At 69.8% G+C, this 114784-nt stretch carries 97 protein-coding genes, 3 tRNA genes and 4 pseudogenes (2 of these 104 only partly in view); 58 read left to right on the top strand and 46 right to left on the bottom strand.

What is annotated here, in order from left to right:
• The 6 genes from RG19_RS07665 to pilH form a co-directional block, all read left to right on the top strand.
• Positions 1-1870: the 3' portion of a 2-oxoglutarate dehydrogenase E1 component gene (locus RG19_RS07665; protein WP_058834765.1), read on the top strand. 965 nt of this gene lie to the left of the window's left edge; the window shows 1870 of its 2835 coding nt (coding positions 966-2835); the start codon falls outside the window, past its left edge; the stop codon is at positions 1868-1870.
• Between the two features lie 98 nt (positions 1871-1968).
• A complete protein-coding gene (gene sucB, locus RG19_RS07670; protein WP_058834766.1) occupies positions 1969-3213 on the top strand; it encodes a dihydrolipoyllysine-residue succinyltransferase in 1245 nt (414 codons plus the stop codon).
• Positions 3214-3347: 134 nt separating this feature from the next.
• Complete coding sequence (gene lpdA, locus RG19_RS07675; RefSeq protein ID WP_058834767.1) at positions 3348-4784, top strand: dihydrolipoyl dehydrogenase; 1437 nt, start codon at positions 3348-3350, stop codon at positions 4782-4784.
• Between the two features lie 127 nt (positions 4785-4911).
• Positions 4912-5505, top strand: coding sequence for an LOG family protein (locus tag RG19_RS07680; protein WP_058836482.1), 594 nt, complete (start codon positions 4912-4914; stop codon positions 5503-5505).
• A gap of 111 nt (positions 5506-5616) precedes the next feature.
• Entirely contained in the window at positions 5617-6612 is a 996-nt protein-coding gene (locus RG19_RS07685; RefSeq protein WP_058834768.1) for a YhdH/YhfP family quinone oxidoreductase, read from the top strand.
• A 100-nt stretch (positions 6613-6712) separates the two neighbouring features.
• On the top strand, positions 6713-7099 hold the full coding sequence (gene pilH / locus RG19_RS07690) for a twitching motility response regulator PilH (protein ID WP_058834769.1): 387 nt from the start codon (positions 6713-6715) through the stop codon (positions 7097-7099).
• Between the two features lie 162 nt (positions 7100-7261).
• On the opposite strand, the gene RG19_RS07695 is transcribed toward pilH, so the two are convergent.
• Complete coding sequence (locus RG19_RS07695) at positions 7262-8158, bottom strand: DnaJ C-terminal domain-containing protein (RefSeq protein ID WP_058834770.1); 897 nt, start codon at positions 8156-8158, stop codon at positions 7262-7264.
• 288 nt (positions 8159-8446) lie between these two features.
• On the bottom strand, positions 8447-8938 hold the full coding sequence (locus tag RG19_RS07700) for an Hsp20/alpha crystallin family protein (RefSeq protein ID WP_058834771.1): 492 nt from the start codon (positions 8936-8938) through the stop codon (positions 8447-8449).
• A 155-nt stretch (positions 8939-9093) separates the two neighbouring features.
• Here RG19_RS07700 and RG19_RS07705 point away from each other — a divergent pair, with 155 nt between their 5' ends.
• Both RG19_RS07705 and RG19_RS17560 read left to right on the top strand, forming a co-directional pair.
• On the top strand, positions 9094-9573 hold the full coding sequence (locus RG19_RS07705; RefSeq protein WP_058834772.1) for a peroxiredoxin: 480 nt from the start codon (positions 9094-9096) through the stop codon (positions 9571-9573).
• A 154-nt stretch (positions 9574-9727) separates the two neighbouring features.
• The gene (locus tag RG19_RS17560) at positions 9728-9895 is read left to right on the top strand and encodes a hypothetical protein (protein WP_157515199.1); all 168 of its coding nucleotides are present in this window, start codon (positions 9728-9730) and stop codon (positions 9893-9895) included.
• Positions 9896-9989: 94 nt separating this feature from the next.
• On the opposite strand, the gene RG19_RS07710 is transcribed toward RG19_RS17560, so the two are convergent.
• Entirely contained in the window at positions 9990-10796 is an 807-nt protein-coding gene (locus RG19_RS07710) for a spermine/spermidine synthase domain-containing protein (RefSeq protein ID WP_058834773.1), read from the bottom strand.
• A gap of 90 nt (positions 10797-10886) precedes the next feature.
• Here RG19_RS07710 and ubiM point away from each other — a divergent pair, with 90 nt between their 5' ends.
• The 6 genes from ubiM (at position 10887) to RG19_RS07740 (ending at position 16891) form a co-directional block, all read left to right on the top strand.
• Positions 10887-12152 (top strand): 5-demethoxyubiquinol-8 5-hydroxylase UbiM, encoded by a 1266-nt coding sequence (ubiM, locus tag RG19_RS07715; RefSeq protein WP_058834774.1) that lies wholly within the window; start codon positions 10887-10889, stop codon positions 12150-12152.
• An 85-nt stretch (positions 12153-12237) separates the two neighbouring features.
• Positions 12238-13182 (top strand): Lnb N-terminal periplasmic domain-containing protein, encoded by a 945-nt coding sequence (locus RG19_RS07720; protein ID WP_082672807.1) that lies wholly within the window; start codon positions 12238-12240, stop codon positions 13180-13182.
• Between the two features lie 90 nt (positions 13183-13272).
• On the top strand, positions 13273-13494 hold the full coding sequence (locus RG19_RS07725) for an RNA-binding S4 domain-containing protein (RefSeq protein ID WP_058834775.1): 222 nt from the start codon (positions 13273-13275) through the stop codon (positions 13492-13494).
• A gap of 81 nt (positions 13495-13575) precedes the next feature.
• Positions 13576-14460 carry an N-formylglutamate amidohydrolase gene (locus RG19_RS07730; RefSeq protein ID WP_058834776.1) on the top strand — a complete coding sequence of 295 codons (885 nt, stop codon included), beginning with the start codon at positions 13576-13578 and terminating at the stop codon, positions 14458-14460.
• Positions 14457-15644, top strand: coding sequence for a tyrosine/phenylalanine carboxypeptidase domain-containing protein (locus RG19_RS07735; protein WP_058834777.1), 1188 nt, complete (start codon positions 14457-14459; stop codon positions 15642-15644). Before RG19_RS07730 ends, RG19_RS07735 begins: the two co-directional genes overlap by 4 nt.
• Positions 15641-16891: an ATP-grasp domain-containing protein gene (locus RG19_RS07740; RefSeq protein ID WP_202905326.1), complete on the top strand. Its 1251-nt coding sequence runs from the start codon at positions 15641-15643 to the stop codon at positions 16889-16891. The genes RG19_RS07735 and RG19_RS07740 overlap by 4 nt, the downstream gene beginning before the upstream one ends.
• Before the next feature lie 132 nt (positions 16892-17023).
• Here RG19_RS07740 and RG19_RS07745 read toward each other — a convergent pair whose 3' ends face one another.
• The 12 genes from RG19_RS07745 to hisS form a co-directional block, all read right to left on the bottom strand.
• On the bottom strand, positions 17024-17359 hold the full coding sequence (locus RG19_RS07745; RefSeq protein WP_058836485.1) for a zinc ribbon domain-containing protein YjdM: 336 nt from the start codon (positions 17357-17359) through the stop codon (positions 17024-17026).
• A 146-nt stretch (positions 17360-17505) separates the two neighbouring features.
• Positions 17506-18123: a bifunctional phosphoribosyl-AMP cyclohydrolase/phosphoribosyl-ATP diphosphatase HisIE gene (hisIE, locus tag RG19_RS07750; protein WP_058834778.1), complete on the bottom strand. Its 618-nt coding sequence runs from the start codon at positions 18121-18123 to the stop codon at positions 17506-17508.
• Positions 18124-18192: 69 nt separating this feature from the next.
• Positions 18193-18996 (bottom strand): imidazole glycerol phosphate synthase subunit HisF, encoded by an 804-nt coding sequence (hisF, locus tag RG19_RS07755; protein ID WP_058834779.1) that lies wholly within the window; start codon positions 18994-18996, stop codon positions 18193-18195.
• Positions 18996-19757, bottom strand: coding sequence for a 1-(5-phosphoribosyl)-5-[(5-phosphoribosylamino)methylideneamino]imidazole-4-carboxamide isomerase (gene hisA / locus RG19_RS07760; RefSeq protein ID WP_058834780.1), 762 nt, complete (start codon positions 19755-19757; stop codon positions 18996-18998). The genes hisF and hisA overlap by 1 nt, the downstream gene beginning before the upstream one ends.
• A complete protein-coding gene (gene hisH / locus RG19_RS07765) occupies positions 19754-20353 on the bottom strand; it encodes an imidazole glycerol phosphate synthase subunit HisH (RefSeq protein ID WP_058834781.1) in 600 nt (199 codons plus the stop codon). Before hisH ends, hisA begins: the two co-directional genes overlap by 4 nt.
• Positions 20353-21579 carry a bifunctional histidinol-phosphatase/imidazoleglycerol-phosphate dehydratase HisB gene (gene hisB, locus RG19_RS07770; RefSeq protein WP_058834782.1) on the bottom strand — a complete coding sequence of 409 codons (1227 nt, stop codon included), beginning with the start codon at positions 21577-21579 and terminating at the stop codon, positions 20353-20355. The genes hisH and hisB overlap by 1 nt, the downstream gene beginning before the upstream one ends.
• Positions 21580-21581: 2 nt before the next feature.
• Positions 21582-22658, bottom strand: coding sequence for a histidinol-phosphate transaminase (hisC, locus tag RG19_RS18190; protein WP_058834783.1), 1077 nt, complete (start codon positions 22656-22658; stop codon positions 21582-21584).
• On the bottom strand, positions 22655-23977 hold the full coding sequence (gene hisD / locus RG19_RS18195; RefSeq protein ID WP_058834784.1) for a histidinol dehydrogenase: 1323 nt from the start codon (positions 23975-23977) through the stop codon (positions 22655-22657). Before hisD ends, hisC begins: the two co-directional genes overlap by 4 nt.
• Positions 23974-24888 (bottom strand): ATP phosphoribosyltransferase, encoded by a 915-nt coding sequence (gene hisG, locus RG19_RS07785; RefSeq protein ID WP_058834785.1) that lies wholly within the window; start codon positions 24886-24888, stop codon positions 23974-23976. The genes hisD and hisG overlap by 4 nt, the downstream gene beginning before the upstream one ends.
• Before the next feature lie 11 nt (positions 24889-24899).
• Entirely contained in the window at positions 24900-25226 is a 327-nt protein-coding gene (locus tag RG19_RS07790; protein ID WP_058834786.1) for a YerC/YecD family TrpR-related protein, read from the bottom strand.
• A gap of 150 nt (positions 25227-25376) precedes the next feature.
• On the bottom strand, positions 25377-25736 hold the full coding sequence (locus tag RG19_RS07795) for a hypothetical protein (RefSeq protein WP_058834787.1): 360 nt from the start codon (positions 25734-25736) through the stop codon (positions 25377-25379).
• Positions 25737-25747: 11 nt separating this feature from the next.
• Positions 25748-27145 (bottom strand): histidine--tRNA ligase, encoded by a 1398-nt coding sequence (gene hisS / locus RG19_RS07800; protein ID WP_058834788.1) that lies wholly within the window; start codon positions 27143-27145, stop codon positions 25748-25750.
• A 135-nt stretch (positions 27146-27280) separates the two neighbouring features.
• On the opposite strand from hisS, the gene RG19_RS07805 reads away from it, so the two are divergent.
• A tRNA-Pro gene (locus RG19_RS07805) sits at positions 27281-27357 on the top strand.
• A gap of 148 nt (positions 27358-27505) precedes the next feature.
• On the opposite strand, the gene RG19_RS07810 is transcribed toward RG19_RS07805, so the two are convergent.
• On the bottom strand, positions 27506-27730 hold the full coding sequence (locus tag RG19_RS07810; RefSeq protein ID WP_058834789.1) for a hypothetical protein: 225 nt from the start codon (positions 27728-27730) through the stop codon (positions 27506-27508).
• A 95-nt stretch (positions 27731-27825) separates the two neighbouring features.
• On the opposite strand from RG19_RS07810, the gene RG19_RS07815 reads away from it, so the two are divergent.
• The 5 genes and pseudogenes from RG19_RS07815 to pgaD all read left to right on the top strand — a co-directional run bounded on the left by RG19_RS07815 (position 27826) and on the right by pgaD (position 34211).
• Positions 27826-28215 (top strand): surface-adhesin E family protein, encoded by a 390-nt coding sequence (locus RG19_RS07815; RefSeq protein ID WP_058834790.1) that lies wholly within the window; start codon positions 27826-27828, stop codon positions 28213-28215.
• Between the two features lie 391 nt (positions 28216-28606).
• On the top strand, positions 28607-30634 hold the full coding sequence (gene pgaA, locus RG19_RS07820) for a poly-beta-1,6 N-acetyl-D-glucosamine export porin PgaA (RefSeq protein ID WP_162267058.1): 2028 nt from the start codon (positions 28607-28609) through the stop codon (positions 30632-30634).
• A gap of 14 nt (positions 30635-30648) precedes the next feature.
• A pseudogene (gene pgaB / locus RG19_RS07825) lies at positions 30649-32510 on the top strand (poly-beta-1,6-N-acetyl-D-glucosamine N-deacetylase PgaB).
• Positions 32511-32514: 4 nt separating this feature from the next.
• Positions 32515-33771 (top strand): poly-beta-1,6-N-acetyl-D-glucosamine synthase, encoded by a 1257-nt coding sequence (gene pgaC / locus RG19_RS07830; protein WP_058834792.1) that lies wholly within the window; start codon positions 32515-32517, stop codon positions 33769-33771.
• Positions 33768-34211, top strand: a complete 444-nt coding sequence (gene pgaD / locus RG19_RS07835; protein ID WP_238376604.1) for a poly-beta-1,6-N-acetyl-D-glucosamine biosynthesis protein PgaD — start codon at positions 33768-33770, stop codon at positions 34209-34211. Before pgaC ends, pgaD begins: the two co-directional genes overlap by 4 nt.
• A gap of 9 nt (positions 34212-34220) precedes the next feature.
• Here the strand turns inward: pgaD and proB are convergent, their stop codons facing one another.
• The 10 genes and pseudogenes from proB to RG19_RS07885 all read right to left on the bottom strand — a co-directional run bounded on the left by proB (position 34221) and on the right by RG19_RS07885 (position 44113).
• Positions 34221-35384 carry a glutamate 5-kinase gene (gene proB, locus RG19_RS07840; protein WP_058834794.1) on the bottom strand — a complete coding sequence of 388 codons (1164 nt, stop codon included), beginning with the start codon at positions 35382-35384 and terminating at the stop codon, positions 34221-34223.
• 21 nt (positions 35385-35405) lie between these two features.
• Positions 35406-35669 (bottom strand): YciI family protein, encoded by a 264-nt coding sequence (locus tag RG19_RS07845; protein WP_157515201.1) that lies wholly within the window; start codon positions 35667-35669, stop codon positions 35406-35408.
• A gap of 66 nt (positions 35670-35735) precedes the next feature.
• Entirely contained in the window at positions 35736-37031 is a 1296-nt protein-coding gene (gene argH / locus RG19_RS07850; protein ID WP_058834795.1) for an argininosuccinate lyase, read from the bottom strand.
• Between the two features lie 19 nt (positions 37032-37050).
• Positions 37051-38010, bottom strand: coding sequence for an N-acetyl-gamma-glutamyl-phosphate reductase (gene argC / locus RG19_RS07855; protein ID WP_058834796.1), 960 nt, complete (start codon positions 38008-38010; stop codon positions 37051-37053).
• Positions 38007-38159, bottom strand: a pseudogene (locus RG19_RS07860) (GNAT family N-acetyltransferase); the annotation flags it as partial. The pseudogene RG19_RS07860 and the gene argC, both read right to left, overlap by 4 nt.
• A 76-nt stretch (positions 38160-38235) precedes the next feature.
• A complete protein-coding gene (locus RG19_RS07865) occupies positions 38236-39552 on the bottom strand; it encodes an acetylglutamate kinase (RefSeq protein ID WP_058834798.1) in 1317 nt (438 codons plus the stop codon).
• 194 nt (positions 39553-39746) lie between these two features.
• Positions 39747-40874, bottom strand: coding sequence for an acetylornithine deacetylase (locus RG19_RS07870; RefSeq protein WP_058834799.1), 1128 nt, complete (start codon positions 40872-40874; stop codon positions 39747-39749).
• A gap of 3 nt (positions 40875-40877) precedes the next feature.
• Positions 40878-42107, bottom strand: coding sequence for an argininosuccinate synthase (locus RG19_RS07875; protein WP_425599691.1), 1230 nt, complete (start codon positions 42105-42107; stop codon positions 40878-40880).
• Between the two features lie 164 nt (positions 42108-42271).
• Entirely contained in the window at positions 42272-43291 is a 1020-nt protein-coding gene (locus tag RG19_RS07880) for an N-acetylornithine carbamoyltransferase (protein WP_058834801.1), read from the bottom strand.
• A gap of 303 nt (positions 43292-43594) precedes the next feature.
• Positions 43595-44113 carry a hypothetical protein gene (locus tag RG19_RS07885; protein WP_157515202.1) on the bottom strand — a complete coding sequence of 173 codons (519 nt, stop codon included), beginning with the start codon at positions 44111-44113 and terminating at the stop codon, positions 43595-43597.
• Positions 44114-44235: 122 nt separating this feature from the next.
• On the opposite strand from RG19_RS07885, the gene cysS reads away from it, so the two are divergent.
• The 4 genes from cysS (at position 44236) to RG19_RS07905 (ending at position 48610) form a co-directional block, all read left to right on the top strand.
• On the top strand, positions 44236-45651 hold the full coding sequence (gene cysS, locus RG19_RS07890; protein ID WP_058834802.1) for a cysteine--tRNA ligase: 1416 nt from the start codon (positions 44236-44238) through the stop codon (positions 45649-45651).
• 43 nt (positions 45652-45694) lie between these two features.
• Positions 45695-46135 (top strand): SufE family protein, encoded by a 441-nt coding sequence (locus RG19_RS07895; RefSeq protein ID WP_058834803.1) that lies wholly within the window; start codon positions 45695-45697, stop codon positions 46133-46135.
• Positions 46136-46194: 59 nt separating this feature from the next.
• Positions 46195-47427 (top strand): MFS transporter, encoded by a 1233-nt coding sequence (locus tag RG19_RS07900; RefSeq protein ID WP_058836488.1) that lies wholly within the window; start codon positions 46195-46197, stop codon positions 47425-47427.
• Positions 47428-47608: 181 nt separating this feature from the next.
• Complete coding sequence (locus RG19_RS07905) at positions 47609-48610, top strand: glycosyltransferase family 32 protein (protein ID WP_058834804.1); 1002 nt, start codon at positions 47609-47611, stop codon at positions 48608-48610.
• 57 nt (positions 48611-48667) lie between these two features.
• On the opposite strand, the gene dksA is transcribed toward RG19_RS07905, so the two are convergent.
• Positions 48668-49636: an RNA polymerase-binding protein DksA gene (gene dksA / locus RG19_RS07910; protein WP_058834805.1), complete on the bottom strand. Its 969-nt coding sequence runs from the start codon at positions 49634-49636 to the stop codon at positions 48668-48670.
• A 103-nt stretch (positions 49637-49739) separates the two neighbouring features.
• Between dksA and yidD the strand changes: the two genes are divergently transcribed.
• The 4 genes from yidD to RG19_RS07935 all read left to right on the top strand — a co-directional run bounded on the left by yidD (position 49740) and on the right by RG19_RS07935 (position 55959).
• Positions 49740-49976, top strand: a complete 237-nt coding sequence (yidD, locus tag RG19_RS07915) for a membrane protein insertion efficiency factor YidD (protein WP_058834806.1) — start codon at positions 49740-49742, stop codon at positions 49974-49976.
• Positions 49973-51322 carry a dihydroorotase gene (locus tag RG19_RS07920; RefSeq protein WP_058834807.1) on the top strand — a complete coding sequence of 450 codons (1350 nt, stop codon included), beginning with the start codon at positions 49973-49975 and terminating at the stop codon, positions 51320-51322. The genes yidD and RG19_RS07920 overlap by 4 nt, the downstream gene beginning before the upstream one ends.
• 122 nt (positions 51323-51444) lie before the next feature.
• Positions 51445-52236, top strand: coding sequence for a M23 family metallopeptidase (locus RG19_RS07925; protein WP_238376685.1), 792 nt, complete (start codon positions 51445-51447; stop codon positions 52234-52236).
• Between the two features lie 552 nt (positions 52237-52788).
• The gene (locus RG19_RS07935) at positions 52789-55959 is read left to right on the top strand and encodes an autotransporter domain-containing protein (protein ID WP_162267059.1); all 3171 of its coding nucleotides are present in this window, start codon (positions 52789-52791) and stop codon (positions 55957-55959) included.
• 684 nt (positions 55960-56643) lie between these two features.
• Here RG19_RS07935 and folE2 read toward each other — a convergent pair.
• The 7 genes from folE2 to efp form a co-directional block, all read right to left on the bottom strand.
• Complete coding sequence (gene folE2, locus RG19_RS07945; protein ID WP_425599692.1) at positions 56644-57555, bottom strand: GTP cyclohydrolase FolE2; 912 nt, start codon at positions 57553-57555, stop codon at positions 56644-56646.
• Positions 57556-57700: 145 nt separating this feature from the next.
• Complete coding sequence (locus tag RG19_RS07950; RefSeq protein ID WP_058834812.1) at positions 57701-58390, bottom strand: hypothetical protein; 690 nt, start codon at positions 58388-58390, stop codon at positions 57701-57703.
• Positions 58391-58560: 170 nt separating this feature from the next.
• The gene (gene gph / locus RG19_RS07955; RefSeq protein WP_058834813.1) at positions 58561-59244 is read right to left on the bottom strand and encodes a phosphoglycolate phosphatase; all 684 of its coding nucleotides are present in this window, start codon (positions 59242-59244) and stop codon (positions 58561-58563) included.
• Complete coding sequence (gene ubiG, locus RG19_RS07960) at positions 59241-59966, bottom strand: bifunctional 2-polyprenyl-6-hydroxyphenol methylase/3-demethylubiquinol 3-O-methyltransferase UbiG (protein WP_058834814.1); 726 nt, start codon at positions 59964-59966, stop codon at positions 59241-59243. Before ubiG ends, gph begins: the two co-directional genes overlap by 4 nt.
• A 17-nt stretch (positions 59967-59983) precedes the next feature.
• Positions 59984-61318, bottom strand: coding sequence for a TRZ/ATZ family hydrolase (locus RG19_RS07965; RefSeq protein WP_058834815.1), 1335 nt, complete (start codon positions 61316-61318; stop codon positions 59984-59986).
• Positions 61319-61320: 2 nt separating this feature from the next.
• The gene (locus RG19_RS07970) at positions 61321-62145 is read right to left on the bottom strand and encodes a PA3715 family protein (protein WP_058834816.1); all 825 of its coding nucleotides are present in this window, start codon (positions 62143-62145) and stop codon (positions 61321-61323) included.
• 2 nt (positions 62146-62147) lie between these two features.
• Positions 62148-62714, bottom strand: coding sequence for an elongation factor P (gene efp, locus RG19_RS07975; protein WP_058834817.1), 567 nt, complete (start codon positions 62712-62714; stop codon positions 62148-62150).
• An 83-nt stretch (positions 62715-62797) separates the two neighbouring features.
• Between efp and epmB the strand changes: the two genes are divergently transcribed.
• Complete coding sequence (gene epmB / locus RG19_RS07980; protein ID WP_058834818.1) at positions 62798-63808, top strand: EF-P beta-lysylation protein EpmB; 1011 nt, start codon at positions 62798-62800, stop codon at positions 63806-63808.
• 127 nt (positions 63809-63935) lie between these two features.
• Complete coding sequence (locus RG19_RS07985; protein WP_058834819.1) at positions 63936-66011, top strand: EAL domain-containing response regulator; 2076 nt, start codon at positions 63936-63938, stop codon at positions 66009-66011.
• Positions 66012-66202: 191 nt separating this feature from the next.
• On the opposite strand, the gene htpX is transcribed toward RG19_RS07985, so the two are convergent.
• Positions 66203-67105: a protease HtpX gene (gene htpX, locus RG19_RS07990; RefSeq protein ID WP_058834820.1), complete on the bottom strand. Its 903-nt coding sequence runs from the start codon at positions 67103-67105 to the stop codon at positions 66203-66205.
• A 115-nt stretch (positions 67106-67220) separates the two neighbouring features.
• On the opposite strand from htpX, the gene gluQRS reads away from it, so the two are divergent.
• The 5 genes from gluQRS (at position 67221) to RG19_RS17565 (ending at position 70872) form a co-directional block, all read left to right on the top strand.
• Positions 67221-68141, top strand: coding sequence for a tRNA glutamyl-Q(34) synthetase GluQRS (gluQRS, locus tag RG19_RS07995; protein WP_082672552.1), 921 nt, complete (start codon positions 67221-67223; stop codon positions 68139-68141).
• A gap of 47 nt (positions 68142-68188) precedes the next feature.
• Positions 68189-68929 carry a beta-ketoacyl-ACP reductase gene (phbB, locus tag RG19_RS08000; RefSeq protein WP_058834821.1) on the top strand — a complete coding sequence of 247 codons (741 nt, stop codon included), beginning with the start codon at positions 68189-68191 and terminating at the stop codon, positions 68927-68929.
• 84 nt (positions 68930-69013) lie between these two features.
• Positions 69014-69541, top strand: coding sequence for a polyhydroxyalkanoate synthesis repressor PhaR (gene phaR / locus RG19_RS08005; RefSeq protein WP_425599725.1), 528 nt, complete (start codon positions 69014-69016; stop codon positions 69539-69541).
• Positions 69542-69646: 105 nt separating this feature from the next.
• Positions 69647-70390, top strand: a complete 744-nt coding sequence (gene phbB / locus RG19_RS08010) for an acetoacetyl-CoA reductase (RefSeq protein ID WP_058834822.1) — start codon at positions 69647-69649, stop codon at positions 70388-70390.
• A 209-nt stretch (positions 70391-70599) separates the two neighbouring features.
• On the top strand, positions 70600-70872 hold the full coding sequence (locus RG19_RS17565) for a hypothetical protein (RefSeq protein ID WP_157515204.1): 273 nt from the start codon (positions 70600-70602) through the stop codon (positions 70870-70872).
• Positions 70873-71241: 369 nt separating this feature from the next.
• On the opposite strand, the gene RG19_RS08015 is transcribed toward RG19_RS17565, so the two are convergent.
• Together RG19_RS08015 and RG19_RS08020 are read right to left on the bottom strand one after the other, a co-directional pair.
• The gene (locus RG19_RS08015; RefSeq protein ID WP_058834823.1) at positions 71242-72144 is read right to left on the bottom strand and encodes a M48 family metallopeptidase; all 903 of its coding nucleotides are present in this window, start codon (positions 72142-72144) and stop codon (positions 71242-71244) included.
• Positions 72145-72245: 101 nt separating this feature from the next.
• Positions 72246-74060 (bottom strand): SUMF1/EgtB/PvdO family nonheme iron enzyme, encoded by a 1815-nt coding sequence (locus tag RG19_RS08020; RefSeq protein ID WP_157515360.1) that lies wholly within the window; start codon positions 74058-74060, stop codon positions 72246-72248.
• Positions 74061-74256: 196 nt separating this feature from the next.
• On the opposite strand from RG19_RS08020, the gene rnd reads away from it, so the two are divergent.
• Both rnd and RG19_RS08030 read left to right on the top strand, forming a co-directional pair.
• On the top strand, positions 74257-75372 hold the full coding sequence (gene rnd, locus RG19_RS08025; protein WP_058836492.1) for a ribonuclease D: 1116 nt from the start codon (positions 74257-74259) through the stop codon (positions 75370-75372).
• Between the two features lie 22 nt (positions 75373-75394).
• A tRNA-Ala gene (locus tag RG19_RS08030) sits at positions 75395-75470 on the top strand.
• Between the two features lie 184 nt (positions 75471-75654).
• Here the strand turns inward: RG19_RS08030 and RG19_RS08035 are convergent.
• Positions 75655-76698, bottom strand: coding sequence for an AI-2E family transporter (locus RG19_RS08035; RefSeq protein WP_082672553.1), 1044 nt, complete (start codon positions 76696-76698; stop codon positions 75655-75657).
• Positions 76699-76917: 219 nt separating this feature from the next.
• Here RG19_RS08035 and RG19_RS08040 point away from each other — a divergent pair.
• The 7 genes from RG19_RS08040 (at position 76918) to RG19_RS08070 (ending at position 82846) form a co-directional block, all read left to right on the top strand.
• Positions 76918-76994 (top strand) — tRNA-Arg (locus RG19_RS08040).
• Positions 76995-77095: 101 nt separating this feature from the next.
• The gene (amaB, locus tag RG19_RS08045) at positions 77096-78631 is read left to right on the top strand and encodes an L-piperidine-6-carboxylate dehydrogenase (RefSeq protein WP_058834825.1); all 1536 of its coding nucleotides are present in this window, start codon (positions 77096-77098) and stop codon (positions 78629-78631) included.
• 96 nt (positions 78632-78727) lie between these two features.
• The gene (locus RG19_RS08050) at positions 78728-79021 is read left to right on the top strand and encodes a DUF4190 domain-containing protein (protein ID WP_058836494.1); all 294 of its coding nucleotides are present in this window, start codon (positions 78728-78730) and stop codon (positions 79019-79021) included.
• Positions 79018-79797, top strand: coding sequence for a class I SAM-dependent methyltransferase (locus tag RG19_RS08055; protein ID WP_058834826.1), 780 nt, complete (start codon positions 79018-79020; stop codon positions 79795-79797). Before RG19_RS08050 ends, RG19_RS08055 begins: the two co-directional genes overlap by 4 nt.
• Before the next feature lie 5 nt (positions 79798-79802).
• Positions 79803-80861 (top strand): quinone-dependent dihydroorotate dehydrogenase, encoded by a 1059-nt coding sequence (locus RG19_RS08060; protein ID WP_058834827.1) that lies wholly within the window; start codon positions 79803-79805, stop codon positions 80859-80861.
• A 15-nt stretch (positions 80862-80876) separates the two neighbouring features.
• Positions 80877-81923 carry a UDP-N-acetylmuramate dehydrogenase gene (murB, locus tag RG19_RS08065; RefSeq protein WP_058834828.1) on the top strand — a complete coding sequence of 349 codons (1047 nt, stop codon included), beginning with the start codon at positions 80877-80879 and terminating at the stop codon, positions 81921-81923.
• Positions 81924-81970: 47 nt separating this feature from the next.
• Positions 81971-82846, top strand: coding sequence for a DMT family transporter (locus tag RG19_RS08070; protein WP_058836495.1), 876 nt, complete (start codon positions 81971-81973; stop codon positions 82844-82846).
• 510 nt (positions 82847-83356) lie between these two features.
• Here the strand turns inward: RG19_RS08070 and RG19_RS08075 are convergent.
• The 3 genes from RG19_RS08075 to ispG form a co-directional block, all read right to left on the bottom strand.
• Entirely contained in the window at positions 83357-86722 is a 3366-nt protein-coding gene (locus tag RG19_RS08075; RefSeq protein WP_058834829.1) for a S8 family serine peptidase, read from the bottom strand.
• 222 nt (positions 86723-86944) lie between these two features.
• Positions 86945-87643, bottom strand: coding sequence for a phosphatase PAP2 family protein (locus RG19_RS08080; protein ID WP_082672554.1), 699 nt, complete (start codon positions 87641-87643; stop codon positions 86945-86947).
• Complete coding sequence (gene ispG, locus RG19_RS08085; RefSeq protein WP_058834830.1) at positions 87618-88934, bottom strand: flavodoxin-dependent (E)-4-hydroxy-3-methylbut-2-enyl-diphosphate synthase; 1317 nt, start codon at positions 88932-88934, stop codon at positions 87618-87620. The genes RG19_RS08080 and ispG overlap by 26 nt, the downstream gene beginning before the upstream one ends.
• Before the next feature lie 109 nt (positions 88935-89043).
• Here ispG and RG19_RS08090 point away from each other — a divergent pair, with 109 nt between their 5' ends.
• The 3 genes and pseudogenes from RG19_RS08090 to RG19_RS18510 all read left to right on the top strand — a co-directional run.
• Positions 89044-90303, top strand: a complete 1260-nt coding sequence (locus tag RG19_RS08090) for an ATP-binding protein (protein ID WP_058834831.1) — start codon at positions 89044-89046, stop codon at positions 90301-90303.
• A pseudogene (locus RG19_RS18505) lies at positions 90300-90609 on the top strand (response regulator); the annotation flags it as partial. The gene RG19_RS08090 and the pseudogene RG19_RS18505, both read left to right, overlap by 4 nt.
• An 83-nt stretch (positions 90610-90692) precedes the next feature.
• Positions 90693-90851 (top strand): annotated as a pseudogene (locus tag RG19_RS18510) (helix-turn-helix domain-containing protein); the annotation flags it as partial.
• A gap of 117 nt (positions 90852-90968) precedes the next feature.
• On the opposite strand, the gene RG19_RS08100 reads toward RG19_RS18510, so the two are convergent.
• Together RG19_RS08100 and RG19_RS08105 are read right to left on the bottom strand one after the other, a co-directional pair.
• A complete protein-coding gene (locus tag RG19_RS08100) occupies positions 90969-91538 on the bottom strand; it encodes a copper chaperone PCu(A)C (RefSeq protein WP_162267060.1) in 570 nt (189 codons plus the stop codon).
• Between the two features lie 248 nt (positions 91539-91786).
• On the bottom strand, positions 91787-93985 hold the full coding sequence (locus tag RG19_RS08105) for a TonB-dependent receptor (RefSeq protein WP_058834834.1): 2199 nt from the start codon (positions 93983-93985) through the stop codon (positions 91787-91789).
• 155 nt (positions 93986-94140) lie between these two features.
• Between RG19_RS08105 and xseA the strand changes: the two genes are divergently transcribed.
• The 4 genes from xseA (at position 94141) to RG19_RS08125 (ending at position 101031) form a co-directional block, all read left to right on the top strand.
• The gene (gene xseA / locus RG19_RS08110; protein ID WP_058834835.1) at positions 94141-95484 is read left to right on the top strand and encodes an exodeoxyribonuclease VII large subunit; all 1344 of its coding nucleotides are present in this window, start codon (positions 94141-94143) and stop codon (positions 95482-95484) included.
• A 107-nt stretch (positions 95485-95591) separates the two neighbouring features.
• Positions 95592-97238: an acetolactate synthase large subunit gene (locus RG19_RS08115; protein WP_058834836.1), complete on the top strand. Its 1647-nt coding sequence runs from the start codon at positions 95592-95594 to the stop codon at positions 97236-97238.
• 35 nt (positions 97239-97273) lie between these two features.
• The gene (locus RG19_RS08120; protein ID WP_082672556.1) at positions 97274-98782 is read left to right on the top strand and encodes an aldehyde dehydrogenase family protein; all 1509 of its coding nucleotides are present in this window, start codon (positions 97274-97276) and stop codon (positions 98780-98782) included.
• A gap of 755 nt (positions 98783-99537) precedes the next feature.
• Complete coding sequence (locus RG19_RS08125; RefSeq protein ID WP_238376605.1) at positions 99538-101031, top strand: vWA domain-containing protein; 1494 nt, start codon at positions 99538-99540, stop codon at positions 101029-101031.
• On the opposite strand, the gene RG19_RS08130 is transcribed toward RG19_RS08125, so the two are convergent.
• Positions 101004-103982: a bifunctional diguanylate cyclase/phosphodiesterase gene (locus RG19_RS08130; protein WP_082672557.1), complete on the bottom strand. Its 2979-nt coding sequence runs from the start codon at positions 103980-103982 to the stop codon at positions 101004-101006. The genes RG19_RS08125 and RG19_RS08130 overlap by 28 nt on opposite strands.
• Positions 103983-104076: 94 nt before the next feature.
• Between RG19_RS08130 and RG19_RS08135 the strand changes: the two genes are divergently transcribed.
• From RG19_RS08135 to RG19_RS08155, 5 genes are all read left to right on the top strand, one after another.
• Positions 104077-104640, top strand: coding sequence for an RNA polymerase sigma factor (locus RG19_RS08135; protein ID WP_058836499.1), 564 nt, complete (start codon positions 104077-104079; stop codon positions 104638-104640).
• The gene (locus tag RG19_RS08140; protein ID WP_058834838.1) at positions 104637-105731 is read left to right on the top strand and encodes a hypothetical protein; all 1095 of its coding nucleotides are present in this window, start codon (positions 104637-104639) and stop codon (positions 105729-105731) included. The genes RG19_RS08135 and RG19_RS08140 overlap by 4 nt, the downstream gene beginning before the upstream one ends.
• Complete coding sequence (locus RG19_RS08145; protein ID WP_058834839.1) at positions 105728-106315, top strand: IMPACT family protein; 588 nt, start codon at positions 105728-105730, stop codon at positions 106313-106315. The genes RG19_RS08140 and RG19_RS08145 overlap by 4 nt, the downstream gene beginning before the upstream one ends.
• 132 nt (positions 106316-106447) lie before the next feature.
• A complete protein-coding gene (locus RG19_RS08150) occupies positions 106448-108226 on the top strand; it encodes an ABC transporter transmembrane domain-containing protein (RefSeq protein WP_058834840.1) in 1779 nt (592 codons plus the stop codon).
• A gap of 49 nt (positions 108227-108275) precedes the next feature.
• Positions 108276-109235: a hypothetical protein gene (locus RG19_RS08155; RefSeq protein WP_058834841.1), complete on the top strand. Its 960-nt coding sequence runs from the start codon at positions 108276-108278 to the stop codon at positions 109233-109235.
• A 43-nt stretch (positions 109236-109278) separates the two neighbouring features.
• Here the strand turns inward: RG19_RS08155 and RG19_RS08160 are convergent, their stop codons facing one another.
• Both RG19_RS08160 and RG19_RS08165 read right to left on the bottom strand, forming a co-directional pair.
• The gene (locus RG19_RS08160) at positions 109279-110844 is read right to left on the bottom strand and encodes a fumarate hydratase (protein WP_058834842.1); all 1566 of its coding nucleotides are present in this window, start codon (positions 110842-110844) and stop codon (positions 109279-109281) included.
• A gap of 127 nt (positions 110845-110971) precedes the next feature.
• Entirely contained in the window at positions 110972-112054 is a 1083-nt protein-coding gene (locus RG19_RS08165; protein WP_058834843.1) for an ABC transporter ATP-binding protein, read from the bottom strand.
• A gap of 371 nt (positions 112055-112425) precedes the next feature.
• On the opposite strand from RG19_RS08165, the gene zwf reads away from it, so the two are divergent.
• Positions 112426-113850 carry a glucose-6-phosphate dehydrogenase gene (gene zwf, locus RG19_RS08170; RefSeq protein WP_058834844.1) on the top strand — a complete coding sequence of 475 codons (1425 nt, stop codon included), beginning with the start codon at positions 112426-112428 and terminating at the stop codon, positions 113848-113850.
• A protein-coding gene (gene glk / locus RG19_RS08175; protein WP_058834845.1) for a glucokinase crosses the window boundary here: on the top strand, positions 113847-114784 show its 5' portion. It continues 61 nt past the right edge of the window; the window shows 938 of its 999 coding nt (coding positions 1-938); it begins with the start codon at positions 113847-113849; its stop codon lies off the right edge, out of view. The genes zwf and glk overlap by 4 nt, the downstream gene beginning before the upstream one ends.

Below are 114784 nucleotides of genomic sequence, written 5' to 3' on the forward strand. Positions count from 1 at the left end.
GCACCTGGAGATCGTGGATCCGGTGGTGGTCGGCAGCGTGCGCTCGCGCCAGCATCGCCGCGGCGACCGCGAGCGCAAGGTCGTGTTGCCGGTGCTCCTGCACGGCGATGCCGCCTTCGCCGGCCAGGGCGTGGTGATGGAACTGTTGCAGATGTCGCAGGCCCGCGGCTTCGCGGTCGGTGGCACCCTGCACGTGGTCATCAACAACCAGGTCGGTTTCACCACCAGCGACCTCCAGGATGCCCGCTCCACCCTCTACGCCACCGATGTGGCCAAGATGGTCGGTGCGCCGGTGTTGCACGTGAACGGCGACGACCCGGAAGCGGTGGCGTTCTGCATGGAACTGGCCTACGACTTCCGCCAGGCCTTCCACAAGGATGTCGTGATCGACCTGGTGTGCTACCGCCGCCACGGCCACAACGAGGCCGACGAGCCGGCGGCCACCCAGCCGCTGATGTACCAGACCATCCGCAAGCGCAAGACCACCCGCGATCTGTACGCCACGCAGCTGGTCGCCGACGGCGTGCTCGACGACGCTGCGGTCAAGGACATCGTCGACAGCTACCGCAACAAGCTCGACGCCGGTGAAGTCACCATCGACCTCGCCGATGCCGAGCCGGACGATTACGACCTCACCATCGACTGGGGCCCGTACCTGTCCGGCCGCGTGTCCGATCCGGTCGACACGCGCGTCGCGCCCGAGACGCTCGCCGAGCTCGCCGGCAAGATCACCACCCTGCCCGAGTCGCTGGATCTGCATGCGCGCGTGGCCAAGATCTACGACGACCGCCGCAAGATGGCCACCGGCGAACAGCCGGGCGACTGGGGCTTCGCCGAGAATCTCGCCTACGCCACCCTGCTCGCCGAAGGCCACCGCCTGCGCCTGGTCGGCCAGGATTCGGGCCGCGGCACCTTCTTCCACCGTCACGCGGTGCTGCACGACCAGAAGTCCGGCGAGAACTACATCCCGTTGCAGCAGCTGGTGAAGAACCCCGAAGACGCCACCATCATCGACTCGCTGCTCAGCGAGGAAGCGGTGATGGCGTTCGAGTACGGCTACTCCACCTCCGAGCCCGGCACGCTGGGCATCTGGGAAGCGCAGTTCGGCGACTTCGCCAACGGCGCCCAGGTCGTCATCGACCAGTTCCTGTCTTCGGGCGAAGCCAAGTGGCAGCGCCTGTCGGGTCTGGCCCTGTTCCTGCCGCACGGCTACGAAGGCCAGGGGCCCGAGCACAGCTCGGCGCGCCTCGAGCGCTTCCTGCAGTTGTGCGCGCTGGAAAACATGCTGGTCTGCGTGCCGACCACGCCGGCGCAGGCGTTCCACATGATCCGCCGTCAGCTGTGCATGAAGACGCGCAAGCCGCTTGTGGTGATGACGCCGAAATCGCTGTTGCGCCACAAGCTGGCGGTATCCAGCCTGGAAGAGCTTTCCCGTGGCGAGTTCCAGCATCTGATTCCCGACGCCGAGGCCGACGCGAAGACTGTCAAGCGCGTGGTCGCCTGCTCGGGCAAGGTCTACTACGACCTGCTGGAAGAGCAGCGCAAGGAATCGATCGACGACGTCGCGCTGGTCCGGGTGGAGCAGCTGTATCCGTTCCCGCGCGAACTGCTCACCGCCGAACTGGCCCGCTACAAGAAGGCGACCGATCTGGTGTGGTGTCAGGAAGAACCGCAGAACCAGGGCGCCTGGTACCAGATCAAACACCATCTCGACGCCTGCCTGGCCGACGGGCAGAAGCTGCACTACGCCGGCCGCGCACGTTCGCCGAGCCCGGCGGTCGGTCACTTCAACGATCACGTCGAAGAGCAGAAGCAGCTCATCGCCGACGCGCTGGTCAACCCGCTCAAGGGCCAGGTCGTCGTCGAATAACCGCATGAGGACATCCGAGGCCGCTGCCATCGTGTCCCCCCGCCGGCGCCCCGCGCGCCGGCCCTCCCCTCTCCACGCTCAACCGCCAGGAAGCCCGCATGGCCACTGAAATCAAGGTCCCCGTCCTGCCCGAATCCGTCTCCGACGCCACCATCGCGACCTGGCACAAGAAGGCCGGCGACGCGGTCAAGCGCGACGAGAACATCGTCGACCTTGAGACCGACAAGGTCGTGCTGGAGGTACCCTCCACCGTCGACGGCGTGATCAAGGAGATCAAGTTCTCCGAGGGCGATACCGTCACCAGCCAGCAGCTGCTGGCGATCATCGAGGAGGGCGCCACCGCGGAATCCGCGCCTGCCGCCGAGTCCGGAAGCAAGGACAAGGAAGCCCCCGCCGCCGGCGCCGAGGAAGTTCAGCCCAAGAGCGACGCGAAGAAGGCCGACGACAAGGCTCCGGCCTCGACCAAGCCGCAGTCTTCGGGCAACGACAAGACCGGCGACCTGCCGCCCGGCGCGCGTTTCACCGCGCAGAGCCAGGGCATCGATCCGTCGCAGGTCGAAGGCACCGGCCGTCGCGGCGCGGTGACCAAGGAAGACCTGATCAACTACGCGTCGGGCAAGACCGCCGGCGTGTCGGGCGGCGCGCGTCCGGAGGAGCGCGTCCCGATGACCCGCATCCGCAAGACCATCGCCGCGCGCCTGATGCAGTCGAAGGAATCCATCGCCATGCTGACCTCGTTCAACGAGGTCAACCTGGGCAAGGTGATGGCGCTGCGCAAGGAGCTGGGTGAGCAGTTCCAGAAGGACCACGGCATCAAGCTCGGCTTCATGAGCTTCTTCGCCAAGGCCGCCGCCAACGCGCTGGCCAAGTATCCGGTGGTCAATGCCTCGGTCGACAAGGACGACATCATCTATCACGGCTACGCCGACATCTCGGTGGCGATCTCCACCGATCGCGGCCTGGTCACCCCGGTGCTGCGCAACGTCGAGCGCATGGGCTTTGCCGAAGTCGAGCAGGGCATCGCCGATTTCGCCAAGAAGGCGCGCGACGGCAAGCTCGGCCTCGACGACCTGCAGGGTGGCACCTTCACCATCACCAACGGCGGCACCTTCGGCTCGCTGATGTCGACGCCGATCGTCAACCCGCCGCAGTCGGCGATCCTGGGCATGCACGCCATCAAGGAGCGCGCGATCGTCGAGAACGGCCAGGTCGTCGCCGCGCCGATGATGTATCTGGCGCTGTCCTACGATCACCGCATCATCGACGGCCGCGACGCGGTGCTGTTCCTGGTCGACATCAAGAACCAGCTCGAGAATCCGCACCGCATGCTGCTGGGCCTCTGATCCGCCTGTTTCCCTCTCCCGCCCGCGGGAGGGGGCCGGGGTGACGGGCCGTCCCCTCGCCGTCGCCCTCATCCGTCCCTTCGGGGCACCTTCTCTCCCATGCGGGAGAAGGGATCAAGCTAAGGAATTTCCCCATGGCTGAACAATTCGACGTCGTCGTCATCGGTGCCGGCCCCGCCGGCTACCACGCCGCCATCCGTGCGGCCCAACTGGGCATGAAGGTCGCCTGCGTGGACGCCGCGCTGGGCAAGGACGGCAAGCCGGCCCTGGGCGGCACCTGCCTGCGCGTGGGCTGCATCCCGTCCAAGGCGCTGCTGGACTCCTCGCGCCAGTACTGGAACATGGGCCACCTGTTCGGCGACCACGGCATCAGCTTCAAGGACGCGAAGATCGACGTCGAGGCGATGGTGGGTCGCAAGGACAAGATCGTGAAGCAGTTCACCGGCGGCATCGCGATGCTGTTCAAGGCGAACAAGGTCACCCCGTACTACGGCTTCGCCACCCTGCACCCGGATCGCGTGGTCAAGATCAAGCAGCACGACGACAGCGAGATCGAGCTGACCGGCACCAACGTCATCATCGCCGCGGGCTCGGACTCCATCGAACTGCCGTTCGCGAAGTTCGACGGCGAGACCATCGTCGACAACGTCGGCGGGCTGGACTTCACCGAGGTGCCCAAGCGCCTGGCCGTCATCGGCGCCGGCGTGATCGGCCTGGAGCTGGGCAGCGTGTGGAAGCGCCTGGGCGCCGAGGTGACCATCCTCGAGGCGCTGCCGGACTTCCTCGCCGCGGCCGATGCCGAGGTCGGCAAGGTCGCGCTGAAGGAGTTCAAGAAGCAGGGCCTGGACATCAAGCTCGGTGCCAAGGTCAGCGCGACCGAGGTCAAGGGCAAGGGCAAGAAGAAGGAAGTGCTGGTCAGCTACAGCGACAAGGACGGCGAGCAGACGCTCACCGTCGACAAGCTGCTGGTCGCCGTGGGCCGCAAGGCCGCGAGCAAGGGCCTGCTGGCCGACGGCACGGGTGTGAAGCTGACCGACCGCGGCCAGATCGAGGTCGACGACCACTGCCACACCGGCGTCGACGGCGTCTGGGCCGTGGGCGACTGCGTCCGCGGGCCGATGCTGGCGCACAAGGGCTTCGAGGAAGGCATCGCCGTGGCCGAGCTGATCGCCGGCCTGCCGGGCCACGTCAACTTCGACACCATTCCGTGGGTCATCTACACCGAGCCGGAGCTAGCCTGGGTCGGCAAGACCGAGCAGCAGCTCAAGGACGAGGGCATCCCGTACAAGGCCGGCAGCTTCCCGTTCGCGGCCAACGGCCGCGCGGTGGCGATGATCGAGCCGGCCGGTTTCGTCAAGGTGCTCGCGCACGCCGAGACCGACCGCGTGCTGGGCATGCACCTGGTCGGCGCCAACGTCTCCGAACTGGTGCACGAAGGCGTGCTGACGATGGAGTTCAGCGGCTCGGCCGACGACCTGGCGCGCATCTGCCACGCCCACCCCTCGCTGTCGGAAGTCGTGCACGACGCGGCGATGGCGGTGGACAAGCGGGCGATCCACAAGGCCAACTGAGCGCATTGCGTTCGACACGGAAGGCTCCGCCCCGGCGGGGCCTTTCGCGTTTCCGGTCCGGCCCGTCGCGCAGGCGGCGGCGGACGATCACCTCCCGATACGAGGCAACAACATGAAGTCGAACAACATGAAGTCGATCTGCGTGTATTGCGGTTCCAACGCCGGCAGCAAGCCGGTCTACGCCGAGCGCGCGGTCGCGCTGGGTCGGCGCATCGCCCAGGACGGCTTGCGGCTGGTCTACGGTGGCGGCAACGTCGGGCTCATGGGCACGGTGGCCAACGCGGTGCTGGACGCCGGCGGCAGCGTCACCGGCGTGATTCCCCAGCAGTTGGTGGATTGGGAAGTCGCCCACCCGGGACTCACCGACCAGGTCGTCGTCGGCTCGATGCACGAGCGCAAGATGCGCATGTTCGACCTGTCCGACGCCTTCGTCGCCCTGCCCGGCGGCTTCGGCACGATGGACGAGATGTTCGAGATGCTCACTTGGCGCCAGCTCGGGATCGGCGACAAGCCTTGCGCGTTCCTGGATGTCGACGCGTTCTACACCCCGCTGATGGGAATGATCGATCGCATGGTCGAGGAGCGCTTCCTGCATCCCGAGCAGCGCGAGGATCTCTGGCACGGCGACGACATCGACGCGATGTTCGCGTGGATGCAGGCGTACGAGCCGGCGCAGGCGAGCAAGTGGTTGAACGAGAAGCACCGCAAGACCATGCGGTGATTGCCCCGCGCGTGGCGACGCGCTTGACGCTTCCGGCGCCCGCCGCGCACGCGCACCGACACTGGGGCCGGATCATCGGCTTCGACACCCTCGAGACGACGAGTCAGCGCCATGAGCATTCCCGGCACCTTCCGCGCCTTCCGCATCCACAACGACGACGCAGGCTACCGCAGCGGCCTGGAATCGATCGGGCTCGACGCCTTGTCGCCCGGCGAACTGGTGATCCAGGTCGCATACTCGTCGATCAACTACAAGGATGCGCTGGCCGGTACCGGTCGGGGCAGGATCCTGCGCCGCTTTCCGCTGGTCGGCGGCATCGATGTGGCCGGCCACGTGGTGCAGTCGCGCGACCCGGCGTTCCGGGAGGGCGATGCGGTGCTGGTCACCGGCTGCGGCCAGAGCGAAACCCGCGACGGCGGCTACGCGGAGTACGCCCGGCTCGAGGCCGAATGGGCGATTCCCCTGCCCCGCGGCCTCGACCTGCGCGAGAGCATGATCCTCGGCACCGCAGGCTTCACCGCCGCCCTGGCCCTGCTGCGCATGACCGAGAACCGGCAGGTACCGGCGCTCGGTCCGCTCGCGGTCACCGGTGCGAGCGGCGGCGTCGGCTCGCTGGCCATCGACATCTTCAGCAGTGCCGGTTACGCCGTGCACGCGATCAGCGGCAAGCCGGAACAGGCTGATTACCTGCGCGCGATCGGCGCAAGCGAAGTGCTCGACCGCGGCGTACTGGCGGTCGACCGTCCGATGGCATCGGCCCGCTTCGGCGGTGGCCTCGACAACGTCGGCGGTCCCATGCTGGCCGGCCTGCTCGCGCAGACCGAGTCCTACGGCAATGTCGCCAGTGCGGGGCTGGCGGCGAGCGCCGAGCTCCCGGCGACGGTCATGCCCTTCATCATCCGCGGCGTCTCTCTGCTGGGCATCGCGTCGGCCGGGACCGCACGCGATATCCGCGAGGAGGTCTGGACGCGCCTGGCGGGCCCGTGGAAGCCCCGCCACCTCGACCGCATCCTGACCCACGAGGCCACCCTCGACACCCTGCCCGCGGTGTTCGACCGCATGCTCGCCGGCGGCGCGCTCGGACGCACCCTCGTGCGCATCGGTTGAGCGGGCGCCCGATCGTCAGGCGACGCCGCGCACGAAACGCGCGCTTGCGGGGTCGCACGCCCCCGCTACAATCGTCGGTCGGAACAACCGGGGGACATTGATGGCGCGCATCCTGATCGTCGACGACTCGCCGTCGCAGCTCGCGGGCATCCGGCGCATCGTCGAGAAACTCGGACACGAAGCCCTGACCGCGGAAGATGGGCAGGCCGGTGTCGACGCCGCCAGGCGCGAGCGCCCCGACCTGATCCTGATGGACGTGGTGATGCCGAATCTCAACGGCTTCCAGGCCACGCGCTCGATCACCCGTGACGCGACCACCAAGCACATCCCGGTCGTGCTGGTCACCACCAAGGACCAGGAAACCGACCGTATCTGGGGCATGCGTCAGGGCGCGCGCGGCTATCTCACCAAGCCCTTCAGCGAAACCGAGCTTTCCGACGTGATCAGCAGCACCCTGGGCGCGGGCGACGCGCCGCCGGCAGCCTGATCGCGAAGCCGACGCCGCCACGCCCCCGGCGGGATCTACGGTCGCACCACGAACCATGGCCCGACACGGCACGCAAGCTTCCGTGGATCGCGCCATCGCAGCACGTCGGCGACGACAAACGTACGCGCTGGGAGGCCGCCACAGCCCGGCGCCCGCCTCCGGTCAACCCTGGCGCCAGTGTTCGCCGAACGCCGATTCGAGCGTGCGATACGCCTGCCGCTGGGCCTCGTTCTCCGGCTTCGGCGCGATCACTTCGAGCTCGACGATCTGATCGCCGGCCGGTGCGCCACGCTGGCCGGGCAGACCGCGACCGCGCAGGCGCAGCTTGCGGCCGGCGTCCGAACCTGGCGGAATCTTCAGCTCCACGTCGCCCCCCAGGGTCGGCGCATTCACCGTCGCGCCCAGTGCGGCTTCCCATGGCGCCACGGCCAGCACGTGCAACAGATTCAACCCATCGGCCTCGAAGTGCGGATGTGCCGCGTACTCGACCTCGAGCAACAGGTCGCCATGCGCGCCCTGCCCCTTCAGACGGATGACCTGCCCTGGCCGGATGCCGCGTGGCACGCTGACATCGAGCGACTTGCCGCCGACCGAAATGCGCACGCTGTCGCCGCGATACACCGTCTCCAGCGGCACCGCCAGACGCGCGCGCGTGTCGCCACGCGGCGCACCGCCCGGTGCCTGCCCCCCGAAGCCGCCACGCCGACGACCGAACATTTCCTCGAAGAAATCACTGAAACCGCCGCCCGCACCACCGCCGGCGAAGATCTCGTCGAAATCGACCCCGCCCGGGCTGCCGCCGAATCCGCCCTGCGGCGGATGAACCTCGTCGCCCGGACGATAGCCGCGTGCCCGCAACTGATCGTAGGCCGCACGCTTCTCCGGGTCCCGCAGCGCCTCGTAGGCCTCGTTGACGGCCTTGAAGCGATCCTCGGCATCCGACTCCTTGCTGACGTCCGGATGGTACTTGCGGGCGAGGCGACGGTAGGCGGTCTTGATCTCCGCCTCGCCTGCGCCCGGCTCGACGCCCAGGGTCTCGTAGTAGTCCTTGAACTGCATGGTGCGGATTCGTGTGTCGGGGCGACAGTGTAGAGCGTGAGGGGAGAGGACGTGATCCGGAGCGGGCGCGTCGTGCCACGCGTCCGACCACGGCGGTGCCCTATCCGAAGCACTTCATCGGAAGTCCGTCGGACCGGCGGTGCAGCGAACCTTCGCACCGCCGTGGAAGCGCCCCGGGAATGGGGCGTTCATGCGCGGCGGGTGTACACGGCGCCGTCGAACGCTCAGCCGACAGCCCTGGCGGTTCGCTAGCCAGGCCGGCGAACCGCCCGGGTCGACCGCATGCGATTACGCCTGGCCGGCGGCCGGCGTGACCGGCAGCCCCGTCTCGACCTGGATACGACGCGGCGCGCGCTCCGCACGCTTCGGAATGCTGATTTCGAGCACACCGTGCCGGCCGCTTGCGGTCACGCCTGCCGGATCGGCGCTGTCGGGCAACGCGAACCGGCGCTGGAAGGCACCGTGGCGGCGCTCGGTGCGGGACACCCGGACGCCGTCCTCAAGGGCGGGCGCTTCGCGCTCGCCGCGCAGGCTCAACATGCCGTTGTCCATCAGCACCTCGACGGATTGCGGGTCCACGCCCGGCAGATCGGCCAGGATCACGAAGCGGCCTTCCTCCTCACGGACGTCGACGTGCGGCATCCACGACGCGACCGCTGCGTCGCGGTCGCCGGCCTGAGCCTCGCGGGCGCGGAAGATGGGACCGATGCCCTGGTACAGCGGGTGCTGCAACGCCAGGCCCCGGACGGGGAAACGCGAGAAACGGATTGCCTGCCTCATGGAAATGCTCCTGAAGGGTTGGGGGGCGATCCGGCATGGGGCCGGCGCCGCGATGTCCCCGATCTAGCGTCCGCCGCCGGTATTTCAAGTCGTCTTCGCGTCCGTGCCACCGCAGGCGGCTAGACTGCGTTCACCCTTCCAGCAGGCCGTGTCCCATGACCGTCAAAGCAGGCGATGCCATCCCCGAAGTCGTCCTCAAGTATTTCAAGGACGGTGTCCAGGCCATCGACACCCCGACCCTGTTCGAGGGCAGGAAAATGGTGCTGTTCGCGGTCCCGGGCGCCTTTACACCGACCTGTTCGGAGCGCCATCTGCCGGGTTTCGTGGAGCAGTTCGAGACCTTCCGCTCGCGTGGCATCGGCGTCGCGTGCGTGGCCGTCAACGACCCCTTCGTGATGCACGCCTGGGGCGAGCAGCTCGGCGTACCGGATGGTCTGTGGATGCTCTCCGACGGCAACGGCGACCTCGCTCGTGCGCTCGGTCTGGAGATGGACGCCAGCGCTTACGGTATGGGCCTGCGCGCCAAGCGCTTCGCGCTCTACGCCGACGACGGAGTGATCAGGCAGTTGTTCGTGGAGGCACCGGGCGAGTTCAAGATCTCCGGCGCCGAGCACGTGCTGGCCCATCTGGACTGACCGGCGGCGGCCGGTCGCCGCAGGCTGAAGCGTTCATCGGTTTCACGTCCGTGGCACCGGAATTTCACGTGGGACGCGATCACCCGGGCGGAGTATCGCCGACGCGGGACGCGAAGGAGGCGACGCCCCGCATCACCTTTCACGGAGATGCGAAATGAAGCCGCAGGACGACCACGACAAGAGGCAACAGCAGTCCCAACAGGCCTCTGGCCAAAACCGCGAGCCCGGCGGAGTGTCTTCGCCGGGGCAGTCCGGACAGGGCCAGCCCGGCCAGGAGCCGCAGCGCCCGGACCGGCGCAAGCACGACGACGAAGAGGAATGACGCGCCCCGACGGCGTGTCGTGACCGCGAAGCGAGCGCCCGGCATGTCCGGGCGCTCGCCGTTGTTCGCTGGTCCGTGACCGCCCGCGCCACGGTCATCGCGGCGGCGGGATCGCACGCTCCACGCGCTCGAGCACCGGCCCGAGTTGCGCGCTCGCCGACGCGGCCATCGCCGCCGACAGACGGCGCGCGGTGCCGCGCATCGGCCGCGACCCGCGCCACGCGAATGCCACCCGGTTCTTCATCCGGGCCTCGTCGAGCAACAGGACGCGCTGGGCGCCGAACACACGACGCAGTCGCGCCAGGTGGGTCTCCGCGTCGGCGCAGAACAGATTCACCGACAACGCCCCCCGCGGCGCCAGCGCCTCCCGGCAGGCGGTGTAGAACGCCTCGCTGGCCAGCATCGGCGGAATGCCGGTCTCGTCGTAACCATCGACCAGCAGCACGTCGTATCGCCCCGGCCGCGCAGCGATGAAGCCGGCACCATCGTCCAGGATCACCTGCAGGCGCGCATCGTCCTCGGGCACGCCGAACGCCCCGCGCAGATCGATCACCCAGGGATTGTTCTCGACCACCTCGAGTCGCACCGCCGGCAGGTGGCGATGGATGAATTTCACCTGTGAGCCGCCGCCGAGGCCGATCATCCCGACGCGCGGCGCCGGCGGCGCCCACAGCAGGGCCGCCAGCATGGTGCGCGTGTAATCGATGAGCAGCAGATCGGGGTCGTCCATCCGCATCCGGCTCTGGGTCTGGTTGCGGGTGAACTGCAGCGAGGCATACCCGCGCCCCCGGCGCACGAACGGCTTGCGCAGACGCTTGCCCTGCGCGTCCACCGGTCCGCGCAGGCGGCGCCACACACGCGCGAACCAGCCGCCGCTCCCGTGTCCGCCCGATCCGCCCATCCGCCCGCTGTCCACTGTCTGCAAAGGCGCACAGCCTACCGCGCGCCGCCTGCTCCGTGTCCGCACGACCGCCGGCGCTACACTGACGGCATGCCCAGGACCACCGCCCGCCCACGGACCGCCGATATCGCCATCGTCGGCGCCGGCCCGATCGGCCTCGCCACCGCCGTCGCGCTCGCCCGCCTGGACCTGCGGGTGATCCTCGTCGACACCCAGCCGCGCAAGGCGCTGGCCGCGCCCACGCCCGACGGCCGCGAGATCGCCCTCACCCATGCATCGGTGCGGGCCCTGCGTGCGCTCGGGATCTGGCGACACCTTCCCGCGGACGCGGCATCGCCCTTGCGCGAAGCGCACATCTTCGAGCGAGACGCATCCCGTGCCCTGCGCGTGGCTGCCGACGGCCAGGGCCACGACCGGCTCGGCAATCTGGTCTCCAACCATCTCCTGCGCGCCGCCGCATGGACGGAGGCGGTGGACCACGCGCATGTCGACGTCCACGCCGGAAGCGGTGTCCATGCCGTGCGTCCGGGCCGGGCGGCGATCGAGCTCGATCTCGTCGACGGCAGCAGCCATCGCGTCGGCTTGCTGGTGGCCGCCGACAGCCGCTTCTCGCGCACGCGGCAGATGCTCGGGATCGCCACGGACATGCACGACTTCGGGCGCCACATGCTGGTGTGCCGGATGCGTCACGAGACCGACAATGCGGCCACCGCCTGGCAATGGTTCGGCGACGCCCAGACCCGGGCCCTGCTGCCGCTCGCTCCGCAGCTCTCGTCCGTGGTGCTCACCCTGCCCGGGCATGAAGCCGACCGCATGGCGCAGTTGGACGACGACGCGTTCGCGCGCGAGGTCGAGCACCGTTTCCAACACCGGCTGGGCGCGATGCATCCGGTCGGCGAGCGCCATCGCTATCCGTTGGTGGCCACCTATGCACATCGCTTCGTCGCGCCACGCGCGGCGCTGGTCGGCGATGCCGCCGTCGGGATGCACCCGGTCACCGCGCATGGCTTCAATCTCGGTCTGGCCGGGGTCGAGCGGCTGTCCGCGGCGGTCGCGCTGTCGCTGGCCAGGCACGCCGATCCCGGCGATCCCCGCGCGCTCGCCGGCTACGAGCGCCGGCATCGCCGCGGCACCCGGCCGCTGTACCTCGCCACCCGCGCGGTGGCCGGCCTCTACGGCGACGACCGTCCTGTGCTGCGACCACTGCGGCGTGCGGCCATCGAGGCCAGCACCCGGCTCGCGCCGTTCCGCCGCGCCCTCGCCAGCGGCCTGATCGACGACGGCCCGGTGGATCCGCCGCTGGCCGAACGCCTGCGCGGCATGCGCGAATGGCTGCATCCTGCTGCCGGCCGATGACGCCGTGAAGTCTCACGGCGCGCGCCTGCAATGGCTGCGCTGGCCACTGGCCGCGGCGGTGCTGGTCTGCACGGCCTGGGGCGCGATGGCGCTCTGGTACCAGGGTCCGGCCACCCTCGCCGTCCGCCTGGCCGTGATGATCCTGTGGGGCGGCATCGGCCTGCTGGGGCTGGGCGCGTTCGTCGCGAAACGCTGGCGGGCCTCGCTGGTCTGGCTACTGGCGTTCGCCGTCATGCTGGGCTGGTGGGCCACGATTCGCCCGTCCCACGACCGTTCCTGGGCCGACGACGTCGCACGCCTGCTGCGTGCCGAACACGAAGGCTCGGTGGTGACGCTCCACAACGTCCGCAACTTCAGCTGGCGGACGCCCGAGGACTACGACGTGCGCTGGGAAACTCGCGCGTACGATCTCGATCGCATCGTCAGCGCCGACCTCGTTCTCTCCTACTGGATGGGACCGGCGATCGCCCACACCCTGGTGTCGTTCGGCTTCGACGACGGGCGTCATCTCGTGTTCTCGCTGGAGATCCGCAAGGAAGCCCACGAGCAATTTTCCGCGGTCGGCGGCTTCTTCCGCGAGTTCGAGGCCGTCCTGATCGCCGCCGACGAACGCGACATCGTGCGCACGCGCAGCAATGCGCGCGGCGAGGACGTCTACCTCTACCGGCTCAACCTCCGGCCGTCCCAGTTGCGCACCCTGTTCACGGCCTACCTGGAAGAAGGCGAGCGCCTGCGCCGCACGCCGACCTTCTACAACACGCTGACCACCAACTGCACCACCATCGTCTACGACATCGCGCGTCGCCTCGATCCCGGCCTGCCGCTGGATCCGCGCCTGCTGCTGTCCGGCTATTTCGCCGGATACGCCTACGACCAGGGCGGTCTCGCCGAAGGCATCCCCTTCGAGACGCTGCATGCGCGCGGCTACATCAATCCCCGGGCGCGGGCCGTCGCCGACGGACCCGATTTCTCTCGCGCCATCCGCGTCGGCGTGCCCGGCACCGAGGACGACGTCACGTCGAGCCGGTGACGCATGCGATTCACCCGTGTGCAGGCACCGGGCGTGGTATCGCGCGTAACGGCCCGCGCGCGCCGCGGCCCGTCATGGGATCATGCCGACATGGACCACATCGCCTTTCCGCTCGAACCCGGCCGCGAATTCGTCGAACTCAACCAGTTGCTCAAGCTTGTCGGGATCGTCGACAGCGGCGGCGCCGGCAAGGCCCTCGTGGCCAGCGGCGTCGTGCGGGTCGACGGCAGTATCGAAACCCGCAAGACGGCGAAGATCCGGGCAGGTCAACAGGTGCGGATCGGGACCGTCGAGATCGACGTGACGGCCTGAAGACCACGCCACGCAGACCTCGCTGAACGTACCCGCGGCCGTGCACGGCCGCCTCATGCCGCCGCTGCCAGCATCGGTGGCATGAAGACAGATGCACCGTTCGACCCGTCTCCGTCCCGACCGGGCGATCCGCCCGAGCGGCCGTCCGTACAGTTCAGGGAGGCGACCGCACTGGTCGCGGCATCGCCCTGCGGCGAGTGGGATCTCGTCCTCGGCCAGGGGCCCGTCATCGCGGCGGCCGTTCACGACGGCCACGCCATGCGCGCCTCACTGCAGCAGTATCTGCACATCGATACCCCCAGCCGTCGCCGCGACGAGGACCCGCTGACGGGCCTGTTCACCACCGTCGGCGACGTCCGACTGCGCGCGCGTCGCTCGCGCTTCGAGGTCGATCTGAATCGCCCACGTGACAAGGCGCTGTCGGGCGATCCGGCCGACACCTGGGGCATCCGCTTCTGGAAGGAAGAACTGCCCGACGACGAAATCCAGCGCTCGCTGGCCATCCACGACCGCTTCTACGCAATGCTCGCCGAGCTTCTCGACGCTCTGCTGCAACGGCATGGCACCCTGCTGTTGCTGGACCTGCACAGTTACAACCATCGCCGTGACGGCGCCGACGGCCCGCACGCCCCGGCCGAGGCGAACCCCGATATCGACCTGGGCGCCACCACGCTCGATCGTGCGCGCTGGGGGCATGTGGTCGATACGTTCGCCGGCGAGATGCGCGACGCCCCGGTGGCCGGCGGTGCGCCGGACGTACGCGAGAACGTCCGCTATCCCGGCGGCGGCCATTTTCCGGAATGGGTCCATCACCGCTATGGCGATCGCATCTGCACGCTGTCCATCGAATACAAGAAGACCTTCATGGACGAATGGACCGGTCAGGCCGACATCGCGCGCCTGTACGACCTGCATGCCGGCCTCGAACGCGCCGTGCGTGCCGTGCGCGGGGAGTTCGGACGTTGAGTGCGGTCGCCGCGCAACCGCTCCCGCCGATCGCCGCCCGCGTCGACACCGCGCTCGCGGCGCTCGACGCCAGGCTCGACTGGCTGCTGGCGCTCTCCCCGCTCGGCAATGAGGGGCTGTGGCGCGCGTTCGACGACAGCGGCCGCACACGGATGCCGGAGCTGCGCTACATCGATCTCGAGCTCGACTTCGCCCAGGCGCGCCGAAGCCTGCTCGATCTGCCGGTGGCTGAGGTCGAGTCGCCGCTGCTGTCCGGGTTGCTCTCGGAAAAGCAGCGGGAACTCGATCGGCAACTGGAGCTGGTGCGCCTGCGCGGCACCGACGGCTTCGTCAATGCCAGCATCGATCTGTTCGGTGGTGTCGAGCCTCCGCTGCTCGACCTCGCTGAAGAGATCCTGCGCGACGTGCCGACCAGCGCTCCGCTCCAGGCCGATGCCGGCATCGACGAAGTCATGGCGGATGTCGAAGCGGAATTGGCCTGGTACGCCGAACGCACGCCGGACTTCCACGCCGACGTGGTCGTGGACACCGATCTCAACTCGATGATGATGGTCTCGCACGGCACCTTCTACGTCGACGGCAACATCCGACTGCCGCGCGCGCGCATCCAGCCATTGATCCAGCACGAGATCGGCACCCACGTGGTGACCCGTCACAACGGCGCGCGCCAGGCGCTCACCCAGCTCAAGGTCGGCCTGGCCCACTACGATCCGCTGCAGGAAGGCCTCGGCGTCCTGTCCGAGTACCTCGCCGGCTACCTCCCCGGCGAACGCCTGCGCGTGCTCGCAGGCCGCGTGGTGGCGGCAGGCATGGCGTTGGAGGGCGAACAGGTGCCCGCGATCTTCGACCGCCTGCACGTCACCCACGGCCTGCCCACCGACGACGCGTTCGACATCGCCGTGCGCGCCCTGCGCGGCGGCGGCCTGACCAAGGATGCGGTGTACCTGCGCGGCCTGCGCGATCTGGTCGACTACCTCGGCGACGACGGCGACTTCGAACTGCTGTTCGTCGGCAAGTTCGCCCTCTCGCATCGCGTGGTCGTCGAGCAACTGATCGAAGCGGGCTGGGCGGTCGCCCCGGATGTCCTGCCGCGCTATCGCTACCGCGACGACTTCCAGCAGCGCCTGGCGCGCTGCCGCGAATGTCCCGTCCAATCGCTGTATCACACGGAACCCGACGCATGACCCAGGCACACCGCTCCACCGAGACCGCATCCGCGCAACACACGTCGACCGATGCCGCAGCGGATGCTCCAGCCGCTCCGGGTCCCGCCGCAACCGGCGCCGCGGGCGGCACGTCGACCGCAGCCGCGGCTTCGGCGAAGGCCGCCCCGAAGACCGCTCCTGGCGACGCATCCGACCGCGGCCACCCAGCGTCGGGCCGGATTTCGCTGGGATTCGTGGTCAACGACATCGCCACCGAGCAGGGGAACTACACCACCATCCGGCTCGCCCGCACCGCGGCGAAACGCGGGCATCGGGTGGTCCTGATCGGACTGGGCGACTTCACCTACGATCCCAGCGGCAGCGTCTGCGCGCGCGCGCACGTCCTGCAGCGCGGCGATTATGCCGACGATGCCGCCGTGCTGAGCGAGCTGCAGGGCGAGGAGGCGCACGTCGAGCGCATCAACGTCGAGAACCTCGACGTGCTGATGCTGCGCAGCGATCCCGCCGAAGAGCTCGAAGACCGGCCCTGGGCCCCCAACAGCAGCCTGCTATTCGCGCAGCTGATCGCGGCCAAGCACGTCATCGTGCTCAACGACCCGACCCACCTCACCGATGCCGCCAACAAGACCTACTTCCAGCATTTCCCGGAACAACTGCGCCCGGACACCTGCATCACCCTGGACCCGGAAGAGATCAAGCGCTTCGTCAAGGCGCACGATGGCCACGCGGTCATCAAGCCGCTGCAGGGCTCGGGCGGCCAGAGCGTGTTCGTGGTCACCCCGGACAGCGATGCCAATCTCAACCAGATGATCGACGCGGTGATCCGCGATGGCTACGCCATCGTCCAGGAATATCTGCCACGCGCGAAAGACGGCGACCTGCGCCTGTTGACCCTCAATGGCCGTCCGCTGCAGGTGGACGGCACCTATGCCTGCATCCGCCGTTACAGCACCACGGGCGACGCGCGCAGCAATGTCAGCGCGGGCGGGAAATACGAGGCTGCCGTACCCGACGAAGATGCGCTGAACCTCGCCGAGATCGCCGCACCCAAGCTCATGCGCGATGGCATGTACTTCGCCGGTCTGGATATCGTCGGCGACAAGATGATGGAGATCAACGTCGACACGCCCGGCGGGATCAACATGATCGAGGATCTCACCGGCGTGGATTTCAGCGGCTACATCATCGCGGATCTGGAGCGCAAGGCCCGCCTGCGCGAACAGTACGGCCGTACGCTGAGCAATTGCGAGATGTCGATGCTGTGAGCGGTGCCGGATCGTCCGCTGCGCCGTGCCTGCCCCAGCCTCCCGGCAACGTGGGCGGAACACGGTGCAGCGGTACGGCCGCACCGGCGTCAGCCCGTCTCGCTGATCGGGACGGCATCGATCCGCGAACCTTCACGCCTTGCGCAGGAACTGCACTTTCAGCACCAGATCCTTGATCTTGTCCGAGTGGGCCTCGATGTGCTCGGCGTCGTCCTCGACCAGACGGATGTTGCGGATCACCGTGCCCTGCTTGAGCACGATCGAAGAGCCTTTGACCTTGAGGTCCTTGATCACGACCACGGTGTCGCCGGCAGCGAGCGGATTGCCGTTACTGTCGCGCACCACCGGCCCGGAGGCCGCCTCGGTCGCCTGCGACCATTCGTGGCCGCATTCCGGGCAGGCCAGCAGGCCGCGATCCTCGTAGGCAAGCGTACCGCCGCACTGGGGGCAGGCAGGCGTCTCCGACATCATGGGGTCCTCCGAACGAGCGGCGGGCATTGTACCCGCGGGCCACGGTCACCGCCCCGTCGAAGCAGTGCCGCCGCCACAACCGGCGAGCCCTGCGGCGAACGACGACGTCCGCCCGTTGCAACGTGCGCCGGTTCGGGCCTGCATCATCGTCCCGGCGAAGCGCGCTCGTCGAGCACGCGTCTCACCGCGTCCAGCCCCAACCCTCGCGCCCGCAGCAGGACGAGCAGGTGGTAGACCAGATCCGCCGCCTCGCCGAGCAGCGCCTCCTCGTCCTGGACGACGCCGGCCAGCGCGGTCTCCACGCCTTCTTCGCCGACTTTCTGGGCGATGCGGCGGACCCCCGATTCGAACAGCCGCGCCGTGTAGCTCCCGGCCTGTGGCGATGCCGCTCGGTCGGCGATCACGGCATCGAGTGCGCCCAGCGCATCCGCGGGCGCATCGGGAAAGCAGCTGGGCCTCTGCAGATGGCACGTCGGCCCCTGCGGACGCGCCATGACCAGCAAGGTGTCGGCATCGCAGTCGACGTCGACCGAGACCAGTTCCAACACGTGACCCGATGTCTCGCCCTTGGTCCAGAGCCGACGCTTGCTGCGGCTGTAGAACGTCACGTGCCCGCTCCGGCGGGTCTGCTCCAGCGCCGCGCGATTCATGTAGCCCAGCATCAGCACGCGCAGGCTGGCCGCGTCCTGCACGACGACAGGCAACAGACCATCGCCCTTCGTCCAGTCGAGTGCATCGGGATCGAGACGATCTTGGATCATGGTGCGGGCTCCGGAGGTACGGGACGCTTCAAGAAGGCGGCGGGTTGCGAAAAAGGCGCGGACGGCGGGCTACCAGGCGGCAACGATCTGCGAGGCGGACGGGCCGGGACGCACCTCGATACCGGCGTCATGCAGGAAGCGCTTCAGGTCGGCGATTTCGATCTGACCGCTGTGGAACACGCTGGCCGCCAGCGCGCCGTCGACATCCGCCGTCCCGAAGGCCTCGGCGAAGTGCGCCATCGCCCCCGCACCGCCCGAGGCCACCAGCGGCACCTGGCACGACGCACGCGCCGCGCGCAGTTGCGCGATGTCGTAACCACGTCGCACGCCGTCGTTGTCCATGCAGTTGAGCACGATCTCGCCGGCGCCCAGTGCCTGCGCCTCGACGATCCAGTCGAGCGTGCGCTTCTTCGGCGCCTGCATCCGGTCCGGGTCACCGGTATGGCTGCGCACCCGCCATTCGCCATCGGCCTCGAGGATGGAATCCACCCCGATCACCACGCACTGCACGCCGAACTCCGCGGCCAGTTCGCCGATCAGCGCAGGGCGCTCCAGCGCGGGGGTGTTGATCGAGATCTTGTCGGCACCGGCATGCAGGACGGTCCGCGCGGTGGCGACATCGCGGATACCGCCCGCCACGCAGAACGGGATATCCAGCCGGGCGGAGACCCGCTCCACCCACGCGACGTCCACCGTCCGTTGTTGCGGGCTGGCGCCGATGTCGTAGAACACCAGCTCGTCCGCGCCGGCATCGCGGTAACGCAGGGCGAGATCGACGATGTCGCCCATGTCGACGTGGTCACGAAAACGCACGCCCTTCACAACGCGTCCATCGCGTACATCCAGGCACGGGATCACACGACGCGCCGGCATCAGCCGTCTCCCCGCGCGAGCGCATCCGGCAATGTGAATCGCCCTTCGAGCAATGCGCGCCCGAGCACGAGCCCGCTGCAGCCCTGCGCCTGCGCGAGGACGACGTCCTCGATGCCCCGTACGCCTCCGGACGCCTGCAGTTCGAGTACCGGCAACGCGGCCCGGATGCGTGCGTACAGATCGAAGTTGGGACCGGTCAGCATGCCGTCGCGGCTGATATCGGTGCACAACAGATGGCGCAAACCGTGCGCGGTGTAGCGCGCGGCGAATGCGTCCAGCGTGCCGGCGGCCTGTTCGGTCCAGCCGTGCACCGGGAGGCGCCAGACGCCTTCCGCATCGGCACGGGTGTCGAGCGCGACGGTGATGCGGTCCGGGCCGAAGGCATCGAGCCAGTCGAGCACCGTCGCGGGCGCACGTACCGCCAGCGAGCCCACGACCACGCGTGCCGCACCGGCGGCGAGGATGCGCTCGACATCCGCCCGATCCCGGACGCCGCCGCCGGTCTGCACGCGCAGCGTCGTGGACGCGGCCAGCTCGCGCAGCAACGGTTCCAGGGTGTACCCCCCGGCCCGGGCGGCATCCAGGTCGACCAGATGCAGCCATTCGGCGCCTTGCGCCGCATACGCCTGCGCGAGTGCCAGCGGGTCGTCTCCGTAACGCGTTTCCTGGTCGTAGTCGCCCTGGCTCAGTCGGACGATGCGCCCGTTGCGCACGTCGATGGCGGGATACAGGGTGAGCCTTCGGATCGATGTCGTGCTCATGCGGCGTCCGCCAGGAGAAAGTTGCCCAGCAGCCTCGCGCCGGTCGCCGCCGAACGTTCCGGATGGAACTGCGCACCGGCGATCCGCCCCTGCCGCACCACCGCGGCGAACGTGCGGCCGTGCGCAGCCGAGGCGATGCAGGCATCGGTGACCGGAGCGGCGTAGCTGTGCACGAAGTAGGCGTAGTCGCTGTCACCGAAACCGGCCGTCAACGGGTCGTCGCGCTCGCGCTGCAACCGGCTCCAGCCCATGTGCGGCACGCGCAGGTCCGATGCGACCTCGAGCTTGCGCACCCGCCCCGGCAACAGACCCAGGCAAGGCGTGTCGTCTTCCTCGGAGTGTTCGAACAGCAGTTGCATGCCGACGCACACGCCGAGCAGCGGCTGGCGCAGACTGCGCAGCGTGTCGACCAGTTCCAGCGCGTGGAGCTGGCGCATCACCGTGGCCGCGGCGCTCACGCCCGGCAGGATCACCCGGTCGGCACGACGGATGGCATCGGCATCGCGGGTCAACTCGGGCTCGACCCCGAGCCGCTGCAACGCATAGCGCACCGAGCCCAGGTTGGCGCCCCCGGCATCGATCAACGCCACGCGCATCACAGCACCCCCTTGGTGCTCGGCAATTCGGCCCCTTCGCGGCGGACCGCCATGCGCAACGCCCGGGCGAACGCCTTGAAGCAAGCCTCCACCTTGTGGTGGTCGTTGTGCCCTTCGACCTTGAGGTTGAGATTGAGCGCGGCCGCGTCGCACACCGAGCGGAAGAAGTGCTCGACCAGTTCGGTCGGCATGTCGCCGACACGCTCGCGAGCGAAGCTGCCGTCGAAGACGAGATACGGACGGCCGCCGAAGTCGAGCGCCGCACTGGCCAACGTTTCGTCCATCGGCAGGACGAAGCCTGCGGCCCCGCGTGCCGCGCCGCCTTCCGCCGGGCGCGGCGTATCGGTGGGCGCACCCCCGATCGCGCGCGCGTCCACGTCGGGCCGCGCGGTGGGCGCAGCCTCGGAGGCTGGCGCGACCACGTCGTCGAAGCCGTACCGGGCGATGCCGCGCTTGTCGTCCAGCGCCGCTTTCAGCGCCTGGCCCAGGGCGATGCCGGTGTCTTCGATGGTGTGATGTTCGTCGATGTGGAGGTCGCCAACGGCCTCGATCTCGAGCGCGATGCCGCCGTGCTTGCCGATCTGGTCGAGCATGTGATCGAAGAACGGCAGCCCGGTGGACACCCGCGCATCGGCCCTGCGATCCAGGTCGACTGCGACACGGATCCTGGTTTCGCGCGTGTTGCGGACGACCTCGGCACGGCGTGGCGCGTCGGCGAGCTCGTGCGCGATCCCGGCCCAGTCCCAGTCGCCGCCGAACTGTGCGGTGCGCAGCTGGAATCCGCGGATCCCGAGATTGCGCGCGAACTGCAGGTCGGTCTCGCGATCCCCGACCATGGCCGAGCGGTCGAGATCGATGCCGCGGTCGCGCAGGTAGTGCTGCACCAGCCCCAGACCGGGCTTGCGGGTGGGCGCGTTGTCGGCCGGCCAGCTGCAGTCGATCAGGACCTCGCGGAACACGATGCCCTGGCTTTCGAACACCTGCATCATCAGCGCGTGCGGACCGTCGAAGCTTTCGCGCGGATAGGCCTCGCTGCCGAGTCCGTCCTGATTGGTGACCATGACGAACTCGAAACCCGCATCGCGCAGTCTCAGCAGCGCGGGGATCACCCCCGCGAACAGGCGCAGCTTGTCGTAACCGTCGATCTGGAAATCGGCGGGTTCCTCGATCAGGGTGCCGTCGCGGTCGAGAAAAAGGATCTTGGTGGTCGGGAGCTTCGAGGCCATGTTCAACGTGGTCCCAGGGTGGCGAGCGTGCGCAGCACGCGGTCGTTCTGCTCCGGCGTGCCGATGCTGATCCGCAGCGCATCGCCGAGTTGCGGTGCCGCACGCTGGTCGCGTACGACGATGCCGGCGGCCAGCAACGCCGCGAAGGCCGCATCGGCGTCCTCGAAGCGCACCAGCAGGAAGTTGCCGTCCGAGGGATAGACCCGGCGGATGCCGGGCAACGCGGGCAGCGCACTCGCCATGCGTGCACGCTCCACGCGCACGGCCTGGACGCGGGCCGCGGTGCGATGACGCGCATCCGGCGCCAGCGCGGCGCCCGCCAGGTCCGCGCACGGCGCGGGAATCGGATATGGGGCCTGGCAACGGCGCAGCACCGCGATCAGGTCGGCGTGCCCGATCACCGCCCCGATCCGGGCCGCCGCCAGCGCATGTGCCTTCGACAACGTACGCAGCACCACCAGGTGCTCGTGCCGATCCAGCAGCGCCAGTGCCGATACCTGCCCGGAGAACTCCGCGTACGCCTCGTCGATCACCACCAGTGCGTGTCCGCGCAAGGCATCGGCGATGCGGTCGACGGTCTCGATCGGCAGCGCCAGACCGGTCGGATTGGCGGGGGGGCACAGGAAGACCACGCGCACCCGCTCGGCCAGCGCCTGCTCGATCACCCGGTCGGCCTCCAGCGAGAAGCCGTCTTCGGTGTCGGTCAGGGGCACCTCGACCAGCGGGGCATCCTGCAGGCGTGCGCCCACCGCGTACATGCCGAACACCGGCGGCGTCACAAGCACGGCGTCCCGCCCGGCACGGCAGGCGGCCCGGATCAGCAGGTCGATCCCTTCGTCGCTGCCGCGTCCGACCAGTACCCGGTCCTGCGCGGTGCCGTACAACCCCGCGAGCGCCGTCACCAGGGCGCGCGGCTGCGGATCCGGATAGCGCCGGTTGCGATCGTCGCCGTCGGCGATGCTCGGCCACGGCGCCTCGTTGGCATTGAGCCAGTCCTCTCCCTGCAAGGACACACCGCGCGCGGAGCTGTAGCCGGCGAAATCGCGCAGCTCCTCGCGCAGCAGAGCCAGCACGCTCACCTGCCCGCCTCCAGGCGCAGGCGCACTGCATTGGCGTGCGCCTCGAGCCCCTCGGCTTCCGCGATCGCCACCGCATCCGGACCGATCGCGGCGATGCCCGCCGGTGTGGCCGCCTGGACGCTGATCGTCTTCTGGAACGCGCTCACGCCCACACCGCTCCAGGCATGGGCCGCGCCATCGGTCGGCAGCACGTGATTGGTCCCGCTGCAGTAGTCGCCGAGCGCCTCCGGCGTGTGGTCGCCGAGGAAGATCGAACCCGCGGACACCACCCGGTCCAGCCAGTCGCGCGGTGCGCGCAGTGCGAGGATTAAGTGCTCGGGCGCGTAGCGGTTGCTGATGGCGAATGCCTGCTCGAGATCGTCGACCTCGATCAGGCGCGAGCGCGACAGTGCCTGGCGTGCGATCGTCGCACGCGGCAGCACCTCGAGCTGACGCGCCAGCGCGCGCTCCACCGCATCGAGCAGCATCGGTGCGTCGCTGATCAGGATCACCTGCGAATCCGGACCGTGCTCGGCCTGCGACAGCAGATCGGCCGCGACGAAGTCCGCGTTCGCTCCGGCATCCGCGATCACCAGCACCTCGGAGGGACCCGCCGGGAGATCGATGGCGATGTCCCCGCTCTGCGCCAGTTGCTGCTTGGCCTCGGTGACCCAGGCATTGCCGGGGCCGAACACCTTGTCGCATTTGGGCACCTGCGCCGTACCGAAGGCCAGCGCCGCGATCGCCTGCGCGCCACCCAGCTTGAACACCCGGTGCACGCCGGTCAGCCGCGCGGCCACCAGCACCGACGGATCGGCACTGCCGTCGCGGCGCGGCGGCGTGCACAGCACCACCTGCGCGCATCCGGCCAGCCGTGCGGGCACGCCCAGCATCAACGCGGTGGACGGCAGCGGCGCGGTGCCGGCCGGCACGTACAGGCCCACTCGCGCAATCGGTCTCACGATCCGCTCGCATTGCACCCCGGGTGCGGTCTCGACCCGATAGGCGCTGGCGCCGCCGGGCGCATGGAAGGCCTCGATGCGCGTCGCGGCCCGCGACATCGCCTCGCGCAGCGGCGCCGGCACCGCCGCCTCGGCGGCCGCGAACCCATCCGCGTCGACCTCGAAGGCGTCGAGATCGACGCCATCCAGACGCCGGCCGAGCGTCCGCAACGCCGCGTCGCCGGCCTCACGGACCTCGTCGACGATGGCCGACACCGCACGTCGCACGGTATCGGCATTGCCGCGCACCGGCCGCGCCAGCGCCTCGTCTCGCGCGCGCGACGACAGGCTGGCCCAACGCACCCGCCCCGCGCCGTCGTTCTGCGGCAGGCCGCTCATGCCAGCGTCCTCTCGACCGGCAGCACCATCAGTCCGCGGGCGCCGGCCCCACGCAGTTCTTCCAGCCGCTGCCAGGTCATCGCCCCATGACACAAAGCCTGCAGCGCCAGCGTGTCCTGGCCGTCGACCCGCATCACCGTCGGCGCCTCCGCATCGGGCAGCAACTGCAACAGTCGCGATACCGCGTCGGGTTGCGCCTGGAACATCAGCAGGCGACTGTCCCTGAGTCGCATCACGCCGTCCATGCGACGCAACAGCAATGCCATCAGGTCCGCACGCGCATCGGCGAACGCGCGCGTGGGCCCTGCCAGGACCGCCTCGCTGCGCAACAACGTCTGCACGGCCTTGAGCTGGTTGGCGGCGAGCGTGGCACCGCTGGAGACCAGATCGCAGATCGCGTCGGCCTGCCCCAGGCGCGGCGCGATCTCCACCGAACCCGAGAGCACCACCACATCCGCCTGAACCCCCTGCTCCGACAGCCAGGCGCGGACCAGGTGCGGATAGCTGGTCGCGATCCGGCGACCGGCGAACTGCTCCGGGCCGGTCCACTCCCACTCGTCGGGCACCGCGATATCGAGCCGGCAGCCGCCGAACCCGAGCGCACGCAACTCGCGCGCGACCTCGGCCAGGCCGGACGCCTCGCGCTCGGCGGACTGCTCGGCCAGCACGTTACGGCCGACGATACCCAGATCGCACACGCCGTCGGCGAGCAGCCCGGGAATGTCGTCGTCGCGCACCAGCAGAAGATCGATAGGCAGGGTTTCGCCGTAGCAGAACAGGCGGTCGCGACTTTCGCGGAAATCCAGTCCGCAGGCGGTCAACAGCGCGCGCGAGGGCTCGCCGAGACGTCCGCTTTTCTGGATGGCGATGCGCAGACGATCGCGCACCGCGGAGGCGGCGGGAGGGCTCATGGCGGTCCGGGTCAGTGAGAGGGAACGAGGTGAGGAAACCGGCGACGGGCAGCTGCGGCATAGCCGCCATCGCCATGGCTCAAGCTGCGGGCCACACGGCCGACGGTGGTCACGCTCACGCGCGTGCGCTCGTGAATCTCGCGGTACGGCACGCCTTCGAGCAACAGCGGTACCACCTTCCAGCGCTCGGACAGGGCCTCGAGCTCGGCAGGCGTACACAGGTCGCGCAGAAACGCGGTGATGTCCTCCGGCTTGTCCAGCGCGGCGAACGCCAGCGCAAGTCCCTCCAGGGCATTGGCGGCTTCGCTGCTCGGTACGGGTTCGGGACGCTGTTTCATTGATCCAATGTATTAACGCGTTAGCACATTATGCACGCGGGCCCTGGCGGGTCAATGCCCGCAGGCGTGTCGATTCAGGTCATCGGGAGGGATGTGGCGCGTTCGCCGACTCGTCGAGCGCGCTGCGCCGGGCCTGCCGGGAAGAGGACCTCAGGGCGCCTCGCGCCAATGCGCCATCATCCAGCCCAGCGCGACGCCGACCAGCGCGCCCAGCACTTCCATCACCACGCGGGCGCCCAGCCCGTCCGGATCGTGGATGCGCTGCAGCACGATGCGGGCGTAGACCGGCGACTCCAGTCGCGCCACGCCCATGTAGAACAGGTTCCAGAGATCGATGCCGGCGCCGATCGCCACCGCCACGAGACAGGCCCAGCCGATCGAGTGCCCTGCACCCCAACGCCCGCGCCGGGCCAGTGCATGGAACACCGCGAACACCAGCAGGCCGATCAACAACGCGATCGCGCCCGCCTCGAGCGCGCCCAGCCAGCCCAGATGCAGGGGCAGATTCATCCGTCCCCCGATCAGCGCCCTGCCAGGGCGCGCGCCTGCTCGAGCTCGACCCGCAGCGCATCGGCGCATTCTTCGCGGGCGACTTCGAACTGCTGCTCGCGCTGCAGATCCTTGACCGCCACAACGCCGCGCGCGCGCTCGTCGTCGCCGGCGAGCACCACGAACCGGATCCCCGCTTTCGAGGCGTACTGGAACTGCTTGCCGAGCTTGCGCGGCTCCATCTGCATCTCGGTGTTGATGCCGCCGACACGCAGGCGACGCGCGATGTCGAGCGCATCGTCGAGCCCGGCATCGTCCATCAGCGCGACCATGGCCTGCACGCTGCTGGCCTCGATGCCGTCGATCAGCCCCGCATCGCGCAACTGGAAGAACAACCGGGTCAGGCCGATCGAAATGCCCACGCCCGGCAGCTTCGACTTGGTGTAGTGACTGGCCAGGTCCTCGTAGCGCCCGCCCGAGCAGATCGAGCCGATCTCGGGGTGGTCGGTCAACGAGGTCTCGTAGACGGTGCCGGTGTAGTAGTCGAGGCCACGGGCGATGGAGAAGTTCAGCCGGTAGGCCGACTCCGGCACGCCCAGTGCGCGAACCAGCTCCAGCACGTCGCGCAATTCGGCGGCACCGGCACGCAAGGCATCGCTGGCGGCCTCGCCGGCGTCGGCCAGTACCTGCTCGATCCGCGCCAGCGCATCGGCGTGCGAATCGGAGCGCACCTCGACGAAATCCAGAATGCGCTGCACCGTATCGGCAGGCAGACCGAAATCGGCCCCCGTGAGCGTCTCGCGGACGTAATCGGCGCCGCGCTTGTCGATCTTGTCGACCTCACGCAACACCAGCGCCTGCTGGTGCGCGTCCACCACGCCCTGCGCCTCGAAGAAGCCGCGCATCAGCTTGCGGTTGTTGAGCTGCACGGCGAACGCGCCGATGCCCAGTTCGGAGAACACCGCATGGATCACCGCCAGAATCTCGGCGTCGTAGCGGATGTTCAGCGCGTCCTTGCCGATGACGTCGATGTCGCACTGGTAGAACTCGCGGAACCGCCCGCGCTGGGCGCGTTCGCCGCGGTACACCCGCTGCATCTGGTAACGGCGGAACGGAAAGGTCAGCTCGTGTTCGTGCTCGGCCACGTAGCGGGCCAGCGGCACGGTCAGGTCGAAGCGCAGGGCGAGTTCCGGCAGGCCTTCGCCCTCCTTCGCCAGCGCGCCGGTGGATTGCACGAAATACACCTGCCGCTCGGTCTCGCCGCCGGACTTGGTCAACAGCACGTCCGACAGCTCGAATGCCGGCGTTTCCACCGGCAGGAAGCCGAAGCGCTCGTAGTTGCGGCGGATCACGTCCAGCATGCGCTGGAAGGCGATCTGCTCGCGAGGCAGCAGTTCCATGACCCCGGCGGGGGTACGCGGCTTGATCAAGGGGCACTCCGGGATGGGGCGTGGGAGGGTGCGACAGTTTAGCGGCTCGCCCGGCCCCGATCCGCCCGATCTTTCCGGAATTCGCACGCCCCCCTTGCCGAGCGGCCCAGACCTCCCTAAAATGCGCGGCTCAGTCGGGGTGTAGCTCAGTCTGGTAGAGCGCTACGTTCGGGACGTAGAGGTCGCAGGTTCGAATCCTGTCTCCCCGACCAACAGAATCAGCTGTTTCGGAAAAAGCCGGCCTCGCGCCGGCTTTTTTCGTTGCCGCTCCTGGCGACAGCGCGGACGTGACGGCATCGCGTTTCCGCCGCCGGCCCCGCTGCGACGGCCGAGCCTCGATGCCGGCCGCGACCATTGCGCTCAGCCTGTCGCCGGATCGTCCGGGATCAAGCCCGCGTCCGCGAGCATGTCGTGGACGCGCTCCTGCACATAGGCATCGTGCTCGGCGGGCACCCGGCTGGCGAAACGCCGGAGTTCCTCGGAGAACACCGTCAGCACCTCGTCCTGCGGCACTTGCTGCGCCAGTGCACGCAGCCGCGACGCGAGCCGTTCGAGTTCGTCGTCGATGTCGGATCTGGAATCCATGTCGCCATCCTGGCGTCGCGTCCGTTAGAGCGATGTCTGCGGGCCCTTCGGAGGCCTACACTCCCGGCGTGCCTTCACCCGACACGGAGCATTGGATGCGCATCACATGCTGTCTGATCCTGGGCCTGGCCGGTGCCACCGCGGCGATGGCCCAGGAGCGCTGGCTGTACGTGACCAGCACGCCGTCCGAAACCGTGGTCGAGATCGAACGCGGCACGATCACCGGCACGGCCGAACGGATCCAGGTCAACGTGCGCTATGTCTTCGCCGCGGATCAGGCGCGCATCGTCTCCGGGCAGGCGGCGCACCAGGCGATCGCACTCAACCTGATCGATTGCGAGGCCCGCACGTCGGCGGTGCTGGATTCCACCTGGCTCGATCGCGCGGGCCGTACCGTCGCCCGACAGAGCTATCTTGCGCCGCCACCGGAGGCGATCCGCACCGGCAGCACCATGGAAGCGGTCGCCGAACAGGTCTGCGACTGATCCACGCGGCGTCCGGTCGCGATGCGCCATTGGTTGACCGGCATCCATGTCGATGCCTGAAAGCGTGCGCGTCATGCATGTCTCCGTACGACGACACCGATACCGAACCGCGAGGCGGTCGGTGGCGGCAACGGGCTGTTCCCGCCGCACCGATCGCCGTGCCGCCCGTGCCTGAACGCGCTCACCCTTTTCACACCTCGCGCCCACGCGGAATGAACATTCGCTCGCGCAAATTCGGCGCGCAGTTTTTCGCAGCAACGTCGATGCAGGGGTCGGCGGCGCACGTCTCTCCCACCGTTGTCAGACCCTTCCTGTGCCGACGAATCCAATTCCGCGCGCCCGCGGTGCGCTCGCCACGCTTGTCATTTCGCTTTCCACTCCGCTGATGGCCATGGGTGCACCGCACCCGACGCAGGATGTCGCGATCGCACGCCCGGCGGCGCCACCGGCCGATCCCGCCACCGCCCTGCAAGACCATCCATCCCCGCAGACGGAGCATCCGGCTGCCGCGCTGGCCGATGCGCAAGCCCGCCTGGATGCTGCGCCCGGCGACGACGACGCGTTTCGCGCCCTGATCTTCGCGCTGGCCGACCTCGGCGCCTCGGCACTCGCGGCCGAGCACCTGGCGCAACGCCCGCATCTGTTCGCGGATCATGAGCGCGAACGCCTCGAAGGCGACGCGATCGCCCGACGTATCGGCTGGGCCAGGATTCCCGCAGCACCCGATACGCCCCGACTGGCCGCCTCGCGCGCGGCCCTCGACGCCTTGGAGACGTTGCAGGCGAACGCGCCCCGACAGACGCGATGGGAGCGTACCCGCCTGCAGATCGACGCACTCGATGCGCTCAACCACCTGCAGCGGCATCAGGAGGTGGTCGACGGGTACACGCACCTCGTCGAAGCGGGCATCGATGTCCCGGCCTACATCCTGCCCGCCGTGGGCGATTCCCTGCTCGCACTGCGACGCCCGGAGGATGCAGTCGCGGTGTTGGAAACCGCGTTGCGGCATCGTCCCGACGACGTCAACACCCGCATCCTGCTGGCCTACGCCTGGCTGGAGAGCGAACGCTTCGATCTCGCGCTGCCGGCGTTCCAGGCCATCGCCGACAGCCAGCCGGCCTGGCCGCGACGAACCGATGCGGAAACCGGATACGAAAACTGGGATCGCTTCGATGCCGACCTCAATCTGGCGCTTGCGCATTCGTACGCCAACGACCACGCGCAGGCCGAGCGCCTGCTGGCGTCGCACCTCGGCATCGGCCCCGGCAACACCGCCCTGCAGACCGCATTCGGCGCCGTGCAGTCGCGTCGCTCGCGTCCTGCCGCGGCGCTGGAGCGCTACCGGATGGCGCTCACACGCGATCCTGAGAGCCGGGACGCCCTCGCCGGCCAGGTCGACGCGCTGACCGCTCTCGACCGGATCGGCGCGGCGCGCGATGCGCTGACGCACCTGCAACGCCTGCATCCCGAGGATCCGCGCACGCCGCGAGTTGCGCGGTCCCTGGAACGGCACCGAGGACCGCAACTCGCGCTGACCTATGCACGGGGCCGCAATTCCGCGCCCGGGCAGAACACGGCCGCATCGCCCCTGGGCAGCCGTGACGGCGGGCGGCGGCTGGAAGCGCGCTCGTCGCTCATCGCCGATCGCTGGCGGGTCGGCGTGGTCGCCGGCGACGACTGGGCGGATTTCGAGGATGGCCGCATCCGGCATCGCGGCACCGGCGTCGGCGGCTGGTACCGCCATGACCGGCTGTCGGCGGCCGCGACGGTATCGCGTATCGACGATAGGTCCCGGCATGGCTCCACTGCCTGGACGGCCGAAGCCGACTGGCGTTTCAGCGACGCATGGCGTGGCGGGGTTCGCGTGGCACGGCAGGATCCGGAGGCCTCGCTGCAGGCACGGCGTGCCGGCGTGACCGCCGACAGTCTCGGCGTATCCGCGCGATGGACGCCGCACGATCTCGTCACCGTCGGGGCGAGCGCCGCCCGCCTGCGTTACGACGACGGCAACCGTCGCGACCAGTTCGCGTTGGATGCGCGCCGCCGTCTGCTCACCCGGCCCCACCTCTGGGTCGACGCACTGGGTTCGACCTATGCCAGCCGCGGCTCGCTGGGCGAACAGGCGACGTACTTCAATCCAGAGCGCGACGTCTCCGCGCAGGCCGGTCTCGGGATCGAACACATCGTCTGGCGACGCTACGAGACGGCGCTCCGGCAGCGCCTCGAGCTGACCGCCGGCCCGTATCGCCAACGTGGCTTCGGGACCGCTTTGGTGCCCGCGATCGGCTACCGACATCGCTGGCAACGCGAGAGCGGCAGCCTCGAGTACGGCGTCGCCTGGTCGCGTCCGGTCTACGACGGAGTCCGCGAGCACCGCGTCGTCGTCGACGCGGCCCTGCACTGGGGAGGTGCGCCATGATGCGCGCGTTGCTGATGCTGGTCTTCGTCGGACTGGTGCTGGCATGCACGCCGGTGCGGGCGTCGCTGCTGGTACTCAGCTACCACGACATCCGCGACGACGTGGCCGCGAAGGGCGATCCCGATCCGTATGCGGTCTCCACCACGAACTTCGCCCAGCACCTGGACTGGCTTCACACGCACGGCTACACGCCGGTCAGCGTGCAACAGGTGCTCGATGCGCGCGCCGGCGATGCCACGCTGCCCGAGCGCGCGGTCCTGCTGACCTTCGACGACGGCCTGCGCAGTGCGTACACCCACGTGTTTCCGCTACTGCGCGCCTACGGCTTTCCCGCACTGGTCGCACCGGTCACCGGCTGGGTCGACCTGCCGGAAGACCGCTCGGTGCCGTACGGCCCACGCGATTTCGACGCAGAGGATTTCCTCACTTGGGCGCAGCTGCGCGAAATGCGCGACAGCGGCCTGGTCGAGATCGCCTCGCACAGCCACGACCTGCATCGCGGCGTGCCGGGCAACCCGTTCGGCAACCAGATGCCGGCCGCCACCACCCGGATCTGGCACGAAGCCGGCTACGAATCCGATGCCGCATGGGAGGCGCGTATCCGTGCCGACCTGCAGGCCAGTCGGGATCTGATCGCCCGCCACACCGGCGCCGCGCCGCGCGTGATCGTCTGGCCGTACGCGGCCTACAACGACGTCGCCAACGGCGTGGCCGCGTCATTGGGCATGACGCTTTCCTTCGACCTGGAGGGGCGCGCGCAGGCCGGGGATCTCGGCCAGCAAGGCGAGACGCGCGTGGAGCAGGTCTCGCTCGACAGCCTCGCCCGCCTGCTCATCCACCGCAACCCCGACGTGCGCGACCTGGCCGGCGAGCTGCGCCGCGATCTCTCCCTGGACGGCGTGCGTGCGATCCAGGTCGATCTGGACTACGTCTACGACGACGACCCCGCACAGACCGCACGCAATCTCGACGTGCTGGTGCAGCGCATCCAGGACATCGGGCCGAGCCACGTGTTCCTGCAGGCCTTCGCCGATCCCGACGGCGACGGCGCCGCCGATGCGCTTTACTTTCCCAACCGGCACCTGCCGATGCGCGCCGACCTGTTCAACCGCGTCGCCTGGCAACTGCGCACGCGCGCCGGCGTGCGGGTGTTCGCCTGGATGCCGGTGTTGGGCTACGTGCTGCCGGATGCCGAACTGCAGGCCGCGCTGCGCATCGACGCGCACGACCCGGCGGAGATCCCCAGGCTCGATCCCGGCGATCCGCGCACCCGGGCCCTGGTCGCCGACCTTTACGAAGACCTCGCACGTCATGCCGCGTTCGACGGCTTGCTGTTCCACGACGACGCCTACCTGCGCGACGACGAGATCCCCGGCTACGCCGGCGGCGATCCGGCGCAGCGGACCCGGCGCTGGTCGATTTCACCCAGGCGCTGCGGACGGCGGCGCAACGCTGGCGGCCGAAGCTGGTCACCGCACGCAACCTGTTCGCGCGACCCGTCCTGGAGCCGGATTCCGAAGCCTGGTTCGCGCAGCGTCTGGACGCCTTCAACGCGGCCTACGACTACACCGCGCTGATGGCGATGCCGGCCCTGGAGGCCGCCGACGATCCGGAACGCTGGATGCGCGCGCTGGTCGATGCGGTGGCGGCCCACCCTGGAGGCCTCGCAAGAACGCTGTTCGAACTGCAGACCGTGGACTGGCGTACCGCGCAACCGATCGACGGCGACGTGCTGCGGGCGCAAGTGCGTGCGCTGCAGGCGGCAGGCGCCCGTCACCTCGGCTATTACCCCGACGACTTCATCGGCGATACGCCGTCGCTGCCGGTCGCCCGCGAGGCGATGTCCGCGCGCGAATTCCCCTACCTGGAGCGCTGAGTCGATGTCGTCGAGCCAGTTCGTCGCGTGGGTCTTCAACTTCGCGTTCTACTACCCGATCGTCATGGCCTTCATGTGGATGACCGGCGGGATCTACTACTACCGGCGTCGCGAGCGGAAGACCGCGCCCCCGGACGCACCGCCGCCGATGGCGAGCACCCCCTTCGTCTCGATCCTCGTGCCGTGTTTCAACGAGGAAGCGCACATCGTCGACACGATCACCGCACTGTCGATGCAGGTCTATCCCGATTTCGAGATCGTCGCCGTCAACGACGGCAGCCAGGACCGGACGCCGGAGTTGCTCAACGGCCTGGTGCCCGACCACCCGCGATTGCGGGTGGTGCATCTCGCGCAGAACCAGGGCAAGGCCAACGCGTTGCGCATCGGCACGCTCGCCGCGACATCGGAGTACCTGGTCTGCATCGATTCCGACGCCACCCTGGAGCCGCATGCGGTGCGCTGGATGGTCGGCCATCTGATCGACGGCCCGCGCGTCGGCGCGGTCACCGGCAATCCCCGCATCCGCAACCGCACGACGTTGATGGGACGCATGCAGATCGGCGAGTTCTCCGCGATCATCGGCCTGATCAAGCGCGCGCAACGCACCTACGGGCGGCTGTTCACGATTTCCGGGGTGATCTGCGCGTTCCGCCGCAGCGCGCTGCACGATGTCGGCTACTGGTCGGACCGGATGGTGACCGAGGACATCGACATTTCCTGGCACCTGCAGCTGGCGGCATGGGACATCCGCTACGAGCCGAACGCGCTGTGCTGGATCCTGATGCCCGAAACGCTGCGCGGGCTGTGGTCGCAACGCCTGCGCTGGGCCTGCGGTGGGATCGAGGTGCTGCTGCGCCACGGCCGTCGGGCGCTCACCTGGCGAGGTCGACGGATGTGGGGCGTCCTGGCCGAGTACGCGTTGAGCCTGCTCTGGGCCTACACGATGCTCGCGATCCTGCTGTTGTGGCTGTACGGGCGCGTCTTTCCGGTGCCTGAGATGCTGTACGTGGATACCATCCTGCCGCGCTGGCACGGCGTGGTGCTGGCCTTCGTGTGCCTGTTGCAGTTCGGCACCAGTCTGATGATCGAGCGCCGCTACGAACCCGACCTCGCCAAGCATTTCTACTGGGTGATCTGGTACCCCGTCGCCTTCTGGATGCTGGGCATGCTGACCACGGTGGTCGCCCTGCCCCGGACCCTGCTGCGCCGCGGACGGCAGCGCGCCCAATGGATCAGCCCGGACCGTGGAGCCCGCGCGTGAAGCACCCCATCATCATCGACCACAGCCGCTCCCGCGGCCCGAGCCGCCGACTCGCCTCCGGCGCACTCACCGCGACCGCCTGGCTGGTCTACGCCTGGCTGTGGGTGCCGCTGGTCACCGCGCTGGCCTGGCTGCTGGGACTGCGCACCGCTTACCTGCGTCTGTACCTGGACCAGAACGAGATCGACGCGTTCCTGCTGCTGTCGCTGCCGGTGATCGCGGTGATCTGTGCAGCAGTGCTGATCGGTTGGGCCGAATACAATCGCCTCCGCTTCGCCGATGCCGATCGCCGCACGCGGCGCGTGGACATCACCGCCGCGGCCGTGCGGCAGGCGCTCGGTGCGACCGATGCGCTCGCACGCAAACTCCGCCACGGCAGGATCGTCCACGTCGCGCTCGACGACGACGCCCGCCCGCAGGCCACGCGCGGCGGGCACTGAGCAGGCGGCTCAGACCAGGGCCAGATCGTCGCGGTGAATCACGTTGCCGCCGTAGTTGTAGCCGAGCACGACATCGATCTCGCGCGAATGCCGGCGCAGGATGCGGCGGATGTCGTCGGCCGAATACTGCACGACGCCGCGCGCGAGACGTTCGTCGCCCGCATCCCCCTGGCGGAAGATCTCGATCATGTCGCCCCGCCGGAACTCGCCGTGCACCGCGACGATGCCGCCCGGCAGCAGCGAGGCACCCCGCTCCACCACGGCATCGGCGGCGCCCGCGTCGATCACCAGCCCACCGCGCTCCGCGGGCGCGTTCTGCAGCCAGTGCTTGCGCGCCGCCAGCCGGCTGCGCGCGGCGTGGAGCCGGGTCCCGTACAGGCGATCGCGGGCGAGGTGCTCGACCACCTCGACGCGCGTGCCGTTGAACAGCACCGTGGCGATTCCGGCCGACGCCGCACGCTGGGCCGCTTCGAGCTTGGTCCGCATGCCCCCGGTCCCGATCGCGCTGCCCGCGCCGCCGGCCGTGGCGAGCAGTTCCGCGCCGACGCGCGCCACCACGTCCACCGGGCGCGCGTCGGGATGGCGCCGCGGGTCGGCATCGTAGAGACCGTCGATGTCGGTCGCGATGAACAGCACGTCCGCATCCACCAGTGCGGCGACGATCGCGGCGAGATTGTCGTTGTCGCCCAGTTTGAGTTCGTCCACGGAGACGGTGTCGTTCTCGTTGACGATCGGCAGCGCCCGCTGGCGCAGCAGCGCCGCCAGCGTCGCCTTGGCGTTGAGATAGCGGCGGCGGTTGCGCAGGTCGTCGTGGGTCAACAGGATCTGGGCCACGGGACGCTCGAAGAACGCCTGCCAGAAGCCGATCAACTGGGCCTGCCCCAGCGCCGCCAGCGCCTGACGTTCGGAAATCGGCGCGTTCGCCTCGGCGCTGCGATGGGCGATCGCGCGCCCTGCCGCCACCGCGCCGGAAGACACCAGGACCACCTCGCGCCCGTCCGCCAGTGCAGCGGTGACGAAGTCCGCCAGCGCCTGCGCATGCCGCGGCGACAGGCCGCCGCCATCGGCGGCCAGCAGGCTGCTGCCCACCTTGAGCACCGCGCGCCGCCACGGCGGCAGGGCCTGCTCGGAGAATGCGTGTCCGGAAACCTGCGATGGGGGCGAAACGGTCACGGCGGCCTCGAGCGGGTCAGTTCATCGGGTGAGCCATTCGTGGACGTGCAGCTCGGAACTGGCCGTCGTGACCAGCGGGTCGGTCGCGACGATGGCCCGGGCCTGCTCCAGATCCTCGACATTACACAGGATGTACGCGCCACCGCTGCCGTCGGCGAAACCGCCGGTCAGCAGCAGTCGGCCCTCGGCCTGCAGCGCATCCAGAAACCGCCGGTGCGGGCCGACCGCGGCCGGATCGAACGTCGGCAGACGCATGGCGGTCACCAGGTACAACGTGCGCGTCACCGGCCGCTCCCCGGCGGCGGAGCGGCGATGCGGTCGCAATGGCTGCGGGATGCGGGGATCACCAGATCAGCCCAGCGCCTGCCAGCGCGTGCGCAGCGCGTCCAGGCGCAGGTCGGCGGCGGCGCCCGGGGAGACGCGGGCGGCGAGACTGCCGTCCGGCGTGCGACCCTGGCCGGCGGTATCCGCGGACGCCGCCGCGGCCTGGTAGGCCTCGCGGAACGGCACCCCGGCCGCAGCCGCTTCCACCGCCACATCGGTGGCGTACATGCCCGAATCGACCGCGGCACGCAGCCGCTCCTCGCGCCATTCCAGATTCGCCAGCAGGTCCGGCAGCAGTTCCAGCGCCGCCAGGCCGCGACCGAAACCGTGGAAGATCGCGCCCTTCGACGCCTGCAGATCGCGGTGGTAGCCCGACGGCAGCGACAGCAACTGCTCGATCTCGGTACGCGCCGCGGCGACGCTGGCATGCGTGGCGCGCATCAGCTCGATGACATCCGGATTGCGCTTGTTGGGCATGATCGAGCTGCCGGTGGTGTACTGCGCCGGCAGCGCGACGAAGCCGAACTCCGCGCTGGTGAACAGCGACAGGTCCCAGGCGATGCGGCGCAGGTCCAGCGTCGCCCCACCCAGCGCTTCCAGCGCGGCCAGCTCGAACTTGCCGCGCGACAGCTGCGCGTACACCGGCGACACCTGCATGCGCGCGAACCCGAGCGCGTGCGTGGTGTGCTCACGGTCGAGCGGCAGATTGACGCCGTAGCCGGCGGCGGTGCCCAGCGGGTTGGTGTCGACCAGCGCCCGGGTGTCGCACGCGCGCACGGCGTTGTCGATGAAGGCCTCGGCCCAGCCGGCCCACCACATGCCGGCCGACGACACCACCGCACGCTGGATGTGGGTGTAGCCCGGCACCGGCAGCGACTGCTCGGCCTGCGCGCGGTCCAGCGCGATGCCGGCCACATCACGACTGAGCCCGGCCACACGCGCCAATTGCTCCTTCAACCACAGGCGCGTGGCCACCAGCACCTGGTCGTTGCGGCTGCGCCCGGTGTGGATCTTCTTGCCGGCATCGCCGAGGCGCTCGACCAACCGCGCCTCGATCGCGGAATGTCCGTCCTCGTAACGGGCATCGAGCACGAAACTCCCGTCTCCGAAGTCGCGGGCGAGCTGATCGAGCTCCGCGTCCAGCCCCGACAGCTCCTCGGCCGACAGGATGCCGATGCGCTGCAAGCCCTGCGCGTGCGCGCGGCTGGCGGCGATGTCGTGGAGGAAGAACTCGCGGTCGAGGACCACGTCGTCGCCGGCCAGGAAGGTCTGGATGCGCGCATCGACGGCGATGCCGGGCTTCTGCCACAGGAGGTCGGACATGGGAATTCCTTGGATGATGTCAGGCCGACAGCGGAATGCCGGTGATGTCCGGCAGGCCGAAGGCGAGGTTGAGGTTCTGCATCGCCTGCGTGGCGGCGCCCTTGAGCAGATTGTCGAGCGTGGCCACGACGACGACGCGGCGGCCGTCCGGCGACACCGTGAAGCCGCCGATCTCCACCCCGTGGCGGCCGGCGATGCGGCTCACCCAGGGCGCGTCGTCGAGCACGGCGATCAACGGCTCGTCGGCGTAGCGCACCCGGTAGTGCGCGGCCAGTGCCGCGGCATCGGTCGCCGTGGCCAGGTGCGCGTTCGCGGTCAGGGTGATGCCGCGGAAGTGCGGCGCCACGTGCGGCATGAACTCGACAGAGGTGCCGAGCTGGCGGGCGACCTCACGCTCGTGGATGTGATTGGACAGCGCATACGGCATCAAGTTGTCGCGCAACAGCGCCGGATCGTTGCGGTCGGACGGCGTGGTGCCGGCACCGGAGTAACCGGACACGCCGAAGGCCTGCACCGGGCCGTCGAGCCGCTCCAGCAACGGGGCGATGGCGAGCTGCATCGCGGTGGCGTAGCAACCCGGATTGCTGATCCGGCGCTGGCCGGCGTAGCGTTCGCGGGTCAGCTCCGGCAGGCCGTAGTACCAGCTGTAGTCGAAACGGTAGTCGGCGGACAGGTCCACCACCACGGTCTCCGGCGCGAGCCGGTCGATCGTGGACACGAACGGCGCCCCCTTGCCGTTGGGCAACGCCAGCACGACGGCGTCCACACCCTGCCCCGCGGCGGCATCGGGGGCGAAGTTGCCGTAGTGCAGGTCGCCGTCGAAACCTTCGATCTGACCGGCCACCGCCTGGCCGGCGAATTCGCGCGAGGACACGAAACCCAGGCGCATGCGTGGATGCGCCTGGACCAGGCGGATCAGCTCGGCGCCGGTGTGGCCGCGGGCACCGACGATGCCTACGGTGAAAATGCGGTCGTTCATGGGTGGGCGTCCAGTCGGGCCTGCAGGCGAGGTTTCGCTTCGGGCCATTTGTTGTCGAGGATGGAGAACACGACCGTGTCGCGCGGCGAACCGTCGGCGTGTCGGGCCGGATTGCGCAGGATGCCGCCCAGGCGGACGATCGCGGCGCGGGGGGCGGCGTCGGCGTGGCCGCCGGTCAGGACCGGCGCCTCGCGCCAGGGGGGCGGCAGCTCGGTCGTCATCGGCTCAACCGCGCAGCGTCGGCTGGCGCTGCGCGCAGTGATCGACGAAGAACCGGATGTCGTCGAAGTCGCCGGTGCCGTACCAGAACACCTTCCACTTCTCCTGTTTGTAGCAGCCGTCGGACTCGGCGTAGTAGAAGATGTTGACCTGGTTCTCGTGGCGCGAGCGCCAGAACAGTTGCGGCGTCTCCTCGCGCATCACCTGCCACACCGCACGTCCCAGGCCTTCGCCCTGCGCGTCCTCGAGGACCGCGAACTTGTCCAGGTACACCCGCCCGTCGACGCCGGTGAGGATCACCGCGGTGCGGTAGTTCTCGCTCACATAGGCGCGCAGCAGCTGCGTACGTTCGAAATAGTCGTCGGCCAGGGTACGGCCGAAGCTTGACTCGATGAGCGTGCGCAGGCGCGGCAGGTCCAATGCGTTCCAGGACGTGGCGCGCAACACCCGCTCGCCGCGCCGGACCAGGGTGCCGGAGCCCTTGTGGGTGAACAGTTCCTTGGCCAGATCGTCCGGCCGCGTGATCGACACCGACGAAGTCAGCGGCAGGCCGTCGAGCAGATCCTTGATCTGCTGGATCTTCAGCCGCATGCCGCCGTTGATCCACGGCTGCGCCATCAGGTGGTCGTACTCGGTCGACAGGTTGATCGAATCGATGACCTTGCCGTCCGCATCCAGCAGCCCGCCGGTCCCGGTGAGGAAGATGATCTTGTACGGCTGCAGCACCCGTACCAGTTCGTTGGCGGAGAAATCGGCGTTGACGTTGAGGATCTGCCCGCCGGGGGTTTCGCCGAGGCTGGCGATGACCGGGATCGAGCCGGCCTGCAGGCTGGCCTCGATCGGCGCGAGATTGACCTTGCGGATCTCACCCACCAGTCCGTAGGTGCTCTGATCGAGGTAATCGGACTCGAACACGCCTCCGGTGATCGAGGTCGCGCGCGCACCGGACTGCTGAAGGGCTTCCACCAACGCCAGATTCGACGCCTGGAACACCCGCCGCACGATCGCCAGCGCCTCCGGCGTGGTCACCCGCAGGCCGTCGACGGTGTGCTTCTCGATCCCCGCCGCCGAGAGCTCGGCGTCCAGCTGCGGGCCGGCGCCGTGGACCACGATCGGCGTCAGGCCGACCTGCTGCAGGAACGACAGCGACGAGGTCAGTGCGTCGAGATCGTCGCGCAGCACCGCCCCGCCCACCTTGACCACGGCGAAGCGTTTGGCATCGAGCTGCGAGAAACGCTTGAGGTACTGGCTGATCTCGCGGGCGCTGGCCATCGACGACAGCAGGCGGACGATGGTCTGGCGGGTCTGGGTGTGTGCTTGCATGGTCTGCGGGATGGGATGGGAATGGGCCGCGGATGGGCGGGGATGGGCCGCGGATCGACACGGGTCGAGCGCGCTGGCGGGTGTCTCGTGCCTGACGGCCGGCGCGGCTCAGGCACCGCGCGATCGGGGTCGCGCCGTTGCCGACGCCGGTGTTCCCGCGCCGGTCCGGCTTCGTCGGTTCGCCTGTTCGGCGTTCATCCGCGTGGCTCCGGGGCCAGTTCGCCACGGCTCTCCAGCACCCGCTGGATCGACGCGGCATAGCCGGCGAGCTGGTCGAGCGCGACCCATTCGTCGGCGGTGTGCGCCTGGGCGATGTCGCCCGGGCCGTAGACCAGCGCAGTGAGTCCGGCCTGCGAGAACAACGACGCCTCGGTCCAGAAGTCCACCGCGTTGCCGATCGGGAACCCGAGCGCGTCGGCGAGGTCGCGCGCGTCCAGCCGCCGCTCCTCCGCCTCGGCCACGTGGCCGGCCGGCAGCGACGGGCCACGGAAGGTTTCCTCGTAGCGCTCCAGCGCGCCCGGTGCGGCGAACCCGCCGAACGTGGTGTGCAGGACGTCGATGTCCTGCGACGGCAGCGGCCGGAAGCCGAAGCGGACCTCGGCCTCCGGCGCGATCACGTTCGCCTTGATCCCGCCCTCGACCCGGCCGACATTGAAGCGCAGCCCGGTCAGACCGCCGAAGCGCTGGTGCGCCTGCGACTCGACGAAATCCAGCGCGCCCGCACCCCAGCGCATCGCGTGGTGCAACGCGCTGGCCTGCAGCGCGCCGGCACCGGACGCATGCCCGGCCGCGCCGCGGAACAACATCCGCACCGCGCTGATGCCGCGATGGGCCAGCACCGCCTCGCAGCGGGTCGGCTCGGCGATCACCGCCTCGGCGAAGCCATGGTCGCGGCCCAGGAAGGCCGCGATGCAGCGCGGGTCGTTGGCTTCCTCGTCGCTGGAGAACAGGAACGCGGCATCGCCCGGGGCGGCCTGGGCGGCGGCGATCAGACCGGCCGCGGCGCCCTTGATGTCGCAGGCCCCCAGGGCGATGGCACGGTCGTTCTCGAGACGCAGACGATGCGGATCGGCGCTCCAGTGCGGCGAATCCGGCACCGTGTCCAGATGCACGTTGAACACCCGCCGCGGCTGGCCGCGCACGGCGAACAACGACACCGCGCCGTCGCCGTGGTCGGTCACCTCGATCCGGAAATCCGGCAACTGGGCGCGGATGTAATCGAAGATGCCGCCGGTGCCGATCGCACGCGGCGGGTTGCGGGTGTCGAAGGACACCAGCGCTTCGAGGTGGCGCAGGGTGGTGGCGAGCAGTGCGTCGGTCATGGCTCAGCGATTGACCTCGGCATACAGCGTGGTGCTCATGCCGAACAGCTTGATGAAGCCCTCGGCCTCCTCCACGCCCCAGTCCGCCGACTGCGCGTAGGTCGCGTTGCGCGAATGCAGCAGGTACTCGGAGGCGATACCCACCGCGTCGACCCGGCCGCCGCGGGTTTCCAGGATCACCTCGCCGGTCACCTTGCCCTGCGACGAGGCCAGGAAGGCTTCCAGATCGGTCTTGAGCGGATCGTGGAAGAAGCCCTCGTACACCAGCTCCACCCACTTGCGCGCCACCTCCGGTTTGAAGCGGTTCTGCTGCTTGGACAGCACCGCCTCCTCCAGCGCACGGTGAGCGGCCAGCAGCGCGACCAGGCCCGGCGCTTCGTACACGATGCGGCCCTTCAGGCCGATCACGGTGTCGCCGGTGTACATGCCGCGACCCACGCCGTACGGCGCGAACAGGGTGTTCAGGCGCGCCAGGATCTGCTCGCCCGGCAGCGGCTTGCCGTCCAGTTCCACCGCTTCGCCGCCGACGAACCTGAGCTTCACGGTCAGCGGCTCGATCGGCCACGCGCTGCGCGGCGCGCACCAGCCGCGCGCACCGTCGCCCGGCGTCTCCCAGCGGTCGATCTCGCCGCCGGACATGGTCACGCCCAGCAGGTTCTCGTTGATGGTGTAGGCCTTCTGCTTGGCGCGCACGCCGAAGCCGCGCTCCTCCAGGTACTTCTGCTCGTAGGCGCGGGTCTGGGTGTGCTCCTTCTGGATCTCGCGGATCGGGGCGACGATACGGAAATCGCCCTGGGCCTTGATCGCCAGGTCGAAGCGGACCTGGTCGTTGCCCATGCCGGTGCAACCGTGGGCGATGGCATTCGTGCCCAGCTCGGCGGCGCGCGCGAGTGCGGCATCGACGATCAGATAGCGGTCGGACACCAACAACGGGTACTGACCCTGATACCCCTCGCCGGCCCACACGAACGGCTTGACGAAGCCGGCCCAGATCGCAGGACCGCCGTCGACGGTGACGTGGCTGGCCACGCCGAGCTCGGCGGCGCGCTTCTCGATGAAGGCGCGCTCGTCGGCGTCCACGCCGCCGGTGTCGGCGAACACGGTGTGCACGGTCCAGCCGCGCTCCTGCAGGTACGGGACGCAGAAGCTGGTGTCGAGACCTCCGGAGAACGCCAGGACGATGTCGCGGCTCTCGCCCGCGGACACCGCGCTCTGGTCTGAGGAACTGGACACGTCGGAACTGGAGGAAACCGGTTGCTGCGATGGCTGCGACATGAAGGTGTCTCTGAAGGGAAGAAAGAGGGTCTATCGGTTCGAGGAGGGGCGGTGACGCGCGCCGTCAGCGGCCGGGCATGTCCGCCGATGGCGACATCGGGACGCCCGACGGCCCGCCGGTATCAGCCGCGCGCACGCATCAGCGCCGCCATCACCGCCTTCTGCACGTGCAGGCGGTTCTCGGCCTCGTCGATGGCGATGCAGTTCGGCGAGTCCATGACCGCGTCGGTCGCCTTGACGTTGCGGCGCAGCGGCAGGCAGTGCGAGAACACGCCGTCGTTGGTCAGCGCCATCTTGGCTTCGTCGACGATGAAGTGCTTGTACTGGTCGCGGATCGGCTTCTCCGGCGCCCAGTCGCCGAAGTACGGCAGCGCGCCCCAGCTCTTGGCGTACACCACGTCGGCGCCGGCGTAGGCGCTGTCGATGTCGTGGCTGACCTGCAGCGAGCCGCCGCTCTCGGCCACATTCGCCTGCGCCCAGCCCATGTAGCGTTCGTCGAGGACGTACTCCGGCGTGGGGCACAGCAGGGTGACGTCCATCCCCAGACGGGTGGCGATGGTCAGCGCGGAGTTGGCCACCGCGGTGTTGAGCGGCTTGGGGTGGTAGGTCCAGGTCAGCACGTACTTCTTCCCGCGCAGATCGGAGGTGCCGAAGCGCTCCTGCAGCGCCAGTGCGTGCGCCAGTTCCTGGCAGGGATGGGTGATCGTTTCCATGTTGATCACCGGCACCGGCGAGTACCGCGCGAAGGCCTTGAGCACGATGTCCTCGCGATCGCGCTGCCAGTCGACGAACTTCGGAAATGCGCGCACGCCGATCAGGTCCACGTAACGCCCCAACACCCGCGCCACCTCGGCGATGTGCTCCTCGGTGTCGCCGTCCATCACCGTGCCCAGGTCGAATTCGATCGGCCAGGCGTCCTTGCCCGGCTGCAGCACCACCGCGTGCCCGCCGAGCTGGAACGCGCCCAGCTCGAAGCTGGTGCGGGTACGCATCGACGGGTTGAAGAACACCAGCGCGATCGATCGTCCCTTCAGCGCATCGCCGATCTTCTCCCGCTTGAAGCGCGCAGCGTCGGCCAGCAGCGCATCCAGGTCGGGGCGGCTCCAGTCCTGGGTATTGAGGAAGTGCTTGATCGACGACATCGGCGGTGTCCTGCGGGTGGCGGGTGGCGGCGCGTCGGTCGGCGACGGCCGTGCGCGGAAAGCGCGTACTGCAGAAACGAAAAAACCCAGCGCCAGGGCCGGGTTTCCAGTATGACTCTCGAATACGACGAGATCCGGTCTACCCAGCGGTTCGGCGGGGTTCCGGTCGACGCGCGCGCGAGGTCATGCCTGCCGCCATGCGGGCGGAAGTCAGGATCTCGGCGTCGGTCCAGGTCGGATTCATGGGGGCGGAATCCTCGCATGCGCGGCCGCGGGCGGCAAGCCCCGGCCGACGCGCGCGGCTCATTCCTCCCCCGCAGGCGTGACCATCGGGGTGACCGACACCCGGACGCGCAAGCGGTTGCCGGGATCGTAGGGAAGCCGCGAGCGGTACTTCACGCCCTTGTGGATGTAATCGACCTCGTAACCCACCGGCCTGCGGAACTCGCGTTCCACCGGCACCATCCGGCAACTGCCGCGATCCACGGGCTCCACGTTCCGGGCGTCCTGATCGGCCGGCGTGAGCACGTCGCGCACCGCGCCCACCACCCGCGACAACCCGCGGCGCTCGTCGCCGTCCACAGGCGTCGTGGCTTCGCAGCGTTCGACCATGCTGGTGGCGCGCAGCACCTGATAGATGGGCTCGGCACTCAGCACCCGGGCGTACTCGACCCGCACGTTCTCCTGCGCGGGTGCGGCCAGCTGTGCCGCACGCTGCGCGCGTCGGTCCTCGTGGATGGACTGCGCCGAAACCGGCATCACCACGGTCGCCGACGCGAGGACGGCGAGCAGGAGCGGGGCGTGCGTAGGGAGTCGCGGCATCGTGGCCCACGGTGGACGTAGCTGGGAAAGTTTAGGCCCTCGGTCGCGTTCCGGCATGAATCCTCGCTGTCGTGGCCGGTCGACGGCCGGTAGAATCGACGGGTTCTCCAGACCACCCTGCCATGTCCCTGCGCCTGCACAACAGCCTGACCCGCCGCGTCGAACCTTTCCAGCCCCAGGATCCCGGCTGCCCGACGATGTACGTGTGCGGCCCCACGGTCTACAACTACGTCCACATCGGCAACGCCCGCGGCCCGGTGGTGTTCGGGGTGCTGGCCGCCCTGCTCCGTCGCCGCTACGGGGGGCTGCGCTACGCGCGCAACATCACCGACGTCGACGACAAGATCAACGCCGCCGCCGCCGAGCAGGGCGTGCCGATCTCGACGATCACCGACCGGTTCGCCGCCGCCTACCGCGACGACATGGCCGCACTCGGTGTCGCCGCCCCCGACATCGAGCCCGCCGCCACCGCCCACATTCCCGAGATCGTGGCGATGATCGAGCGCCTGATCGGCAGCGGCCACGCCTACGCGGCCGAGGGCCACGTGCTGTTCGCGGTGGACAGTTTCGACGGCTACGGCAAGCTGTCGCGCCGCGACCCCGAGGACATGCGGGCCGGCGCGCGGATCGAGGTCGCCCCGTACAAGCGCGACGCCGGCGACTTCGTGCTGTGGAAACCCTCCGGCGACGATCTGCCGGGCTGGGACTCGCCCTGGGGCCGTGGCCGGCCGGGCTGGCACATCGAGTGCTCGGCGATGGCCGCCGCGCACCTGGGCCCGACCATCGACATCCATGCCGGCGGCGTCGACCTGCAGTTTCCGCATCACGAGAACGAGATCGCGCAGAGCGAGTGCGCGCACGGCGGCGCGGTGTTCGCGCGCGTCTGGCTGCACAACGGCATGCTGACGCTGTCGGGCACCAAGATGTCGAAATCGCTCGGCAACATCGCCAAGGTGCACGACCTGCTGCAGCACTACCCGGCCGAAGCCTTGCGTTATGCGCTGCTGTCGGCCCATTACCGGCAACCGCTGGACTGGTCCGACGGCCTGATCGATCAATCGATCCGGACACTGGACCGGCTTTACGGCACCCTGCGCGCGCTCGATCACGTGTCCGTGGACGCCTCGATCCCGGCCAGCATCGAGGCCGCGCTCGACGACGACCTCAACACGCCCCAGGCGCTGGCCGATCTCGCCCGTCTGGCCGCGCACGCACGGCAACTGCTGGCACCGCCCGGTGGTCCGGATGCCGAGGCGACGCCCGACGCCGTGCAGGCGCTGCGCGAGGCCAAGTCCCAGTTGCTCGGTGCCGGTCTGGCGCTCGGCCTGCTGCAGCAGGCGCCGGCGGACTGGTTCGGGCAGAACGCGCCCGAGGGCGAGGACGACACCCGCATCCAGGCGCTGGTCGACGAGCGCGCCGCGGCCAAGCAGGCGCGCGATTTCGCCCGCGCCGACGCCATCCGCGACCGGCTGGCCGCCGACGGCATTCTCCTCGAGGACACCCCCCAGGGCGTACGTTGGACCCGGAAACGTGCCTGACACGAAGACGCGCCCCGGCCTCGCCCCCACTGCAGAGCATGACGTGACCGATTCGCACTTCCCCCTCGAACCCACTGTCGCCGAGGCCCAGGCGGCGATCCGCGACGAGTTCGCCTTCTTCGGCGACTGGTCAGAGCGCTACCAGTACCTGATCGATCTCGGCCGCAAGCTGCCGACGTTCCCGGAGGACTGGAAGACCGAGGCCAACCGTCTGCACGGTTGCCAATCGATGGTCTGGATCGTGCCGTCGGGGAATACCGGGCGGCTCGACTTCGCCGCGGCCAGCGACTCGGCCATCGTCTCCGGGCTGATCTATCTGGCCCTGCGCGTGTACTCCGGCCGCAGCGCCCAGGACATCGTCGACACCGAGCCCGATTACATCGCCGCGATCGGCCTCGCCAAACATCTGTCACCCACCCGTAGCAACGGCCTCGCCGCGTTGGTGGCCGAAATCCGCGACAACGCCCGCCGCGCACTGGCGTGAGCGCGGCCGATCCGTCGTCCGGGCCCGGCACCGCATCATCGCCGGACCGCACCGCGCCGCTGCGCAATCCGGGATTCCGCGCCCTGCTGGGCTACCGGATCTGTTCGATCCTGTCGTACCAGGTCGTCGCGGTCACCGTCGGCTGGCACGTCTACGAGCTCACCCGCAATCCGTGGATGCTCGGTCTGATCGGCCTGGCCGAGGTCCTGCCCTACTTCTGCGTGGCGCCGTTCGCGGGATATCTGGTCGACCATCTGCCGCGGCGCCGGCTGGGCATGGCCGCAGGCCTGTGCCTGGCGCTGACGCCCCTGCTGCTGGCCGGCATCGCCTGGGGATTGGCTGGCGACCGGCTATGGCCGATCTACGCCGCGATCGTCTTCACCGGCATGGTGCGCGCCTTCCTCGGGCCCGTCTACAACGCACTGTTCGCCCGCGTGCTCCCGCGCGAGCAGTTCGTGCGCGGCGCGAGCCTGGGCAGCATCGTGTTCCAGTCCGGGCTGGTCCTGGGGCCGGCGCTGGGTGGCGTGCTGGTCGGCGCAGGCGGCAAGGCGCTGGCCTATCTGGTCGCAGCCGGCCTGGCTCTGGGCGTGGTGGTGGCGCTGGCCCGGCTGCGCGTGACCGAACCGCCGCGCGCCCTGCAGCGCGCGCCGATCTTCGCCAGCATCGCCGAGGGCGCCCGCTTCGTGTTCGGCCACCAGATCCTGCTCGGCGCGCTGGCGCTGGACATGTTCGCGGTGCTGTTCGGCGGCGCGATCTCGCTGGCGCCGGCGTTCATCCACGACATCCTGCACTACGGTCCGGAGGGGCTGGGCATCCTGCGTGGCGCACCGGCGCTGGGCGCGGTGGCGGTCGGCATCTGGCTGGCGCGGCACCCGATCCAGCGTAATGCGGGACGCTTCCTGCTGCTGGCGGTGGCCGGATTCGGCCTGTGCATCATCGGCTTCGGGCTGTCCAAGGCGTTCTGGCTGTCGGCCTTCTTCCTGTTGCTGTCGGGCGTGTGCGACGGCGTCTCGGTGGTCATGCGCTCGACCATCCTGCAGCTGGCCACCCCGGACGAGATGCGTGGCCGGGTCTCGTCGATCAATGGGCTGTTCGTGGGCTCGTCGAACGAACTGGGCGCCTTCTACGCCGGCAGCATGGCGCGCGTGCTCGGCCTGGTGCCGGCGGTGGTGCTCGGCGGCTGCGTGACGATGTCCATCGCGCTGGCGACGGCCTGGAAGGCGCCCCGCCTGCGACGACTCGACCTGCGCGACCTGCACGCCGCGCCGCTCGCGCGCGACGGCAGCCGCTGAGCGGACGGCACCCACGCGGCCCGGCATCCGGCAGGCAACCGATGCCGGAACCAGCGGCAGACAACAGGCAGCAGCGGACGACGTGCCCATCGGCCTCGATCCGCACTTGCGCGATCACGCAACAAGCGACATCGTTTTGTCCCATCCTGTCCACCAATCCGGCGACACGAGACACCTTGCCATGTCGTCATCCTGCGATCCGCCTGGCAGTGCCCGCGGCGAACTGTTCGCCGCCAATCTCGCCAGGCACTGGCTCCGGGCGCGCCCCCGGACGCTCGAACCCTGCCCGCCGCAGGTCTTCACCGGCTACGACATCCCGCCCGCGCCCCACACGCCCGCCCGCCCCGGGCCGGACGGGAGCGCGCCCACCATCCCACGGATCGTCTGGTCCTACTGGCACGATGCGGCGCCACCTCCGCTGATCGCCGCCTGCGTCGCGAACTGGCACCGTCACGCGCCGGGCTTCGAGATCCGGATGTTGAATGCGCGCAGCCTGCATGATTGGCTGCCTGCGGTGCCCGCATCGCTGGCACAGGCCGGGCCTGTGCTCACCGCCGACTGGGCGCGGCTGGAACTGCTGCGCCTGCACGGCGGCGTGTGGCTCGATGCCAGCACCGTGTTGACCGCATCGCCGGAATGGGCCATCGACGTCCAGGCCCGCGAGCATGCGGAGCTGGTCGGCTACTACCTCGAACGCTACACCACGCAACCGTTGTTCCCGGTGCTGGAAAACTGGTGCCTGGCCGCACCGCCCGGCAGTCGCTTCGTGGAGGATCTGCAGCAGGAATTCGCCGGGCATGTGCTGCCGGAGGGCAACGCCGCCTACATCGAGCGACTGCGCCGGGCCGGCCTGTACGACCGGGTCCGCCAGGCGATCGACATGCCCGACTACCTGAGCATGCACCTGGCCGCCCAGACCGTCATGCAGACGCGCGGCGGCTATCGGCTGGCACTCGCCCGCGCCGAGGACGGGCCGTATTTCTATCACCGGATCGGCGGCTGGAACCGCAATCGGCTGCGGGCGCGCCTGCTGATGTACCGAGCCGATGGCGGCCTGCCGCCGCTGATCAAACTGCGCAAGCCGGATCGACGGCGGCTCGACGTCTACGTCGCGCAGGGCCTCACCCTGCCGGGCAGCCTGATCGACCGTTATCTGCCTCTGCCGCCACCCGCCGGCGGTTGAAGGTGTCGCCGGAAAAAGCGAAGGCCCCTCGCGGGGCCTTCGTCGTACGGAATCGGGTCAGTCGCCCATCTGCTTCTGCAGGTGCTCCCAGCGCTCCTGCTCGTCGATGGTGCGCTCCGCGGTCAGACGCGCCTCCAGGCGCTCCAGGCCGATTTCCTCGCCCGAATCGACGCTGAAACCGTATTCACCCGAATCGACGCGCTTGAGCGTGCTGTCGATCTTGCCGATCAGCTTGCGATAGCGGTCGCGGGTGCGCAGTTCCAGCGAGTTCTCGGTCTCGCGGGTCGCACGCTCCGCCTCGTCGCCGACGTCGCGAACCTCTTCCTTCAGGTTTTCGATGGTCTGCTTGGACTCTTCCACCAGATCGGCGCGCCAGTTCAACAGGCGCTGGCGGAAGTACTCCAGCTGCAGTGGGCTCATGTACTCCTCGTCGGCGGACGGCTTGTAGCCGGCCGGCACGAGGGGGCGCCCGGTTTCGGAATCTGTTTTGTAGTCCACGACCTTGTACTTCGTCTTGGGCGCAGGCGCAGCCGGACGCGCGGCCACCGCAACCGCGACCTTGCCGGTCGGGCGCGGTGCCTTGGCCGGGGCGCGAACCGCCTGGGCCTGAGGCTTGGCCGCGGGCTTGCTCGCCTGCGCGGTGTCGGATGTGCCCTGGGCGCTCACCGCCGGCGCCACCTTCTTGGCGACGCTGGCAGCCTTCGCCACGGGCTTCTTGGCGGCCGGCTTCTTGGCCGGCGCGGGCTTGGCCGGAACGGCCTTCTTCACCGGCGCCTTGGCGACCTTGGCCGGGGCGGCTTTCTTGGCGACCGGGGCCTTCTTGACCGCCGCCTTGGTCGCCGGAGCGGCCTTCTTCGCCGGCACCGCCTTTTTCGCGGGCGCCTTCTTGGCGACAGCCTTCTTCACCACGGCCTTCTTGACCGGCGTCTTCTTGGGGGCAGCGGCCTTCTTGGCAGGAGCCTTCTTCGCCGCCGGCTTCTTCGCCGCCGTCTTGGCGGCCTTCTTCGCGGTTTTCTTCACTGCCACGTCGTTGCGTCCTTCGATTCCCTTGGATTGGGAAAGCGGGCTGTTATACCCTGCGCCGGCTGCAGCGGCAACCGCACCGGCACTTCACGCCGCGCACACCCAGGTGATCGAACGCGTCCTCATTTTCCTGCTCCGCCTCTACAAGCGCCTGCTCAGCCCGTTGCTCGGGCCACGCTGCCGCTTCGTGCCGAGCTGTTCGGAGTATGCGATGACCGCCATCGCGCGCTACGGCGCCCTCAAAGGCGGCTGGCTGGCGCTGCGCCGGCTCTCCCGCTGCCATCCCCTGCACCCCGGCGGCCACGACCCGGTGCCGATGCCCAACACGGATCCGAAACCATGACCGATACCCTGATCGTCAATGCCCGCCTCGTCAACGAAGGTCGCGTCGTCGAGGGCGACCTTCGCATTTCGCAAGGCCGCATCGCCGCCATCGGCCCCGGCCTGACGCCCGGCGCCAACGACCAGGTGGTCGATGCCGCCGGCCGCTGGCTGCTGCCGGGGATGATCGACGACCAGGTGCATTTTCGCGAGCCCGGTCTGGAGTACAAGGCCGACATGGCCAGCGAGTCCGCGGCGGCGGTCGCCGGCGGGCTGACCAGTTTCATGGACATGCCCAACACCAGCCCCCCCACCCTGGGCGCGGACGCGCTGGAAGACAAGTACCGCCGGGCCGCCGGTCGCGTGCGCGCCAACTTCGGGTTCTACCTGGGCGCCAGCAACGACAACCTGGAAGCGGTCCGCACGCTCGACCCGAAGACCGCACCCGGGATCAAGGTGTTCATGGGCGCCTCCACCGGCAACATGCTGGTCGACGACCCGGACACCCTCGACGCGATCTTCCGCGAGGCGCCCACGCCGATCATCACCCACTGCGAGGACACCCCGACCATCAACGCGCTGATGGCCGAGTACCGCGAGCGTTACGGCGACGACATCCCCGCCCGCCTGCACCCGGACATCCGCTCCCGCGAGGCCTGCATCAAGTCCACCCGGCTGGCGCTGGAGCTGGCGCGCCGCCACGACACCCGCCTGCACGTGCTGCACATCTCCACCGCCGACGAACTGGCGCTGTTCGAGCGCGGCCCCCTGGTGGACGACGCCGGCCGGGTGCGCAAGCGCATCACCGCCGAGACCTGCGTGCACTTCCTGCGCTTCGCGCGTCCCGATTACGACCGTCTCGGCCATCAGATCAAGTGCAACCCGGCGATCAAGGATCCGTCCGATCGCGCGGCGCTGCAGCAGGCGATCGCCGACGACGTGATCGACGTGATCGCCACCGACCACGCCCCGCATACCTGGGAAGAGAAGCAGGAGCCCTACGTGCGCGCGCCATCGGGCCTGCCGCTGGTGCAGTTCGCGCTCAATGCCGCATTGGAATGCGTGCACGAAGGGCATTTCGACATCGCCACGGTCGTGCGCAAGTTCGCCCATGCGCCCGCGCAGCTGTTCGACGTGCACGAGCGCGGGTTCCTGCGCGAGGGCTACTGGGCCGATCTGGTGATGGTCGAGGACGCGCCCTACACCGTGAAGCGCAGCCACGTCCTGTCGCGTTGCGGCTGGTCGCCGTTCGAGGGCACCACGTTCCGCAGCCGGATCGCGTCGACCTGGGTCAACGGACAGTTGGCCTGGGACGGCGAGGCCCTGACCGGCGAGCCGACCGGTCAGCGGCTGGAGTTCGCGCGTTGACCCGCGACCCGACCGGCACCGCGGTCGACGCGTCCGTCCGCACCCCCTCTGTCGAGGAAGCGCCGGCACGGCGGCGCCGGCTCGCCGCCTGGATGCTGGCGCTGCTGTCCGGCATCGGCGGGATGGCCGGCGTCGGCATCGCGTCGGCCCAGGACGCCGACGCGCACGTCGTGTTTCCCGACAGCGTGCAGCAGGGGGCGATGGTGATCGGCCGGGTGCCCCCCGGCAGCCGGGTCGAGTACGCGGGCCGGACCTTGCGCGTGACCGGCTACGGGAGCGTGGTGCTCGGCATCGGCCGCGACGCCACCGGTCCGGCCCAGGTCCGCATCGTGCGCCCCGACGGCGGCGAGCAGACCGCATCGATCGCGGTCACCGCGCGCGACTGGCCCCTGCAGCGCGTGGACGGCGTTCCGCCCTCCACCGTGGATCCGCCGCCGGCGACCGCCGAGCGCATCCGCCGCGAACAGGCGCTGGTCACTGCGGCGCGGGTGCGCGACGACGCGCGCGCCGATTTCGCCCAGCATTTCATCCGGCCGGTCGAAGGCCGCATCAGCGGCCGCTTCGGTCGCGCCCGGGTCTACAACGGCACACCAGGCTCGCCCCACTCCGGCATGGACATCGCCGCACCGCAAGGCACGCCGATCAAGGCGCCCGCCGCCGGCCTGGTCACCTTCGCCGGCCCGGACCTGTATCTGACCGGCGGTACCGTACTGCTCGATCACGGGCACGGGATCAGCTCGAACTTCCTGCACCTGTCGCGTCTGGACGTGCGCGAGGGCGACCGCGTCGAGCAGGGCCAGGTGATCGGCGCGGTCGGCGCGACCGGACGGGCGACGGGGCCGCATCTGCATTGGGGGATGAACTGGTTCGACGTCCGCATCGACCCCCAACTCGTACTGGAACGGGCACGCTGAGGCGACGACGCAGAAGCGCTTCACCGCATGTTTATGCCGGCCGCGCGCGGCGGCGCGGTGGCAGGCCGGGAACGACCGCGGCGGCCTGACGCGGTTCGACGTCCGCATCGACCCCCAACTCGTACTGGAACGGGCGCGCTGAGGCGACGACGAGAAACGCTTCACCGCATGTCGGGCCCTGCCCAGCCAGCGTCGGGCGCGAGACCCGGGATTGGAACGACGGCATGCACGCTTCCATCACCCTGCAGCCGTACACAGCGCCCCCGCGTTCCATCGGGGTCGCATGGATGATGGTCCGGACGTAACCAAGCGCGCTCACCGCGAAGGCCTCCTCGAGGGGCAGGCACGCAGGTGGGCACACCGCTCACATGGTGCGGACGCTGGCTCATTCATCGTCCAGACAGTGCTGTCGAAAGGGCGTCCATGCCGCCGTGTCCAGCTAGGGGCCGCCCCAGCCTTCACGACCGCGAAGCGCTGCCCGAGCATGTGAACCGCCTGGCGCCGCCGTTGGATCCATGGCGCCCCCTGCCCTCGAATGGAGACGAAATGCCCATGCGCCCCATGCCTCACCGTGCCTGTTCCGCTCACGCTGTCCGCCGCACGCTCCCCCGCCATGCACTGTCGCGCGCGCTGGTGTTCGCACTCGTGGCCGGTGTGGCGGCGACCGCCTCCGCCCAGAACGCGCACGATGGCGCAATCGGCGATCCGGACAGCTGGCGGACGGCGGAGTTCGAGGCGGACTGGGGGCTGGGGGCGATCGGCGCCCATCACGCCTATGCGCGGGGGCTCACCGGTGCCGGCGTCGAACTCGGCCTGTTCGATACCGGCGTGGCGATGGGCCATACGGAGTTCGCGGGACGAGGCCACCAGGTGATCCAGCTCGGCGATCCTGCCTGCGCCACGCCCGGACAGGTCCGCTTCGACGGTTGTTTCTTCTCCAGTGGCGACCAGCCGTCCATCGACATCAACGAGATCAACCCGTTCGGCCTGGCCTCGTATCTCTACGCCGAGTACCAGAACCACGGCACCCATGTGGCCGGCACCATGGTCGCCGCGCGCGACGGTCAAGGCATGCATGGCGTCGCCTATGGCAGCCGCCTGCACAGTGCCCGCTTCTTCGCGGATCTCGAGTACCACTGGTTCCAGGATGCGGACGGCATTTGGGAACGCCGCTTCGTCGACGGCGGCTGGACGCCCGGCGCGGCCGAGGTCGCCGATCTGTACGACCAGCTCGGCGCCGCGGGCGCGCGCGCGCTCAACGTCGAGATCTGGCTGCCGGTCTCCGAAGCCGGCAACAACCTCGATGCGCTGCGCCAGACCTACGAGTCCGACCGTGCCTACTACGACGCCTACGCCGACGGCGCCATCGCCAACGACGTCCTGACCGTGGTCGCACTCGGCAACGACAACGGGCGCATCGCCAACATCTACCCGGGCCTGCCCGAGTTCCGGCCCGACGCCGAGTCGCTCTGGCTGAGCGTCGCCAACGTGCAGGACAACGGCAATGGTGCGTACTCGATCAACAGCAGTTCCAGCATCTGCGCCTACACGCAGAACTGGTGCATCGCCGCGCCCGGCACTCTGATCACGTCATCGGTGGACGGCGGTGGTGTGAACTTCGGCGTCGAACGTCTGGGCAGCGGCACGCCGGACGACCCTTATCGCTACGAAGTCGGCGACCGTGTCATCGAGCCCGGTTACGCGGACTTCACCGGCACCTCGATGGCGGCGCCCCATGCCATCGGCGCACTGGCGCTGCTGTTCGAGCGCTTTCCCTACCTCAGCAGCACCCAGGTCCGCGACGTGATGCTGACCACCGCCACCGACCTCGGCGAGGAAGGCGTGGACGAGATCTATGGCTGGGGATTGATCAATCTCGAACGGGCCGTGGACGGGCCGGGCCAGTTGCTCGTGGACACCGATGTCGTGATGGATCGGCCCGGTGGCGGCACGCCGGTCTGGGAAGGGCCCGCCTGGGACGACTGGCGCAACGACATCGGCGGCCCTGGCCGCCTGACCAAGGCCGGCGTCGGCTGGCTGCGCCTGTCCGGCGACAACAGCTTCGCCGGCGCCACGGTGGATGCCGGGGTGCTGGAGCTGGATGGCGACAGCCGGCTGGACGGCGATGTGCGGGTCGCCGGTGGCGCCCTGCTGCTCAACGGATCGCTGACCGGCAGCGATCTGTCCGTGGCCGGAGGGGTCGCCGTCGTCAACGGGCGCGTGCTCGACGGCGACACGCGCGTCGACGCTGCCGGCACCCTCGGCGGCAGCGGCCGGCTGGGCGACACCTGGGTCGCCGGCACCATCGCCCCCGGCAACTCCATCGGCACCCTGACCGTGGACGGCGATTACACACAGCTTGCCGGCTCGACCTTCGAGGCCGAACTGCTGCCGCCGGACACGGCCGACCTGTTGCACGTGACCGGCGCCGCCACGATCGAAGGCGGTACCCTGCGTGCGATTCCCCTGCCCGGCACCTACCTGCTCGGCCAGAACTACCAGATCATCCGCGCCGATGGCGGGCTCGACGGCACGTTCGACCGCATCGACACCGAGGCGCTCTCGCCGTTCCTGTCGCTGTCGCTCGCGTACGCGGCCAATGGGTTGCGCGTGGATGTCGCCCGCGGGGCCGCGCTGGCCTCGGCCGCGGTCACACCCAACCAGTTCGCGGTCGCGGCCGCGGCCGATGCACTCGCCTTCGATCAGGGGCTGCCGGTCGCGTTGACGCAGCTGTCTCCGGACCAGGCGGCCGATGCCTTCGACCAGCTCTCCGGCGAAGCCCATGCGAGCACGAATACCGTGCTGCTCGACAGCGGCCGCCTGGTCCGCAACGCCGCGCTCGCTCGTGCGGCGTACGGCCAGGACGCGTTCACCGCCCAGCACGATCCGGCAGCGGCCACCGGCGCATGGGTGGATATCCATCGCAACGGTGGTCGGATCGATGCCGACGGCAACGCGGCGCGCGTGCAGTCCAACAGCAGCGCCATCCTGGTCGGCGTCGACCATGCCTTCGGCGGTTGGCGCGTCGGCGTGTTCGGCGGGACTGGACGTACCGATTCCGACATCCGCCAGCGCGGCAGCAAGAGCGAGACCGACAGCCGTCACGCCGGCCTCTATGCGAGCAACGCCTGGGGCGCATTTGGTCTGCGCGCCGGCTACAGCTACACCTGGCACGAGGTCGACACCGAGCGCCGCATCGGTTTCGCCGGATTCTCCGACACGGCCCGCGCACGCTACGACGCGGATGCCTGGCAGGCGTTCGTCGAAGCCGGCTGGCGCTTCGAGTCCGGCGCCTGGGGTATCGAGCCCTATCTGCAGTACGCCCATGTCGAGCTCGATGCCGATGGCTTCGCCGAAGACGGCGGCGCCGCAGCGCTCGCCGTGCGCTCGTCCGATGCGCGCGTGGACCTGACCACCGCCGGCGTGCGCTTCGATGTCGCGCTGCGCGGCTCGGGCCAAGAGCAGTCGTGGCTGAGCCTGCGCGGCAACCTGGGCTATCGCTACGCCGGCGGCGACCAGCGCCATTCGGCGTGGGCGAGCTGGGACGGCGGCGACGCGTTCGTGGTCCGCAGTCCGGCGATCACCGACGAGGCCGCCCTGGTCGAGCTGGGCTTCGCCGCGCGCACGTCGTCCAACAGCCTGTTCGAGGTCGGCTACTCCGGCGTGCTCTCGGGCGATGCCCGCGATCACGGCGCCAATGCCCGGTTCTCGCTGCAGTTCTGACGATGCGCGGTTCGTGATGCCCCGACGGGGCCCCGACGGGGCGCGGTATCCGCCGCGCTCCGTCGGGGGCGGCCTGTCCGAGGCGGCCTGGCCATGGCGTTCACGCCCGGCCATGCGAAGACGGCCAGACTCGGATCCGACCCCGTCCTTCTCTCCAGGATCTCCCACATGCCAGGCAGACCTCCCCGGCTCCACGCGCTGGGATTACTGGCGACGGGCCTGACCCCGCTCGCATGTACGCAGGTGCCGCGCGACGCCATGCAGGCCCCGCCGGAACGCCCGACCACGTCGGCGGCGGCGACAGCGGCGTCCAGCCCCACGGCAGCGTCTGCCCCCACGACGCCATCGTCCCTTCCGCCCCGGCGGGTGATGCCGGGCACTCCCGTCCCCGGCACGCAGGTCCGGGTTCCGCGGCATGGGCAGGCCGGCGAGCCCCTGCGGATCCACGCCCCACCCGGCACCCGTGTCAGCGTGCGGGGGCCCGGTGGTCAGGCACCAGGCGAGAGCGAGACCGTCCCCGCCTCCGGCATGCTGGACCTTGCGACCCCGGCACAGCGGGGGCGTCTGCATCTGCTCGTCGAGCGGCCGGGCGCCACCGCCCTGCCCTTCGTCGTGGAACTCGACTGAGCGGCGGTTGCCCGCTCCGGTCTCCCCGGCACGGGCCGATCGCCGAAGTCGGAGCCGTCAGCCGCTGACCCGCGCCACTGCGTCGTGCGCATGCAGGCTCTCGAAGTGCGCCACGCGTGCGTCGTAGCGTTGCACGCGCGTATCGGCCGCGAGCACAGCCGCCACGCGACGCGCCGCGTCTTCGCAGAACATCAGATTCTCGGCGTTGAGGCGAGCGAAGGCCTGCTCGTCCTCGCGCTTGACCGCCGTCTGCACCGGTGTGGCGAGTGCCGTTTCCAATGCGTCGACCAGCGCTTCCAGCGGCACGTCGTCGATGTCCGGCTGCAGCGACACGCGGACCTCGGCGCGGCTGCGCTGGGCGTGCGGCGTGGCGGCCAGGCCGCGCGGCGAGTCCAGCCACGCTTCTACGGACTGGGTGGACTCGGGTGCCTGCAGCGCGAAGTCCTGCGCGAACCGCTGCGCATTGAGCTGGCGCGACAAGGCCGCCGAGGCCGGACAGGTACTCGAATACTCGACCGAGAACGCCAGCGCGACATCGAAGCGGCCATCGGTCAGCGTCGCCTCGAGCGACACCGGGTAGCGTTTCCAGCCGGCGTTGTCGCTGGCCAGCGCCCGGCGGCGAAGCAGATGCTCGTAACGCAGCACCAACCGTGCGGCGCCCGACAGGCCGCGCTGCGATTCGACCAGGTCCTGCAGGATGCGCCGCAGCCCCGGGAGCGTCAGCGGCTCGGACTCGAAAGCGTCCTGCAGACGCAGGTACAGGCGGGACATGTGGATCCCGCGCGAATCGGGGTCGCGCAGATCGACCGCGACATCGGCCTCGGCCGGCACCTGCAGCCCTCGGCCTGAAGCGTCCGGCAGGCGCAGCGGCAAGGCGATCCGGTCCATGCCCACCCAGTCGAGCACACGGGCAGCGTCGGCGGCATCGCCGGCGACATCCGGCAGGATCTGGGAAGCGCGCTGGGTCACGGTCGTTCCGATTTCGCGAGGGGTCGCTAGTGTAACGGCCGCGGTCTGGACACTCCTGCAACGTTACGTTTCCGCCAATGCCCTCGTCGATCGCCGCGATCGACACCATCGAAAGCAGCCGCAGGCTGCGGGGCCGGAGGCGCGATCAACCGCGCGCCGCACGCCAGGCCAGCGGCAGCAGCCGCCAGGCCGGCAATGGCACCGGCTGTCGTCCCGCAGCGACCGCCTGCAGCCGATGGCGCAACAGGCCCGCCTGGATACGGCGCAACCGCGTGCCCGCACCGTGTGCCGGGCGCCACGTCCCCAGCACGCCCTCTGCATCCTCGCGCCCGCCCCGGCGCAGCGCCCGTTCGGCCAGCAGGACGCCCACGAGCAGATCGACCGCCTGTTGCGGCGCGGGGGCGGCGGCGTGACGGTCGTCGGGTGCGGCCGCGACCGCTTCGGCCTGTGCCAGCGCTGCCGCCAGCGGCGCGAGGCTGGCGGCCGCGACGGCGCGGTCCTGATCGCGCGTGGCCGGCAGGCCGTTGAGCGCCTGCGCGACCGCGCTCCAGTCCACCGGACGGTCCCGCAGATGCCGGGCCAGGGGATGCCGACGCGCGCCGCGTTGCCAGCCCTGCAGTTCATCCTGCCACCACGCCAGCTTGGCCAGGCCCGGTGCCGCCTCTTCACCGGCCCATGCGGCGTCGGCGAACTCCTGCAGCAAGGCCAGCCAGGCCTCGCCGAACGCCCGCTGCGCGGCGGGGACGAACGCGATCGCCACGCCCCATTCCGGCCAGCGGCTGCGGAACTTGTCGATGAAGGCCTCGGGGGCCTCGCGGTTGTCGGGTGTGTCCATGGTCGTGCGGGCAGAGTTCAAGTGATCGGGCGGCGAAGCATGTGGACACGGCACTAGTCTCGGGCGGTCGCGCCGCGGCCATCGGCTCCGGGCATCCGGCGCGAACGCGAGACCGTGGATCGAACGCCCGGTCGCAGCGTGGGCGATGCGGCCGCGTTACCGAGCCGCCGTCAGCGACGCGGCGTGACCGGCCAGCGTGCGGGATCCAGCAACGCGCCGGGTCGGTCGATGAGCGCATCGCCGCCCCAGTCCTGCGGCAGGTCGTCGCCGAGACGATAGCCCCACAGCGCGACCACCGACGGCATGCCGGCCGCGCGCGCGGCCTGGATGTCGCGCTCGTCGTCGCCGACGTAGACGCAATCCGCCGGCTCGACACCCAGCGTCTGCGCCGCATGCAGCAGCGGCAACGGATGCGGCTTGCGCTCGGCCAGCGAGTCGCCGCCCACCAGGACCTTGCAGCGGAACTGCCACTCCAGCGCGCGCAGCACCTCGCTGGCCAGATACTCGGGTTTGTTGGTGACCACGCCCCAGGTGACGCCGTCCGCCTCCAGCGCGTCCAGCAGCGTCGCCACATCCTCGAACAGGCCGCCATGACGCCCCAGCTCCTCGCGATAGATCTCGAGAAACTCCGGAATCATGTCCTGCATCGCCGCCTGGTCCGCGTCGGGGAACGCCGCGGCCGACATCGCGCGCGCGCCCTTGGACACGTGCGGGCGCAGCTCGGCCAGATCCATCGGCGAGCGTCCGCGCTGCACGCGCATGCGGTTCACCGTGGCCAGCATGTCAGGCGCGCTGTCGAGCAGGGTGCCGTCGAGGTCGAACAGCACGGTGCGCGGGAAACCGCCGGCGCTCACGACGAGGTCTCCGTGACAGGCTTGCGCGCGCAGGCCACGTAGTTGACGTCGGTGCGGCGACCCAGCCGCGCACGATTGCGCCAGGGCTCGTAGACCAGCCCGCTGACATCCTCCAGCGCCAGACCGCTGCCGCGCAGCCACGCGGCGAGTTCCGACGGGCGGATGAAATCCTCGTAGCGGTGAGTGCCGCGAGGCAACAGTCGCGCCACGTACTCGGCACCGACGATCGCCAGTGCGAACGCCGCCGGGGTACGGTTGAGCGTGGACACGAACAGCCGTCCGCCCGGCTTGAGCAGGCGCGCGCAGGCGTCGAGGATCGCGCCCGGATCGGGCACGTGCTCGAGCATTTCCATGCAGGTGACGGCGTCGTACCGCCCTGCCTCGTCCTCGGCCAGAGCCTCCACCGACTGCACCCTGTAATCCACCGCCACGCCACTCTCACGGCCGTGCAACGCCGCCACCCGGATCAGGTCCTCGGCGAGGTCGATCGCGGTCACCTGCGCGCCTGCACCGGCCAGCGCCTCGCTGAGCAGACCGCCGCCGCAGCCGACATCGAGCACGCGCGCGCCGTCGAGGGTGACGCGCTCGGCCACATAGCCCAGACGAACCGGGTTCAACGCGTGCAGCGGCTTCTGCGGACCGTCGGGATCCCACCAGCGATTGGCGAGCGCGGCGAACTTGTCGAGTTCGGACTGGCGGAAGTTGGCGGATGCGGCGCTCATTGGGGGGTCTCCGGAACTCAGCGGCCCAGGGCCGCGATGCGGTCGCGCCACTGGCGCGCATTGGCGACGAGGGCCGCGGGGTCGAGATCGACCAGCACGCGGTCGCGCAGGCGCGCGCGACCCGCGATCCAGACGTCGCTGACCTGGTGGCGGCCGGTCGCGTAGACCAGTTGCGAATGCACGTGATGCAGCGGCTGGGTCTCCAGCGGGGACAGGTCCACCAGCACCAGATCGGCCGCCTTGCCGGGCTCGATCGAACCGATGCGGTCGTCGAACCCGATCGCCTTCGCGCCCCCCAGGGTGGCCGCGCGCAGCGCGGTGGCGGCGTCGAACGCGGCGGCATCCTGGGCCACGGCCTTGGCCAGGATCGCCGCGGTCCGGGTCTCGCCGAACATGTCGAGGTCGTTGTTGCTGGCGCAGCCGTCGGTGCCCACCGCCAGGTTCACCCCGGCACGTTCCAGTGCGCAGGCCGGGCAGAACCCCGACGCCAGCTTGAGATTCGATTCCGGGCAGTGCACCACGCTCACGCCACGCTCCCGGCACAGGTGGATCTCGGCCTCGGTGAGTTGGGTCATGTGCACCGCGATCAGGCGGTCGTTGAACAGGCCCAGACGATCCAGGCGCGCGATCGGCCGCTGGCCGTGGTCCTTCAGCGACTGCTCCACTTCCTGCGCGGTCTCGTGCAGATGCAGGTGCACCGGCAGGTCGAGCTGGTCGGCCAGCATCCGGATGCGCTCGAAATTGGCGTCGTTGACCGTGTACGGCGCATGCGGTGCGAACGCGGTGTCGATCAGCGTATCGCCGCGCCACTGGTCGTGGACCTCGCCGGCGCGGTCGAAGTACTCGTCGTCGCTCTTCGCCCAGGCGGTCGGGAAGTCGATCACCGGCAGGCCGACCCGGGCACGGAAGCCATGGCGCTTGTAGGTCGCGGCCTGCACATCGGGGAAGAAGTAGTTCTCGTTGACGCAGGTGGTGCCGCCGCGCAGCATCTCGGCGATCGCCAGGGTCACCCCGTCGGCCACGAAATCCGGGCCGATCACCGCGCCCTCGACCGGCCAGATGTGCTCCTGCAGCCACATTTTCAACGGCAGGTCGTCGGCGACGCCGCGCAGCAAGGTCATCGGATTGTGGGTGTGCGCGTTGACCAGGCCCGGGATCAGTGCCGCGTCCGGGCGCGAAACGGTCTCGGCGGCGCGGAAGCGCGCGCGCGCCTGCGCGATCGGCAGCACCGCGACGATCGCGCCGTCGTGCACCGCCACGGCATGCTGCTCCAGCACCACGCCATGCGGCTCGATCGGCACCACGTGACCGGCTTCGATCAGCAGGTCGATGGATTCGGGGGTCTCAGGCATGCTCACTCGTCCGTTGGGGCGGCCGGCCAAGAAAAGACGCCGGGCAATGTCCGCGTATCGTAGCGTTCGCCGTCGTAGCGCACGACCCGGCTGCGCCGGCGATGTTCCCTGTGCGGGTCGTGCCAGTGCTCGCCGGGCTCGCGCGTCAGACGCTCGATGTCGGCCATGACCCGCAGATCGGCATAACCGCGCGTGTTGGCCGGTTCGAGCCCGATGCGCACCGTCGCCTGCTCCGTGACCAGCCTCTGCGCAGGGCCTGTGCAGGCCTCCCCCTCGAGTTGCGCCCAGACCTCGAGGTGGGTGGAGAACACCGGCCGCAGCGCGCTGTCGTCGCGGACGTACAGCGTCAGTTCGTCGTTCACCCGTCCCTCGGGGCAACTCGGATTGCGCGAGGCGTTGCGCACCACCACGCCGAACGCCCGCACGCCGGGCGCCAGATCGTATCGGGCGGTGTCCAGTCGCAGACCATCCGCGCCCAGTTCGAACGCGGCGTCTTCTTCGAGATCGATCTCCCGCGTGGCGAGCGGCCGCGCGTCGTGCGCGTCCTGCAGCGCGATCAGCAGCCGCAACGGGCGGCCGTACCCGTTGTCCTGGTCCGGCAACCGGTAAGCGAGCGCCGTGAGCGCGAGCGAGGCATCGTACGGCCAGATACGGCAGGCCTGGGCGACCAGGCCCGTGTCGTCCCCGGCCGGGATCAGGTCCGCGGCGGCCAGCGCGTCGACAGTCCTGGCAGGACAGGCGGGGTCCGCCAGCGCCGCGGTCGGGAGGCAGACGGCGAGCACGACGCCCGCCACCCGCACCACCGCGGCGAACCACCCGCCCGTCATCGTCACTTCACCCGACTGACGTACTCGCCCGAACGGGTGTCGACCTTGATCACTTCTTCCTGGGCGACGAACAGCGGCACGCGCACCACCGCGCCGGTTTCCAGCGTCGCCGGCTTGCCGCCGGTGCCGGCCGTATCGCCCTTCACGCCCGGATCGGTCTCGGTGATCTGCAGCTCGACGAAGTTCGGCGGCTGCACGGCGATCGGGGTGCCGTTGAACAGCGTCACCACGCATTCTTCCTCGCCCTTGAGCCACTTTTCGGCGCCGGCCATGCCGGCCTTGTCGGCCTGCACCTGCTCGAAGGTCTCCGGCTGCATGAAGTGCCAGTACTCACCGTCGGAGTACAGATACTGCATGTCGGTGTCGACGACATCCGCGGCTTCGACCGAGTCGGTCGACTTCATGGTGACTTCCTGCACCCGGCCGGTCCGGATCTGGCGGTACTTCACCCGGGTGAAGGCCTGGCCCTTGCCCGGCTTGACGTACTCGGTGTCGGTGATGATCGCGGGTTCGTTGTTGACCAGGATCTTCATCCCGTTCTTGACGTCGTTCATGCCGTAGCTGGCCATCTGGGCTCCTGCTGTCCCGCGGGCGGCGGGGATAGAATGTCGGATTCACGCACCCGGACCGGGCGCGCGCGATATAGCCCGACATGATACCCGCAGCCCCCCATCCCATACAGCCACGGCGCTGGCAGCAGGCCTGGCGCGAGGCCATCCGCGATCCACACGAGCTGCTGGCCGCGCTCGGCCTGGAGACGCTGGCCAGCCGCGTACCGGACACGGCCGCCACCGGTTTCGCCCTGCGGGTGCCGCGCGGCTTCGTCGCCCGGATGCGCCACGGCGATCCCGACGACCCCTTGCTGCGCCAGGTCCTGCCGCTCGACGCCGAGCTGCGGCCGGCCCCCGGGTTCGAACTGGATGCGGTGGGGGACGCGGCCGCCCGCGCCGGGCGCGGCCTGATCTGCAAATACCGCGGGCGGGCGCTGCTGGTGGCCACCGGAAGTTGTGCGATCAATTGCCGCTACTGTTTCCGCCGGCATTTTCCCTACGCGGAGGAAACCGCGGCGGCCGCAGGCTGGCGCGAGGCGGTGGACGCCATCGCCGCCGACACCGGCATCGACGAGGTGATCCTGTCCGGCGGCGATCCGCTGTCGCTCGCCACGTCCAAGCTGGCCGAGTTGACCGACGCGCTCGCGGGCATCGCCCACCTGCGCCGCCTGCGCATCCACACCCGGCTGCCGGTGGTGCTGCCCGAGCGCGTGGACGACGAGTTCGTGTCCTGGCTGGTCGGCCTGCCCTGGCCCGTTACCGTGGTGATCCACGCCAACCACGCCCGGGAATTCGATGCGGACGTGGATGCCGCGATGGCCCGCCTGCGCGCCGCGGGCGCGACGCTGCTCAACCAGGCGGTGCTGCTGCGCGGGGTGAACGATTCGGTCGATGCGCTGGCCGACCTGTGCGAGCGTGGTTTCGAGGCCGGCGTGCTGCCGTACTACCTGCACCAGCTCGACCGTGTGGCCGGCGCCGCCCATTTCGAAGTCGACGAGGCGCGCGCCCTGGCGTTGCATGCCGCGCTGCGCGTGCGCCTGTCCGGCTACCTGGTGCCACGCCTGGTGCGCGAGGTGGCCGGCGACGCGTCCAAGCGGCCACTCCAGGGCTGAGGCCCCGTGGGGCCCGGGCCCCTGGGGCGGCGCGGCCTGGCACACGACCGCTCGAACGCAGGCCCGGACACGATGGACGTGTGCGCACGTCCCATGGCATAACCCAACGCTCTTGCGGGAGGGGCGCATGGCAAAGCAGGACAACGCACTCAGGCTGATGGTCGTCGACGACAGTGTCGAGGACGCGGAGGGGATCGTCAGCGGATTGCGCAACGCGGGCATCGCGGTACGACCGCTGCGGCCGGCATCGCTCGACGACCTCGACGCCATGCTCGCCGGGCAGACCATCGACCTCGTTCTCGCCGCACAACGGCCGGGCCTGCTGCCGCTGGCCGACGTCGCGCAGAAGGTCCTCGCCAGCGGCAAGGACATCCCGCTGCTGGCCGTCGTGGACACCATCGACGAAGCCGGCTATCTGGACGCGCTCGCCCTCGGCGTACGCCGGGTGGTGCCACGCCACAAGCCGCCGGTGCTGCTGTCGCTGGTGCGCAGCGAGTGGACCGACCTGGAGGCGCGCCGCTCGATGCGCCGCCTGGAAGCCCGCATCCGCGAGACCGAACGCCGTTGCGACGCGCTGATCGAGTCCTCGCGCGAGCCGATCGCCTACATCCACGAAGGCATGCACATCCGTGCCAATGCGGCCTATCTGGAAATGTTCGGACACGAGACGTTCGAGGACATCGAGGGCATGTCGTTGCTCGACATGGTCGCCCCGCAGCATGTCGAGGATTTCAAGCAACTGCTCAAGGGCCTGTCCAAGGGCGACGCGCCACCGCCCCACTACCAGCTGCAGGCCCGCGACATCGAGGGCAACGCCTTCGCGGCCACGATGGAGTTCACCCCGGCCCAGTACGAGGGCGAAGCCTGCCTGCAGGTGATCTTCCGGCGCGCCGAGGTCGATCCCGAACTGGCCCGGCAGGTCGAGGAACTGCGCCAGCGCGACCAGGTGACCGGGCTGCTGAACCGCCCCACGTTCCTGCGCCTGCTCGAGGACGCCGTGTCCGCGTCGGCCGCGGACAACCGGCAGCACGGCCTGTTGCTGATCGAACCCGACCACTACCAGCGCCTGCTGCAGGAGATCGGCCTGGATTCGGCCGACGCCATGCTCGCCGCACTCGCCGAGCGTCTGGTCGGCGTGCTCGACGACGGCGCGGTGGCGGCGCGCTACGCCGAGCACCGGCTGGCGGTCCTGCTGCGCGACACCGATTACGCCGGCACCGTCGCCCAGGCCGAGCGCATCCTCGCCGCGTTCGCGCGCGACATGTTGCAGATCGGCAGCCACTCGAGCGTGGTCAGCACGAGCGTGGGCGGGGTGCAGGTCGGCGAGAAGATCGCCAGTGTCAGCCAGGTGCTGGCGCGCGCCGATGCCGGCGTCACGTCGGCACTGGGCGTGGGCGGCAACCGCTACGAGATCTTCGACCCCGCCGCAACCGACCGCGCCGAGGAGGAGCACATCCAGGCGTGGGTCGACCGCCTGCGCGATGCGCTCGACCGCGACAGTTTCGTGCTGCACTACCAGCCGGTGATCAGCCTGCAGGGCGACACCGGCGCGGTCTACGAGGCCCTGCTGCGCCTGGACGCGGGCGATGGCGAACTGGTCAAGCCCCTGACCTTCCTGCACATCGCCGAAGAGCACGGCCTGCTGTGGGAGATCGACCACCATGTGGTCGGCCAGGCGATCGCCCGCATCGGCGAGCGGATGCGGGCCGGCAGGCCGACCACGCTGCTGGTGAAGGTGAGCCAGGCGTCGCTACACGACGACAGCCTGGTGCGCTACATCGGCGAGCAACTGGCCAAGCATCAGGTGCCGGGCGAGTACCTGGTGCTGGAGCTGCCCGAGGCCAAGGTGTTCACCCACCTCAAGGCGACCCGCGATTTCGCCGAGGCCATCGGCCGCTACGACTGCCGTCTTGCGCTCGAGCATTTCGGCGTGGGCCTGGATTCGTTCCAGCTGCTGTCGCACCTGCAACCGCACCTGCTCAAGCTCGACCGCAGCTTCTGCGAGGAGTTGCCGCAGCTGCCGGACAACCAGAAGCAGGTCCACGACATCGCCGCGCGCGCGCGCGAGCTCGGGATCCGCACGATCGCCGACGCCGTGCAGGACGCGGCCAGCATGTCGATCCTGTTCTCGGCCGGCATCGACTACGTCCAGGGCAGCTTCCTGGCCGAGCCGGCGGCGCAGATGCATTACGACTTCGAGTGAGCGGCCGAGCGAGGGTTTCTACCGGCTGCCGGGACCGTGACGAGTGGTCGCAGTACGGCGCTTCGCTTCTTTTCGCCACGACCTGAGAGGCCCCGCCGGAACCGGCAGCCCCGTCGTCGGGTGAAGTGCCACGAAAAAGGGCCCGCTCGGTAGCGGGCCCTTCCCCTGGAAACGCGGCTCTGCGACCGCAATCAGAACGCGCGCTGGTGGACGCCGTCCTCCTGCTGCAGGTCGGCGTTGCGCAGCGCCTGGATGCGCTCCTCCATCGGCGGGTGGCTCATCAGCAGCTTCTTCAGGCCGTGACCGATACCGCCGCTGATGCCGAACGCGGCGACCTGCTTGGGCAGGGTGTTCTCGCCGTAGGTCTGGTTCAGGCGTTCCAGCGCGGCGATCATCTTGTGCCGGCCGGCCAGCTGCGCGCCGCCGATGTCGGCGCGGAACTCGCGACGACGCGAGAACCACATCGCGATCATGCTGGCGAACAGACCGAAGATCAGATCCAGCACGAACACGATGGCGAAGTAGGCGATACCGCCACCGCCCTCGCGACCGCCGCTGAGGTAGTTGTTGATCGCCCGGCCGACGATGCGCGCCAGGAAGATCACGAAGGTGTTCAGCACGCCTTGCAGCAAGGCCATCGTCACCATGTCGCCGTTGGCGATATGGGCGACCTCGTGGCCGAGTACGGCCTCCGCCTCGTCGCGGTCCATCGCCCGCAGCAGGCCCGTGGATACCGCCACCAGGGAGTTGTTGCGGCTGGCGCCGGTGGCGAACGCATTGATTTCCGGCGCATCGTAGATCGCGACCTCGGGCATGCCGATGCCGGCCTGCTCGGCCTGGCGACGCACGGTCTCGACCAGCCAACGCTCGGTCTCGTTGGACGGCTGGGTGATCACGTGCGCGCCGGTGCTGCGCTTGGCGCTCCACTTCGAGATGGCCAGCGAGACGAAGGCACCGCCGAAACCGAACACGGCCGCGAACAACAACAGGCCGGCGTTGGTCGCCGGGTCGATGCCGAAGATGGCCATGACGATGCTGACCAGCAGCAGCACGGCAAGGTTGGTGGCGAGGAAAATGGCGATTCGGCTGAACATCGTGAGGGGTTCCGTTGGCTGTCGCGGCGATGAGACCGCAGGCAATTCAATCAGATAGGGCGCGCTGCGGTAAATTCAAGGGACGTTTGCTCCCGAGTCTACCCGCCGACCGCGCATGCTGGACGACACCTCGCCTCCACGCCCCTACCGGGGTCGTTTCGCCCCCTCACCGACCGGCCCCCTGCACGCGGGGTCGCTGGTCGCCGCGCTCGGCAGTTGGCTGATGGCGCACCAGGCCGGCGGCCGCTGGCTGATCCGGATCGAGGATGTGGACCGGACCCGGGAAATCGCCGGCGCGGCCGACGACCAACTCTCCGCGCTGCACCGGCTCGGCCTGCGATCGGACGGCCCCGTGGTGCGGCAGAGCGCCCGCGATGACCTGTATGCCGCCGCGCTCGAGCGTCTGCTGGCGACCGGCGACGCGTTCGTCTGCCATTGCAGTCGCCGCGATCTCGCCGCGCATGGAGGCCTGCATCGCGCCTGCGTCGCCCAGGCGCACCGACCCGATCCCTCGATCCGCCTGCGCGTGCCGCCCGGTACCCGGGTCGCCTTCGTCGATCGCATCCACGGCCGCATCGAACAGGACCTGCATGCCGAGGTCGGCGATTTCGTCCTGCGCCGCGCCGACGGATTCTGGGCCTACCAACTGGCGGTGGTGGTGGACGACGCCGACCAGGCGATCACCGATATCGTGCGCGGCACCGATCTCATCGACTCGACACCGCGACAGATCCTGCTGCAGCAACGCCTCGGTCTGCCGACGCCGACCTATGCCCACCTGCCGCTGGTCCTCGATGCCGACGGCCGCAAGCTCTCCAAGTCGCTCGATGCCCTGCCCGTCGCCACCGGCGATCCGTACGACGCCCTCGCCTTCGCATGGGCCGCGCTCGGACAGACCGCGTTCGGGCAAGCCGGGGACCGGCCGCTGCCCTGGCTGGCCCAGGCGGTCGAACGCTTCGACACCGATCGGATTCCGCGCGCGCCTCGCCCCGCACTCGCCGCATCGCACAACGCCTTCGTCGCCGATGATGCCTAGAATCCGGGGGCTCCCCATCCCCACGTTTCGCGAAGGAGACGCAACCCATGACATCCAGAGTGACCCTGGTCACCGGCGGCACCGGCGGCATCGGTACCGCCATCTGCAAGCGCCTGCACGACGCCGGCCACCGTGTCGCCACCAACTACCGCGACGAAGCCCGTGGCCGCGACTGGCAGGCACGGATGAAGGCCGACGGTTACGACATCGCGCTGGTCCAGGGCGACGTCGCCTCGGCCGAACAGTGCGACACCATGATCCGCCAGCTCGAGACCGATCTCGGCCCGGTCGAGATCCTGGTCAACAACGCCGGCATCACCCGCGACACCACCTTCCACAAGATGACCGCCCAGCAGTGGCAGGAGGTCATCGACACCAATCTCAACTCGGTCTTCAACGTCACTCGCCAGGTGATCGAGGGCATGCGCGAGCGCAAGTGGGGCCGGATCGTGCAGATCAGCTCGATCAACGGCCAGAAGGGCCAGTACGGCCAGGCCAACTACGCCGCCGCCAAGGCCGGCATGCACGGCTTCACCATTTCGCTGGCGCAGGAAAACGCCCGCTTCGGCATCACCGTCAACACCGTGTCGCCGGGTTACATCGGCACCGACATGGTGATGGCCGTGCCGGAGCAGGTGCGCGAGAAGATCATCGCGCAGATTCCGACCGGACGCCTCGGCACGCCGGAGGAAATCGCCTACGCGGTCGGCTTCTTCCTGTCCGAGGAGGCCGGCTGGATCACCGGCGCCAACCTTTCCGCCAACGGCGGCCAGTACATGGGTTGGTGAGTGTGAGTGCGGCGCCGCCTGTTCAGGCGTCGCCGCACACTCGATGGCCGATCGGCCAGGTTGCGCGCCTGTGACGGCTGCGCCATGCTGCGTGGCAACAACGGTCAGGCCTACGGTCTCATGAGCGACCTCCGCATCATCAAGAAGTACCCGAACCGCCGTCTTTACGACACCGAGATCTCCAGCTACATCACCATCGAAGACGTCCGCCAGCTGATCTTGGATGGCGAGACGTTCGAAGTCCGCGACGCCAAGAGCGGCAACGACCTCACCCGCCAGGTGCTGCTCCAGATCATCTCCGAGCACGAACAGGACGGCCAGCCGATCCTGTCCACCCAGTTGCTCAGCCACATCATCCGTTTCTACGGCGACTCGCTGCAGGGGTTCATGGCGACCTACCTGGAGCGCTCGATGGAAAGCTTTCTTGAGCAGCAACAACAGTTCCGCCAGCAGATGGGCGGCATGCTCGGCCAGACGCCCTGGACGATGATGAACAAGTTGACCGAGCGGAATCTGGAGATGTGGCAGGAATTCCAGAAGAACCTGATCGGCAGCGTCGGGCGCACGCCCGGCCCCCAGGACGGCAAGCCGGGCGACAAGCGCGGCCGCTGAGCCCTCGCGGCGCGCGCAGCCTCCGCCGCCGCGCCTGGTCGACCTTTCTCCCCACGGCGCCCATCCGGGCGCCGTGCCGTGTGTTCGTTTTCCGGAGCGTTTCCCATGAACAGTCCTCGCATCGCCGTGGTCACCGGCGGACTCGGCGGCCTCGGCACCGCCATCTGTCGCCGGCTCGCCCAGCAGGGACTGCGGGTGATCGCCGCCGACCTCGATGCACGTCCCGAGGCCATCGCCGCCTTCGACACCGCCGTGGCCGGCCTCGACGTCTCCCATGCGTCGCTCGATGTCGCCGATGACGCCGCCTGCGCAGCGTTCGTCGCCGGCATCCAGGCACGCCACGGACGTCTGGACGTGCTCGTCAACAATGCCGGCATCACCCGCGACGTCACCCTGCGCAAGATGACCCGGGTGCAATGGGACGCGGTGATCGACGTCAACCTGGGCAGCGTGTTCAACCTGTGCCGACCCGCGGTCGAGGGCATGGTGGCGCGCGGCTACGGACGCATCGTCAACCTGTCGTCGGTCAACGGCCAGACCGGCCAGTTCGGGCAGACCAACTACTCCGCCGCCAAGGCCGGCATGCACGGCTTCACGATGGCGCTCGCCCGCGAGGTCGCACGCAAGGGCGTCACCGTCAATACCGTCTCGCCGGGCTATTGCGAAACCGCTCTGGTCGCCGCGATGCCGCAGGCGATCCGCGACGGCATCGTCGAGCAGATCCCCGTCGGCCGACTCGGCCAGCCCGACGACATCGCGCGCGCGGTCGCGTTCCTCACGGCCGAGGATGCCGGTTTCATCACCGGAGCGACCCTGCCGATCAACGGCGGGTTGTTCATGAGCTTCTGACTGGCGCATCCGGCGGCCCGGTCCGGGCCGCTTCCCTGCTGACGCCATGCGCAGCAGCCCCCAGGTGATTGCTGGGTCGCGCAGCGCCTCCTACATCCGGCCAGGCCCCTCCCGCGAAGATGCTGGCGGCCTGCTGTTGCTGTTGCTGTTGATCTTCGAGCCGTAAAGCGAGCCGAGCATTGCAGGACGGCGGGGCCGAAGAGCTGCCCATGTTTGAGCGCAGCGAGTTTGGGCAGCGTGCCCCGTCGTCCGAGAAGCGCAGGGCACCGATCGGGCGCAGCCCGATCGGATCGCGTCCGGCGAAAGCGATTTTGCTTACTTTTGTCGCGACAAAAGTGAGTCGCGCTTCAGCGCGAAAGCTGTTGATCCTGCTGTTGCTTCGGCTCCTGCCGATCTCCGTCATGGCGTGCTACGGAAGAAGTGAAAGGCACGAGCAGGATCAAGAGCGTTTCGCACGCTGCCGCGCGCGAGTTCCTTTTTGACGGCCCAAAAAGGAACCAAAAAGTCCCTTCGCCGGACGCGAGCCGGCACGGCTGCGCCGCACCGGTCCCCTGCGCGCCTCGCCCGACGCGGCACGGCGCCCGAACTCGCTGCGCTCAAACATGGGCGCCTCTTCGGCCGCGTCGGCCTGCGGTGCTCGGCTCGCTTTACGGCTCGAAGATCAAGATCAAGATCAGAGCCAGAGCCGAATCAACAGTGAAAACACCGGCACCGGCACCGGCACTAGCGGACGTAAAGGTAGGGACTTGCACTGCCGCCAGTCCTACCCGCACAGAAGCCGTGCCGCCATCCATCACCAGCGAGCCACCCTCTCAGAACGCAAGGCCAAACAGCCGGCCGGCTCCCGGGGCCTACATCGCCTCCTCGCAGAACCGCTCCCGATACGCCATCGCCTTCGGCATCAGCGCCTGCAGGTTCTGGATTCGCGTGCCCGGATTCGGGTGCGTCGACGAGAACTCCGGCGGTGCCTGGCCGCCCGATGCCTCCCCCATGCGCTCCCACAGCGGAATCGCCTCCTGCGGATCGAAGCAGGCCGCCGCCGCCAGCATCAGCCCCACTTCGTCGGCCTCCGTCTCGTGCTTGCGCGCGTACGGCAACAGGTAGCCGTACCCCATCGCCGCCATCACCATCTGCTGCTGTTGCGGATCCATTCCGCTCAGGGCGCCGGCCATCTGTCCCACCTGGCTCAGGCGCTGTTGCGCCATCCGCTGTGCGCCATGGCGCAGCAACGCATGCGCGATCTCGTGGCCCATCACGACCGCCAGCGCATCCTCGTTCTGCGCCACCGGCACCAGGCCCGTGTACACCGCCATCTTGCCGCCCGGCAGGCAGAACGCATTGGCCTCCTGCGAGTCGATGACGTTGACCTCCCAGTCGAACGACTCCGAGAACCGCGTCGGCTGCATGCCGTGCTCGCTCGCGAGCGCGGCTTCGACATCGTCCACCTTGGCGATCAGACGGTCGGCGATCCCGCGGATCTCCTGCGCCACCGGCGTGGCGGGATCGACCGGCCGTTCCTGCGACAGGATTTCCTCGTAGGCCTGCAACCCGAGCGCCTTCTCGTCGTCCACCGACAGGCTGCGGTCGATCAGTACGCGCTGCCCGGTCACCGGGTCGTCGGTCTGGTTCGACACCCAGTAGTAGATGCCGTAACCGGCGAACAGCAGCAACACCCAGAGCCGCAAGCCAGGCCCGCGCCTGCGCCCACCGCTGGGCGGACCCTGGTCGGGACGAGGGCTGGGATTCTGGCGCATGGCGGACTCCGTGGCAGGGACGACGCACCGTTTAGCATGTCCCGCGGGAAACCGGGTGATGCCCTTCGCGGGACGATCGGAGGCCGCGGCGCGGGCCCGGACTACAGGTCGCGCACGACCCGGAAGCCCAGGCGGGCGTTGGTGGTGTCGCGCTGCGCGGCCGCACGCCAGGCCGACCGGGTCTGGTCGGGCGCGCTGGCCCAGGAGCCGCCGCGAATGGTCAGCGTCCGGCAACCCGGATTGACCCAGGCGCTGGCGTCGGCCGGCGCCCGGCGGTAGTTGTCGTGCCAGCAATCGGCCACCCATTCGCTCAGGTTGCCGGCGAGATCGTGCAGGCCCCAGCGGTTGGCGGCGAAGCGGCCTACCGGCGCCGGCCCCCAATGGCCGTCGCCGTAATCCGGGAAGGCGTTGCTCCAGCGGCGCCCGGCCGGCGACACGTCCTCGCTGCCGGTGAGGTTGCCGGCGCCTTCCGGCGGCCCGCCCTCCCCCCAGGGGTACGTGGTGTCGCCGCCCGCGCGCAACGCGTATTCGAATTCCGCCTCGCTCGGCAGCCGGTAGCGTTGTCCGCTCTCGTCGGACAGCCAGTCCGTGTACGCCGCGGCATCCACCGCGCTGACATGCATCACCGGCATGTTGTCGGCGGCTTCGGCACCGAGGTGATCGTGCCGCCAATCGACGCCGCTGCGGCGCACGAAGTTGCCGCTGCGCTCGTCGTAGACCATCGAAAAGCCACGCCGCGCCGAACGCGTCTCGTACTCGGTGGCGTTGACGAAGCGGCGGTACTCGCCGACGGTGACTTCGGTCACCGCCATCGCGAAGCCGCGGTCGAAACGGATGTTGCGCTGAGGGCGCTCGGCGTCGGTCGAGGCCGGCTCGTCGGCCGGGGCGCCCATGGTGAACGCCCCGTGCGGCACCACGATCATGCGCGGCCCGCGCGCACCGCTGTTCAGCGCATCGGTGAACACCTGACCCGGCCGGAACAGGCCGTAATGCACGTGCAGGTCGATGCGTTCGCGAAGGTCCGCGGCCATGGGATCGCCGGCCTCGGCGATCCGCAACAGTTCCGCGAGCGCGGCGCGCGCGGCTTCGATGCCGTCCGGCTCGGACAGCGCCGCCACGCCCTGATCGCGCAGACGCGCGATACGCAACGTCCGTATCCGCTCGATGCGCTCGCGCGCATCCGGCACGGTCTCGATGTCCGGCCGCAGTTCGGCGGCATGATCGAGCCACTCCCCCGCACTGACGAAATCGCCCTGCCCGGCGGCGTGTTCGGCGCGGCGGATCAGGCCGCTCTCGACCGCGGCGAGATTCTGCATCGCACGCGGCTGATCGGGTTCGAGCTCGAGCGCCTCACGCAGGCGCGGCAGCGCACCGTCGCCCGACTCGCCCAGCCGGTCGGCCTGGAGATCGGCTTCGGCGGCGCGGTTGAGTTCCCACAGGCGATCCGCGCCGTCGACCCGACGCAGATAGGCCACCACCACGTCCTCCTCCGGCCAGACCGCGCGCGCCACGGCGGCGACCCGATGGGCCGCCCGCAGCGCGTCGGCATCGTCGCCGCTGTCGGCCACGGCCGCATCGCCGAGCGCGATCAACCGTGTCTGGGACGCCGCCAGGCCGCGCCGGGCGGCCGCATCGTCCGGATCCCGCTCCAGCAGCGCGAGATACAGCGGGATCGCAGCGTCCTCGCCGTCGTACAGATGCGCGTCCTGGAGCGCTTCGGCGGCCTGGTCGCGCGCCTCGTCCAGTGCGTCCGGATCCTCCTCCAGCTCGACCCGCGGCCGTTGCCAGGTCAGGGCCGCCACCTCGGCATCGTCGCCGCTGATGGTCACGCTGCCGGCCGGCCCCTGGGCGGGATCGCCATCCGCATCCGGCGCCTCGCCATCGCGTGCGCAGCCGGCCAGGGCCAGCAGCACCATGAAGGACAGCAGGCGCACGACGGAGAGGGCGGAAGGACGACGCAAACGGAACTCCTGCGGCCTGGAGGGCCGGATGGTTGCGGACGGTACGGGCGCGCCGGGACCGGGTCAATCGGCACGCGGAACCGGTTCCAGTATCGCCGATCCCGGTGAAGGCACCGACGGCGCCGGCGCCGGGAAGCCCTACACTGTGTCCATGCCCGAGTTCCGCACCCACTGGATCGACGACCCCGGCGTCCTCGCCGCTCGCCTCGCCCACCCGCCGTCCCGCGTCGGACTGGACACCGAGTTCATCCGCGAGCGGACCTACTGGCCGCAACTCGCACTGGTCCAGCTCGCGATCGACGACGACCTGCTGCTGATCGACCCGCTGGTGCCCGGCATGACCGATGCCCTGCGCCCGCTGTTGGCCGACCCCGCGGTGCTCAAGATCATGCACAGCGCCAGCGAGGACCTGATCGCCCTGAAACACGCCTGCGACACCGTGCCGTCGCCGCTGTTCGACACCCAGGTCGCGGCCGCCATCGGCGGCGTCGCCGCCGGCATCGGTTATCAGAAGCTGGTGCAGGAGATCACCGGCGAAACCCTCGCCAAGGGCGAGACCCGTTCGGACTGGATGCGCCGACCGTTATCGGAGGCGCAGCTGCGCTACGCCGCCGACGACGTGCGCCACCTGTTCGCCCTGCACGACGCGCTCGATGCGCGCTTGATGGCGCTGGGCCGGCACACCTGGCTGGCCGAGGATTGCGCGCGCCACGTCGCCCAGGCGCAATCCGACGAGGGCGAGCGCTGGCCGCACCTGTCGCTGCGTGCGGCGCAGTACCTGGATACGGCCGCGCAACACCGCCTGTTGCGCCTGCTGCGCTGGCGCGAGCGCTTCGCCCGCGAACGCGACCGCCCGCGCAGCTGGGTGCTCGACAACGAACTCGCCGCATTGCTGGCCCGCGATCCGCCCGCCGACGCCACCGCATTGCAGCGCATGCTCGACCGCCATCCCAAGGCACCGCGCAAGCTGGTCGGCCCGCTGCTGGACATCCTGCACACGCCCTTGCCCGACGAGGCCGAGGCCCCTGCGCCGCGCACCGACGAGGTCGATCGCAAGGCGCTCAAGGCCCTGCAGGACGCGGTGTCGACCCGCAGCGCGGAACTCGGCCTGCCCGATGGCGTGCTCGCCTCCCGGCGCTGGCTCGAAGCCCTGCTCGAACGTGGCGAGTGGCCCGCGGCACTGGCCGGCTGGCGGCGCACCGAGCTCGAGGCCACCCTGGCCCCGCTGCTCGCAGACGGCTTGCCCGCCGCCGGCGAGACCGTATAATGCGTGCCTCAGCGACATCCGTGGGGCCATAGCTCAGCTGGGAGAGCGCGTCGTTCGCAATGACGAGGTCGGGAGTTCGATCCTCCCTGGCTCCACCACTTTTCCGGAACGCCCCGTGTCGAAAGACCCGGGGCGTTTTCCTTTTGAATGGCTCGAATGGCCCGCGTGGCACCGAAGCGGCAAGGATCGTCCGGCCGACATCTGCCACCTGATACCGCTCCTGACAATTGGCGGGCGATCAAACCGTTCCTGCGCCCGCCGCGATGCCGGGTACCGCGGAGTTCAATCCTTGCGGTTTTCTTCTCCGGGCACCGATGTCTCGGTGCCCAGCAATTCGCGCACGTAGAGCTTCTTCACCAGCACGTACAGGAACACGGTCAGCGGCGCGGCCAACAGCAGGCCCGGCAGGCCGTACAGCGCGCCGAAGGCGAACAGCGCGAACAGCAGGAGTGCCGGCGGAAGTTCGACCGCTCGCTGCTGGATCAACGGCTGGATCACGTTGCTTTCGATCTGCTGGATGACGACATAGAGCACGAGCGTCGCCAGGCCCACCTGCGGGCTGACGGTGAAGCCGAGGAGGATGCCGGGAATGGCGGCGAGGATCGGGCCGATGATCGGCACGAAGTCGAGCAGGAAGGCGATCAACGCGAGCGCGAACGCCGCGGGCACGCCGAGCAGCCACAGTGCGATACCGGTCAACACGCCCACCAGCGCCATCGCCACCAGCTGGCCGCCCAGCCACAGGCGCAGCGCGCGGCCGCTGGCGTCGAGGGCGTCGGCGACGGTGTCGCGCACCGAGACCGGGATCATCTTGACCAGGCCGGCGCGGTACATCGCCGGCTGCGCGGCCAGGTAGATGCCGCCGACCACGACCAGGAACAGTTCCATCATCCCGCTGGTGAAGGTCATCGCCATCGCACCGGCGGTGGTGGCGATCCGGCTCATGTTGTTGCGCAGGGCGTCGATCTGCTCGTGGACCAGGCTGCCGACCGGGGTGCCGTCCACCCAGTCCTGGAAGTTCTGCAGCGCCCCGGGCATGACGTCGATGAGGGTGGTCAGCTCCGCCGCGGCCTGAGCGCCGAACAGGTACACCATCGTGCCCAGGCCGCCGATCAGGGCCACCAGCACGAGCGCCAGCGCGATGCCGTGCGAGACCGGCAGCACGCGCCGGAGGAGGCCTGTCAACGTGGTCAGCACGGCCGCCAGCACCACGCCGCCGAACACCAGCAGCAGTACGTGCGAGAGCTTCGCCAGCAACACCGCAAGACCGACCAGGGCCACGACGATGAACACCTTGCGGATGTAGTCGAACAGTTCGGAATTCATCGGATGTCCTGCGGGAGGTCGCCAGCCGTCGGCGTACCCTGACCGCGCACAATGCACACAGACGACGTGCAGGGCCTGTTGATGCCCGTTCATCCTCGCGCGTCCCGCTTCCGGAGCTGTCGAGGTCGGGCTGTGCCCTCGCCGGACGGGCCGACCGGAAGGTCCAGGCCCGCGCTCGGGTTGGGAAAACACCGGGGCCGTGAGAAAATCCCGAAACTGGCCCCCGTAGCTCAGCTGGATAGAGCGTCCCCCTCCTAAGGGGAAGGTCGTGCGTTCGAATCGCGCCGGGGGCGCCATTCCACGAAGAAGCCGGCTGCCCGTTCCCCCGCCACGGACCCCGCGTCCCGCCTGGCGCCCGCTTCGTTTCCCCAATCCCGATTTTTCCGAAGGAGTTTCCATGGCTCATCCCGTCCTTGCCGCCCTCGGCCTCGAAGACCGCGCATCCGGCACCTACCTCGGCAACGGCGAGTGGGCGTCCGGCGACGGCGCCGGCACGCTGACCCCGGCCAACCCGACCACCGGCGAGACCCTGGCCCAGGTCAGCGCGACCACGCCCGAGCAGTACGAGGCGATCGTCGAGCGCGCCCAGGCGGCCTTCAAGGTCTGGCGGCAGACCCCGGCCCCGCGCCGCGGCGAGGCGATCCGCCTGTGCGCCGACGCGCTGCGCGCCAACAAGGACGCGCTCGGCTCGCTGGTCGCGCTGGAGATGGGCAAGTCCAAGCCCGAGGGCGACGGCGAAGTGCAGGAGATGATCGACATCGGCGAGTTCGCCGTCGGCCTGTCGCGCCAGCTCTACGGCCTGACCATGCACTCCGAGCGCCCCGGCCACCGCATGTACGAGCAGTGGCACCCGATCGGCCTGGTCGGCATCGTCAGCGCGTTCAACTTCCCGGTCGCGGTGTGGGCCTGGAACGCCTTCGTCGCGGCGGTGTGCGGCGACATCTGCATCTGGAAGCCCTCGCCCAAGACCCCGCTGTCGGCGATCGCCTCGATGAAGATCTGCAACGAGGCCCTCAAGGCCGGCGGCTTCCCGGACATCTTCTTCCTGATCAACGATCACGGCACCGACATCGCCGAACGTTTCGTCGACGACAAGCGCATCCCGCTGATCAGCTTCACCGGCTCGACGCGCATCGGCCGCCAGGTCGGTGAGCGCGTGGCGCGCCGCATGGGCCGTTCGCTGCTGGAACTCGGCGGCAACAACGCGATGATCGTCGAGGCCTCGGCGGACCTGAAGCTGGCGATCCCGGCGATCGTGTTCGGCGCGGTGGGCACCGCCGGCCAGCGCTGCACCACCACCCGCCGTGTCTTCATCCATGCGTCGATCTACGACGAGGTGCTGGAGAAGCTGGTCGCGGCATACGGCCAGGTCGAGAAGAAGATCGGCGATCCGACCGACCCGGCCAACCTGATGGGCCCACTCAACAGCGCCGAGGGCGTGCAGGCCTACCTGGCCGCGATCGAGAAGGCCAAGGCCGCCGGCGGCACGATCGCCTCGGGCGGCAAGGCGCTCGACGACCGCAAGGGCAACTTCGTCCTGCCGACCCTGGTCACCGGCCTCGGCAACGACGCCGAGGTGGTGCAGACCGAGACCTTCGCGCCGATCCTGTACGCGATCAAGTACGACGACCTGGACGACGCCATCGCCATGCAGAACGACGTGCCCCAGGGTCTCTCGTCGGCCATCTTCACCACCGACCTGCGCTCGGCCGAGCGCTTCCTGTCGGCCTGGGGCTCGGACTGCGGCATCGCCAACGTCAACATCGGCACCTCCGGCGCCGAGATCGGCGGCGCGTTCGGCGGCGAGAAGGAAACCGGCGGCGGCCGCGAGTCCGGTTCCGACGCCTGGAAGGCCTACATGCGCCGCCAGACCAACACGATCAACTACTCCAACGATCTGCCGCTGGCCCAGGGCATCAAGTTCGATCTCTGAGGCACACCCTCGCCGGGGCGGGCATCCGTCCGCTCCGGCGGGAGTAGCATGCGCGGGACGGTCGCCGCCCGGCGGCCCTACCGCGAGGACACCGCGATGAACGCTGCAGCCCCCCGCACCACCAGCAGTCTGGCGATCGTCAGCCTGGTCTTCGGCATTCTCGGTTGGACCTTCCTGCCCGGCGTCGGTGCCATCGTCGCCGTGGTCACCGGCCACTTGGCCCGCGGCGAGATCCGCCGCTCCGCCCAGTCCCTGGACGGCGACGGTCTCGCGGTCGGCGGGCTGGTACTGGGCTGGCTGATGATCGCGATGGGCCTGATGGCGGTGGCGATGTTCGTCGTGCTCGGCGGCCTGGCGTGGCTCGCCGCGGGGCTGCACGCCTGGTCATGACCGCACCGCCCGCGAGTGCGACCCGGTTCGACGACCGGGTCGAGGATTACGTCCGCTATCGACCGGGATACCCGGCCGCGCTGATCGATTGGCTGCACGACGAACTCGGCGTATCCGCCGATGCCGCGGTCGCCGACATCGGGGCCGGCACCGGAATTTCCTCGCGCCTGTTCCTCGACGCCGGACATCCGGTCGTCGCGGTGGAGCCCAACGCCGCGATGCGCGCAGCCGCCGAACGCGCGCTCGGCGCGGCGCACGGATCCCGCTTCCGGGCGCTCGCCGGCACGGCCGAAGCCACCGCCCTGCCCGACCGCAGCACCGATGTGGTCGCCGCGGCGCAGGCCTTCCATTGGTTCGATACCGAGGTGGTCCGTCGTGAGTGGGCGCGGGTGTTGCGGCCCGGCGGGCTCGCCGTGGTGTTCTGGAACACCTGGAGCGCCGGGGATTCGGATTTTCTGGCCGCCTACGATGCCCTGCTGCGCACGTGGGGCACCGATTACGCCGGGGTCGCCCAGCGCTGGCAGGACGATGCGACCATGCAGGCCTGGTTCGGCAGCGGGCTGGCCGGTCGGCGGAGCTGGCCGAATCCGCAGCGGCTCGACTACGACGCCCTGCGGGGTCGCCTGCTGTCGTCGTCCTACACACCACGTGCCGGCGCGCCCGGCCATGCCGAGCTGCTCGCGGGCCTGCGCGACCTGTTCGACACGCATGCCCGCGACGGCCACGTGGACTTCGATTACCGTACCCGCGCCTTCGCCGGCCGCCTGGACCCCTGACACGCATGTACCCCCTGCTTCGCCCGTTCCTGTTCGCGCTCGATGCCGAGCGCGCGCACGGACTCACCCTGACGATGCTCGACGCCGCCGGGCGTACCGGACTGCTGCCGCTGGTCAGCCGCCGGGTGTCGCCGCTGCCGAGCACGGTGTTCGGCCTGCGCTTCCCGAACCCGGTCGGACTGGCGGCCGGCCTGGACAAGAACGGTGCCCACATCGACGCGTTGTTCGGCTTGGGCTTCGGCTTCGTGGAGGTCGGCACGGTCACGCCGCGGCCGCAGGCCGGCAACCCGCAACCGCGGATGTTCCGGCTGCCCGAGCACCGCGCGGTGATCAACCGGCTGGGCTTCAACAATGCGGGCGTCGATGCGCTGGTCGCCAACGTCGGGCGCGCCCGTCGCCGCGGCGACGGCATCCTCGGCATCAATATCGGCAAGAACAAGGACACCCCGAACGACGCCGCGCTCGACGATTACATGATGTGCATGGAACGGGTCTACCCGCTGGCCGACTACATCACCGTCAACATCTCCTCGCCCAACACCGCGGGTCTGCGCGAACTGCAGGAAGAGCAGGCGCTGTGGCAACTGATCGGCGGTCTGCGCGATGCCCAGGAGCGTCTGGGCGCGCAGCACGGGCGTCGCGTGCCGATGTTGGTCAAGATCGCGCCGGACCTGAGCGATGCCGATATCGATGCCATGGCCAGGGTGCTCGGCGATCTCGGCGTCGACGGCGTGATCGCGACCAACACCACCGTGTCGCGCCTGTCGGTGCAGCAGCACGCGTCGGCGCGCGAAACCGGCGGCCTCTCCGGCGAGCCGTTGATGAACCAGTCGACCGCGGTCCTGCGCATGTTGCGCGCGCGTCTGCCCGAGCGTGTGCCGCTGGTCGGCGTCGGCGGCATCCTGTCGGGCGCGGACGCGGTGAAGAAGGTCGCGGCGGGTGCGTCGCTGGTGCAGCTGTATTCGGGGCTGGTCTACCGCGGCCCGGCGCTGATCCACGAATGCGCATCCGCGATCCGCCGCCGCAAGGAAGCGCCGAGCGTCGGCAACCTGCCGCCGGCCTGACGCCGACACCTGCCCATGTCCGGATACCTTCTGCAGCGGAACGTGCCGCTGCGCGCGTTGAACACCTTCGGCGTGGCCGCCACTGCGCCACAGCTGATCTCGGTCGCCGATGTCGACGTCCTGCCGGCCCTGCTGGCCGACGGCGTGCTCGGCACCGATGTCGCGCCGGCCATGGTGGTCGGCAGCGGCAGCAACCTGCTCTTCGCCGCCGATCCCGACCGCCCGCTGCTGCGCCTGACCGGCCGCGGTATCGGCATCGTGGCCGAAAACGCGAACGGCGATGTCCGCGTGCGCGCCGAGGCCGGCCTCGAGTGGCACGCGCTGGTGATGTGGACGCTCGAACGAGGCCTGGGCGGACTCGAGAATCTGGCGCTGATCCCCGGCACCGTCGGCGCGGCCCCGATCCAGAACATCGGCGCCTACGGCGTCGAGGTCGGCGAGCGCATCGTCGCGGTCGAGACGTTCGACCGCATCGAAGGCGTGCCGCGGCGCCACCTGCGCGAGGCCTGCGCTTTCGCCTATCGCGACAGCCGCTTCAAGCGCGCGCCCGATCGCGAGATCGTCACCGCGGTGGAGTTCGCCCTGTCGCGACGCAGCGTGCCCGTGGTCGGCTACGCCGGCATCCGCGCCGAACTCGACGCCGCGGGCATCGCCGAACCGGGACCCCGTGAAGTCGCCGCGGCGGTGATCCGGCTGCGGCAGCGCAAGCTGCCCGATCCCGCCCGCATCGGCAATGCGGGCAGCTTCTTCAAGAATCCGATCGTCGCCGCGTCCGCCGCAGATGCCCTGCTCGCCGAATACAACAGCCTGCCGGTGTTTCCCGTCGGCACGCCGCACCTGCGCAAGCTTTCCGCAGCCTGGCTGATCGACGCCTGCGGCTGGAAAGGACATCGCGACGGCGGTGCCGGTGTCTCCGACGCGCACGCGCTGGTGCTGGTCAACCACGGCGACGCCTCCGGCGCGGCCCTGCTCGTCCTGGCCCGCCGCATCCGCGATTCGGTGCTGGCGCGATTCGGCGTCGACCTCGAGCCCGAGCCGAGAATCGTCGGCGACGCGTGGTGAGCGAACGCCGCGTCCAGGTTGTCACACCCGCCCGCGCCGCCTTGCTGATGCTGGGCAGCACCCTGCTGTTCGCATTGATGGTGATCGCGATCCGGCTGGCATCGGAATCGCTGCACACGTTCCAGATCGCGTTCTTCCGCAACTTCTTCGGCATGGCGGCCGCGCTGCCGCTGTTGATGCGGGCCGGGCGCGGGCTGGGTTTCCTGCGCACCGAGCAGTTGCCGCGCTATGTCGTCCGTTGCCTGATCGGCATGCTGTCGATGTTCTGCGGCTTCTGGGCCATCGGCAATCTGCCGCTGGCCCAGGCGGTTTCGCTCTCCTACTCCACACCGATCTTCGTCACCATCGCCGCAGTGTGGCTGCTCGGCGAACGGGTGCGCGCACGACGCTGGGCGGCGGTCGCGCTGGGCTTCGTCGGCGTGCTGGTGATCCTGCGGCCGGGCAGCGGCGAATTCAGTCCCGGCCTGCTGGTCGCGGTGGCCGCGGCGATCCTCAGCGGTCTGGTGGCGATCCAGATCAAGGAGCTGTCGCGCACGGAACCGGCCGACCGCATCGTGATCTGGACCACGCTGTTCTGGGTGCCGATGTCGTTCCTGCCCGCGCTGGCCGTATGGCAGTGGCCGCAGGGCATCGTGTGGTTGTGGGTGGTCGCCGCCGGGCTGCTCGGAACGGGTGGGCACATGCTGTGGACGCGCGCACTGAAGATCGGCGAGGTGTCCGCGCTGACGCCGATCAGCTTCATGCAGTTGCCGGTGGTGGCGCTGTTCGGCTGGGTCCTGTTTGGCCAGACCCTTGACCGCTGGACCGCGATCGGCGCGGCGATCATCCTCGCCTCGAACGCCTACATCGCCCACCGCGAGGCGCAATTGGCCCGACGCGCCGCGACGAAGGCTCCAACCGAGGCGGCCAAGCCCGGGGAGTGACGTGGGTGGTCGGGATAGAGGCGCCTTCGCCTGCTCGTTGCGGATGCGGCGTCATGTCGTCGCGCGCCGACGGGCCCCGCCGGGACCGGCAGCCTCCTCGCGCGAATGCCCCCCGGCAGCCGCCATACGGCGGCAGGCTCCTCCTTGATTTCGCCGGGAAGGCCGCCGGCCCCGACGGCGCTCGGCTTGCGGAACCTCTCGGCCGCGGTTGCCGGCATGCCCGGCCATGGAGGTTCTTCTCGAGGAGCAAGGAAGGCGGGATGACCACGGTCCGCGCGATCTGCAAGCCGACAGGCCGTTACGCGAAATCAAGGAAGCGGCCACCGCCGAACGGTGATCGGGAACAGTCGCTGCAAGGGCTTATCGGCCACGCCGGAGCCCGTCAGGTCAGCGAGCCGAAACCCCGACACGCTGGCCCGTCCCCGGCGATCCCGCAGTCGGGCGAAGAGTCCGAAAAAGAAGCGCCCGGGACTCCCGGGCGCTTCATCGTCTCAAGGACCGCTGTCGCGCTCAGGGCGTGACGGTCAGGATCACCGGGGCCGCGACGCGCGGTGCGGCCGGGTCGTTGCTTTCCACGCAGTAGCTGCCCACGTGCCGGCCCGCGGACAGGCCGCTGCTGGAAATCATCACCCGCGTCGGACGGCTCGCCTCCGGCGCCAGTTGTCCGGAGGCCGGCGTGACCTGGCCGATCCACGGCGCGCCGCACGGCACCTCGCCCGCGACCTGCAACGACAGGCCGGCGAACGCGTTGTTGGTCGCCCACGCGCCGTTGCCGTTCGCATCGAGGCTGATCGTGGCGAAGCTGCCGTCGCCCTGCGGCGCGGCGAACCAGGCCCAGCTGCTCGCATACGGCGTCCGCGCATAGGCCACCAGCCAGTACCGGCCGGCCGGCAGGACGACGTTCTGCCCGGCCGCGACCAGGTCGAGCCCGAAGTTGGCGCCGTTGAGCACCACGCCGGCGCCGGCGGGCGTCGTCGCATGACGCCACACCGCCGTCTGCGGTGCGCTGGCCGGATTGCCCGCCGGCACGCCGCCGGCATCCGGGAAGATCGCCCAGCCGACGCTGCTGGCGACGGTGGAGAACGTCCCGCCGCCGACCACGAAGCCCTCGGTGAACAGCGAGGTGATGCGGGTCTCCACCGGCAGCACGAAATCCTCGGCCGCGAACTGGGCCGCCGGGTTTCCGGCGTCGGTCCGCCACACGCCGCGGTAGCCGTTGGTGATCGCACCGCGCAGCTGGGCGACGAGCCGCAGGGCCCCGTTTCCGCTGGTGGTGGCCGCGTAGTCGAGCGTCGATCCGCCGACGTTGGCCACCGAGCCCAGCGCCGTGCCGCTGCGGCCCTGCTGCAGGCTCAGCGAGACCGCATCCGGCACCGACACCGCCGGCGGCGGTACCGAGATCGCCACCGGCAGGCGCAGCGTCGGCCGCGGCGCGTTGCCGACCGTGGCACCGACCGGCTCCATCACCACCTGGCCGAAGTGCCAGCTGCCATCGGTCGGCAGGTCCGTGCTGTTGATCAGCACCCGGATCGAGCGCGTGGCACCCGGCGCGATGCTCACGTTCGCCGGCGTGACCCCGCCGCGCACGCCGTCGAGGCGGATGCGATAGGTCTGGGCGGTATCGGTGGGATTGCGGAAGGTGCGCACGAAGCTGCAGTTGCGGAAGCAGCGCGCGCTGCCGATCGAGGGCTGGTTGAGCGCGGACACGTCCCCCCCCTGGGCGGGATCGGCGGCCAGGTAGTTGTCGCCGGTCTCGTGCATCACCAGGCCGGCATTGATCGCCCGGTCCACCGCGATGCGACCGCTGCCCTTGCCGAACGGCGTGGCCAGGGTCACGGTGTCCTCGGTGTAGACCTCCTGCTCTGCGGTGAGTGCCAGCGCCGATTTGATCTCCGGCACCGACCAGTCCGGTCGCGCCTGGCGCACCAGGCCCGCGGCACCGGCATGGTGCGGCGATGCCATCGAGGTACCGTTCTTGAGCGACAACGCCTGTTCGAACCCGGTGATCTGGTCGCCGGCATCGACGGCGAGCACGGCCACGCCGGGCGCGGTCAGGTCCGGCTTGACCAGATCGAAGGTTCCGGCAGGCCCGCGCGAACTGAAGGCACCCAAGGCGTCGGCGGTGTTGGGTGCGGGCAGCGGCGGATACCCGATGCCTGCGGTGGCATCGTCGTGGGCCCGGGCGAAATCGCGCAGTGCGATGCCATCCTCGAGGGTCACGCCGAACGCGGGAATCGTGGTGTCGGGCACCGACGGGGTCAATGCGCCCTCGGCATTGTTGGCGATCAGCACCACCCGCGCACCGGCCGCGGCCGCGGCGTCGGTCTTGATCGTGAACGAACAGGTGCCGCGCCGGACCAGGGCGATCGCGCCCTCGAAGTACCCCGCGGGATAGCCTTCGCAACCGTCGGCAGCCCCGTCGTAGTCGGCACTGACGCGCAACGGCGTGGTGCCGGGAATCGCGCTCTCGTGCGGCACGCCGTTGGTGCCCTCGACCAGCAGCACCGGCGTCAGCGGCTCCGGCACCGGTGCGGGGCCGGTCACCTGCAGCGTCACCACGAACGCGCCGCGCCCGTGCTGCGAGGCGGCAGTGGACGCCACCCACGGCTGCAGGTGGCCCATGGTGTTCGGGCCCGGGCCGGAGTTGCCGGCCGAGGCCGCCACGTAGATGCCGGCATTGGAGGCGTTGAGGAACGCCATCGACACCGCATCGGTCCACGGGCTGCCACCGCCGCCGATGGAATAGTTCAACACGTCGACCACGCCGTCGGCGACGGCCTGGTTGATCGCGCGCGTGGTCGACACGTTGGGGCACGAGCCCTGGCCGGTGGAGATCACCGTGTAGCAGGTGTCGAACGCGACGATGTGGCCGCGCGGGGCGACGCCGGAGATACGGCGCGCGTTGCCGCGGAAATCGACGTCGCGACGGTTGCCCGCCGCCGTCGACGCGACATGGCTGCCATGGCTGTTGGTGTCGCCGAAGCCCGGTTCCTCGCGCACGTTGGCGAGGCCGCACTGGTTGCCTGGCTCGCCGCAGACGAAGTTGTAGCCGCCGATCAGCTTGGCGTTGCAGCGACCCTCGTCCACGCCGCCGGGGGCGCAGGTGCCGAGGTAGACGCCGTCGCCCAGCGGATTGACGTGGGTGTAGCCGTCGACCGGATCGACCTCGGCGAACGACGGGCTGCCGAAGTTGATGCCGGTGTCGATGATGCCGAACACGACGCCTTCGCCCTGGTAGCCCGCCGGCGCGCCCGGATTGCTGCCGTCCCAGACCGGGCCGGCGCCGATATGTCGCGGGCCGGTATCGGTATCGAGCGGATCCTCGCGATAGGCCTCGACGAACATCACCTCCGGCATCGCCTCGACCGCGCGCACCTCGTGATCGGCGAGCGGCAACACCACCGCGTTGATCGCGTGCTGCATGCGATGGTCGACCCGCACCGGGCGCTGCAGGCGCTGGGCGATCGCGCGCTCGTGGCCGGTCTGGCGCTGCTGCAGGTGGCTGACGTACTCGCGTGCGGCGGCGCCGCGGGTATCCAGGCGCGGCTTGCCGCGCGCGTCGAGCCTGCGCTCGGGCGCGGCCAGGCCGCGGGTCTGGCCCTCGTAGGCGCTCAGCGCGGGCTCGCGGAAGACGACGATGTGCGGACCCTGCGCGGCATCGACGCGCCCCGCCGCGGCGGAGGCCGCGGCGACGGCGGTCGTGCCGCTGCCGGCCGCACCGGCGATGCCGGCCGCGTTCCCCGCGGAGGACGCGGCGGCGACACTGGAGGCTGCCGGGCGCGCGCCCGGTATCAGGAGGGAGGTACTGGCGAGGGCAGCGGCCGCGAGGGCCAGAAGACCCACGCCGACAGCGACCTTGCGGACACGTGACGACATGCGATTTCCCCTTTCGTGCGAATGGTCCTTGCATGGGCGCGCGCCACCGGTCCCATCACGGTGTCCTCGCGCCCGCATGTGCATCCGGCCCCCCTGACCGATCCTTCGATCGCCCGATGCCCGCCCGTTATACACCGATTCGCCGCCCGGGCACCCGCCGCCCTCCGTCCAGCGCACGCCAGCAACCGGCACACCCGAGGCCTGTCGGCCGCGATGGACCGGTCAGTGCCGGTCGCGCAGGATCAGCAGATAGACCCCGACCACCCAGATGCTCGCCGCCATCCAGCCGGCGACGATGTCCGACGGGTAGTGCACGCCCAGATACACCCGCGACAGGCCGACCATCGGCACGAACACCGCCATCGCCGCCAGCACCCAGCGCCGCCAACGCGTGGGCCATGCCAGCAGGATCAACACCAGCGCCAGCGACATCGAGCCCATCGCGTGGCCGCTGGGAAAGCTGTAGGTGGCCTCCGGCGCGATCGACTCCCACAGCGCCGGCCGGTCGCGTGCGAACAGGCGCTTGGTCGCCATGTTCAGCAGCCCGGACCCGGCCAGCGCGGCGGCGGCGAACACGCCGGCGCGAAACCGTCGACGCCACAACAGCACCGCGACCAGCACGATGTCGGCCGGCACCACACCCCAGGCGTACCCGATCTCGGAGAAGAACAGGAACACCCGGTCGAAACCGTCATGGGCCATCGTCTGGGCGAACAGCAGGATCGGCTCGTCGAACGGCAGCCCGTCGGACTCGTGGATCTCGTCGGCCAGTTCCGCGAAGACCCACATCGGCAACAGCACCCCAGCGAACAGCAGCAGCAACGCCCCGCTGTGACGTCGCACCACGTCGCGCACGGCCGACACCACCGCGTGCGCGCGGCTCCCGCCGCCGGACTCAACCGGCGCGGGTCTGTCGCCCATAGCGTCGATCCACGTAGTCGTCGATCAGCGCGACGAATTCCTGCGCGATCCCCTCCCCGCGCAGGGTGACGGTCTTTTCCCCGTCCACGAACACCGGTGCGGACGGTGCCTCGCCCGTGCCCGGCAGGGAGATGCCGATGTTGGCGTGCCGCGACTCGCCCGGCCCGTTCACCACGCAGCCCATCACCGCCAGCGTCATCGTCTCGGCGCCCGGGTGCGAGATCTTCCACTCAGGCATCTTCGCGCGCACGTGCTCCTGCACCACCTTCGCCAGTTCCTGGAAGAACTCGGACGTGGTGCGGCCGCAACCGGGGCAGGCGGTGACCATGGGCGTGAATGCGCGCAGGCCCATGGTCTGCAGCAGCTCCTGGGCGACCACGACCTCCTGGGTGCGCGATGCACCGGGCTCCGGCGTCAGCGAAATGCGGATGGTGTCGCCGATGCCTTCCTGCAACAGCACCGACAGCGCCGCGCTCGACGCCACGATGCCCTTGCTGCCGATACCGGCCTCGGTCAGGCCCAGGTGCAGGGCGAAATCCGACCGCAGGGCCAGATCACGGTAGACCGCGATCAACTCCTGGACGCCGCTGACCTTGGCCGACAGCACGATCTTCTCGCGCGGCAGCCCGAGTTCGACCGCGCGCTCGGCCGAGTCCAGCGCCGAACGGATCAACGCCTCGCGCAGCACACGCCCGGCATCCCAGGGCTGGGCGCGCTGCGCGTTCTCGTCCATCAGCGCGGCGGCCAGCGCCTGGTCCAGCGACCCCCAGTTGGCGCCGATCCGCACCGGCTTGCCGTAGCGGATCGCGAACTCGATCAACTGGGCGAACTGCAGGTCCTTCTTCTTGCCGAAGCCGACGTTGCCGGGATTGATCCGGTACTTGGCGAGCGCTTCCGCGCAGGCGGGCTCGCGCTCCAGCAGCTGATGCCCGTTGTAGTGGAAGTCGCCGATGATCGGCACCTCGATACCCTGCATCGCCAGGCGTTCGACGATGCGCGGCACCGCTGCGGCGGATTCGGGATTGTTCACCGTGATCCGGACCAGTTCGGAGCCGGCCCGCCACAGCGCGGCGATCTGCTTGGCCGTGCCCGCCACGTCGGCCGTGTCGGTGTTGGTCATCGACTGCACCACCACCGGTGCATCGCCGCCGACCGCAACCTGGCCGATCCGGACCTGCCGGGTGGCGCGACGCGCCGCCGCACCGAAGGAGGCGGCCGGCGCGGCCGGCGACCGGTCTACCGGAGCATCCGCCGCGGGCGCGGAGGGAAGGGGCGAGGGTTGCGCTGACATGCGCGCATTTTAGCCGGCCGCCGGTGCGTCCGCATGACGGCCGCCGCAACGTGCGCTGCGACGATCTGCCACACCCGCCCGCGGCCCGCGCCACGTACCATCCCGGGCCATGCCGCACGCCGCCGCCTCGCTCGTCCGCAGCCTGTACGTCCTGCGCTGGATCGCCGTGGCCGGCCAGGCGCTGGCGGTCGTCTTCGCGACGACGCACCTGGGCCTGCCGCTGGCGGCCGGTCCGCTGTGGACTGCGATCGGCCTGCTCGCCCTGTTCAATCTCGCCGTCGGGCTGCGCCTGCGCCGTGACGGGGACACGCGGCCGGGCGAGGCGTTCGCCCACATCCTCCTCGACACCGCGGTCCTGGCCTGGCTGGTGGCCTGGAGCGGGGGCATCGCCAATCCGTTCGCGTCGCTGTTCCTGCTGCCGGTCGCGTTCGCCGCGCTCACCCTCCCCGCCGCCTGGGCGATCGCCGCGGCCGCGGCCGGTGTGGGCGGCTATCTGTTCGCGGTGATGCTCGCGCGCCCCCTGCCCCACATGCATGGCGACGGCCTCGACCTGCATCTGGCCGGGATGGCGGTCAACTTCCTGCTGTCGGTCGTGTTCGTCGTGTACTTCCTGCTGCGCCTGGCCACGGAGCGTGACCGGCGGGAGCGCGAACTGGCCGCGTTGCGCGAACGTTTCGCCCGCAACGAGGGCATCGTCGCCCTGGCGACCCATGCCGCCTCGGTGGCGCACGAACTCAATACACCGCTGGCGACGATGGGACTGCTCCTCGACGAACTCGACGCCGAGCCGCTGCCACCACAAGCCGTCCGCGACGTCTCGACGCTGCGCCAGCTCGTGGACACCTGCAGCCGCCGGGTGCGCTCGCTCGCCGATCCGGCCGACCCGGCCGACCCGGAGCACCCCGCTACCGTCGACCTGGACCGCCTGCTCGACCACTGGACGCAGATGCGTTCCACCGTGGCGCTGCGGCGGACCGGGAACCTGCCGCCGGGCACCCGCCTCGACCGGGCGCTGGGCCATCTGCTGCTGGTGCTGCTCAACAACGCGGCAGACGCCGGCGAGGCCGCGGGCGAAGCCGGCATCGAGTGCGATCTGCGGATCGACGGCGCCGATCTGCAGGGTCGCATCCGCGATCGCGGGGCCGGCTTCGACGCGCATGCACCGTTCCTGCCGGTGCTGTTCAGGACCACCAAGACCGACGGCCTGGGCGTCGGGCTGGCCCTGTCGCATGCGGCGCTGGAGCAGCTCGGCGGCACACTGACCGCCGAGGAGGCCGAGGATGGCGGCGCGGTGTTGCGATTCAGCGCGCCGCGACGGGCCGCCCTGCCCGATTCCGCCGGACAAGGCCTCATCGGGGCCAGCTCATGAACGGCCTGCTGGTCGACGACGACCCGATCTATCTGCAGGCCCTGGCCCGCGCGCTGACGCGCCGTGGCCTCGACTGCGCGACCGCGGCCACCCCTGCGGCCGCCCTGGCCCAGGCCAGGCGATACCCGCCGGACTTCGCGTTGCTCGACCTGAAACTGGCCGAGCACAGCGGCCTGGCGCTCATCGCGCCGCTACGGGAGATCCGTGCCGACATGCGGATCCTGCTGGTGACCGGCTATGCCAGCGTCGCCACGGCCGTGGAGGCGATCAAACGGGGTGCGGACGACTACCTGCCCAAACCGGTGTCGGCCGACGCCCTGATGCAGGCACTGCAGCGCGCACCCAGTCCCGTCGCGGCATCCGCTTCGACCGAAATCGAAACGTTGACGATGATCCCGCTGCACCGGCTGGAGTGGGAGCACATCCAGCAGGCGCTCGCCGAAACCGGCGGCAACATTTCGGCGACCGCGCGGTTGCTCGGGATGCATCGGCGGACACTGCAGCGAAAACTCTCGAAACGCCCTGGTGCCGAGCGCATCCCGCGCTGACGGAGGCCATTCCCTCGCGTATCCACGGGCCGCCACGCGGCCCGCGTCCCCGGATCCGTGAAATCCGCGTCTCCCCTCATGCCGGGCCCGGCCGACCGGGCCGGGCATGACCGGCGATCAGTGTCCGTGCCCGTCTTCCCCGTGCGCCGTACCGTGCGCGCCGTGATCGCCATGCCCAGCGGGCTGTTCCGTGGCCGAACGCACCTCGAAGGTGACCGGCACACGACCGGCCCGCTCGAACACCAGGGTCGCCTCCACCTGCGTACCCGGCGCCAGTCCGGCATCGGGCGCGATCAGCATCAGGTGATCGCCGCCGGGGGCCAGCGCGACGCGGCCGCGCGAAGGCACCACCACCCCGTCGACGCGTTCGCGCATCTGCATCACGCCGTCGGTCTCGCGCATCTCGTGGATCTCGACGCGCTCGGCCGCCGCCGTCTCCACGCCGAGCAGGCGGTCGTCGCCTTCGCCGTTGGCGATCTGCAGATAGCCGGCCGCCACCGGGGCCGGCGGTGGCGGCAGCCGGATCCACGGCGCCTCGACGGTCAGCGCATCGGGCTCTGCCGCGGCCGCATCCGCATGGCCATCCGCCTCGTACGAAGTCGGCGTGTCGTGGCCCTCTTGCGGAGAGCCTCCGCAACCGGCCAGCAGCACGGCCAGGGCGACACAGGAAGCGATTCGGAACGTCACGGCAATCTCCTCATCTGGACCTCATTTCGAACTCATCTGGTACGCGGGCCGGCACGAATGCTCGCGTGCGGGTCCGCAGCGGAAGACAGTATCGCCCGTCACGCGTCATGGCGCCTTGCGTCATGCGCGCCTGCTGCACGCAGATCCGTCCGCCGAACCCGCACGGGATCCGCACGAGATCCGGGAGACGCCCCGCCATCGCCGGCGGCCGCAACGCACGAGCGAGGGCGCAAGGGCACGGCGCTCGCTCAGAACGCGGCCCTCAACTCGAGTTCGACCGAGCGCGGTTCGCCCAGATACACCATCTGCGTACCGATCGCATGCAGCACATGGATCCGGTCGGCCAAGTTGCGCCCGCGCACCGTCATCGCCCACCGCGGCGAGGGACGCCAGCGCACATGCGCGCCCCACAGCGCGTAACCGGCCGTTTCCACCGTCTTGGCATTGTCCGCATGACGCGAAGCCACCGCACGCAGATCGGTGCCAGCCGACCAGATGGGCGAGATCGCGTACTCCAGCCACAGGTTGCCCACGCGTGCCGGCGTGTTGGCCGGTCGATTGCCGGCGCGCGAGACCGGCACGCCGGCGACGTTCTCGACGAAGTCGTCAAGGCGCGCATCGACCCAGCCGACATTGGCCTGCACGCGCAATGCATCCACCGGCCGCAGGTCGAGCGTGGCTTCCAGCCCGCGTGCGGATTGCCGTCCCACCGGCAGCGTCTCACCAGGTCTGTCCGGATCGGCGATGGCCAGATTCTCGCGCACCAGCCGATAGGCGGCGAAGGTGGCGGTCGCGCGACCATCGGCGATGTCCAGCTTGCCGCCGGCTTCGATCTGGCGCCCACGGCTGAGGTCGAAGTCGCGCAGCACCGAAAACCCTGCCGTCGACAACACGCCGGCGGGCGGGTCGGCGGCGGTGCTCGCCTGCGCATACACCGTCGCCGCCGGTGCGATGTCGTAGGTCAGGCCCAGCCGGCCCGTGGTCGGCGCGTACGACTGCGACCACCGCGCCGGGCTGGCGGCCGTCGGCATGCGGTGGTTGACGACATCCAGTTGGATCCGGTCGTGGCGCAGGCCGGCGGTCAGCCCGAGGCGCGCGCCCAGGCGCGTGAGGGTCTCGACCGACAGCGCCGCGGTCCGCACGCGGTTGGTGGCACCGGGCACGTGGCCGGGCGCGGTTCCCGGAATGGCGAAGAAGCGCCCCGGCACCTGCGCATCGATCGGCACGAGATCGATTTCGCCCGCGATGGACTGCGGAAACCGCGTCTGCCGGTTGTGGCTCAGCTCCAGCCCTGCCGTCCATTGCGAGGGCCGTCCGGCCAGCGTCGTGCTGCGGTGCCAGTCGGTGCGGTTGCCGGTGACCTGGTGGTCGTGACGCTGCTGCAGCACGCCGGACCGCGCCACGCCGTCGCGGTCGGGATCCCAGCGGTAACTCTCCACGTTGCGGTAATCGCGCAGGGCGTCGTAGCGGTAAAGCGTATTGGTGATACGCCCGAGACGGCCGCCATCCCACGTCAGCAACGAACGTCCCCACATCACTTCCTGCGCGTAGAAGCCGTCGGCCACGTTGTAGTTGCGGCCGACCGCGCCGGGCAGCGCGTGCAGTCGGCCCGAGGCACCGGACGTGGCGGGCGATCCCCAGTAGACCCGGGGGTTGTGCTCGTCCTGATATTCCAGCGCGAGGGTGTGGACCAGACGCGGCGATGGCCGCGACGCAAGCGAGGCCGCCACCGTCCAGGCCTCGCGCCGCTCCGCGTCGACCCAGCCGTCGCGGGCGCTTCGGCTCGCGTCGAACCGCAGCGCGTGGACCGCGGCGTCGCCTCCGAAGCGGTGGTTGACGCCACCGGCCAGCACGCGCACGTCATGGGAACCGGCGCTCGCCGTCGCACCGGCGTCGTCGGCATCGAATCCCGCGATCCGGGTGACGTAGTCGATCGCCCCGCCGACGGCACCGGCACCGTGCAGGAACCCCGAAGGTCCGCCGATCGCATCGATCCGCTCGTAGATCCAGGCATCCACCGGCCGCGCGGCGATGGTGGCGTACTTCACGTCGATACCGTTGAACAGCTGGGTGATCTGGCCACCGGAGAATCCACGCCAGGTCACGGTGTTGCCGTGCCCCGGCGGCGACGCCACCACCAGCCCGGGAACGGCCGACAGCGCGTCGGCGGTGGAGCGCACGCCACGTGCGTCGAGGGTGTCGCGGTCGATCGCGAACACCGAGGCCGGCGTGTCCCGCGCCGATACCCGCAGGCGCGAGCCACCCGGCGCCGGCCGATCCAGCGCCGAGCGCACACCGCGCACGTCGATCCGGTCTAAGGTCACCGGGTCCGCCGACGACGACGCATTCGGATCCTGCCCGCCCGCCGAGGCCGGCGCGACCAGGACGACACCCTGCAACGCGACGGCGACACAGGCACACAGCGGCGGACGACGGCGGGCGGGCATGTCGGCGGGTCTCGAAACGCGGGATCGCCGCATAGCGTAGGAACCGGAACCTGCCGCGCCCATGCGACCGAGTGTCGCAGCCGAGCCCGCACATGCCGCATCGCCCGCATGCGTCGTCTCACGATACGCGCGCATGCAGCCGGTATCCTGTCGGCATGCACGATCCGCGCGCCGCCGACATCCTCAGCCCCAGCCAGCTCAACACCCTCGCCCGCAGCCTGCTGGAAGACACCTTCCCCGCGGTGCAGGTGGAAGGCGAGCTTGGCAACGTCTCGCGCCCGGCGTCGGGGCACCTGTACTTCACCCTGAAGGACGCCCGCGCGCAGGTGCGCTGTGCGCTGTTCCGTCCCAAGAGCCAGTGGCTGCGCTTCCAGCCGCGCGAAGGGCTGAAGGTCATCGCGCGCGGCCGCCTGACGCTGTACGAGGCGCGCGGCGACTATCAGTTGATACTCGACGGTCTGGAAGAAGCCGGCGAAGGCGCATTGCGGCGCGCATTCGAGGCGCTGAAGGCACGCCTGCAGGCCGAAGGCCTGTTCGAGGCCGGACGCAAGCGTCCGTTGCCCGCATGGGTCCGGCGGCTGGGCGTGATCACCTCGCCCGGTGGCGCCGCGGTACGCGACGTGGTCAGCGTGCTCGGCCGCCGGTTCCCGCTGCTCGAGGTCGACATCCTGCCGGTACTCGTGCAGGGCGAGAGCGCCGCACCGCAGATCGTGGACATGCTGCGGCGCGCAGGCGCATCCGGCCGGTACGACGCCCTGCTGCTGACCCGCGGCGGCGGCTCGCTGGAAGACCTGTGGGCGTTCAACGACGAAGCGCTGGTCCGCGCCGTCGCGGCATCGCCGGTGCCGCTGGTCGCCGCGATCGGCCACGAGACCGATGCCAGCCTGGCCGAATTCGCCGCCGACCTGCGCGCACCGACGCCGTCGGCCGCGGCCGAACTGCTCGTTCCCGACCGGACCGACCTGGCCGCCCGCCTGCGCGCGCTGCAGAGGCGCCATGCCGGCCTCTTCCGGCACGCGCTGCAGCAGGCCTCGCAACGTGCCGACCGGGCCGCCCTGCGCCTGCAGGCGCAGCGCCCGGCCGCCCGCCTGCAGGCGCTGGCGCGACGGCAGGAAGAGGCGGCGCGCCGCCTGCAGGCGGCATGGCGCATCCTCCACGAACGCCACCTGGCGAGGCTGCGTCATGCGCAGGCAGGACTGCGCGCGCACCATCCGCAACGGCGCCTGGCCGAGGCGCGTGCGCGTCTGCAGGCGCTGGCGCCCCGGCTGGAGGCCGGTCTGCCGTCACGGCTGCTGCGCGAGCGCGCACGCCTGCTGGCGCTGGCCCGGGCGATGGAGGCGGTCAGCCCGCTCGCCACCGTGGCGCGTGGCTACGCGATCCTGCAGCACCCCGACGGACGCGTGGTGCGCACGACGCAGGACAGCGCACCCGGCGACCGGCTGCAGGCACGCCTCGCCGACGGTCGCCTGCATCTTCGCGTCGAGTCCGATCCGGACTGACGGTCCGATTGTCCCGTTGCTGGACCGCTGCGTTCGCCGGCCCTGTCGCGGACCGATCACGTCATCCGGGCAATACTGCGGGCTCGAACCCCGACGACCCCGACCCGATGACAAAAGCATCCGACCTGTTCGTCGCTGCGCTGGAGGCGCACGGCACCGAGTACGTGTTCGGTATTCCCGGCGAGGAAAATCTCGACCTGCTCGAATCGCTGCGCGACGCCGACATCAAGCTCGTCCTGACCCGACACGAACAGGCGGCGGGCTTCATGGCTGCCACCTACGGCCGTCTCACCGGCAAGGCGGGCGTCTGCCTGGCCACCCTCGGTCCCGGCGCCACCAACCTGGTCACCGCCGCCGCCTACGCGCAGCTCGGCGCGATGCCGATGTTCATGATCACCGGGCAGAAGCCCATCCGCACCAGCAAGCAGGGGCATTTCCAGATCGTCGACGTCGTCGACATGATGCGGCCGCTGACCAAGTACACCCGGCAGATCGTCTCCGCCGACAGCATCCCCGCCCGCGTCCGCGAGGCATTGCGCCGGGCCGAGGAGGAACGCCCCGGCGCGACCCATCTCGAACTGCCGCAGGACATCGCCGGCGACGACACCGACGCCATCCTCATTCCGGCCAGCTACGCACGTCGTCCCATCGCCGAGGACAAGGCGATCCGGCAGGCCGCCGACGCCATCGCCCAGGCTCGCCACCCACTGCTGATGATCGGTGCGGGTGCCAACCGCAAGACCACCTCGCGGATGCTGCGCCAGTTCGTCGACAAGCTCGGTATCCCGTTCTTCAGCACCCAGATGGGCAAGGGCGTGATCGACGAGACCGATCCGCTGTGGCTGGGCAACGCCACCCTGTCCGACGGCGATTTCGTCCACCGCGCCATCGACGCGGCCGACTGCATCATCAACATCGGTCACGACGTGATCGAGAAGCCGCCGTTCTTCATGCGCAAGGGCCGGCGAACGGTCATCCACATCAATTACGCCAGTGCGGTGGTCGACCCGGTGTACTTCCCGCAGGTGGAGGTGGTCGGCGACATCGCCAACAGCGTCTGGCAGCTCGGCGAGGCGCTGTCGCCGCAGCCGCACTGGGACTTCGCCTTCTTCGATCGCGTGCGGAACGCGCTGGTCGAACACCTGGGCGACCGCGCCGACGACGATCGCTTCCCGCTCGTGGGCCAGCGCCTGGTCGCCGACGTCTCCCGAGCCATGGGGCCCGAGGACATCGTCTGCCTCGACAACGGCCTGTACAAGCTGTGGTTCGCCCGCAACTTCCGCTGCCGCAATCCGAACACGTTGCTGCTCGACAACGCGCTCGCCACGATGGGCGCGGGCCTGCCCAGTGCGATCGCCGCACGCATCGTCCATCCGGACCGCCGCGTGCTGGCCGTCGCCGGCGACGGTGGCTTCATGATGAATTCGCAGGAAATCGAGACTGCGGTGCGCCTGGGCCTGGATCTCACCGTACTCGTCCTGCGCGACGATGCCTACGGCATGATCAAGTGGAAGCAGGCGCACGAGGATTACCCCAACTTCGGGATGGACCTGGGCAATCCCGACTTCGTGAAGTACGCGGAAAGCTATGGCGCCCGCGGCCATCGCCCGGATTCGGCCGCAGCGTTCCTGCCGCTGCTGCAGCGCGCGCTGGACACGCCCGGCGTCGATCTGATCGAGGTGCCCATCGACTACGACGACGACGATCGCATCCTCAACGAAGATATCCCCCGCCTGAGCGCCGCGGTCGAATGACCGTCGCACGCCCCCCTGCCGACCGAGGAGCCGCCATGGCCAAGTCCAAGAATGCACCGAGCAAGACCGGCAAGCGCGCCGGCGCGAAGAAGGCCGCGCCACGCCGCGGCGGCAACGGTCTCGCGCGCACCTACCCCTACTGGCTGGCCGGTGAGGCGGTGACCGCCAACACCGACCTCGACGTGATCGACAAGTACAGCGGCAAGGTCGCCACCCGCACCGCATTCGCCGACGGCGCGGCCGTACGCAAGGCCATCGTGGCCGCCTACAAGGCACGCGACGCGATGGCCGCGTTCCCGCCGGACAAGCGCCGCGACGTGCTCGAACACTGCGTGCGCCGGTTCGAGGAACGTTTCGAGGAGCTCGCATTGGCGCTGTGCATCGAGGCCGGCAAGCCGATCAAGGACGCCCGCGGCGAGGTCACCCGCCTGATCGACACCTTCCGCATCGCCGCCGGCGAGGCCACGCGCGTGGAGGGCGAGACGGTGGAGATGCAGATCTCCGAGCGGACGCGCGGCTACCGCGGCATCGTCAAGCGGGTGCCGATCGGCGTGTGCAGCCTGATCACGCCGTTCAACTTCCCGCTCAACCTGGTCGCGCACAAGGTGGCGCCGGCGATCGCGGCCGGCTGTCCGTTCGTGCTCAAGCCCGCAGCCAAGACACCGATCGGCGCGCTGATCATCGGCGAGATTCTGGCCGAGACCGATCTTCCCAAGGGTGCGTTCTCGGTCCTGCCGTGCAGCAACGAGGACGCCGCCGCGCTGACCGAGGACGAGCGCATCGCGCTGTTGAGCTTCACCGGCGGCCTGGTCGGCTGGGACCTCAAGGCGCGTGCGGGGCGCAAGAAGGTCACCCTGGAACTGGGCGGCAACGCCGCCTGCATCGTCGATGCCGATCCCGGCCAGCCGATCGACCAGGTCGTCGACCGGCTGGTCTTCGGCGCGTACTACCAGTCCGGCCAGAGCTGCATCAGCGTGCAGCACATCCTCGTCCACCGCGACCTTTACGAAAAGGTGCGCAAGAAGCTGCGCACCAAGGTCGGCGCGCTGGTAATGGGTGATCCGCGCGACGAAAAGACCTTCATCGGCCCGGTCATCGACGAAGCCGCGGCGCAACGGATCGAAGGCTGGGTCGAGTCCGCGCGCAAGGCCGGCGCCAAGCGCCTTGCCGGCGGCCCGCGCGACGGCAACCTGATGCCTGCCACGCTGATGGAAAAGGTGCCCGCCGACAGCGACCTGTACCGTCAGGAAGTGTTCGGGCCGGTGGCCTGCCTGCAACCTTTCGACGATTTCGAGGACGCGCTGAAGATCGTCAACGCGAGCGACTTCGGCCTGCAGGCCGGTGTGTTCACCGCCAACATCGCCCACGCCATGCTCGCCTGGGACCGGCTCGAAGTCGGAGGTGTGGTCGTCGGCGACGTGCCCAGCTTCCGTGTCGACAACATGCCCTACGGCGGGGTGAAGGGCTCCGGGCTCGGCCGAGAGGGCGTGAAGTACGCCATCGAGGACATGACCGAGCCGCGCCTGCTCGTCATCAAGGGCTGATCCAGCCGGCATCGGCAGGCCTGATCGGCTTGCACGGCCCGTCGGCATGAGGTCGCGTCGGCGACCTCATGCGTCCGGCCGGTGGCGGTCGACGCAGGGAGTCGGCATCGCCACCGGTCATCGGGACGAAGCGCACCGCGGCGATCTCGCATTCGCTCACCACGCCGCGCGCGTCCTTTTCCAGCGGTTGCTACGACTGCCGTGCCGGTCGGACCGACCGGCACCAGCGGCCGCCCGCCCGACGCCCGTTGCTCGACCAGGACCGCCGGCACGCGTTGGGATGCGGCGGTCACGAGGCGCGAGGGCGCTCCATCCGACAAGCGACACGGCCGCGCGCCACCGGCGCGCATCCGGGAGATCGTCGTTCGTGGCAGCGCTCCATCGGGCCCGCCGCGGAGCGGTGCATGGCGAATGTCGAGCGCGCATGACGCGTATCGACCCCGTTGCGGCCATCCGGGCGTTCGCTGCATGGACCCGCCCCAACGGAGCCCCCGATGCGCCTGCCCCGCCTTCCATTGCTACTGGCTTTCGCCCTCCTCGCCGCCTGCCGTGCGGCAGGTCCGCAGCCCGACGCACCGCCGCCCGCCTCACCCGTCATGGACACCACGATCGCGGACGCCGCGCCAGCCGCGACGCCCTTCCCGGAGCCGGGGCTCGGCCATGAACGAGCGCGAGCCGACATATCGCCTGCGGCCCCTCCCATGCCCGCGGCGACCCGCGCGATGGCGACGCGCGTCGCGCCGGGGCGGCCCCCCATGTACGCGCCGCGTCCGCCGCCCGTCAGCCCGCCGCCGCGGATCGACACCGAGCGCTACCAGGACCGCGAGGACAATCCGGTTCGCCGGACGGCCGATGCACCCGTGTCGACGTTCTCCATCGACGTCGACACCGGCAGCTACAGCAACGTGCGCCGGATGCTGCGTCAGGGACGTCGGCCGCCGGCCGACGCGGTGCGCACCGAAGAATTCCTCAATTATTTCCGTTACGGCCACCGCGCGCCGAACTCGACCGAAGTGCCGTTCGCGGTGACCACGGAGCTCGCACCGTCCCCGTGGCACGCCGGCCGGCACCTGCTGATGGTCGGCCTGCGCGGCTACGAGGTCCCCCCGGATGCGCTGCCGCCCGCCAACCTGGTGTTCCTGATCGACACCTCCGGTTCGATGAACAGTCCCGACAAGCTGCCGCTGCTGCAGCAGGCGTTCGCCCAGCTGGTCGCCCGCCTGCGTCCGCAGGACACCGTCAGCCTCGTGGCCTACGCCGGCTCGGCCGGCCTGGTCCTGCCTCCGACCCGCGGCGACCGCAAGGGTGAGATCCTGTCCGCCCTGAACGGCCTGCAGGCCGCCGGCAGTACGCACGGCGAGGCCGGGCTGCAGCTCGCCTACGCCACCGCCCGCCAGGCGTTCGTGGCCGGCGGCATCAACCGGGTGATCCTGGCGACCGACGGCGACTTCAATGTCGGCATCGTCGACCGCGGCGCCCTGGAGACCTACGTCGCCGACCAGCGCGCGGGCGGTATCGCACTGAGCACGCTCGGTTTTGGCAGCGGCAATTATCACGATGCGATGGCCGAGCGCCTCGCCGATGCCGGCAACGGACATCACGCCTACATCGACACGCTGCAGGAGGCGCACAAGGTGCTGGTCGATGAGCTGTCGTCGACCCTGCTGACCATCGCCAACGACGTCAAGGTGCAGGTCGAGTTCGATCCGGCCCGCGTGGCCGAGTACCGCCTGATCGGTTACGAGAACCGCGTGCTCGAGGAGGCCGATTTCGCCAACGACCGGGTCGATGCCGGCGACATCGGTGCCGGACACGAGGTCACCGCGCTGTACGAGATCGTGCTCGCCGGCAGCGACGGACACTGGCTGGCGCCGCGTCGTTACGACCCGGCGGACACCGCTGGGGCCGTGCACCGAAACGGCGAGATCGCGCAGGTCGCACTTCGCTACAAGCGGCCCGGTGAACGTCGCAGCCGCCTGTTGACCACCCAGATCCTGGCGCAGGACGCCCGGACCCGGCCCAGCGATGCATTGCGGTTCGCCGCCGGCGTCGCGGCCTATGCCGACGCACTCCGCGGCGGCCGGCATCTGGGCGACTGGGACTGGGACGACATCCGTACGGCGATCGCCTCCGGCCGCGGCGACGACCCGTGGGGCCTGCGCGGGGAACTGCTCGGCCTGGTCGATCTCGCCCGCAGCGGCATCGCGCCGGTCGCCACGGCTCAATCGCCTGAGCGTGGACGACCGTAGTAGTAGCCCTGCCCGAACCCGCAACCGAGCTGCAGCAGCAGGTCGCGCTGGGCCGATGTCTCGATGCCCTCGCCCACGGTCTCGATGCCGAGCGTGCCGGCGAGGGCCAGGATCGCCCTCACCAGGGCGAGGCTTTCGGCATGCGAGGCTCCGGAAAGACCGGCGACGAAACTCTGGTCGATCTTGAGCGACTGGATCGGGAACCGGTGCAGGTAGGACAGCGCGGAATAGCCGGTCCCGAAGTCGTCCAGCATCGCCCCCACGCCCCGTTCTCGCAGCGCATTGAGCGTCCGCAAGGCCCGCGGCGCGTCGTCGAGCAGGGCACCCTCGGTGATTTCGATGCGCAGCCGCGCGGGATCCGCACCGGCGTCGTCGATCAGGCGCAGCAGGCGTTCGGCGAAATCATCCGAGATGAAGTGACGCGGCGACACGTTGATCGAGACGTATCCCTCCCCGGGCTGGCGCCCCAGCCAGCGCACCACGTGCGCGTACATCAGCCAGTCGACCTGGGCGATCAGGCCGCTGTCCTCGCCCACGCCGATGAAATCGGACGGGACCAACAGGCCGCGCTGCTCGTGATGCCAGCGCAACAACGCCTCGTGGCCGACCGTCTCGCCATCCTCCAGCCGCACGACCGGCTGGAAAAAAGGCTCGAAATCATCGGCCAGGATCGCACGGCGCAGGTCCGCCTCCAGATCGAGCAGGCGCATCGCTTCGGCACGCATGGCCTCGTCGAACAGTTCGCTGCGGTCGCGTCCGCGCGCCTTGGCCCGATACATCGCCGCGTCGGCATCGCGCAGCATGTCCTCGCCATGGCGATAGCGCGCCTCCCAGTAGGCGATGCCAATGCTCGCCGAGGGAAACAGTTCGCGCCCGGCGATCCACATCGGCTTGCCGAGTTCGGCGAGCAATCGCGACGCGACGCGCTGCGCGATGACGGGATCGGGCACATCCTGCAGCAGCACCGCGAATTCGTCGCCGCCCAGGCGGGCGACGGTATCCCCGGCGGCCAGCGCACGGCGCACGCGCCTGCCGGCTTCGACCAGGAGATCGTCGCCCGCGGCGTGGCCGACGCTGTCGTTGACCAGCTTGAACCGGTCCAGATCGAAGAACAGCACCGCGAACGGCGCCGAATCGCCGGCGCGCACGCCGGCGATCGTGGCGTCCAGTTTCTCCAGCAAGTGCTCGCGATTGGGCAAACCCGTCAACTGGTCGTGGCGTGCCTGGTGGATCAGCCGCTGCTCGGCACGGCTGCGCTCGCCGATCAGCGCACGCAGTTCGCGGTTGGCGTCCCGCAGCTCCCGGGTCCGCGCTTCCACCCGCGATTCCAGTTCCACATGCGCGGCCCGCAGCGACTCCTGCGCCCGCTTGCGCGAGAGCGCGATGCTGATGTGGTGCGAAACGAACGTCAGCAACGCCTGGTCGCGCCCATCGAACACCACCTCCGGCGAGTAGCTTTGCACCGCGATGACACCCAGCACGGACTCGTCGCCGACCAGCGGAACGCCCAGCCAGCAGTACGCCCGGCTTCCCTGGCTGATCACGCTCCCGGACGCTTCGAGCCCATCGATGGTCGCACGATCGGCCAGCAACGGCTCGCCGGACGCGATCACGAACTCGGTCAGGCCGTTGATCATCCGGCGCGTGCTGCGGACCGGGTCGCGCTCGTCCACCGAGTACGGGAAATCGATGCGCTCGCCATCGCCGGCCAGCATCGCGATGTAGAAGTTCTCCGCGTAGACCAACCCGCTCACGACCTCGTGCACATCGGCGTAGAAACGCTCCAGGCTGCCTGCACCGACCGACATTTCGCTGATCCGGTACAACGCACGCTGGAGGCGCTCGGCCCGCTGCCGTTCGACGATTTCCGCCTGCAGGACCTCGTTGGCGTGCCGCAACTCCTGGGTCCGCTCGCCCACCCGGCGTTCCAGTTCGCCCTGGGCGTGTTTGCGGTCGAGCGCGGTGAGAATGTGCTGGGCGACGTATTCCAGCAACGCGCGATCCTCGTGCGTATAGGTGTTGGGCCGGTCGTAGCTCTGCACCACGATCGCCCCGCCCACGCGGGTGTCGCGCCGCACCGGCACCCCCAGCCAGTCCGCGCTGTCGGGTCCCAATCCGGTGTCCCGCCCGACCCCGAGGCGTTCGCGGATACTCTCCGATGGCCCCATCAACGGCCGGCCGTAGCGCAGCAGCGCCACGGTCAGGCTGTTGGGCAGCGCCGTCATCGCGATCTCGTTGTCGGGATCCGGCTGCCAGGGGTCGTTCTGGTCGGCGAAGTACAGGAAACGCACTGTCTCGCGTTCATCGTCGTACAGCACGATGTAGAAGTTCTCCGCCAGCATGAGCGAGGCCACGACGGTGTGCAGCCTCGCCAGCATGTCGGGCATTTCCAGGCTCGAACCGGACAGGTCCGCGATTTCGTACAGCGCCTGCTGCAGACGCTCGGACTTGCGCAGCGACTGGATCCGGTTGCGGGCGAGCTCGAAGCGGGTGAACAGCGCTACGGTCGCCGTCGCGAGCCGGTGCCAGCGCCGCCGCTCGTCCGCCGCCGGGACACCGGCCGGTGCCGCGGCCACCGCGACGCGCGCCCCCGCCTCTTCCCATGCGAAGTCGAAGCTGTCGGACAACGCGCCCCGCGCCATACCGCCCAGCAGTTCCGCCGCGCGCGCGCGTAGCGCGTCGGAGGCGACCGGAGTCGCGACGCTGCCGGTACCCAGCCGGGTGTCGCGCCAGCAGATCGCGAGTTCCGCGCCCGGCAGCAGCGCCGCCAGAAGATCGCGCAACAACACGGGGGCCTTGGCCGCGGCGTTCACGGGTACGATCTGGCTGACGTTGTGGATCTCCCGCACGTGACGCACCGCCTCCCGGAAGCCGCCAGCATACCGGGTGGTACCGGTGCCCCACAGCACCGGCGACCCCGTTCGCGCCCGCTGTGCGTTGTTCTGTGACATGTCGACCGCCTTCGCTCCATGTCCTGCCCGGATTTCCCCACGGCTTCGCTTCCCGTACGCGCGCGGAATGCTTAACCTGCGCGCGGTGGATGTCATGGACCGCCCGCCGCCGGAGATCGAAGACAGCGACGAATCGCTGATGCTGGCCTATGCCGGCGGCCACGCCGGTGCCTTCGAAACCCTGTACGCCCGCCACCGCCAGCGCCTGTACCGCTTCCTGCTGCGCCAGCTGCGCGACGCGGCCCTGACCGACGAGCTCTACCAGGACATCTGGCAGCGTGTGATCGCCGCACGCGCGGACTGGCGGCCCGAGGCCTCGTTCGCCACCTGGCTGTACCGGATCGCACGCAACCGGCTGGCCGATCACTGGCGTGCGGCACGGCATCGGCCGCCGGCGCCGGTGGATGCGGACGAGCGCCTGGCGCGTGTACCCGACGACGACACGCCCGAGTCCACACTCGATGCCCATGAGCGCCGCGCCCGCCTGCAGGTCGCGCTCGAGGCATTGCCCGACGAACAGCGCGAGGTTCTGCTGCTGCGGCTGGAACAGGATCTGACCCTGGAGGAAATCGGCGCCCTGACCGGCGTCGGACGCGAGACCGTGAAATCCCGCCTGCGCTATGCGATGGACAAATTGAAGGGGGGGCTGACGCCGTGACCTCGCACGAACGCGCCCCTCTGGATGCCGAAGAGCGCGCACTGGCCGCCCTGCTGGCCCGGCACGCGCCCGAGGGCGATCCTTCGCCCGCCCTGGATGCCCGCATCCTGGCCATGGCGCGCGAAGGCGACGGCCTGCGTGCGGCGGCGGGCGACACCGGCGCACCGCCGCCGCCGGCCCGTCGAGGCCGGGCTGCGCGGCCGCGGCGGCGGCGTTGGCCGGCGATGCTCGGAGTGGCCGCCTCGCTGGCGTTGGCGGTCGGCGTGGCCTGGCAACTGCGTCCGCCGCCGGAACGCGAACCGACCGTGGTGCCTTCGAACGAGCAGGTCTACGCACTGCGCATGCCGCCGGGAGCCGACGACGTGGCGACGGAGGGCGCCGGCGCCGCGGAGGTCCGATCCGCCGCCGACACCGGCGAGCAAGCCGCCGCGGCGGCATCCCGCGCGCCTGTCGAGCGCGCACCGCAAGCTGCCGAATCGCCACAATCGGCGGCCGAGCCCGAGCCCGCGTCCGCCGATGCCCCGCCCCGCCCCGCGGCGACCGGGCAGGTGGCGCCGGCGTCGATATCCGTCCCGGAACCGCCGCCGGCGCCTCCGGCGCCACCTGCGCCAGGGGCCCAGTCCGAAGAGTCCTTGCCGGCGGCATCCGCCCGCATCACGCCATCGGGTGCGTCGGCCACGGCCGCCGCCACTGTGGAGGACACGGAGGCCCCGGCATTCGCGCGCACCCAGGACGGCACCGGCAACGCGACCGCCATCGGTCGGCGCGCGATGGCCGCGCCGGCGGCGCCCGCCAGTGCCCGTCGTGCAGGGGCGCCCGCCGCGCCCCGGCCCGTGCTCGACGCCTGGATCGCGCGCGACGACGACGAGGCCGACGACGCTCCCGATCTCGACGAGGCCTTCGACGAGGCGCCTCCGGCCACGGCCGACTCACCCGAAGTGCATCGTGCCTGGCTCAAGCGGATCCGCGAGCTGCGCGATGCGGGCCGCATCGACGAGGCCCGCGAGAGCCTGGACGAACTGCGCCGGCGCTTCCCGGACCTGCGTGTGCCGGACGACCTGGACGCGCTGGACGACCCGCCCGGCCGATGAGTCGGGACACACTGGCCACGCCTGCCGAACACCTGCTCGAGGTCAAGCACAGCCGTTTCCTGGCGCGCGCGCAGCCGCTGGCGGCGGCGGACGAGGCAACGGCGTGGATCCGGACGGTGTCCATCGCCGAGGCCACGCATAATTGCTGGGCCTGGCGCTTCGACGACGCCTACCGCTCCAGCGACGACGGCGAGCCGGCCGGCACGGCCGGTCGCCCGATCCTGGCCGCCATCGATGGTCAGGGGTACGACCGTGTCGTGGTCGTGGTGACCCGCTGGTACGGCGGCATCAAGCTCGGCGCGGGCGGTCTGGTCCGTGCCTACGGTGGGGCGGCTGCCGAATGCCTGCGGACCGCCGAACGCGCGCCGCTGATCGAGGAAGCCGAACTCGACGTGTTCGCCGGGTTTCCCGATCTGGGCAGCGTGCACCAGGCCATCGAGCACTTCGCCGCGGCCAAGTGCGAGGAGCGCTTCGGCGCGGATGGCGTGCAATTTCTGTTGCGCCTGCCCGTCAGCCGGGTCGACGCGCTGCGCCGGCATCTGCGCGACGCCACCCGCGACCGCGTCCACTGCGCGCTCCGCTAGGCCCCGGCCTCCGGCGAAAGCGTCCAAGCACCGCCATCGGCTCTCCGCCGTCAGCCGCCCGTGCCCGTGCGCGACCGGGGCGGCTGTCGCCGACGCTACACTGGCCGGCCCCGCCACGGACGTGCCCGCCCCATGCCCGACCTCCCCCCAGACGCCGCGGCCGACGCGCGCACCGGCAAGGCTCCCATCGGCATCCTGCGCACGCTGTGGCCGTTCCTGGCCCGGCAGCGCGGCCTGCTCGCGGCCTGGCTGCTGGCGCTGGCGTTGTCGTCGGTCGCCACTCTCAGCCTGCCGATCGCAGTGCGCCACATGATCGATCGCGGCTTCGACAGCGGCAGCAACATCGATGCCGCCTTCGCATTCCTGTTCGCGGTCGCACTGGCCCTGGCGCTGTTCACCGCGGCACGTTTCTTCTTCATCTCGCTGCTGGGCGAACGCGTCATCGCCGATCTGCGCACGCGGCTGTACGCGCACCTGCTGGATCTCGACCAGACGTTCTACGAACGCAACCGCAGTGGCGAACTGGTCTCACGGCTGTCGGCGGATACCGAGTTGCTGCGCGGCGTGGTCGGCTCCGGCATGTCGGTGGCGCTGCGCAGCGTGGTGATGGTCATCGGCAGCCTGTCGATGCTGGTGGTCACCAGCCCGCGTCTGGCGGCCTGGACGCTGGTCGGCATCCCGCTGTTCGTGCTGCCGTTGGTGCTGGGCGGCCGCCGCCTGCAGAAGATCGCCCGCCAGAGCCAGGACCGCGTCGCCGACGCCAACATGCTCGCCGCGGAAACCCTGGGCGCGGTACGCACGGTGCAGGCGCACGCGCACGAGCCCTGGGAGCGCGGCCGTTTCGACGACGCGGTCGCCCTCTCGGTCGCCACCGCCCGCAAGCGCATCGGCACCCAGGCCGTGGTCACCGCGGTCGCGATCACCGTCGTGTTCGGCGCGATCACCGTGGTGCTGTGGTCGGGCGCGCACGACGTGGTCGCCGGCCGACTCAGCCCCGGCACGCTCGGCCAGTTCGTCCTGTACGCGCTGATGGGCGGCGGCTCGGTCGGTGCTCTGGCCGAGGTCTGGAACGAGCTGCAGCGCGCGGCCGGCGGCATGGGCCGGATCAACGAGTTGCTGGTCGAACGGCCGACCCTGCAGGCGCCGCAGCACCCCAAGGCGCTGTCGCTGCCGCTCCGGGGCGCGCTGGCGCTCGACGACATCGTGTTCCACTACCCCGGTCGCGATGCCACGCCGGCGCTGCAGCACGTATCGCTGCAGGTGCGCCCCGGGGAGACGGTCGCGCTGGTCGGTCCGTCGGGCGCCGGCAAGAGCACCGTGCTGGGGCTGCTGCTGCGCTTCCACGACCCGCGGCACGGCATCGTCTCCGTGGACGGCGTCGACGTGCGCGAACTCGATCCGGCGCAATTGCGCGAACAGATCGCCCTGGTCCCGCAGCAACCGACGATCTTCGCCGCCAGTGCGCGCGACAACATCCGTTACGGGCGGCTGGACGCGACCGACGCCGAGGTCGAAGCCGCCGCGCGCGCGGCCGAAGCCGACGACTTCATCCGCGCCCTGCCCGCCGGGTACGACGAACAACTCGGCGAGCGCGGGGCGAGGCTGTCGGGTGGGCAGCAGCAACGCATCGCGATCGCCCGCGCCCTGTTGCGCGATGCGCCGATCCTGCTGCTCGACGAAGCCACTTCCGCACTCGACGCGCAGAGCGAACGCGCGGTGCAGCAAGCCCTGGAAGTCCTGATGCGCGGCCGGACCACGCTGGTCATCGCGCATCGCCTGGCCACGGTCCTCAAGGCCGACCGCATCGTGGTGATGGACCAGGGCCGGATCGTCGCCGAAGGCCGGCACGAGGATCTGCTGGCACAGGGCGGCCTGTACGCGGAACTGGCGCGGCTGCAGTTTCTTCACTGAGACGGCGAATCGAAACCCGTGCGGCACAGTGCCGGGGAGGCGATACACGATGAGAATCAGCAACGCGATCGCTGCGGCGGTCGGCCTCGCCCTCCTCGCCTTGTCGGCGCCGCCGCCAGCCCACAGCGCGGTCGTCTTCTCGCGTGACCAGTTGACCGCGCAGCGCACCGTCTCGCGCGCCGGCCCGCTGGCCCGCTGGCTGCACCCCGCGGGCGGCGGGGGAAGCAGCGTCGGCTGGAACGTCGCCTGGCGGGGCGAGGATCTGTGCGGCCGATGGGTCGGCGCGCTGCTGTTCCCCGACCAGCACACGCGCCACGATCGCTTCTATTGCCCCTCGCAGGTCGCCGTGCTCGGCAGCGACGCGCTTCTGGTCCTGTTCTCGCAGGACGACATCCTGGCCCGGGTCTCGACCCGCGACGGCGCACTCACCGTGCAGCGCATCGACGTCTCCCCGGAGCCTCGGCGCAACACCATCCGCCACCTGGCCCTGCACCCGGTCGACGCCGGCACGTCCAGATTGGTGACCGCATGGCACGACACCCTGCTGTTGCGCCATGCGCCGTTCGCCGTGGTGTCCTTGGGCGAGGGCCATCTGATCGATATCGACGCCGGCGTCGCCTGGCTGGTGATCGAACCCACTACCGACACGGAACCGCTTCGACCCGACCGGATGGGCATCGACGCCCAAGGCACACCGACCATCGTGCGCGGCGAGACCCGCTCCGTGCGGACCCCGCTGGCCTTCCGTGCCGTGCGCGCCGACGACGGCCGCGAACTCGCCCGGCTGGACCTCGACGACCCCTGCCTGACGGTGCCGCGCCTGGCCCTCGACTCCGAGGGCTTCGGACGGCACATCCCCGACGATGCCGCAGTGGTGGCCCGCGAGGCCTTGCCTGCATGGCGGGCCGCGACCCTCGGCCTGGTGCGGACCGAATCGCACTCCGTCATCGCGCTGCGCGACGCCGGCCAACTGACACCCGTGGCCGCCTGCGCGCACCCCGCCGGGTAGCGCGCGGGCATCCCGCCGGATCGCCTCGAGCGCGACCGGACCGTCAGTCGATCTCGACCACCGGGATGCCGGCGATCTTCGCCTTCCAGGTCCTCGGACCGGTCTCGTGTACGGACTCACCGGTCGCATCCACCGCCACCGTCACCGGCATGTCCTTGACCTCGAACTCGTAGATCGCCTCCATGCCCAGATCTTCGAACGCGACCACCTTCGAGGCCTTGATCGCCTTCGACACCAGGTACGCCGAGCCGCCGACGGCCATCAGGTACACCGCCTTGTTGTCGCGGATCGCCTCGATCGCAGCCGGCCCGCGCTCGGCCTTGCCGACCATGCCCAGCAGGCCGGTCTGCTCCAGCATCTGGCGGGTGAACTTGTCCATGCGCGTGGCGGTGGTCGGACCGGCCGGGCCGACCACTTCCTCGCGCACAGGATCCACCGGACCGACGTAGTAGATGAAGCGGTTGGTGAAATCGACCGGCAGCGTCTCGCCGCGATCGAGCATGTCGATCATGCGCTTGTGCGCGGCATCGCGACCGGTGAGCAGCTTGCCGTTGAGCAGCACCACCTCGCCCGGCTTGAACCCGGCCACCTCGGTCGGCGTGATCGTGTCCAGGTCCACGCGCCGCGCGTTGGTCGGGTTGTAGGTCAGCGTCGGCCAGTCGTCCAGCGACGGCGGATCCAGCGCGACCGGACCACTGCCGTCCAGGGTGAAATGCGCATGGCGGGTGGCGGCGCAGTTCGGGATCAGCGCGACCGGCAGGTTGGCGGCATGGGTCGGGTAATCCTTGACCTTGATGTCGAGCACCGTGGTCAGGCCACCCAGACCCTGCGCACCGATGCCCAGCGCGTTGACCTTCTCGTACAGCTCCAGGCGCAGTTCCTCGACACGGTTGGACGCACCGCGCGCGATCAGCTCCTGGATGTCGATCGGCTCCATCAGCGATTCCTTGGCCAGCAGCATCGCCTTCTCGGCGGTGCCGCCGATGCCGATGCCGAGCATGCCCGGCGGACACCAGCCGGCGCCCATCGTCGGCACCGTCTTGAGCACCCAGTCGACGATGGAGTCCGACGGGTTGAGCATCGCGAACTTGGACTTCGCCTCGGAGCCACCGCCCTTGGCGGCGACGATCACGTCGACCGCGTTGCCCGGCACGACCTTCACGTTGACCACCGCCGGGGTGTTGTCCTTCGTGTTCTGGCGTTTGCCGGCCGGATCGGCCAGCACACTGGCGCGCAGCTTGTTGTCCGGGTGGTTGTAGGCGCGACGCACGCCCTCGTTGACCATGTCCTCCACGCCCATCGTGGCGTCGTCCCAGCGCACCTGCATGCCGATCTCGAGGAACACGGTGACGATGCCGGTGTCCTGGCAGATGGGTCGATGGCCCTCGGCGCACATGCGCGAGTTGATCAGGATCTGCGCCATGGCGTCCTTGGCCGCGGGCGAGGCCTCGCGTTCGTAGGCCGCGGTCAGGTTCCGGATGTAGTCGACCGGATGGTAGTAGCTGATGTACTGCAGGGCATCGGCGACGGACTGGATCAGATCGTCCTGGCGGATCGAGACGGGCGCGTTCGAGGGCGCATCTTTCGAGAGCGGGGCGTTCGAGGTCACGGCTGGCCTTTTTCGGCTGGCGAGAGGGGAAATCCGGCCTATTCTACCGGCCGCGGCTCGCAGCTACGCCGCCACGCATCGTTGCGCGGGCGCACCCCCGCTGATCGCGACGGCCCGGCTGGAACATCTACGCTTCCAGCCGGCGCCCGGTCTCGATGTCGAAGACATGCAGGTGCGCGGCCTCCACGCGCAGCGGCAGGGCATCGCCGGGCGTGGGCAGGTCGCCCGGCGGCAGCCGGGCGATCAGCGGATGCACGCCCTGGCGAAGATTGACGAACACCTCGCTGCCGACCGGCTCCACCACCTCGACCACCGGCGCGAACGGCTCGTCCACTGCGCGCTGCAGGTGCTCGGGTCGGATGCCGGCATCCACCTCGCGCCCCGCCCACGCGGGCGACAGCCCGATGTCGCCCGCCAGCGGCAGTCGCGTCCCGTCCTCCAGCGCCAGCGCCCAGCCGTCCTCGCGCAACAGCCGCCCGCGCAGCACGTTCATGCCGGGGCTGCCGAGAAACGTCGCCACGAACAGGTTCGCCGGGCGCTCGTAGAGCGCCATCGGCGTGTCGATCTGCTGGATCTCGCCCCGGTCCAGCACCACGATCCGCTGGCCCAGCGTCATCGCCTCGATCTGGTCGTGGGTCACGTAGACCATGGTCGCGCCGAGCTGGCGGTGCAGCCGCGCGATCTCCACCCGCATCGACATGCGCAGCTTGGCGTCGAGGTTCGACAGCGGTTCGTCGAGCAGGAACACCTGCGGATTGCGCACCAGCGCGCGGCCCAACGCCACGCGCTGTCGCTGTCCGCCCGACAGTTGGCCGGGCTTGCGATCCAGCAGCGCGTCGAGCTCCAGCGTCTTCGCCGCCTCGTCCACGCGGGCCTGGATGGCGTCCTTCCCGTGACCGCGCAGCTTCAGGCCGAACGCCAGGTTCTCGGCCACGCTCATGTGCGGGTACAGGGCGTAGGACTGGAACACCATGGCGATGTCGCGTTCCTTCGGCGCGATGTCGTTGACCACGCGCTCGCCGATCCGCAGCGTCCCGCCGCTGATCGACTCCAGCCCCGCGATCATCCGCAGCAGGGTCGACTTGCCGCAGCCCGACGGCCCCACCAGCACCAGCAGCTCGCCGTCCGCGACCTCGAAACTCGCACCGGCCACGCCGACGTATCCATTCGGATAGACCTTGCGGACGTCGTCCAACTCGACTTTTGCCATATGCCATCTGCTCCCGCGTGGTGACGCCGCACACGGACCGAATGGCTCGCGGCGGTACGGCGGGCGGCATGGTGACAGCGCCGACCGCATGCGGCATTCTGCCATGTAACCGTTTCCAAGCACTGCATGCGACCGTCACCCGTGCGTATCGACACGGTTTCCGGTGGGCGTAGCCGCTATTAAGACCATGCATGCGACACCGGCGCTGCGATGGGGAACGACTGTCCTTTTTTGGTATGGTTCAGGATTGGGTTTCGATCACGTCGTCAGCACCTCGCCTGCATACGCACGCGCATGGACACACGACCCGACCGGCCCCGCACGACCCCTACGATTCACCGACCTGACTGATGGTTCCCCACGGAGCTGCGATGCACGACACCCTGTTGTTGTTCGGTGCCACGGGCGATCTCGCCACGCGCTATCTGTTTCCCTCGCTGACCCACCTCCTGCGCGACCGCCTGCTACCGCCGGATTTCCGGGTGGTGGCCGTGGGCCGTACCGAGCACGACGATGCGGGTTTCCGCGACTGGCTGCGCGAGCGCGTCTCCGATGCCGATTCGCGCGACGGCGCCGCCTTCGAGGACCTGCTCGCACGCACCCGCTACCACGCCCTGGACCTGCAGGACGCCGACGCGATCTCGGCCGCGCTGGCGCAATACGCGGATCGTCCGAGCGTGAGTTATCTCTCCACGCCACCGAACCTGTTCGCACCGGCCTGCCGTGGCCTCAAGCAGGCCGGGCTGCTGGAGGATCCCTCCAGGCTGGTCCTGGAGAAGCCGATCGGCCACGACCTGGCCTCGGCGCGCGAAATCAACGCGACCCTGAAGGCCAGCCTCGACGAGTCGCGGATCTTCCGCATCGATCACTACCTGGGCAAGGCGCCGGTGCAGAACCTGCTCGCGCTGCGCTTCGGCAATACCCTGCTGGAAGCCGTCTGGCAGCACCGCTGGATCGAATCGGTCGACATCGTGGTCGCCGAGACCGCCGGCGTCGACGGCCGCGAGGGCTACTACGCCGGTTACGGCGCGCTGCGCGACATGGTGCAGAACCACATGCTGCAGCTGCTGGCACTGATCGCCATGGAGCCGCCGGCCTCGCTCGACGCCGACAGCGTGCGCGACGAGAAGCGCAAGGTGCTGCGCGCACTGCGCCCGATGAGCGCCGACAGCGCCGGCGTCGACAGCGTCCGCGGCCGCTACGGCGACGGTGTGGTCGAGGGCACCGGCGTCAAGGGCTTCAAGCACGAGCGCGAGGTCGAGACCTTCGTCGCCCTGCGCGCCTACATCGACAACTGGCGCTGGTCCGGCGTGCCGTTCCGTCTGGTGACCGGCAAGCGCATGCCGTCGCGTGCGACCGAAGTGGTGGTGACCTTCAAGCCCGTCTCGCACTGGCTGTTCGATCGTCCTCGCAGCGAGCAGGCCCTGCCCGACCGCCTGCGCATGCGCCTGCAGCCGGAAGAGGCCATCGAGCTGCGCCTGATGGGCAGCCTGGCCGCGCCGGAATGGGGCGCCACCGAACTGCAGCCGCTGTCGCTGGACCTGGCGATGTCGCCCACGCCCAAGCGCCGCATCGCCTACGAGCGGTTGATGATCGATGCGCTCAAGGGCGATCAGACGCTGTTCGTACGCGACGACGAAGTCGAGGCCGCCTGGCGCTGGATCGACAGCGTCAGCGAAGCCTGGGCCACCGCCGGCACGCCGGTCGAGGATTACCCGGCCGGTTCCTGGGGGCCGTCGACGGCGGCATCGTTCCTGCCCAACGTCATTTCCGGCAACGGGAAGCGCGGCGCGTGAGCGACGATCGAATCCTGCTCGCCGATATCGGGGGCACCAACGCGCGCTTCGCGCTGGCCGACCCCGCGGCGGAGATGCCGCTGCTGGTCGACAGCGTTGAAGGCTTCGCCGTGGCGGAGTTTCCGTCGCTGGCCCATGCCGCGCGCCATTACCTCGAGCACACCGGTGCGCGCGTGCGCGCCGGCGTGTTCGCCGTGGCCGGACGCGTGGACGGCGACGAGGCGCGGATCACCAACCATCCCTGGGTCATCTCGCGCTCGCGCCTGCGCACCGAGCTGGAACTGGACGATGTGCTGTTGATCAACGATTTCGCCGCCCAGTCGATGGCCATTCCGCTGCTGCGCGAAGGCGACATCGCCGTGGTCGGAGGCGCCGCGTGGCGCCCGGCGCAGACTCGCGACGGCAGCGATCGTACCTACGCCGTCATCGGCCCGGGCACCGGACTGGGCGTCGGCGGCCTGCTCGTCCGCGACGGGCGTCATTATCCGCTCGAGACCGAGGGCGGACACGTGAGCTTTCCGCCGGGCACGCCCGAAGAGTTGATGATTCTCGACGTGCTGTCGCGACAGTTCGGCCGCGTCTCCAATGAACGCCTGATCTGTGGACCTGGACTGGTCAACATCTACCGGGCGCTGGCCGAGATCGCCGGCGAGGACCCCGGCCCGGTCAAGCCCGCCGACGTCACCGCACGTGCCGCCGAAGGCGATCCGCGCGCCAATCGCGCGGTCGACGTGTTCTGTGCGGTGTTCGGCGCGATCGCCGGCGATGTCGTGCTGACCCTCGGCGCCTGGGATGGCGTGTTCCTGACCGGTGGCCTGGTACCGCGGATGCTCGAGGCGCTCAGGCACTCGGGCTTCCGCCAGCGCTTCGAACACAAGGGCCGCTTCTCTTCCAACATGGCGCGCATTCCCTCGGTCGCGGTCCTGCATCCGCA

The sequence above is a fragment of the Luteimonas abyssi genome (assembly GCF_001482195.1).
In the GTDB taxonomy this organism is placed as follows: Bacteria; Pseudomonadota; Gammaproteobacteria; order Xanthomonadales; family Xanthomonadaceae; genus Luteimonas; species Luteimonas abyssi.

Excerpts from the sequence above, each read along its gene's own strand:
- hisG (WP_058834785.1), bottom strand. The coding sequence starts at position 24,888 with ATGAGCCCTCCCGCCGCCTCCGCGGTGCGCGATCGTCTGCGCATCGCC.
- rnd (WP_058836492.1), top strand. The coding sequence starts at position 74,257 with ATGCCCGAGTTCCGCACCCACTGGATCGACGACCCCGGCGTCCTCGCC.
- RG19_RS07865 (WP_058834798.1), bottom strand. The coding sequence starts at position 39,552 with ATGCAAGCACACACCCAGACCCGCCAGACCATCGTCCGCCTGCTGTCG.
- RG19_RS07685 (WP_058834768.1), top strand. The coding sequence starts at position 5,617 with ATGAGCATTCCCGGCACCTTCCGCGCCTTCCGCATCCACAACGACGAC.
- hisF (WP_058834779.1), bottom strand. The coding sequence starts at position 18,996 with ATGCCGGCGCGTCGTGTGATCCCGTGCCTGGATGTACGCGATGGACGC.
- RG19_RS07730 (WP_058834776.1), top strand. The coding sequence starts at position 13,576 with ATGAAGACAGATGCACCGTTCGACCCGTCTCCGTCCCGACCGGGCGAT.
- ubiG (WP_058834814.1), bottom strand. The coding sequence starts at position 59,966 with ATGAGCGCCGCATCCGCCAACTTCCGCCAGTCCGAACTCGACAAGTTC.
- RG19_RS08150 (WP_058834840.1), top strand. The coding sequence starts at position 106,448 with ATGCCCGACCTCCCCCCAGACGCCGCGGCCGACGCGCGCACCGGCAAG.
- pgaA (WP_162267058.1), top strand. The coding sequence starts at position 28,607 with ATGGGTGCACCGCACCCGACGCAGGATGTCGCGATCGCACGCCCGGCG.
- phbB (WP_058834822.1), top strand. The coding sequence starts at position 69,647 with ATGAACAGTCCTCGCATCGCCGTGGTCACCGGCGGACTCGGCGGCCTC.
- zwf (WP_058834844.1), top strand. The coding sequence starts at position 112,426 with ATGCACGACACCCTGTTGTTGTTCGGTGCCACGGGCGATCTCGCCACG.
- RG19_RS08105 (WP_058834834.1), bottom strand. The coding sequence starts at position 93,985 with ATGCCCGCCCGCCGTCGTCCGCCGCTGTGTGCCTGTGTCGCCGTCGCG.
- RG19_RS08165 (WP_058834843.1), bottom strand. The coding sequence starts at position 112,054 with ATGGCAAAAGTCGAGTTGGACGACGTCCGCAAGGTCTATCCGAATGGA.
- gluQRS (WP_082672552.1), top strand. The coding sequence starts at position 67,221 with ATGCTGGACGACACCTCGCCTCCACGCCCCTACCGGGGTCGTTTCGCC.
- RG19_RS07810 (WP_058834789.1), bottom strand. The coding sequence starts at position 27,730 with ATGGATTCCAGATCCGACATCGACGACGAACTCGAACGGCTCGCGTCG.
- sucB (WP_058834766.1), top strand. The coding sequence starts at position 1,969 with ATGGCCACTGAAATCAAGGTCCCCGTCCTGCCCGAATCCGTCTCCGAC.
- RG19_RS07815 (WP_058834790.1), top strand. The coding sequence starts at position 27,826 with ATGCGCATCACATGCTGTCTGATCCTGGGCCTGGCCGGTGCCACCGCG.
- RG19_RS07695 (WP_058834770.1), bottom strand. The coding sequence starts at position 8,158 with ATGCAGTTCAAGGACTACTACGAGACCCTGGGCGTCGAGCCGGGCGCA.
- hisA (WP_058834780.1), bottom strand. The coding sequence starts at position 19,757 with ATGAGCACGACATCGATCCGAAGGCTCACCCTGTATCCCGCCATCGAC.
- phbB (WP_058834821.1), top strand. The coding sequence starts at position 68,189 with ATGACATCCAGAGTGACCCTGGTCACCGGCGGCACCGGCGGCATCGGT.
- RG19_RS08050 (WP_058836494.1), top strand. The coding sequence starts at position 78,728 with ATGAACGCTGCAGCCCCCCGCACCACCAGCAGTCTGGCGATCGTCAGC.
- RG19_RS07790 (WP_058834786.1), bottom strand. The coding sequence starts at position 25,226 with ATGAAACAGCGTCCCGAACCCGTACCGAGCAGCGAAGCCGCCAATGCC.
- RG19_RS08070 (WP_058836495.1), top strand. The coding sequence starts at position 81,971 with ATGCTGGGCAGCACCCTGCTGTTCGCATTGATGGTGATCGCGATCCGG.
- hisB (WP_058834782.1), bottom strand. The coding sequence starts at position 21,579 with ATGGCCTCGAAGCTCCCGACCACCAAGATCCTTTTTCTCGACCGCGAC.
- RG19_RS08075 (WP_058834829.1), bottom strand. The coding sequence starts at position 86,722 with ATGTCGTCACGTGTCCGCAAGGTCGCTGTCGGCGTGGGTCTTCTGGCC.
- phaR (WP_425599725.1), top strand. The coding sequence starts at position 69,014 with ATGCTGCGTGGCAACAACGGTCAGGCCTACGGTCTCATGAGCGACCTC.
- hisD (WP_058834784.1), bottom strand. The coding sequence starts at position 23,977 with ATGAGCGGCCTGCCGCAGAACGACGGCGCGGGGCGGGTGCGTTGGGCC.
- RG19_RS07935 (WP_162267059.1), top strand. The coding sequence starts at position 52,789 with ATGCGCCCCATGCCTCACCGTGCCTGTTCCGCTCACGCTGTCCGCCGC.
- RG19_RS07925 (WP_238376685.1), top strand. The coding sequence starts at position 51,445 with ATGGCCGGCGTCGGCATCGCGTCGGCCCAGGACGCCGACGCGCACGTC.
- RG19_RS07710 (WP_058834773.1), bottom strand. The coding sequence starts at position 10,796 with ATGGGCGGATCGGGCGGACACGGGAGCGGCGGCTGGTTCGCGCGTGTG.
- hisIE (WP_058834778.1), bottom strand. The coding sequence starts at position 18,123 with ATGATCCAAGATCGTCTCGATCCCGATGCACTCGACTGGACGAAGGGC.
- RG19_RS07680 (WP_058836482.1), top strand. The coding sequence starts at position 4,912 with ATGAAGTCGATCTGCGTGTATTGCGGTTCCAACGCCGGCAGCAAGCCG.
- RG19_RS08115 (WP_058834836.1), top strand. The coding sequence starts at position 95,592 with ATGACAAAAGCATCCGACCTGTTCGTCGCTGCGCTGGAGGCGCACGGC.
- hisH (WP_058834781.1), bottom strand. The coding sequence starts at position 20,353 with ATGCGCGTGGCGTTGATCGATGCCGGGGGCGCCAACCTGGGCTCGGTG.
- RG19_RS07950 (WP_058834812.1), bottom strand. The coding sequence starts at position 58,390 with ATGGACACACCCGACAACCGCGAGGCCCCCGAGGCCTTCATCGACAAG.
- xseA (WP_058834835.1), top strand. The coding sequence starts at position 94,141 with ATGCACGATCCGCGCGCCGCCGACATCCTCAGCCCCAGCCAGCTCAAC.
- RG19_RS07795 (WP_058834787.1), bottom strand. The coding sequence starts at position 25,736 with ATGAATCTGCCCCTGCATCTGGGCTGGCTGGGCGCGCTCGAGGCGGGC.
- RG19_RS08130 (WP_082672557.1), bottom strand. The coding sequence starts at position 103,982 with ATGTCACAGAACAACGCACAGCGGGCGCGAACGGGGTCGCCGGTGCTG.
- cysS (WP_058834802.1), top strand. The coding sequence starts at position 44,236 with ATGTCCCTGCGCCTGCACAACAGCCTGACCCGCCGCGTCGAACCTTTC.
- RG19_RS08060 (WP_058834827.1), top strand. The coding sequence starts at position 79,803 with ATGTACCCCCTGCTTCGCCCGTTCCTGTTCGCGCTCGATGCCGAGCGC.
- RG19_RS08145 (WP_058834839.1), top strand. The coding sequence starts at position 105,728 with ATGAGTCGGGACACACTGGCCACGCCTGCCGAACACCTGCTCGAGGTC.
- pgaC (WP_058834792.1), top strand. The coding sequence starts at position 32,515 with ATGTCGTCGAGCCAGTTCGTCGCGTGGGTCTTCAACTTCGCGTTCTAC.
- htpX (WP_058834820.1), bottom strand. The coding sequence starts at position 67,105 with ATGTTCAGCCGAATCGCCATTTTCCTCGCCACCAACCTTGCCGTGCTG.
- RG19_RS08135 (WP_058836499.1), top strand. The coding sequence starts at position 104,077 with ATGGACCGCCCGCCGCCGGAGATCGAAGACAGCGACGAATCGCTGATG.
- amaB (WP_058834825.1), top strand. The coding sequence starts at position 77,096 with ATGGCTCATCCCGTCCTTGCCGCCCTCGGCCTCGAAGACCGCGCATCC.
- argH (WP_058834795.1), bottom strand. The coding sequence starts at position 37,031 with ATGTCCGACCTCCTGTGGCAGAAGCCCGGCATCGCCGTCGATGCGCGC.
- RG19_RS07920 (WP_058834807.1), top strand. The coding sequence starts at position 49,973 with ATGACCGATACCCTGATCGTCAATGCCCGCCTCGTCAACGAAGGTCGC.
- RG19_RS08155 (WP_058834841.1), top strand. The coding sequence starts at position 108,276 with ATGAGAATCAGCAACGCGATCGCTGCGGCGGTCGGCCTCGCCCTCCTC.
- RG19_RS08120 (WP_082672556.1), top strand. The coding sequence starts at position 97,274 with ATGGCCAAGTCCAAGAATGCACCGAGCAAGACCGGCAAGCGCGCCGGC.
- epmB (WP_058834818.1), top strand. The coding sequence starts at position 62,798 with ATGATACCCGCAGCCCCCCATCCCATACAGCCACGGCGCTGGCAGCAG.
- efp (WP_058834817.1), bottom strand. The coding sequence starts at position 62,714 with ATGGCCAGCTACGGCATGAACGACGTCAAGAACGGGATGAAGATCCTG.
- RG19_RS08080 (WP_082672554.1), bottom strand. The coding sequence starts at position 87,643 with ATGGGCGACAGACCCGCGCCGGTTGAGTCCGGCGGCGGGAGCCGCGCG.
- ispG (WP_058834830.1), bottom strand. The coding sequence starts at position 88,934 with ATGTCAGCGCAACCCTCGCCCCTTCCCTCCGCGCCCGCGGCGGATGCT.
- RG19_RS08035 (WP_082672553.1), bottom strand. The coding sequence starts at position 76,698 with ATGAATTCCGAACTGTTCGACTACATCCGCAAGGTGTTCATCGTCGTG.
- RG19_RS08125 (WP_238376605.1), top strand. The coding sequence starts at position 99,538 with ATGTACGCGCCGCGTCCGCCGCCCGTCAGCCCGCCGCCGCGGATCGAC.
- RG19_RS08090 (WP_058834831.1), top strand. The coding sequence starts at position 89,044 with ATGCCGCACGCCGCCGCCTCGCTCGTCCGCAGCCTGTACGTCCTGCGC.
- RG19_RS07965 (WP_058834815.1), bottom strand. The coding sequence starts at position 61,318 with ATGCCTGAGACCCCCGAATCCATCGACCTGCTGATCGAAGCCGGTCAC.
- RG19_RS08055 (WP_058834826.1), top strand. The coding sequence starts at position 79,018 with ATGACCGCACCGCCCGCGAGTGCGACCCGGTTCGACGACCGGGTCGAG.
- RG19_RS07870 (WP_058834799.1), bottom strand. The coding sequence starts at position 40,874 with ATGACCGACGCACTGCTCGCCACCACCCTGCGCCACCTCGAAGCGCTG.
- RG19_RS07705 (WP_058834772.1), top strand. The coding sequence starts at position 9,094 with ATGACCGTCAAAGCAGGCGATGCCATCCCCGAAGTCGTCCTCAAGTAT.
- RG19_RS07725 (WP_058834775.1), top strand. The coding sequence starts at position 13,273 with ATGGACCACATCGCCTTTCCGCTCGAACCCGGCCGCGAATTCGTCGAA.
- RG19_RS08020 (WP_157515360.1), bottom strand. The coding sequence starts at position 74,060 with ATGGTGCTGCTGGCCCTGGCCGGCTGCGCACGCGATGGCGAGGCGCCG.
- RG19_RS07905 (WP_058834804.1), top strand. The coding sequence starts at position 47,609 with ATGTCGTCATCCTGCGATCCGCCTGGCAGTGCCCGCGGCGAACTGTTC.
- pilH (WP_058834769.1), top strand. The coding sequence starts at position 6,713 with ATGGCGCGCATCCTGATCGTCGACGACTCGCCGTCGCAGCTCGCGGGC.
- lpdA (WP_058834767.1), top strand. The coding sequence starts at position 3,348 with ATGGCTGAACAATTCGACGTCGTCGTCATCGGTGCCGGCCCCGCCGGC.
- RG19_RS07880 (WP_058834801.1), bottom strand. The coding sequence starts at position 43,291 with ATGTCGTCGATCAAGCACTTCCTCAATACCCAGGACTGGAGCCGCCCC.
- argC (WP_058834796.1), bottom strand. The coding sequence starts at position 38,010 with ATGAACGACCGCATTTTCACCGTAGGCATCGTCGGTGCCCGCGGCCAC.
- RG19_RS08015 (WP_058834823.1), bottom strand. The coding sequence starts at position 72,144 with ATGCGCCAGAATCCCAGCCCTCGTCCCGACCAGGGTCCGCCCAGCGGT.
- RG19_RS07700 (WP_058834771.1), bottom strand. The coding sequence starts at position 8,938 with ATGAGGCAGGCAATCCGTTTCTCGCGTTTCCCCGTCCGGGGCCTGGCG.
- RG19_RS07745 (WP_058836485.1), bottom strand. The coding sequence starts at position 17,359 with ATGTCGGAGACGCCTGCCTGCCCCCAGTGCGGCGGTACGCTTGCCTAC.
- RG19_RS07970 (WP_058834816.1), bottom strand. The coding sequence starts at position 62,145 with ATGACGGGCGGGTGGTTCGCCGCGGTGGTGCGGGTGGCGGGCGTCGTG.
- RG19_RS07985 (WP_058834819.1), top strand. The coding sequence starts at position 63,936 with ATGGCAAAGCAGGACAACGCACTCAGGCTGATGGTCGTCGACGACAGT.
- RG19_RS07885 (WP_157515202.1), bottom strand. The coding sequence starts at position 44,113 with ATGCCGCGACTCCCTACGCACGCCCCGCTCCTGCTCGCCGTCCTCGCG.
- ubiM (WP_058834774.1), top strand. The coding sequence starts at position 10,887 with ATGCCCAGGACCACCGCCCGCCCACGGACCGCCGATATCGCCATCGTC.
- murB (WP_058834828.1), top strand. The coding sequence starts at position 80,877 with ATGTCCGGATACCTTCTGCAGCGGAACGTGCCGCTGCGCGCGTTGAAC.
- RG19_RS07740 (WP_202905326.1), top strand. The coding sequence starts at position 15,641 with ATGACCCAGGCACACCGCTCCACCGAGACCGCATCCGCGCAACACACG.
- RG19_RS17565 (WP_157515204.1), top strand. The coding sequence starts at position 70,600 with ATGTTTGAGCGCAGCGAGTTTGGGCAGCGTGCCCCGTCGTCCGAGAAG.
- RG19_RS17560 (WP_157515199.1), top strand. The coding sequence starts at position 9,728 with ATGAAGCCGCAGGACGACCACGACAAGAGGCAACAGCAGTCCCAACAG.
- RG19_RS07720 (WP_082672807.1), top strand. The coding sequence starts at position 12,238 with ATGGCGCTCTGGTACCAGGGTCCGGCCACCCTCGCCGTCCGCCTGGCC.